Raw genomic sequence first — 110994 nt, 5'->3', positions numbered from 1 at the left:
GCCCGGGAAACGGCGCCTAGTGTAGCCGAAAGCGCCGCCAAGGCCGATGGGGAGAGGGTGGAAAAACTGCCCCGCGCATCGGACGAGCTCCAGTCCTCCCCGGGGGCTGGCCGAGGGGACCGGAGGGCGGCGGATAACCGCAGAAAGCGCGGCGCCGACTTCCCGGCGCCATTGCGGGCATCTCATGACATGCCGGAGGGTGGCAGGGTAGCGGTCGATGCAGGCATTCTGTCGGCAGGGCTGGCGCCCTTCGGCGGCGTCAAGGAGCCGAGCCCGGAGCGGGAAGGGCCACACCGCGGCCCGGATGAGTGCACTGAACTAGACTACGTCTGTGTCGGCGGACTCTGACCGCTAGCCAATCGCTTTTTCCAAGGAGGCATCATGAACAACGCACAGCTCAACGAACTCAAGCAGCGCTATGTCGCCAGCGGTGCGGCCAGCCCGGCCACTCAGTTTGCCGACCGTGCCGAGAACGCCCTGGTCTGGGACGCCGACGGCAATCGCATCATCGACTTCGCCGGCGGCATCGGCGTGCTCAACATTGGCCACCGCCACCCCAAGGTGGTCGAAGCGGTCAAGGCCCAGCTGGACAAGGTGATGCACACCTGCCAGACGGTGATGCCCTATGAGGGCTACGTGAAGGTGGCCGAGAAGCTCAGCCAGGTCACTCCGGTGCGCGGCCATGCCAAGGTCATGCTGGCCAACTCCGGCGCCGAGGCCTTGGAGAACGCCGTCAAGGTGGCTCGCGCCGCCACCGGCAAGAACAACGTGATCTGCTTCGACGGCGGCTACCACGGCCGTACCTTCATGACCATGGCCATGAACGGCAAGGTCGCCCCCTACGCCACCGACTTCGGCAGCATGCCCGGCAACGTCTTCCGCGCCCCCTACCCCGTGCCCTACCACGGAGTGAGCGAGGACGAGGCCCTGCGCGGCCTGAAGATGGCCCTCAAGACCGACGCCAATCCCAAGGACACCGCGGCCATCGTCCTCGAGCCGGTGCTTGGCGAAGGCGGTTTCTATCCCGCCCCGGCAAGCTTTCTCAAGGCGATTCGCGAGCTCTGCGACGAGCACGGCATGCTGATGATCATCGATGAGGTGCAATCCGGCTTCGGGCGCACCGGCAAGCTGTTCGCCATCGAGCACAGCGGCGTGGAGCCCGACATCATCACCATGGCCAAGAGCATGGCCGACGGCATGCCGATCTCCGCCGTGGTGGGCACCGACAAGCACATGGACGCCTCCGGCCCCAACTCCCTGGGCGGCACCTACACCGGCAGCCCCACCGCCTGTGCCGCGGCCCTGGCGGTGCTCGAAGTCTTCGAGGAGGAGAACATCCTGGAGAAGAGCCAGGCCCTGGGCGACAAGCTGGCCAAGCGCTTCGCCCAGTGGCAGCAGGACTTCGACTGCGTCGACAACGGCCGCAACATGGGCGCCATGGCGGCCATCGACCTGGTGTCCGACAAGGCCCAGCACACGCCGGATCCCGACCTGGCCGCGGCGCTGTGCAAGAGGGCCCGCGAGAAGGGGCTGATCCTGCTCTCCTGCGGCCTCTACGGCAACACCATTCGCTTCCTGATGCCGGTGACCATCGAGGACGAGGTGCTCGAGGAGGGCCTGGCCATCATCGAGGAGAGCCTCAAGGAACTGGTCGGCAACAGGGCCGCGGCCAGCGCCTGATACGCCGCTGCCCCACCCTGGGCCATACCCCAGCGCCCACCACCGCCCGGCCCCGGCCGGGCGGTGTCATGCCTGCCACCTTGGTCTCACTCAAGTTTGACGCCCGGCGGTCGATAGCGCCTTGGTGCCGCACAGAGAAGGCACCGGGCAGAGGCAGAACGCCTGGCCCGCCACGCAGAGGAACATCCAAGGACATGGCAATGAAAAAGACGATGGCCGCCGGCCTGGCAAGCGCGATGATCGCCTTGGGAGCCGGTCAGGCCCAGGCCAACGATGGCCGCTTCACCCTGGGGGTGCTGGCCGGCACCACCGGCGTGGGCGCCGATGTTTCCTGGCGCTTTCACGAGCGCCTGGGCGTCTCGGCCCGCTACACCGGCGGACTGGACTGGGACGGCGACTTCGATACCGACGACGTCGACTATGACGGCGACGTGAGCCTCTCGGCCGGCAAGCTGGGCCTGGACGTCTACCCCTTCGCGGGGCGCTTCTACCTCACCGCCGGCATCATGCTGCCCGACATGGCGGCCAACGTCACCGGCCGCGCCAAGGGCAACGAAAGCTTCGAATTCAACGGTACAACCTACCAGGCCAGCGATGTCGGCAGCCTGCAGGGCAAGCTGACCATCGCCGACGGGGTCCAGCCCTACGCCGGCCTGGGCTGGCGCAGCTCCCACCGCAGCGGCTTCGGGGTCTTCTCGGAGCTGGGCGTGATGGCCACCAATATCGACGTCTCGCTGAGCTCCAGCAATGACTTCGAGGGCCAGAGCGACGAATTTCGCCGCGATCTGCGCCGCGAGGAGCAGCGCCTGAAGGACGACGCCGACCAGCTGCCGTTCTATCCGGTGGCGGTGCTGGGGGTCTCCTACACCTTCTGAGCCCAGCGACGGGACTCGGGGATCTCCCCGCTCGGCTCGGGCATGGCCCGGGCCGAGGCGCAGGCGGCCGCTACGCCTCCCGCACCTTGCTGATCACCCACAGCAGCAGCACGGCCCCGACGATGGCGGTGACCAGTGAGCCGAGGAAGTTGCCCGCCTGCAGCCCCAGCAGGCTGAACAGGAAGCCGCCGACCACCGCGCCGACGATTCCCACCCCGATATTGCCGAACAGCCCGAAGCCGCCGCCGCGCATGATATGGCCGGCGATCCAGCCGGCCAGGCCTCCGATGATCAACCAGGCAATCACTCCCATCTTGCGCTCCTTGTGTCGATGAATCGGCTACCCGTGCGATGGTGCCCGGCGCCCGTGATCGGGTAAAGCGATTTAGCGGGACTCAGAACCCCGAACCGGGTTGGGCGAGAAACGCTTCTTCTTCTGGCGTCGAGTCGCGCCCGAGGATGGCGTTGCGGTGCGGATAGCGGCCGAAGCGCAGCAGGATATCGCGATGGCGGTGCTCGAACCGCAGGTTCTCCTCCATGCCCGGCTGGTCGAACAGGCGCAGCGCCTCGTCATGGATGCGCAACGACTCGCTGTGCATATAGGGCATGTAGAGAAACACCCGCTGCGTCACGTCAAGCTCACGGTCGGCCCCTTGCGCCACGGCCTCCTGGGCCAGTGCCAGCGCCACGGTGTCCTGGGCGAAGGCCTCGGGCCGGTCCCGAAACAGGTGGCGGGAGAACTGGTCGAGCACCAGGATCTCGGCCAGCCGCCCCGCCGGGGAGGCCCGCCAACCCCACAGCTCTGCCGCCGCCGCTGCGCGATGCGTCTCCAGAAAGCGCTCGCGTATCCGGGCATCGAGGGCGGCGTCTTTGCGAAACCACTGCGCCGGCTCCAGCTCCTTGAACCAGAAGTCGAGCAGCGCATCGGCGGTCGTCGGCATATCGGCCATGATCGGCTCCTGTGGCATAGGGTCGGATCGCATCGGGCATCCTGATATCATGAGCTTAACAGCGTCCATCCAGGCCCAGTAGCCCCAACGCAGCCCAGGAGCCGGCATGCCCCTCCAAGAACTGATGGAAATGGCCATCTTTCTCTTCAATCTGACGGGACTCGCGATCTGTCTTATCGGCCTGACGTTGGCCCAGCGCATGCGCCACCGCTGGCCGGGCTATACCCTGGCGGCCGGCGGCTTCGCCGTCGCCGCCTCCCCGCTGTTCTATCAGATGCTGGCCGCGGGCTGAGGCCATGCTGCCCCATCGCTCCCGCTCAGGATACGCGCCATGCGCCAGCCGCTGACCCGAGAACTGACCAGCCTGCTCGAACGCGGCCGCGACCGCCAGCTGCGCCTGGCAGTCACCGGCCTGTCGCGCTCCGGCAAGACCGCCTTTCTCACCTCGCTGGTCAACCAGCTTCGCCACGCCGGCCTCGAGGCCCGCCTGGACCTGATGCCGGCCGCCCGCGAGGGACGCCTGCTGGGGGCACGTCGGGTCAGCCAGCCGGATCTGGGCGTGCCACGCTTCCCCTACGACCAGGCCATGGCATCGCTGGACGCCGACCCGCCGCGCTGGCCGGCGCCCACCCGGGGCATCAGCGAGCTGCGGCTGTCGATTCGCTACCGCCCGGCGCGCCGCGGCCTGCTGCGCAGCGACACCGCCGAACTCGCCCTGGATCTGTTCGACTACCCCGGGGAGTGGCTGCTCGACCTGCCCCTGCTGGACCATGACTATGCCAGCTGGAGCCGCGCCATGCTGGCCAGCGCCGGCGAGCAGCGCCGCGCCCTGCTCGCCGACTGGCAGGACGCCGCCACCGAACTCGACCCCGCCGCCGAGGCCGATGAAGCCCGGCTCGCCGAGATTGCCCAGCGCTATGCCGAGAGCCTGCGGGCGGCACGGGAGGCCGGTTTCGCCAATCTCCAACCGGGACGCTTCCTGCTGCCCGGCGACCTGGAGGGCGCGCCGGTGCTGCAGTTCTTCCCGCTGCCGGCAATCCTCGACGCCGACGCGGCCGAGCTGTCCCGCCTGCCCGCCGACAGCGTCTACGCCACCCTGGTCGCGCGCTTTCACCACTATCAGCAGCATATCGTCCGCCCCTTCTATCGCGACCACTTCCGCCGCTTCGACCGCCAGATCGTGCTGGTGGATGTGCTCGGCGCCCTCAACGCCGGTCCGGAGCGCTTCGAGGACCTCGGCCAGGCGCTGGGCACCCTGATGCAGAGCTTCGACTACGGCAAACGCAGCCTGCTGTCGCGTCTGTTCGCCCCGCGCATCGACCGCCTGGCCATCGCCGCCACCAAGGCCGATCATGTCACCCCCGAGCAGCACCCGGCGCTGACCGAGCTGCTCGAGGCAATGCTGGCCGAGCCGCTCAAGGACCTGCGCTATGCCGACGTGCCGGTCAAGGCGTTGTCGCTGGCGGCGATTCGTGCCACCGAGGCCCGTGAAGTGGTCCACCAGAGCGAGCGCTCACCGGCGCTGCGTGGCACCACCCTGACGGGCGAAGAGGTGCTGGTGTTTCCCGGCGAAGTGCCGGCCCGCCTGCCAGCGGCCGAGTTCTGGGCCCGCCAGGGCTTCGATTTCCGCGCCTTCCGCCCCGCCCCGCGGGAAGGTGGCGCCCTGCCGCACATCCGCCTGGATGCAGCGCTGGACTGGCTGATCGGAGACAAGCTGCGATGAGCGACCCCCAACCCCCATCCTCCCGGGACCCGCGTCCGGGGCGCCGCTTCACCCTCGAGACGCCACCGCCCGAGGCCACCGGCGATAGCCCGCGTCCGGGCCGCGATTTCGCCACCGACCTTCCCTCCCAGCCGGCCAGGAGCAGCGCCACCGCCTCTGCCGAGGCGGCCCTTGACGCAAGCCTGGGCCGGCCGCGCAAGCGCCGCTGGGGCCTGCTGGCATTGCTCGGTGGCGGCCTCGCACTGGGTACGCTAGAGCTTGCCCTGCGCCTGCCGGGCGCGGTCAGCGGCGGCGACTGGCTGGCCGGCGGCTGGAGCCTGCTGGGGCTGGCGGCCATCGTCCTGGGCGGCGCAGCGATGCTGCGCGAAGGCTGGCGACTGCGGCGGCTCAAGCGCCACGACGCGCTGCGCCAGCGTCTGGCCGCGCTGCCCCAGGCCGATGCCGGAGAAGCACTGGCGCTGGCCCGCTCCCTCAAGCGTCAGCTCAGGCTCGACGACGATCATCCCCACTGGCAGGCCTTCCTCGCCGCCCGCCAGCCGCACCATACGGGAGACGACCTGCGTCTGCTGCTGGCGCACCACCTCCTCGCTCCCCGTGACCGCGCGGCAAGACGGCTGATCTCACGGATGTCCGGCGAAACCGCGGTGATGGTCGCGGTGAGCCCCCTGACCCTGGTCGACATGGCGCTGGTGGCCTGGCGTAACCTGGCAATGATCGACCGCCTGTGCCATCTCTACGGGCTGGAGCTGGGCTATGCCAGCCGCCTGCGCCTGCTGCGTGCCGTGCTCTACAACATGGCCTTCGCCGGGGCCACTGAAATGGCCAGCGAAGCGGGCATGGAGCTGCTCTCGCTCAACCTGGCCGGGCGCCTGTCGACCCGGGCCGGCCAGGGGCTGGGCATCGGCCTGCTAAGCGCCCGCCTGGGTCTGAAGACTCAGCGCCTGACGCGCCCTCTCGACTTCGAGACCGGCGATGCGCCGCGCATCGCCGACCTGCGCGCCGAGCTCTGGCAGCAGCTGCGCCGCCTGGACACCCAGGAGGGCGCCCCCGAGCCACGCGATTCTTGACGCGGGTCATGACACCGACAGCGCAAGGGGCTAGGCTCGAAGGAACGCAACCCACCCTCAACAACGCAACAGGACAATGCCCATGTTCAACTCCATCCTGGTTCCCGTCGACGGCTCAGAGCACGCCCAGAAGGCACTTTCCGTGGCCTGCCAGCTGGCCAACCAGGCCGATGCGACCCTGCATCTGCTGCATATCCCCGAGGAGCTCTCCCACGAGACGACGCTGGTGTGGGGGATCGGGGCCATCGCCATCGAGGCCTCCCGTCAAGAGCGCGAGGACGTCGGCAAGCAGGTCGTCGATAAGGCCGCCGAGGCCGCCCGCCAGCAGGGCGCCAGCAAGATCGAGACGGTCATCGGCCAGGGTGACCCGGCCCGCACCATCATCAGCGAGGCACGCAAGCGCGGCGTCGACGCCATCGTCATGGGCAGCCGCGGCCTCAGCGATCTGAAGGGCTTCGTGGTGGGCAGCGTCTCCCACAAGGTCAGCCACGCCGCCAGCTGCTCGGTGATCACCGTGCGCTAAGTCATGCCGCTGCCGACCGCCCGTGCGGTCGGCAGTCTTGCAGCGGTATCAGGCCAGGCGCCGCTCGCTCTCGCTGTCGAACAGCACTGCGCGCCCCATATCGATACGCAGCGCCAACCGCTCTCCAGCCCTTACCCGGCACTTGGGGCCGACCCGTGCCGTCGCCTCGCCCCCGCCCAGCTTCAGCTGCAACAGGATATCCGCCCCGGTGGGTTCCACCACGCTGATAAGAGGCGTGAGCAGCACACCCTCGGCGTATTCGCTGAGCCGGGCATCATCCTCCGCAAAGTGCTCCGGTCGCAGGCCCAGGATCACCTGACGCCCTGCCTGACCCGCCATGGCCGGCGTCACCCTGTCCCGCGGCCAGGGCAGCAGCAACGAGGGCTCGTCCGGCGTATCCACCCGCACCCGGTACTCCCCCGCCTCGTCCTCCAACGTGGCGGTAATGAAGTTCATCGACGGCGAGCCCATGAAACCGGCGACGAAGATATCCACCGGATCGTTGTAGACCTCGTCGGGCGTGCCGAGCTGCAGGATACGACCGTCGCGCATCACCGCGATGCAGTCGGCCAGCGTCATGGCCTCGATCTGGTCGTGGGTGACGTAGACGATGGTAGTGCCCAGACGCTGGTGAAGCTTCTTGATCTCGGTGCGCATGTCCACGCGCAGCTTGGCATCCAGGTTGGAGAGCGGCTCGTCGAACAGATAGACCTTGGGCTCGCGGGCCAGGGCGCGCCCCATGGCGACGCGCTGACGCTGTCCGCCGGAGAGCTGCGAAGGCTTGCGCTCGAGCAGGTGCGAGATCTGCAGCAGGTCGGCCACCCGCTCCACCGCCGCCTCGCGCTCGGCCTTGGACACCTTACGCATCTCCAGGCCGAAGCTGATGTTGCCGCGCACCGTCATGCTGGGATATAGCGCGTAGGATTGGAACACCATCGCGATGTCGCGCTCCGCCGGGGTCTGCCAGGTGACGTCCTCGCCGGCAATGCGAATTTCACCGGAAGTGACCGGCTCGAGCCCGGCGATGGCGTTCATCAGCGTCGACTTGCCGCAGCCCGAAGGCCCCACCAGGATCAGGAACTCCCCCGAATCGATGGCTAGGCTGACGTCCTTGAGCACCTGCTCGCTGCCGAAGTCCTTGCAGACGTTGTGGATTTCCAGAGCTGCCATGTCAGTAACCTCTTGTTGTTCAGATGCTCAGCCTTTGACCGAACCTGCCGTGAGCCCACGGACGAAATATTTACCCGCCAGTACGTAGACGATCAGCGTCGGCAGGGCGGCAATCATGGCCGCCGCCATGTCGACGTTGTACTCGCGCACCCCGGTGGAGGTGTTGACCAGATTATTGAGCGCCACCGTCACCGGCTGGGTGTCGTGGGCCGAGAAGGCCACGCCGAACAGGAAGTCGTTCCAGATCTGGGTAAACTGCCAGATCACCGAGACCACGATGATCGGCGCCGACACCGGCAGCAGGATGCGCCAGAAGATGCGGAAGAAGCCGGCCCCATCGAGCTTGGCCGCTGCCACCAGCTCGGTGGGCACCGCCACGTAGAAGTTGCGGAAAAACAGCGTGGTGAAGGCGATGCCGAAGGTCACGTGGACCAGGATCAGCCCCGCCCGGGAGCTCGACAGCCCCAGCCAGCCCAGCGTCTGCGCCATGGGAAGCAGCACCACCTGGAAGGGAATGAAGCAGCCGAACAGCATCAGGGCGAAGAGCAGCTCCGAGCCCTTGAAGCGCCACTTGGTCAGGGCGTAGCCGTTGAGCGCGCCGATGATGGTGGAGATCAGCACCGCGGGCACGACGATGGCGATGGAGTTGAAGAAGTAGACACCCACGCCCTCACAGCGCATTCCCGTGCAGGCTTCGCCCCAGGCCTTGGCCCAGGGCGCCAGGGTCGGCTCCCGGGGCAGCGAGAGCAGCGTGCCAGGGGTGATCTCGGCCAGCGGCTTGACCGAGGTGATCAGCATCACCGCCAGCGGCAGCAGATAGAACAGCGCGGCCAGCAGCAGCACGGCGTAGAGAGCAAACCGGCCCAGCCGGGCGCCGACGGTGCGACGACGAATGACGTTATCCATGGCGGCGGTTCCTCAGCTCGGAGTAGAGGTAGGGAATCAGGATCGCCAGCACGCCGCCCAGCATCAGCATGGCGCTGGCCGAGCCCAGGCCGATCTGCGCCCGGGTGAAGGCATGGGCGTACATGAAGGTGGCCGGCAGGTCGGAGGCGTAGCCAGGACCGCCGCCGGTGAGCGCCACCACCAGATCGAAGCTCTTGATGGCGATGTGGGAGAGAATCATCACCGCACTGAACACCACCGGGCGCAGGCAGGGAATCACCACGCGCCAGTAGATGCGCGCCAGGCTGGCCCCGTCGAGCTGGGCGGCCTTGAGGATGCTGTCGTCAATACCGCGCAGCCCGGCGAGAAACAGTGCCATGACGAAGCCCGAGGCCTGCCACACTGCCGCGATCACCAGGGTGTAGACGGCCATGTCCGGGTCGATCAGCCAGTCGAAGCGGAAGTTCTCGAAGCCCCAGCCGCGCACCATGGCCTGAATGCCGAGCCCAGGGTTGAGCAGCCACTTCCACACCACCCCGGTGACGATGAACGACAGCGCCATGGGGTAGAGGTAGATCGTGCGCAGCGCGCCCTCCTGGCGGATGCGCTGGTCGAGCAGGATGGCCAGCAGCAACCCCAGCGCCAGGCAAATCGCCACGAACAGCCCGCCGAACACCACTAGGTTGGTGGAGGCCACCCACCAGCGGTCGTTGGCCATCAGCCGCGCATACTGGGCGAAGCCGACGAACTCATAGCTGGGCAGCATGCGCGAGTTGGTCAGCGAGAGAATGAAGGTCCACAGCATGAAGCCGTAGACGAAGAACAGCGAAATGGCGATTGAGGGCGCCAGCACCAGCTTGGGTAGCCAGGCCTGGAGCCGGCCGGAGTGGCTGCGCCGGAAGCCGGCACCGTTGGCGGGGGGCGCCACGGAACTAGACAGGGACATAGCGGGAAACCTCGGGCGTGAGCGGCGTGGCACTGGGGCCAGACCTGAAGGACTCAGGCCCGGCCCAACGTCAGGCTGGAATTACAAGGCGGCCTGGGCGGCATTGACCATGCGCCTGGCGGCTTCTTCGGCGGCCATGTCACGCGCGTTGAAGTAGTTGGTCACCACGTCGAAGATCGCACCCTGAACATCGGCACGAACGGCCATGCCATGGGCCATGCTGGGCACCAGGCCACCCTCTTCGGCGGTACGCTGGAAGTCGTCCATGGACTGCTGGGCGCAGGCGTCGAATTCGCTCATGTCCAGGTCGGGACGGGCGGGAATCGAGCCCTTGGCCAGGTTAAAGGCTTGCTGGAAGGTGGGCTCCAGGACCAGGCGTGCCAGGGCCTGCTGCGCCTCGCGCTCTGCCCCTTCGACGCGGAACATGGCCAGGCTGTCGATATTGAACGTGAAGGCATCCTGGGTGCCCGGTGCCGCTGCGCAGAGGTAGTCCTCGCCGGAGGTGAGCCCGGCGGCGGTGAACTCGCCCTTGGCCCAGTCGCCCATCAGCTGCATGCCGGCATCGCCGTTGATCACCATGGAGGTGGCGATGTTCCAGTCGCGGCCCGGCATGTCGTCGTCCATCAGCCCGCGCAGGCGCTTGAAGGTCTCCAGTGCCTCGACCATCTGCTGGCTGCCCAACGCCTCTTCATCGAGCTCGACCAGCGCGCGCTGATAGAACTCGATGCCCGCGCTGGCCAGCAGCACGCTTTCGAAGACGGTGGCGTCCTGCCAGGCCTGGCCGCCGTGGGCCAGCGGGATGTAGCCCGCCTCGCGAATCGCCTCGCCAACGGCGAACAGTTCGTCGAGGCTGGTCGGCATCTCGACACCGGCGGCCTCGAGCACCCCCGGATTGGCCCACAGCCAGTTAACCCGATGTACATTGACCGGCACCGCCACATAGCTGCCGTTGTGGCGCATCACCTCGGCCACCGTGGGCGGCAGCAGCGCGTTCCAGCCTTCGGCCTCGGCCACCTCGTCGAGTTCGCCAAGCAGACCGAGCTCGCCCCACTCCTGGATCTCGGGCCCCTTGATCTGGGCCGCCGATGGCGGGTTGCCGGACATGGCACGTGACTTGAGCACGGTCATGGCGGTCTCGCCACCGCCGCCGGCCACGGCAAAATCCTGCCAGCCGAAGCCTTCGGCCTCCATCAGCTCCTTGAGCACATTGGCCGCGCGGGCTTCGCCGCCGGAGGTCCACCAGTGCAGCACCTCCACTTCGCCGGCATTGGCGCTCCCCAGTGCCAGGGTGGCGGCCAGCGAAGTGGCCATGACCAGCGGGGTCTTCTTGAACGAGTACATCGGCATGCTCCTGCTGTTGTTATCGAGCCCGGTTACAACCAGGTATTCGTAACGTTAACCGAGAGCTGCCGCCGGCAGGGTTACCTACTTCTGCAAAGTATTGGCGCTATATTACAACGGCGTAACATCCCGGGGACGCGGCAGCGTCAGGGTGACCTCGAGACCGCCTTCGGGATGGTTGTCCAGCACCAGTTCGCCGCCCAGCGCCCGGACGATATGACGCGCGATGCCGAGGCCCAGGCCACTACCCCCGGTGTTGCGGCTGCGTGAGGGTTCGAGTCGCACAAACGGCGAAAACACCCGTTCGAGCTGGGCCTCAGGAATGCCCGGGCCATGATCGCGGATGCGGATCGTGAGCTGCCGGGGGGAGTCACTCAGCGTGACATCGGCCCTCTTGCCGTAGAACACCGCGTTTTCCACCAAGTTGGCCAGGCAACGCTTGAAGGCCAGCGGCTTGACCGACACCGGCGCGGCATCGCCCATGACCGTCACCCTGCCCCCCTGCAAGGCCAGCTCCTCGGCCAGCTCTTCCAGCATTTCACGGGGGCTCAGCGCCTCCACCGGCTCATGCAGATCGAACCCCTTGACCGACGCCAGCGCCCCCTTGACCAGCAGATCGAGTTCGTCGAGCGAGGCGCAGAAGCGCTCGCGCTGGAGCGGGTCGTCAAGCATCTCGGCACGCAGGCGCAGTCGGGTGATCGGGGTCTTGAGATCGTGGGAGATGGCCGAGAACAGGCGCTCGCGCTCATCGACCTGTTCGCGGATGCGCTCCTGCATGCGGTTGAAGGCCGCCGCGGTGGCAGCGACCTCACGCGGCCCCGTCTCGCGCAGCGGTGGGGCATCGAGGTCGCGCCCCAACTGGCGTGCCGCCCTCCCCAGCCTCGCCAGGGGCCGGGTGGCGCTGCGAATGCCCACCAGTGACAGTCCCAGCACGGTAAGCAGCACGATCAGGCCCGCCAGCAGCCGCTCCCTGGAGAGCCAGGGGTTCTCGACCAGCAGGTCGGGCACCGGCAGCAGCGTGGCCACATAGAGCCAGGCGCCAGGTTCGAGCTCGAGCTGCACCACCAGGATCGGCGGCGACAGCGGCTCCAGCAGCAGGCTGTGCTGCCCCCAACGTGCCGGCAGGTCGTGCAGCAGCACCTCGTTGTTGAAGACACGCAGGGTCTCGGGACGCGAGAACTCGACGACCACCTCGTCGAGATTGAGTTCTTGGGCCAGCACGGCCTGGAAGTTGTCCACCACCATCCGCTTGGCCGCACCGGCCCCGACATCCTCGATGCCGATACGTCGCTCGTTGACGCTAACGAAGAAGCGCGTGCCGCCCATGTCACGCAGCTGGTCGAGGACGATATGCCGGTACTCATAGGGCAGCGAGCGGAAGAAGCGCACGGTGGAGGCCACGCTGAAGGCGACGTTGTTGGAGAGCTCATCGAGCTGCTCGAGCTGGCTCGTGCGCACCTGAGTGGTCCAGATGGCGTAGCTGGCGAGCTGCGCCCCTAGCACCCCGACTACCATGATCAGCACGAAGCGCCCACTCAGGCTACCGGGCAAGCAGCGGGCCCAGCGGCGACGCAACCGTCGCCAGCGCTCCCCTTCGCTCACGGCAGCGCTTCCACTGGGCAGGTGAGCACGTAGCCGGCACCGCGCACGGTGCGGATCAGCTGCGAGTGCTGGGCATCCTTGCCGAGGCGCTGGCGCAAGCGACAGACGTGCACGTCGATGGAGCGATCCAGCGGCGGCGCCGTGCGGCCACGGGTGAACTCGAACAGTTCCTCGCGGGAGAGCACACGACCGGGATGCTCAAGGAACACCTGCAGCAGTTGGAAGTCGGCGCCGGACAGGGCGCACCGCTCGCCCGCAGCGTCGATCAACTCACGGGTCATGCGATCAAGTCGCCACTCGCCGAACGACACCAGGCGGGCCTCAGCGGGGTCGCACGACGCCGCGACCGGGGCACGGGTACGGCGCAGCACAGCCTTGATGCGCGCCAACAGCTCGCGGGGATTGAAAGGCTTGCCCAGGTAGTCGTCGGCGCCCAGTTCCAGCCCGAGAATGCGATCGGTCTCGTCGGCGCTGGCGGTGAGCATGATGATCGGCACCTCGCTGTCGCGGCGCACCTTGCGACAGATAGTGAAGCCGTCATCGCCGGGCAGCATAATATCGACAATGAGCAGGTCGGGCGCTTCGCTTGCCAACAGGCGATGCAGCGCCTCAGCATCCTCGGCGGCCAGGGCACGATAGCCGTGGCGCCCCAGGTAGTCGACCAGCAGTTCGCGGATTTCGGGGTCGTCGTCGACCACGATAAGAGTGGCGGGTGTTGTCGTCATCGTTTTCCGATGGCAGAGGCGATGCCGGGGCAGCGCCGTGAATCGTTGTCGTTATGGGCTCGATGATGGGCATGCATGAGCGACTCGGCAAGGGATCCTAGACCAACGTCGCAACGCGCACCCGACCATCCTGAGCCCTCTCGCCCACGGGCCGCGACGCAGGCCTGAAGGCCCAACAGCCAGTACGCGACGCCCCGTTCCAGACGCCGCATCCTCTGCCCACCTCGCCGAAAGCCGCGGTATGGCCACACGCAGCGCCTTGAGGAACGCAAGCCCAAGCCATCATCTACCCGGTGCGATTGGCGTCACCGACGGGAATCCGTATAGTGGCCCTCTTATCCCGCCACACGTTCGTGACCATGCTGCAGAACAATCCGCTGCTCGCCCAGCTCAAGCAAGATATCCGCAAGACCATTCCCCGCGCCGAGGGAGTGATCAAGGCCACCGACAAGGGCTTCGGCTTCCTCGAGACCGACGATGGCCAGTCCTATTTCGTCCCGCCCCCGGCCATGAAGCAGGTGCTGCACGGCGACCGCGTTCAGGCCATCATCCACGACAACGGCGACAAGAGCTCCGTGGAGCCCGACACCCTGCTCGAGCCGGGACTCTCGCGCTTCATCGCCCGGGTCCAGAAGCGCGATGGCCGCCTGGCGGTAGCGCCCGACCACCCCTCGATCAAGAACGTGCTCAAGGCGCGGATCAAGCGCAGCCTGGATGAGGCGAGCATTGCCGACGGCGACTGGATCGTGGCGCGCCTGGTACGCCACCCGCTCAAGGAGAACGATCGCGGCTTCTTCGCCCAGATCGACGAGCTGGTGGCCAAGGCCAGTGACCCGGCGGTGCCCTGGCGGGTGACCCTCGCCCGCCATGCCCTGGAGCAGGAGTGCCCCGACGCCGGCGACGACTGGCCGCTGCGCGACGAAGGCCTCACCCGCGAGGACCTCACCGCCGAGCCGTTCTTCACCATCGACAGCGAGAAGACCCGCGACATGGACGATGCCCTGCGCATCGTGCCCCGCGAGGGCGGCGGCTGGGCGCTGACCGTGGCTATCGCCGACCCGACGGCCTACGTCGAGGAGGGCCACGCGGCGGACCTCGAGGCGCGCACCCGAGCCTTCACCGTCTACCTGCCGGGCCAGAACGTCACCATGCTGCCCGAACAGCTGGCCGACGACCTCTGCTCGCTGTGGGAGAACCAGAAACGCCCGGTGCTGGCCTGCACCCTGGAGGTCGAGGCGGACGGCAGCCTGGGCGACTACCGCTTCTTTGCCGCCACCGCGAAGTCCCACGCCAAGCTCGCCTACGATCGCGTCTCCGACTGGCTCGAGGGTCAGGGCGACTGGGCCCCCGAGGCGGCCATCGCCGAGCAGCTCGAGGCCCTGCGCGACCTCACCGAGGCGCGCAGCGCCTGGCGCGCCGAGCACGCCCTGGTGTTCAAGGACCGGCCCGACTACGTCTTCGACCTGGACGACGCCGGCAACGTGCTGGACATCCGCACCGAAGAGCGGCGCATCGCCAACCGCATGATCGAAGAGTCGATGATCGCCGCCAACGCCTGCTGCGCCGACCTGCTGGCGGAGAAGGTCGGACACGGTATCTTCAACGTGCACCGCGCCTTCGAGCCGGACAAGGCCGAGGCCGCCCACGAGTTTCTCACCGCCCAGCAGGTCGAGGTGGAGCTCGAAGCGCTCTCCGAGCTGCCGCGCTACAAGGAGCTCAAGCGCGCCCTGGAGAGCCGCGACGATGCCTGGCTGGATGCCCGCCTGCGCCGCTTCCAGGGCTTCACTAGCATGTCGGCCAAGCCCGGCCCCCACTTCGGCCTGGGCCTGGCTGCCTATGCCACCTGGACCTCGCCGATCCGCAAGTACGGCGACATGGTCAACCACCGCCTGATCAAGCGCGTGCTCAAGGGCGAGCAGGCCCCGGCCGAGGCGAGCCAGCAGCTCACCGAGCAGCTCACCGAGCGTCGCCGCCTCAACCGCATGGCCGAACGCGACGTCAAGGACTGGCTCTATGTGCGCTACCTGACCGGCGCGGCACAGAATCAGGATACCTTCGACGCCGAGATCATCGCCATCAACCGCGGCGGCATGCGGGTGCGACTCACCGCCAACGGGGCCACCGCCTTCGTCCCCGCGCCGATGATGCATAGCGACCGTGACAAGGTCGCCATCGACGACAAGGAGGGGCGCATCCAAGTGGAGGGCGAGGAGCGCTTCAAGCTGGGCGACCATATCCGTGTGGCGCTGGTCGAGGCCCGCGAAGAGACCCGCTCGCTGGTGGCCCGCCCCGGAGAATGAGGCGGCTGACCAGGTCAGGCAGCAAAACGGCAACCCTCGGGTTGCCGTTGTCTTTTGAGGCCGAAGGGGCACTGCGTTGGCAGGCGCATTCGCACCGCGCCGACGACTATGCCATCGTGAAGCGATAGCGCACGACCACCGGGATGAGGGATGGCAACGGCGCATCCGAAGATTCTCAAGAGACGCAGGGAAATGGCTAAACGCTTGGGGCTTCGCGGCCAGTCCACCCTGGCGCTGCTGCTGGCCTGCCTAATCGCTCTGATCCCAGCGCTGCTGATCGGCTGGCAGGCCGTGGATGAGGTGCGGCGCCACTTCGCCAGCGCCTACGCCGAGCAGTATACCCTGCTGCAGATGCAGCGCGTCATCGCCCCCGTCTCCCGAGAGCTGGCTCTCTCGCGCCGCTTTGCCGGGTCCGTGGTGACGCGCGAGTGGCTGCGCACCCCCGAGGACCCGCAGCGCCGCGCCCGCTTTCTGGACGAGGCAGAGGGCTATCGACAGCAGTTCGCTAGCAACGCCTACTTTGTCATCGATCACGCCACGGGCGACCGCTACGTCGGCGACGGCTCGCCCAACGGGGAGCTGGCCCCCCAGCACCGACTCTCCCCCGAGGCGCCGGCTGACAGCTGGTACTTCGACACCATGTCGAGCACCTCCACCTACCGTATCAGCGTCAATGCCGACCCCACCCTCGAGCGAGCGATGATCTGGGTCAACGTCAAGGTGCGCGACAACGGCGAGACGCTGGGGCTGGCCGGTGGCGGCATCGACCTCGGCCAGTTCCTCAACCGCTTCCTTCGTGACAGTGCTCCCGGGCTCACGCCGATGATTGTCGACGCACGTGGCACCCTGCAGGCCCATCCCGACAGGACATACCTCGATCATCCGGAGGCGGCCCATACGCCATCCGCCACGCCATCGGGCCAACGCCTACACGCGATGGTACCGACCGCCCAGCGCGATGACGTCCGTAAAGCCCTCCATGACGCCATGCGTCGCCCCGGTCACATCGTCGCCCTGGACGTGGAACTGGAGGGCGAGCCGCGTCTGCTCTCCGTCGGCTACATTCCAGAGCTACAGTGGTTTCTGGTCACCGCCCTGGACCTGCAATCCGCCGCGGTGCTCGACAGCCGCTGGCTGTGGCCGCTGGTCGGCGGGCTCGGCCTGCTGCTGGCGCTGCTGACGGCGGCCTTCGCCTATGCCACCCATCGCCTGATCCTCGCGCCCCTGGGCCGGCTGCAGCTCTCCGCGAAGGCCATCGCCGCAGGCGACTATGCGCCACGACTGCCCACCGACCGCTTCGATGAGATCGGGGCGCTCTCGCGCGCCTTCTCCGACATGGCCGACCAGGTGGCCGACCATACCCAGCGGCTTGAGGAGAAGGTCCGCCAACGCACCCGCGATCTCGAACAGGCCAATGACGAGATGCGACGCGCCCGGCGGCAGGTGGATGCCTCACTGGAGTATGCCAGCATCATCCAGCGCGCCATCCTGCCGCGCGGACAGCTCGATCACCACCTGGCCGACCGACATGCGGTGGTGTGGCGGCCGCGTGATCAGGTGGGCGGTGACATCTATGTCTTCCGCGCTGACCAGCAGGGCTTCCTGGTGGGGGTAATCGACTGCGCCGGCCACGGTGTTCCCGGCTCGCTAATGACCATGCTGGCCCGCGCCATCGTCGATCACGCCATCCTGCGAGCCGGCCCGCACGACCCGGCCGCCATTCTCGACGAGATGGATCGCCAGAACCGCGCCACACTGCACCGTGACACCCTGCCCCGCTCCATTGCCACCCACATGGACGCCGCCCTGGTATGGGTCGAGCCCCACCGCGACCGGATGACCTTCGCCGGCGCCAAGCTGCCACTCTATACCAGCGACGGCGAGCGACTCGAGATCTATCCGGCCGGCAAACGTGCCCTCGGCCATAAGCGCCCCGAGCCCTTTCACAACCAGACGCTGACGCTCAGGCGCGGCTGGACCTACACGCTGTGCACCGATGGCTTTCTCGATCAGGCGGGAGGCGAGCACGGCTTCGGCTTCGGCAACCGCCGCTTCGAGGCAATGCTGATACGCCATGCCCGGGCCCCGATGGCAGCGCAAGCCACCGCCTTCGAGGCGGAGCTGGATGCCTATCGCGGCCCACACCCACAGCGTGACGACATTACCCTGGTCAGCTTCCGCTTCGAGCCGGACGACCCTCATGCCAGACCGACCGCCCCTCCCCCGGCGGCCACATGACCCACGGAGACCCGTCATGGACCTGTTGTCCCTTCGTGAAAGCTACCTGCAACAGCAGATCATGCTCTGCTTTAACGGCCCCATCTCGCGCAGCCTGATCGAGGAGATCGGCAATGCCCTGCGCAACTACCTGCAGGGCCAGCCAACGCCTCCTTCGTCTGCCATGGATGTGTTCGCGGTGTACATCGAAATGACCCAGAACATCCGACACTATGCCAAGGCTCAGGGGTATAGCGACGAGCAGGCCACCGCGACTATCGCCGTAGCCCGGGATGAGGCGGGGCGCTATCTGGTCTCGGCAGGCAACCTCGTGGAGATGGCGGATGGACGGCGGCTGGTCGAGATGGTCAACGAGCTGGCGCACCTCGATGCCGGCGAACTCAAGCGTGCCTACAAGCAGCAACTGCGCCGCCCCCGCGATGAACAGGCCATCAGCGGCGCGGGCCTGGGCCTGCTCGACATGGCTCGCAAGTCAAGCAAGCCGCTGGACCCCGTACTTCAAGCGTTGCCTTCTGGGCAAGGTTTCTTTAGCCTGACGGCTACTATCTGACCCGACCTCGATGCCCATGACTCACGATCTGACTATTCCTGGCAGCCAGTCGACCCCGGCGATCCAGGCCAGCTGGCAGGCAGGACGACTCAGCATGCAGGGGGACTCCTACCCGGAGAACTCCTACGAGCTCTTCACCCAGGTCATCGACTGGACGGAACGTTTCCTGGCCGACGCCACCCATCCGCTGACGCTTGATCTGGAACTCATCTACCTCAACACCAGTTCGGTGAAGGCGATGATGGATATCTTTGACATGCTCGAAGACGCCCACCAGGCGGGACGCCAGGTACGGGTGGTTTGGCACTACGACGAACGCAACGAGCGAATCGCCGAGCTGGCCGAAGAGTTCAAGGAAGACTGCACCTTCGACTTCGCCATCACCCCAGACCAGGTGTCCCCGTGAACCGTCCGGAAGAGGAACGCCTGCTCGCTGAGGTGGAGGCCCTGCTCGCCGAGCCGAGCTACCGGGCGCATCCGCTGTATTCGGCGCTGGAGCGGCTGACTCGGAGCCACCTGGAGCAGGCACGCCGCCTGGAGCGGTTGATCGGCATTGCCGACGGTTTCCAGCGCACCGCCCAGGATGACCTCCATGCGACGCGCCATGCGCTGGAGCGTCAGCTACGACGCCAGCGCAAGCTGTCGCGCATCGCCGACCGCTATCAGGCGCTGCTCAGCGAGCGCAACGAGGCCTTGCGCAATGAATCGCATTACGACCCCTTGACCGGGCTGGGCAACCGTCGCCTGCTGCACGAGCACCTGGAACGGCTGATCGGTACCAGTGAACGGCATCACCGCCCCTTCACCCTGGCGATGCTCGACATCGATCACTTCAAGCGGATCAACGACCGTTTCGGCCATGAGGCCGGCGACCGCGCCTTGATCTTGCTGTCCGAGACCCTGCAGGCAACCCTGCGGACCAGCGACCACTGCGGTCGCTGGGGGGGTGAAGAATTCCTGGTGATCCTGCCGGAGACTACCCTCGAGCAGGCCCAGCCACTGGTAAATCGGCTGTGCAACCGCATGCGTCACCTGGATATTCGTCAGGACGGCGAATGCCTGCGGATCACCGCCAGTGTCGGAGTCGCCCAGCATCACCCGCCGGACGGCTACGAACGCACCCTCCAGCGCGCCGACGAGGCCCTGCTGCGAGCCAAGCGCCAGGGCCGCAACCGCTGGCTGGCGGCAGGCTGAGGCCTCCTCACCGGTCGCCGATACGCAAAGAGCACCCGAAGGTGCTCTTTGCAGGATGACGCGGGGGCGCGGCGGCACTTACCAGCCGGTCACTTCCTTCAGCGCATCGCCGATCTCGGCCAGGGAACGCACGGTCTTCACACCGGCGTCTTCCAGGGCGGCGAACTTCTCGTCCGCGGTGCCCTTGCCGCCAGAAATGATCGCACCGGCATGGCCCATGCGCTTGCCCGGAGGCGCGGTCACACCGGCGATGTAGGAGACCACCGGCTTGGAGACATTGGCCTTGATGTAAGCGGCGGCTTCTTCCTCGGCGGTGCCGCCGATCTCGCCGATCATCACGATCGCCTCGGTCTTGGGGTCCTGCTCGAACATCTCGAGGATGTCGATGAAGTTGGAGCCCGGGATCGGGTCACCGCCGATGCCCACGCAGGTGGACTGGCCAAAGCCGTGATCGGTGGTCTGCTTGACCGCTTCATAGGTCAGGGTGCCGGAGCGCGACACGATACCGACCTTGCCCGGCTGATGGATATGGCCCGGCATGATACCGATCTTGCACTCGTCCGGGGTGATCACGCCGGGGCAGTTGGGACCAATCAGGCGCACGCCGAGCTCGTCGCACTTCACCTTGGCCTGCAGCATGTCCAGGGTCGGAATGCCCTCGGTGATGCAGACGATCAGCTTGATACCGGCATTGGCGGCTTCCAGGATCGAGTCCTTGCAGAACGGAGCCGGCACATAGATCACGCTGGCCTCGGCGCCGGTCTTGTCGACCGCTTCCTTGACGGTGTTGAACACCGGCAGGCCCAGATGCTCCTGGCCGCCCTTGCCCGGCGTCACGCCGCCGACCATCTTGGTGCCGTAGGCGAGCGCCTGTTCGGAGTGAAAGGTCCCCTGGCCACCGGTGAAGCCCTGGCAGATGACCTTGGTGTTCTTGTCGATCAGGATGCTCATTACTTGCCCTCCGCCGCTTTGACGACCTGCTGTGCCGCGTCAGTCAGGCTGGTAGCAGCGATGATGTTCAGACCGCTGGAGGCCAGTTTCTCGGCACCCAGCTCGGCGTTGTTCCCCTCCAGGCGCACCACGACCGGCACGTTCACGCCGACCTGCTCGACGGCCCCGATAATGCCCTCGGCGATCATGTCACAGCGCACGATGCCGCCGAAGATGTTGACCAGCACGGCCTTGACGGAATCATCGGAGAGGATCAGCTTGAAGGCTTCCGCCACGCGCTCCTTGGTGGCACCGCCGCCCACGTCCAGGAAGTTCGCCGGCAGGCCGCCGTTGAGCTTGATGATGTCCATGGTGCCCATGGCCAGGCCAGCGCCATTGACCATGCAGCCGATGTTGCCTTCCAGCGCCACGTAGTTGAGATCCCACTCGGCGGCCTCGGCTTCACGGGCGTCTTCCTGAGAGGGGTCACGCATGGCCTGGAGATCCGGATGACGATACAGGGCGTTGCCGTCGAGGCCGAGCTTAGCGTCCAGGCAGTGCAGGTTGCCTTCGTCGGTGATCACCAGCGGGTTGATCTCGAGCAGCGCCAGATCCTTCTCGTGGAAGAGGCGGGAGAGGCCCAGGAAGATCTTGGTGAACTGCTTGACCTGGTCGCCCTTGAGGCCCAGAGCAAAGGCCAGCTCGCGCGCCTGGTAGGGCTGAGCGCCCACCAGCGGGTCGATCTCGGCCTTGAGGATCTTCTCAGGGGTCTCCTCGGCGACCTTCTCGATCTCGACGCCACCCTCGGTGGACGCCATGAAGACCACGCGGCGGGTGGTGCGGTCGACCACGGCCCCCAGGTAGAGCTCGTTGGCGATGTCGGTGCAGTTCTCGACCAGGATCTTGGCGACCGGCTGACCGTTCTCGTCGGTCTGGAAGGTCACCAGGTTCTTGCCCAGCCACTGCTCGGCGAAGGCCTTGGCCTCCTCTGGGCTCTTGATCAGCTTGACGCCACCGGCCTTGCCGCGGCCGCCCGCGTGCACCTGGGCCTTGACGACCCACATGTCGCCGCCGATCTTCTTGCAGGCCTCGGCCGCTTCCTCGGGGGTGTCGACGGCGAAGCCTTTGGATACCGGCAGACCATAGTCGGCAAACAGCTGTTTGCCCTGATACTCGTGAAGGTTCATCGATTCATGCCATTGGTTGCATGTGACTCGAACGGCAACCGCGAAAAGGCCACCTGAGGCGGGCTGTTCCGGGTCGCCCCCGTTCGCACCCGATACATCGCCGGGTACGACGCGCCACCGCGAGGGTGGCGCTTGTTGTAACGATAGGCGAGCTGACTTACTTGCGTTTCTTGCGGTTGGCCATGTGGATGGCGTGGCCTTCCACCGCCAGCGCCGCCTCGTGGACGGCCTCCGACATGGTCGGGTGCGCGTAGCAGGTCAGCGCCAGGTCCTCGGCACTGGAGCCGAACTCCAGCGCGATGACGCCCTGGGCGATCATCTCGCCGGCGTGCTGGCCGACGATGTGCATGCCCAGCACCCGGTCGGTCTCGGCGTCAGCGATGATCTTGGCCTGGCCCTCGGTGGCATTGTTGGCCATGGCCCGGCCGCTGGCCGCAAACGGGAAGCTGCCGGTCTTGACCTCGATGCCCTTGGCCTTGGCCTCCTGCTCGTTCAGCCCGACCCAGGCCACCTCGGGGAAGGTATAGATCACGCAGGGAATGGCGTCGTAGTTCATCTCGGCCTTATGACCGGCGATGATGTCCGCCACCATGATGCCCTCCTCGGAGGCCTTGTGGGCGAGCATCTGGCCGCGCACACAGTCGCCGATGGCATAGACGCCCGGCACGCTGGTACGGCACTGGTCGTCGACATGGATGAAGCCGCGCTCGTCCAGGCCCACGCCGACGCCATCGGCAATCACGCCCTGGGTATAGGGCTTGCGACCCACGCAGACAATCAGCTTATCGAAGGTCATCTCCTGGTCGCCGTCAGCGTCGGTGTACTTGACCAGCACCTCCTCGCCCTTGACGTCGGAGCCGGTGACCCGGGCACCCAGCTTGATGTCCAGGCCCTGCTTCTTGAGCAGCTTCTGAGTCTCCTTGGCGATGGCGGTATCAACCATCGGCAGAAAGCTGTCCATGGCCTCGAGCATGGTGACCTCGGAGCCCAGTCGGCTCCACACGCTGCCCAACTCCAGACCGATGACGCCGGCACCGATCACGCCCAGCCGCTTCGGCGCCTCCTGGAATTCCAGGGCGCCGGTGGAGTCGACGATCAGCCCCTCGGTAAGCGGGGTCGGCGGAATCTCCACGGGCACGGAGCCGGCGGCGATCACGATATTCTCGGCTTCGTAGGTGGTCGACTTGCCATCCTGATCGGTGACCTCAACCTGCTTGGCACCCACCACCTTGCCGGTGCCCTCGATGCCGGTCACGCCGTTGGCCTTGAACAGCCCGGCGATGCCGCCGGTGAGGTTCTTCACGATCTTGTCCTTGCGGGCCATCATCTTCTTGACGTCCATGCTGACGTCGCCCGCCTGGATGCCCATGTCGGCGAAATCGTGTTTGGCCTCGACGAACTTGTGCGAGGCCTCGAGCAGCGCCTTGGAGGGAATACAGCCCACGTTGAGGCAGGTGCCGCCGAAGACCACTTTGCCCTCCTTGCCGATCCACTTCTCGACGCAGGCGGTCTTCAGCCCCAGCTGGGCAGCACGGATGGCGGCAACATAGCCGCCGGGGCCCGCGCCGATGACGATCACATCATATTTATCGGCCATGTGGTTCTTCCTGTTGATCGGTTCGCGTTTGAGTCCGTAGGGTCGTGCGTCGCTCAGATATCCAGCAGCAGTCGGGCCGGGTCCTCCAGCAGCTCCTTGATGGTCACCAGGAACTGCACGGCATCCTTGCCATCGATCATGCGATGGTCATAGGAGACTGCCAGGTACATCATCGGACGAATTTCGACCTTGCCGTTCACTGCCATGGGTCGTTCCTGGATCTTGTGCATCCCCAGGATGGCCGTCTGCGGCGGGTTGATGATCGGCGTCGACATCAGTGAGCCGAAGATTCCCCCGTTTGTAATGGTGAAGGTGCCGCCCTGCATCTCGTCGATACCGAGTTTGCCGTCGCGAGCGCGCTTGCCGAAATCGACGATGCCCTTCTCGACATCGGCAATCTTCATGCTATCGGTATCGCGCAGCACCGGGACCACCAGGCCGCGGTCGGTGGACACCGCCACCCCGATATCCTGATAGCCGTGATAGACGATGTCGGTGCCGTCGATGGAGGCATTGACGTCGGGGAAGCGCTTGAGCGCCTCGGAGGCCGCCTTGACGAAGAAGCCCATGAAACCGAGCTTGACGTCGTGGGCCTTCAGGAAAGTGTCCTTGTACTGGGCGCGCAGATCCATCACCGCGCCCATGTCCACCTCGTTGTAGGTGGTGAGCATGGCAGCCGTCTGCTGGGCCTGAACCAGGCGCTTGGCGATGGTCTGGCGCAAGCGGCTCATGGGCACGCGCTTCTCGGGGCGCTCCCCCTCCACGGCCGGCGCAGCGGCGGCCTGCGGGGGGGCAGCGGCCGGCTTGGCGCTCTTCTTGGCGCTGCCGTCCTTGACCGCCTTCTGCACGTCCTCCTTGAGGATGCGACCGCCCTTGCCGGTGCCTTCGATCTTGCTGACGTCGAGGTCGTGCTCGGCCACCAGCTTACGCGCCGCCGGGGCGAGGATCTTGTCGCCCACCTTCTCGTCGCTGGCGCCATCATCGGCGGAGGCCGCGGCGGCAGGGGCCTTGGCATCGCCACCGGCACCTTCGGCGAAGGTTGCCAGCACCGCCTCTGACTCGACCTGGCTGCCCTCTTCGGCCTTGATCTCGCTGAGCGCGCCGTCAGCGGGCGCCACCACCTCGAGGACCACCTTGTCGGTCTCGATGTCGGCCAGCACTTCGTCGCGCTTGACCGCCTCGCCGACCTGCTTGTGCCAGGTGGACACGGTGCCTTCCTGAATCGACTCGGGGAAGGTGGGCGCCTTCACCTGGTGAGTCTTGCCACCGCCGGCCGCCGGCGCGTCGGCCTTGGCGTCACGCTTCTTGTCGGCCGCCTTGGCATCGCTCTGCTTGTCGGCGCCTTGACCGGCCTTGGCAGCGCCCTGTTGGTCACCGCCCTTGGCCTGGCCTTCGCCGATCTTGCCCAGCACCTGCTCGGACTCCACGGTATCGCCCTCCTCGGCCATCACCTCGGAGAGGGTGCCAGCCTCGGGCGCCAGCACCTCGAGCACCACCTTGTCGGTCTCGATCTCGACGAGCAGCTCATCGCGCTCGACGCTGTCGCCCGGCTTCTTGTGCCATGCCGCTACGCTGCCCTCGGCAACGGACTCCGGAAAGGTGGGCGCTTTGATCTCGGTAGCCATGTCGTTTCCCTTGTATGTTCTCTCTCGTCCCGGCAGAAGGCCTAGAGGTTGAAGGCGTCTTCCACCAGCTGTCGCTGCTGTTCGGTATGCACTGACATGTAGCCGCAGGCCGGCGCCGCCGAGGCCGGACGACCGGCAAACTTGAGCTCGCCGCCCAGACCGTCCTTGAGCATGTCGGCAACGGCGCGCATGTGGTGCTGGCTCGGATACCAGGCTCCCTGATTGAGCGGCTCTTCCTGACACCAGACCAGCGTCTCGAGGTTGGCGTAGCCCTTGAGCGCCTCGAAGAGCTCCTCCTTGGGGAAGGGGTAGAGCTGCTCGATGCGCAGGATGGCCGTGTCGTGGCGGCCATTTTCTTCACGCCAGGCAGCCAGGTCGTAGTAGACCTTGCCGGCGCAGAGAATGACCCGCTCGACCTTCTCGGCTTCGAGGTTGGCCTGATCGGGCAGCACCATTTGGAAGCTGCCATTGGCCAGGTCATCGAGGCTGGAGACCGCCTCCTTGTGACGCAGCAGGCTCTTCGGCGACATCACCACCAGAGGCTTTCGCAGCTTGCGAATCACCTGGCGCCGCAGCAGATGGAAGATCTGCGCGGGCGTGGTGGGCACGCAGATCTGCATGTTGTGCTCGGCACACAGCTGCAGGAAGCGCTCCAGGCGCGCCGACGAGTGCTCCGGCCCCTGGCCCTCATAGCCGTGGGGCAGCAGCATGGTCAGGCCGCACAGTCGCTCCCACTTGGTCTCGCCGGAGGAGATGAACTGGTCGACCACCACCTGGGCGCCGTTGAAGAAATCGCCGAACTGCGCTTCCCAGATCACCAGGTCGTTGGGGGCCGTGGTGGCATAGCCATACTCGAAGGCCAGCACCGCCTCCTCGGAGAGGAAGGAATCATGAATGGTGAACTGCGGCTGACCGTCGGCCATGTGCTGCAGCGGCACGTAAACGCTGCCGTCCTTCTGGTTATGCACCACCGCGTGGCGGTGCGAGAAGGTCCCGCGGCCTACGTCCTGGCCGGTGATGCGCACCGGGTGTCCCTCGTCGAGGAGGGTGGCGTAGGCCAGCGTCTCGGCAAAGCCCCAGTTCAACGCCAGGCCGCCCGCCTGCATCTTGCGACGATCCTCGTAGATCTTGGCCACCTGGCGCTGCACACCGACCCCGTCGGGGATCTCGCACATCCGGGCACCCAGGCGCTGCAGGCGTTTCATTTCGACGCGGGTATCGGCATAGCCGGTCCACTCATGGCCGAGGTAGGGCTTCCAGTCGACGAACAGCGAGGTATTGGGCTGCTGGACCAGGGCGTTGGCCACGTGGTTGCCCGCCAGCAGGTCCTCGCGGTAGGTCTCGACCATCGCCTTGGCATCTTCCTCGGAGAGCACACCCTGGTCCACCAGGCGCTGCGCATACAGGGTCCGAGAGGAGGGATGCTCCTTGATCTTGCGATACATCATCGGCTGGGTGCCGGAGGGCTCGTCGGCCTCGTTATGGCCACGACGGCGATAACAGACCAGGTCGATGACCACGTCCCGCTTGAACTGCTGCCGATAGTCGAGCGCCACCTGGGTGGCATGCAGCACCGCCTCCGGGTCGTCACCGTTGACGTGGAAGATCGGCGCCTGGACCATCTTGGCGATGTCGGTGCAGTACTCGGTGGAGCGAGTGTCCAGGGGGTTCGAGGTAGTGAAGCCGACCTGGTTGTTGATCACCACGTGGATGGTGCCACCGGTCCGGTAGGCGCGGGTCTGGGACATCTGGAAGGTCTCCATGACCACGCCCTGACCCGCGAAGGCCGCATCGCCGTGCACATTGATCGGCAACACCTTGTCGCCGGCGCTGTCGCTGCGCCGATCCTGGCGGGCGCGCACCGAGCCCTCGACCACCGGCGAGACGATCTCCAGGTGGGAGGGGTTGAAGGCCAGCGCCAGGTGCACCTCACCGCCCGGCGTCATCACGTTGGAGCTGAAGCCCTGGTGGTATTTGACGTCGCCGGAGCCGCGCTCGACCAGCTTCTTGCCATCGAACTCGTCGATCAGCTCGGACGGGTTCTTGCCGAGGATATTGACCAGCAGGTTCAGGCGGCCTCGGTGGGCCATGCCGATCACCACCTCCTTGACCCCGTAGCCGCCCCCCCGCTGGATCAACTCATCCATCATGGGGATGAAGGACTCACCGCCCTCCAGGCCGAAGCGCTTGGTACCGGGATACTTGGAGGCCAGGTAGTTCTCCAGGCCCTCGGCGGCGGTGAGACGCTCCAGCAGGTGCTTGCGCACCTCTTCGCTGTACTTCGGGGCACTGCGCACCGACTCGAAGCGCTGCTGCAGCCAGCGTTTCTCCTCGGTGTCGACGATGTGCATCACCTCGCAGCCGATGGAGCGACAGTAGGTCTGCTCCAGGGCGTCGATGATCTCGCGCAGCGGTGCCTTGTCCATCCCCAGAAAGAAGGAGCCGGTCTGGAATTCGGTATCCAGGTCGGCCTTGGAGAGCTGGTGGAAGGAGAGGTCGAGGTCGGGAACCGGGACCTGGCTGCGCAGCTTGAGCGGATCGATGTCGGCCTTCTGGTGGCCCCGGAAGCGATAGGCGTTGATCAGCTGCAACACCTTGACCTGCTTCTTGTTTTCACCGCTACCGACCGCGGCTGTCGAGGCTGTCCGGCGCGCGCGAGCCAGCTGGTGAAACTGTTCGCGGACGGGACTCAGAGGAACATCGTGGGAGGAGCCGCCATCCGGAATCGGCAGCTGATCGAAGTAGGTTCGCCACTCGTCGGGGACGGAACCGGGGTCGGCGAGGTATTGCTCGTAGAGCGCTTCCACATAGTGAACGTTGCTGCCGCTCACATGGGAGCTGTTCCACATCAACTCCATTATGCCTTGTTGCATCTCTCGGTCACCCTGCACTGATGGGGGTGTTATCGGCGCCGTCACGGCCCAGCCGCGGCGGCCTGGCTGGTGCCCTGCCGGAAGGGCGTCTTATCTCCGGCGGTTCCGGCCGCCAGGCCGGAAACCCTGAATCCCATGGTCAAGAGCCGGCACCCAGGGCGCCGGCTCTTGTGCTGCGCTGCTACCCGGCCGCGACGCTGTGTCGCGGCCGTCGACCGGCGGCCATGATAGCAAGCCCTTGGCCACGATTTAAGTGGCATTGGCCAGCAGCATTTCGCGGATCTTACCGATCGCCCGCGTGGGGTTGAGCCCCTTGGGGCAGACCGCCACGCAGTTCATGATCCCCCGGCAGCGGAAGACGCTGAACGGGTCTTCCAGTTCGGCCAGGCGCTCCTGGGTCGCGGTATCGCGAGAATCGGCCAGGAAGCGGTAGGACTGCAGCAGGCCGGCGGGCCCCACGAACTTATCCGGGTTCCACCAGAACGACGGGCAGGAGGTCGAACAGCAGGCGCACAGGATGCACTCGTAGAGGCCGTCGAGCTTGTCGCGCTCCTCGGGTGACTGCAGGCGTTCGATGGCCGGCGCCGGCTCGTCGTTCTGCAGATACGGCTGAATGCGCTCGTACTGCTTATAGAACAGCCCCATGTCGACCGCCAGGTCGCGCACCACCGGCAGGCCGGGCAGCGGACGCAGCGTGAGCTTGTTGTCCTTGACCACCTGGGAGAGCGAGGTGATGCAGGCCAGGCCGTTCTTGCCGTTCATGTTCATGCCGTCGGAGCCGCACACGCCTTCGCGGCAGCTGCGACGGTAGGCCAGGGTGGTGTCCTGGGCCTTGAGCATTTCCAGCACGTTGAGGACCATCAGATCGCGGCCCTGCGTGTCCACCTGATACTCCTGCATATAAGGCGCGGAGTCGGTTTCCGGGTTGTAGCGGTAGATGGATACCTGAAGCATGGACATCGTGACTCCCCTTAGTAGGTACGGACTTTCGGCTCGAAGGTGTCGACGGTCTTCGGCTTGAAGTTCACGTCGCGCTTGCCGACTTTCTTCTCGGCCGGGAAGTACATGGAGTGCTTCAGCCAGTTGACATCGTCACGGTCCGGATAGTCGTAGCGAGAGTGGGCGCCACGGCTCTCCTTGCGCTCCAGGGCCGCGATGGCGGTAGCCTCGGCCACTTCCATCAGATTGTCGAGCTCGAGGGCCTCGACGCGGGCGGTGTTGAAGGCGCCGGACTTGTCGACCAGGTGCGCCTCGGCGATGCGACCGCGCAGGTCGGCCAGCTGCTTGACCCCCTCCTGCATGTTGTCCTCCTGACGGAAGACGCCGAAGGCGTTCTGCATGATGCCCTGCAGCTCGCTCTTGAGGTCGGCCACCGACTCGCCGCCGCTGGAATCGTTCCAGCGGGTGATGCGCTTCATGGCCGAGTCGATGTCGGACTCGGAAGCGTCCAGGTAGTCGATGCCCTCGTTGAGCGCCCCCTCGATGAACATGCCGGCGGCACGGCCGAATACCACTAGGTCGAGCAGCGAATTGCCGCCCAGGCGGTTGGCGCCGTGCACGGAAACACAGGCCGCTTCACCGCAGGCGAACAGACCGTTGACGATCTGATCGTTGCCGTCGGCGTCCTGCATGATCGCCTGGCCGTGAACGTTGGTGGGGATGCCACCCATCATATAGTGGCAGGTCGGCACCACCGGGATCGGCGCTTCGGTCGGATCGGCGTGGGCAAAGATCTTGGAGAGTTCGCTGATCCCCGGAAGGCGCTTGTTGAGCACCTCTTCGCCCAGGTGATCCAGCTTGAGGAAGACGTGATCGCCATTCTCGCCGCAGCCGCGGCCCTCGAGAATCTCCATGACCATGGAGCGCGCCACCACGTCGCGACCGGCCAGGTCCTTGGCGTTGGGGGCATAGCGCTCCATGAACCGCTCGCCATCCTTGTTGACCAGGTAGCCACCCTCGCCGCGGCAGCCCTCGGTGACCAGTACGCCCGCCCCGTAGATGCCGGTGGGATGGAACTGCCACATCTCCATGTCCTGCATCGGGAAGCCGGCGCGCAGCGCCATGCCGATGCCGTCACCGGTATTGATCAGGGCATTGGTGGTGGAGGCATAGATGCGCCCCGCCCCACCGGTGGCCATGACCGTGGCCTTGGACTTGACGTGCACCACTTCGCCGGTCTCGATACACATGGCGATGCAGCCCACCACATCGCCGTTGGCGTTCTTGACCAGGTCCACCGCGAACCACTCGTTGAGGAAGGTGGTGTTGTTCTTCAGGTTGTTCTGGTAAAGGGTATGCAGCAAGGCATGACCGGTCCGGTCGGCCGCCGCACAGGTGCGGGCCGCCTGGCCGCCCTCACCGAAATTCTTGGACTGACCGCCGAAGGGACGCTGGTAGATGCGACCGTTGTCGAAGCGCGAGAATGGCAGCCCCATGTGCTCGAGCTCGAAGACCGCCTTGGGGCCTTCGGAACACATGTATTCCGCGGCGTCCTGGTCGGTGATGTAGTCGCCGCCCTTGACGGTGTCGTACATGTGCCAGCGCCAGTCATCGCCCGGATCGGCGGAGGCGATAGCGCAGGTAATCCCGCCCTGGGCGGAGACGGTGTGCGAGCGGGTCGGGAAGACCTTGGACAGCACCGCGGTCTTCTTGCCGGACTTGGCCAGCTCGAGGGCGGCACGCAGGCCGGAGCCGCCACCGCCGATGATGATGGCGTCGAACGTCAGACTACGCATGGTTGACATGTATCAGGCTCCCCACAGAACTTGAATGCCCCAGACCAGAAACACGAAGATGGCCAGGATGATGACGATCTGGGCGCCGACGCGGACGCCGGTCGACTTGAGATAATCGGTGGTGACGGTCCACAAACCGACCCAGGCATGGGCGGCAATGGAGAGCAGCGCCAGCAGCGAGAAGATGCGCATCCAGGTCTGGGCGAACAAGCCGCTCCAGGTGGCGTAGTCGAGCCCCGGATTGAAGAGCAGATAGAGAACGATGAACAGCGTATAGAGGGCCAGAATGACCGCCGAGACTCGCTGAATCAGCCAGTCTGACAGGCCGCTGCGACCGAAGCTTGTGATATTGGTTACCATACCCAGACTCCCGCGAGAATGATCAGGACCGCACTCACCACCACGGTGATCTGCGCTTTCTTGACACCGCCTTCGAGGGTCACGCCGATATCGGCGTCCATCAGCAGGTGCTTGATGCCCGCCACGAAGTGGAAGGCCAGCGCCGACAGCAGGCCCCAGGCGATCAGCTTGGCCAGCACATTGTTGGCCAGCGCATCGCTCACCGCGGCAAAGCCGGCCGGCGACGAGAGCGACTTATCGAGGGCCCAGAAGGCAAAAATGAGTCCGATAAAGAGGATGACGCCGGTGATCCGATGGGCGATCGACGTCAGGGCGGGAAGTGGGAACTGGATCGTGGTGAGATCGAGATTGACGGGTCGTTTGCTATTCACGGCTCTATACACACTCTCTTGGCTCGCTGCTCGGCCGGTCGGGCTGGCCGAAGCGAGCGGTGGTTTGAGGTAGGGGGCTCGCCGCTGCCGGGACGGGCATGACAACGAGTACCTGCCAGTCGCGCGGAGTGGATTATAGGGACATGAACCCCCGGTGACAAATGAACACCCCCGGTACTCGACCATGGTGCAAGCCCGCCACCGCGGTCATTTTCCCGGCCTGGCAAGCCGATGCCGGGCAGGCGCCGCCATCCGGGGGACTCATGCCGCACGGCACCATTTCTTATACAAATAACTATACACCAAGCAGCTTACTGCACAACAACGCCCGCACCATGGGCTAATTGACAATCCCGGGAACGCTTCTATAGTGGGCGGACCTTTTCGCCGGCGTATTCAGCGAAATACCGATTTTTCGTCCCACAACGAACTCGAGAGGAGGCCTTTCATGGCTGACAGGAAAGCGACGCTGACGGTAGACGGCCTGGACAAGTCGATCGAGCTGCCGATCTATTCCGGCACTCTGGGCCCGGACGTGATCGACGTTCGCGGCCTCGGCGCCGAGGGCCTCTTCACCTACGACCCCGGCTTCATGGCCACCTCCTCCTGCCAGTCCGCCATCACCTATATCGATGGCGGCAAGGGCGTGCTGCTGCATCGCGGCTATCCCATCGACCAGCTGGCCAAGGAATCCAACTTCGTCGAGCTCTGCTACACCCTGCTGTTCGGCGAGCTGCCCAACGACGAGCAGTATGCCGACTTCGAGTCCCGGGTCAGCAACCACACCATGGTCCATGACCAGATCAACAACTTCTTCAAGGGCTTTCGCCGCGACGCTCACCCGATGTCGATCATGTGCGGCGTGGTCGGCGGCCTGGCGGCCTTCTACCACGACCATATGGACATCACCCAGGAGGAGGACCGGGTGATCAGCGCCATTCGCCTGATCGCCAAGATGCCGACCATCGCCGCGATGTCCTACAAGTACAACGTGGGCCAGCCGTTCAACTACCCGCGCAACGACCTGAACTATGCAGAGAACTTCCTCTACATGATGTTCAGCACGCCCTGCGAGGAGTACAAAATCAACCCGGTCTACGCCAAGGCGATGGACCGCATCTTCATGCTGCACGCCGACCACGAGCAGAACGCCTCCACCTCCACGGTGCGCCTGGCCGGCTCCACCGGCGCCAACCCCTTCGCCTGCATCAGCGCCGGGATCGCCGCGCTATGGGGCCCGGCCCACGGCGGCGCCAACGAGGCGGTGCTGAAGATGCTCGACGAGATCGGCGACGAGTCCGAGGAGAACATCCAGCGCTTCGTCGACCGCGCCAAGGACAAGGACGACCCGTTCAAGCTGATGGGCTTCGGCCACCGCGTCTATCGCAATTTCGACCCCCGCGCCAAGGTGATGAAGGAGACCTGCGACGAGGTACTGGCCGAGCTGGGCATGGCCGACGACCCGCAGCTCAAGATCGCCAAGCGCCTGGAGCAGATCGCCCTGGAGGACGAGTACTTCATTGAGCGCAAGCTCTACCCCAACGTCGACTTCTATTCCGGCATCATCCTCAAGGCCATGGGCATTCCCACCAACATGTTCACGGTGATCTTCGCGGTGTCGCGGACCATCGGCTGGATCTCCCACTGGCACGAGATGCTCAGCGAGAGCTACAAGATCGGTCGCCCGCGCCAGCTCTACACTGGCCACTCCCAGCGCGACTACCCTGCCAAGTAACCGCGGCAGGAAGCGGCACTGGCCGCAGCGCAAACGGAAAGCCGCCCCTGGGCGGCTTTCTGCGTCTTGCAAGATGCGTGGAAACAACATTCCAACACGAGGGAAAGCAGGATGAGCCAGACAATTTCGACGGTCGCCTTTATCGGCCTGGGCGTAATGGGCTACCCGATGGCCGGCCACCTGGCCAGGGCCGGCCTCGAGGTACGCGTCTATAACCGCACGGCTGCCAAGGCCGAGGCCTGGACCCAGGAGCACGGCGGCAGCCACCACCCTACTCCCCAGGAGGCTGCCTCCGGCGCCGATCTGGTGCTGGTCTGCGTGGGCAACGACGACGACGTGCGCCAGGTCACCACGGGCGAGCACGGCGCCCTCGCCGGCATGGCGGAGGGCAGCCTGCTGGTGGACCACACCACGGCCTCGGCCGAGCTTGCCGAGGCGCTCGATGTCGCCTGCCGCGAGCACGGCATCGGCTTTATCGATGCCCCGGTTTCCGGGGGCCAGCAGGGGGCCGAGAACGGCGCCTTGACCATCATGTGCGGCGGGACGGAGAGGGATTTCGCCACCGCCGAACCGGTGCTCGCCCACTACGGCCGCGCGGTGACGCTGATGGGTGCCGCCGGCAGCGGTCAACTCACCAAGATGGTCAACCAAATCTGTATCGCCGGCCTGGTCCAGGGGCTGGCCGAGGGGCTGCACTTTGCCGAGCAGGCCGGCCTCGACCAGCAGCGCGTGGTGGACGTCATCGCCAAGGGGGCAGCCGGCTCCTGGCAGATGGAGAACCGCCACCGCACCATGATCGACGATGAGTACGACCACGGTTTCGCCGTGGACTGGATGCGCAAGGACCTGGGCATCTGCCTGGAGCAGGCTCGCCAACTCCAGGCGCGACTCCCCGTGACCGCCCTGGTCGATCAGTTCTATGCCGACGTTCAGGCCATGGGCGGCAGCCGCTGGGACACCTCTTCTCTGCTCAGACGGCTGCGCGCTTTTCGTGCCTGAAACCGGGGATGCCGGCGCCGGCCGCCGGCATCCAGCCCCGCCAATTACCCACACCCAGAGGCTGCTCGGCGTTTTCCACACATTCTGTGGATAAAGCTGTTCACAACTACGAGAAAAGGCCTTCAAATCGCCATGATCAGCGGCCTGCCCTTAGATTGTTTATTTTTTGACCAGATTTAAGTCATTGAATATAAAGGACTTATAAGAAAAGCCCGCGAGCACGGCCAGTTACCCCCGGCGCCAAGGGGCACAGGGCGGGAAACGACGAACGAGTGGACAAGTCAAGCGCTAAGCGGTGAAAATTCGGCGCTTCAATGGAGTTTTCACGCAGCGCCTGCGCCCCGGGGTGAGGCGCAAGCAGCGACAAAAAAAGACGCCATCGGCGTCTCGGTATTCGCGCTGACGGCAGGACCCGACAGCCGCGCAGAAATGAAGGTGGCGTCCCATAGGGGGTTCGAACCCCTGTTCCCGCCGTGAAAGGGCGGTGTCCTAGACCACTAGACGAATGGGACGCAGCGCCGCACAAGACGAAGATATGGTGGAGCCTAGCGGGATCGAACCGCTGACCTCGACACTGCCAGTGTCGCGCTCTCCCAGCTGAGCTAAGGCCCCACATGTCTCGTGAAGACGGGGCGTATGTTACTGATTCGCCCCGCTACTGTCAAGCGCTGTCACGCCTACACCTGCATCAGGCGAGCTCACGGTACTCCTTCTCGAACCGCTTGGCCTGCTTCTTGGACACCCCGCCCAGCACCTCGATGGCGTGACGGAGCCGTGCCCGAGTCATATCGGAGCCAAGTATCGCCATGGCATCCATCACCGAGGTGCTGGCGGTGGAGCCGGTAATGGCGATAAACACCGGCGCCAGGAAGTCCTTCATCTTGAGATCGAAGTGGCCAGCCAGTGTCTTCACCTCGGTGAGCAGCACCTCCTTATGCCAGGCGGGCACCGCCTCGAAGCGCCACACCAGGAACTGCAGCAGCTTGAGCAGATCCTCGCGACCCAGCTTGACGCCGTCGAAGCTCTCCTCACTGATCGAAGGCAGTCCCGAGAAGAAGTGGCCGGCCAGCGGTGCCACCTGGGAGAGCGTCTCCACGCGGGTGCGCACCTGGGGCAGGATCTGGCCGACATAACGCTCGTTGAAGGCCCACTCCATCAGCGCCTTGAGAAAGGCCTGGTCGTCCAGATCCTCGCGGATGTAGAGCCCATTGAGCCAGGTCAGCTTTTCCAGATCGAATACCGGCCCGCCAAGCGACACCCGCTGGATGTCGAAATGCGCCATCATCTCATCGAGGCTGAACTTCTCGCGCTCGTCGGGCATCGACCAGCCCATCCGCCCCAGGTAGTTGGTCACCGCCTGGGGCAGGAAGCCCATGCGCCGATAGTAGTTGATCGAGGTGGGGTTCTTGCGCTTCGACAGCTTGGACTTGTCAGGGTTGCGCAGCAGGGGCATGTGGCACAGCACCGGCATTTCCCAGCCGAAATACTCATAGAGCAGCCGATGCTTGGGGGCCGAGTTGATCCACTCCTCACCGCGCAGCACATGGGTGATACCCATCAGGTGATCATCCACCACATTGGCCAGGTGATAGGTGGGCATGCCGTCGGACTTTAGCAGGATCTGGGCATCGACCTGGGCCCAGTCCACCTCGATGGGGCCGCGCAGCATGTCGTCGATCACGCAGGTGCCGGTGGCCGGCACCTGCATGCGCACGACGTACGGCCAGCCCTCGCGCTCGCGCCGGGCCTGCTCATCGGCGGGCAGGGCCAGGTCGGAGGGCTTAAGGGCCAGGTGCATGCCCGCCGCCTTGCGCGCCTCACGCAGCTCGTCCAGCTCTTCGCTGGTGCGGTAGCACTTGAAGGCGTGGCCGCTGCTGAGCAGCTGGCGCGCGTACTCAGCATAGATATCGCCGCGCTCGCTCTGACGATAGGGGCCGTGGGGACCGCCGACATCGGGGCCCTCGTCCCACTCAAGGCCCAGCCAGCGCAGGGAGTCGAGAATCATCTGCTCGGACTCGGCGGTGGAGCGCACGCGGTCAGTATCCTCGATGCGCAGCACGAACTGGCCGCCACGCTGACGGGCGAAGCACAGGTTGAACAGAGCGATATAGGCGGTGCCCACATGGGGGTCGCCGGTGGGTGACGGCGCAATACGAGTACGTACGGTCATGTCGTCCTTATCCGTTGGGGAGATGAGCCTGTTCGCATTATACGCACCTGACACCCACCGGGCAGCCGCCGTGGGGAATCAACCGGCTCCCCCGGAGTCAACATGGGACGCTTTGACCCAGGAGGGACAGCAAGGCCGCCCACAATATGCTGATGAAGACCGCCGCGGTGGAACTCAGGCGCCTCAACCCCGCCACCACCGTACTATGTCTGCACCCAGGCACCACCGATACCCGGCTGTCCCGCCCCTTTCAGGCTCGCGTTCCCCGTGACCGGCTCTTCTCGCCGAACTTCGTCGCCGAGCGGTTACTGGCGGTCATCGGCGAGCGCCGCCCCGAGGAGAGCGGCAGCTTCTGGGACTGGCGCGGCGATCCCATCGCCTGGTAGCACAACACCCGAATATCGCGATCAACACATATGTTATCTCATCGTTGACCGACTGTATTTGCACAATTCATGGGGATGAATGACGATCCCTTGTCTTAACAATTTCGCCAGGATGATGGGATGAAGTCACTCGGCCCGCGCATCAAACAGCTACGCCTACAGGCCAACCTCAACAAGGCCGCATTGGCCCGCAAGGTCGGCGTATCCGATGTCACGATCTCGTACTGGGAGTCTGGTGCGATCAAGCAGATTGGCCACGAGCGTCTGGTGGCCCTGGCCGAGGCGCTCGGCTGTCCGCTCAGCCGCCTGCTCGAAGGCGATGACACGGCGCCACCGACGCCGCTACTGCTGCTGGGTCAGTCCGCGCTGCCCTGGCTCGACCCGTCTGCCCATCGTGCCACCCTGCACAGCCACCTGCTACCCGGCATGGACTGGTGTGGCGACTGTTACCTGGTTACCCCGGGCCCTGGCGAGCGCTTCGAGTTCCTGGCCGACGGCGATCTCGCCGCTATCGGCCCCACGGACACCTTCGACCATCCCGGGCGCTATCTGATCGAGGGGCTGGACGGCCTGTTCATCGGCCAGTTGGAACAGGGTGAAGGCGGTGAGCTGCTGTGTAGCGGCGAGTCGACGCTGTCACGTCAGCGGCAGCCGCTGGAAGCGACCGACCGGCTGGTCGGAAAAATGCTGGCGCGGTGGCGACCGGAGGTCGGCTGAACGCCGACCCCAACCGGCTCTGCCTACTCCACTTCCAGCACCTCGACCCTATCGGTAGTGCGGCGCGGTTCGCTGCCAATCAGATAGCGCCGAGAATAGCTCGCCACCTGCCCTAGCCCGTGGCGCGATGCCTGCACCAGCGGGCCGCTCAAGTGCTCGCCCTCATCGCCAATACGCTCGCGCACGCTGGCCGGCTGTACGCTGGCTTCAGGCAGACTGACGGTAATGGCGTAGCCACCGTCCGGCAACCCGCTGCCCGGCCCCAGGGGGCCAACCCGGAAACGCCCCTCCTCGACGTTGGTGCGCGACTGCCAGCGCACGCCGCTCAGCTCCCGCTCCACCACGATCAGCAACCGCGCGCCTTCCGGGAGATTGGTCTCACCTTCCACCAGCAAGCGACGATCCGTTTGCAGTGATGCCGAGGCGGTAATCATCACCGGCACATCGAACGGCGGCACGTCAGGCTCGGTCGCCGGCTCAACGGACGCTTCCGCGGCTTGGGGCTGGGCCTCTGCGTCTCCGTTCGCCGCCTCCGTGTCAGCCGCATCACCGTCGTTACCGCCACAGCCCGCCAGTGCCAACAGGGCTACCAGCCCGATCCAGGTCAGTCGACGCCTAGCCTTCATGGATTCCTCCAAACCGCTCGATGGCCTTCTAGACTATCACTGCTGCCAACGGTTCGCCCCAACGCACCAAGAAGCCGAATCAGCAGCGTTTCTCACGGCCAGCCGCCATACTTCCGCACGAAGGGGAGCGACAGTTAGGGGGGCACGGGCCCGGCGCCTGGGCCCGGGAATCGCTCAAGGCTCGGCGCACACCACGCAGACGGTGGTATAGGGCAGCACCTCCAGCCGGCGGGGGTCGATCGGCTCGCCGCAACGCTCGCATGCATCGCCCTCTCCCGCCTCGAGCCTAGCCAGGGCACGCATTACCAGAGAGAGCTCCTCCTCGGCCTCACGCTCGAGACCATCCACCACGTCGTCGTTCTGCACCTCGACGGCCTGCTCTTCGATATCTTTGTCGAGTGGCCCACCGCGACGCTCCTTATGGGCCCGGTAGCGTTCAATTCGCTCGATCAGCTCATCACGCAGCTGCGTCAGCTGCTGCTTGCGGTCAGCCATCTGCCACCTCCAAGTGCTGGGGGAATCGTCGGCCGCCGCGGATGGCGGCCATACGCCTCTGTCCTGAGTAGATAGCATAGATGTGCGGGAGCACGATGACCCATGGCGGCCAGGCACACCTAGCAGACGTCGGCGATCCCCAGTATGAGATGAAGCTTGCCATACACCCGCCCCGACCTGGATCGACTACCAGCGCCGAGCGATGCGCAACCCAGCCAATTATGAGAAACTGCCGCTCTCTTCCCCATGACACACCAAGCAGCCGCCACCACACGCATGAATACCGACACCCCGCGCCCCGCGCTGGACAGGACGTTCTCTATCGCCCCAATGATGGACTGGACGACAAGGGACCAAAGAGCCTTCGCCCGCACCCTGACCCGCCGCGCCCTGCTCTACACCGAGATGGTCACCACCGGCGCCATCCTCCACGGCAGCCCGCGGGAGCGCTTCCTCGGCTATGACGAGGTGGAGCATCCCATTGCGCTGCAGCTGGGCGGCAGCGATCCCGGCGAGCTCGCCGAGTGCGCGGCCATCGCCGAGGCCTGGGGCTATGACGAGGTCAATCTCAACGTGGGCTGCCCCAGCGATCGGGTGCAGAACAACCTGATCGGCGCCTGTCTGATGGGCCATCCCGACAAGGTGGCGGCGGCGGTGCGTGCGATGCGCGAGGCGGTGTCGATTCCGGTCACCGTGAAATGCCGCATCGGCATCGACGACCAGGACGAGGACGCCGACCTCGAGCGCTTTATCGCTCAAGTGGCTGATGCAGGGTGTAACGTCTTTATCGTGCACGCCCGCAAGGCATGGCTGCAGGGTCTCTCCCCCAAGGAGAACCGCGATATCCCGCCGCTCAACTACCCGCGCGTGCACCGCCTGAAGGCGAGCCGGCCGGAGCTGCATATCGGCATCAACGGCGGCCTCAAGACCCTGGCGGCGTGTCGCGAGCAGCTCGATCGGGTGGACAGCGTGATGGTGGGTCGCGAGGCCTACCAGAATCCCTGGCTGCTGGCCGGGGTGGACGAAGCCCTCTACGGCGAGCCGGGGCCGGCGACGAGCCGCCACGCGGCGGCACGGGCCTTTCGGCCCTATATCGCCCGGCGCCTCGAGGAGGGTGCCAAGCTCAACCATATCACCCGCCACCTGCTCGGCCTCTTCCAGGGCCAGCCCGGAGGGCGCAAGTTCCGCCGCCACCTCTCCGAGCACGGCCACCTCGACGGCGCCTGCCTGCGCGTCTTCGACGACGCCCTGCGCCTCGTGCCCGAGCGCGAGCCCGCCGAAACGGCCTGAATCGCTTAGTAGAGCGGGTCGGGCGGCGGCTCAAGGCTGGAGTGGAAGTCCTCGATGGCGCTCTCCGCCTCCTCGATGGCGTCGAAGCGAGCGACATGGAACAGCGCCTCCCCCTCGTTGGCCAGCGGCAGGCGGCTCATGCCGATGACGATGCCGTCGGCGCCGGTGCGCACGGCCTCCTCGGCGTTGCCAAAGGGGTCGGCCACCTTGCCCAGCAGGTCGCCCTTGGCCACGCGAGCGCCCAGGCGCACCTTGGGACGCAGGATGCCGTCGATGGGTGCCCGCGCCCAGCTGGAGCCGTTGGCCAGCTCCGCCGCTGGCGGCTGGCGACGCCGGTGCTCGCCGGTCAGCATGCCAAGCCGGCGCATCACCCTCAGCACCCCACGCACCCCCGGAGTGATCGCCCACTCATCGAAGCGCAGCGCCTCGCCGGCCTCGTAGGTGAGCACCGGGGTGCCGCGAGTCTGAGCGTAATGGCGCAGGCTGCCCTCGCGCAGTTCGGCGTTGAGGATCACCGGCGCGCCGAAGGCGTTGGCCATGCGCTCGGTCTCGCTGCCCGTCTCGAGCTGGGCGCGGATTTGGGGCAGGTTGGTGCGGTGGATGGCCCCGGTGTGCAGGTCGATGATATGGGTGGCGTGATCGACGATCTGCTCGCGAAACAGCGTCGCCACCCGTCCCCCCAAGGAGCCCGACTCACTGCCGGGAAAGCAGCGGTTGAGATCGCGCCGGTCGGGCAGGTAGCGGGTGTGCTGCACGAAGCCGAAGACGTTGACGATGGGCACCGCCACCAGGGTGCCTCGCAGCCCCTGGAGCTGGCGCGAGCGCAGCAGCCGGCGCACGATCTCCACGCCGTTGATCTCGTCACCGTGAATGCCGCCGCACACCAGCAGCACCGGGCCGTCCTGGCGGCCATGCACCACTTCCACGGGAATATGCAAGGGCGCATGGGTGTAGAGACGCGCCACCGGCACGTCGATCTGGGTACGGTTACCCGGCTTCACGCGAATGCCGGCGAGGTCAAAGGGGGCGCGCGCCATACAAGCTTCCTGGCAGAACAGTGTTCCCCTGTTTATACCCGGACGGTGGCCAAATGACGAGCAGCGGTCTTTAGCATACACAAATGCATGTAAACGCCGTTTGACTCGGGTAAAATGGGCGGCACCACTCGCCTAGCCCCCAGGAACCGATGGCCAGAAAGACCAAAGCCGAAGCCGCCGCCACCCGCGAGGCCCTGCTCGACGCCGCCGAGGCCATCTTTCTGGAGAAGGGCGTGGCGCGCACCTCCCTGGAACAGATCGCCCGTCACGCCGGCATGACCCGCGGTGCCGTCTACTGGCACTTCAAGAACAAGGCCGACCTCTTTCAGGCGATGCTCAACCGGGTGCGCATGCCTTTCCAGGAGCTGGTCAACGAGCTCGACGAGCGCGATCTCGTCGAGGCGCCGCTGGAGGCGGTGCGCCTGGCCTGCCTGCGCGGCTTCGAGCGCCTTGAACAGCCACGCTATCGGCGGGTCTACGCCATCCTGGTGCACCACTGCGAGGTGTTCAGCGATATCGACCCGCTGGCCCTGCAGAACGAGATGGCCGAGGAGTCCTGCGGGGCCTTGGCGGAGTACTTCAAGGCCGCCGCCCAACTCGGCCAGCTGCGCTCGGATCTTGACCCCGAGCATGCCGCCGGCCTGATGCAGGCAGTGCTCGGCGGCCTCTTCCATGACTGGCTGCGCAACCACGACCAGTTCTCCCTGGTCGAGCACGGCACGGCGCTGCTCGACACCCAGCTCAGGCTCTATGCCCCCGTGGTTTGACCCCCAGCGCCGAGAGAGGCGCCGCCGCCGGGACTAGCGCCCCGACTTGCGGGAAAAGAAGGCGTCGATGGCGCCCCGGGCCTCGGCGGAGCGGCAGCGCTCGAGCAGCGCCCGCTCTTCGCGATCGAAGGCCTCGCGGACCGACGCCTCCTGCCCCTCCCGAATCAGCGCCTTGGTGGCCAGCAGCGCCTCGAACGGCTTGGCCAGCAGGCGGGCGGCACCGTCGAAGGCCTGCTCCAGGGCCCGGCCGTCCGGCGCGGTGTCGGTCAGCACCCCCATCTCCCGCGCATCCGCCGCGCTGAAGGCCTGGCCCAGCATCAGCATCTGCATGGCCGCCTTGTGGCCGGCCAGCCGGGGCAGCAGGTAGGTGGTGCCCCCCAGGGGGCTCAAGGCAAAGTGGGTGAAGGGCAGGTAGAACTTGGTCGAATTGCCAGCGTAGGCGATATCGCAGTGCAGCAGGATCGAGGTGCCCAGGCCCAGGGCGATGCCCTCCGCGGCCGCGATGACGGGCTTCTCGAAGGCGTGAAGACGCCGCAGAAAGGTGATCGCCGGCACGCTGTCGGCCTCGGCCAGGGCCCGGTAGTTGGCCAGATCGTTGCCGGCGGTGAAGCAGTTCTCGGTGCCGGTGATGATCAGCACCTTGACGCCGTCATCGGCCTCGGCCGCCTCGAGCCCCTCGATCAGCTGCGCGTAGCTCGCCTCGTCGAGGATATTGCGCCGCTCCGGGCAGCTGATCTGCAGCACCAGGATGCCGTCGTCGCGCCGCGAAGCGGTGATTCGGGTCGCCATGAGGTTATCTCCCTTGTGATCGCGTGGCCTGATCCAGCGCCAGACCCGTCATGGGGCGGCAGAGGGCGCCGCCCTGTCTCGTAGGCCGCTGGCCGGCGTCAGCCGTCGAGCTGCCAGCCGCCGCCCAGCGCCTTGAACAGCGTGGCGGTAGCGGTCAACCGATCGCGCATCGCTTCGGAGAGGGCGAGCTCCGCCGCAAGCAGCGCCCGCTGGGCGTCCAGCAGCTCGATGAAGCCAACGAAGCCCTCGCGGTAGCGCACCTCAGCCAGCTCCAGGGTGCGCTCGAAGGCCGCCACCTGACGGCGCAAGGCCTCGACCCGCTCGCCGCTGGTCTCATAGGTGACCAGGGCGTTGCGAACCTCGTTGAAGGCCTGGGCCACGGTGGCGCGGTACTGCACCTCCGCCTGTTCGGCCAGGGCCTCGGCGGTGTCGATGCGCGAGGCGCTGCGGCCGAAATCGAACAGCGGCCCCATCACCGTGGCGGAGAGCCCCCAAGTGCCGGCTGCCGAGGTGAAGAGATCCCCGGCATCGCCGGCCGCCGTGCCCAAGAGTCCGCCCAGGTTCAGGCGCGGCAGACGGCTCGCCTCGGCGACGCCGATGCCGGCATTGGCAGCGATCAGTCCCGCCTCGGCGGCGCGAATGTCGGGGCGACGGGCCAGCAGCTCCGAGGGCAGCACGGCCGGCACCGCGTCGGGCAGGGTGATCGCCTCCAGCTCGGTGTCGCCGTAGTCCAGCTCGCTCATCAGCTCGGCGGGCGTCATGCCCACCAGCAGCGCCAGCGCCCCCTCCAGCACCCGCACCCGCTCGCGCTGGGCCGGCAGCTGGGCCAGGGTCGCCTCCAGCTCCGACTGGGCCTGGCGCAGCGCCAGCTCGTCGCTCTCGCCGACGTCAAAGCGCAGCTGCTCCAGCCGGTAGGTCTCCTCCCGGGAGGCCACGGTGGCCTCGGTGATGCGCTGCTGGTGCTCGGCGCTGCGCAGGTCGAAGTAGGTGGCCACCACGTCGGCGATGACGTTGAGGCGCACCGCGTCGTGGGCGAACAGGCTCTCGTCGAGCAGCGCCTCGGCGGCCTCCCGCTCCCGGGCCAGGCGCCCCCAGAGGTCGAGCTCGTAGTCGAGCACGCCGGCCAGGGAGAAGGTGGTGTCGGTGCTCTCGCCCAGGGGCGAGAGGCTCCCCGGGGTACGCTCCCGGGCCGCCTCGGCCTGGGCGCTCACCGACGGCAGCTGCTCGGCCCGGGCCAGGCCCAGGCGCGCCCTGGCCTCCTGGATCCGCGCCAGCTGCAGGCGCAGCTCAAGATTGTCGTCCGCCGCCCGCGCCACCAGGGCATCCAGGTGGGGGTCCTCGAACCGCTGCCACCACTGCTGCCAGTCGGCGCGGGCCTCATCGGAGAGCAGCACGTGCTCGGGCCACTCATCGGGCAGCGCAATCTCCGGGGCCCGGTAGTCGGGCCCCACGGCGCAGCCGGCCAGCAGCGCGGTGGACAGCAGCACAGCAGGCAGTGCCTTACGCATGGGAGCTCCCCCTGTTCAGGCGACGAGTCTTGCGCTCGCGGCGCCAGGTCACTAGGTCCTCCAGCAGCTTGTAGGCCAGCGGCACGAAGATCAGCGCCAGCGAACTCGCCAGCAGCATGCCCCCCACCACCACGGTGCCGATCTCCTGGCGGCTGTTGGCGCCGGCCCCGGTGGCGAACACCAGCGGCAGGGTGCCGATGATGAAGGTCAGGGCGGTCATCAGGATGGCGCGGAAGCGCTGCCGGGCGGCGGCCAGGGCCGCCTCGCTGGAGCTTTTCCCCTCGCGACGGTTCTGGGCGGCGAACTCCACGATCAGGATAGCGTTCTTGGCCGCCAGGCCGATCAGCACCAGCAGGCCCACCTGGAAGTAGATGTCGTTGGGAAAGCCACGCAGCCAGGCGGCGAGCGCCGCCCCCAGCACCCCGAAGGGCACTGCCGTGGCCACCGCCAGCGGCAGCGACCAGCGCTCGTACTGGGCCGCCAGGATCAGGAACACCATCAGCAGGCCGAGACCGAAGGCCAGTCCGCCGGCCCCCGCCGCGGCATCAAGCTGGAAGGCCTCACCCACCCAGCCGAGCATGACGTCGCCGTCCTGAAGCACCTCGGCGGCCACCTCCTCCATGGCCGCCTTGGCCTGGCCGGTGGTGTAACCCGGCGCGCCATCGGCCAGGAACTTGGCGGCCGAATAGACGTTGTAACGGTTGAGGATGTCGGCGCCGGCCTCGCGGGTCAGGGTCACCAGCGAAGAGAGCGGGATCATCTCCCCGGTTTCGGAGCGCACGAAGACCTTGTTGAGATCCTCGGGCTTGCTGCGAAACTCCCCCTCGGACTGCAGGTTCACCTGCCAGTTGCGACCGGCCAGGGTGAAGTCGTTCACGTACATGGCACCGAAAGTGCTCTGCATGCTGGCGAAGACCTCATTGATCGGCACCCCCATGGCGCGCGCCTTCTCCCGATCCACCTCGGCCCGGTAGCTGGGCATGGAGGTATCCAGGGTAGTGCGAGCGTTGGTCAGCTCGGGGCGCTCATTGGCGGCGGCCGCGAGCCGGCCGGCCAGCTCGGCGATCTCCTGGGTGGAGGCATCGCCGCGCACCTGGAGGTAGCCCTCGACCCCGCCGGTCAACGACAGCCCCATGATCGGCGGCGGCGTGAAGGCGATCACGAAGGCCTCGGGAATACCGCCCCCCATGCCCATGATCCGGCCGGTCAGCGACTGGGCGTCCTGGCCGGGGCCTTCCCGCTCGCTCCAGTCGGCCAGGTTGGCGAAGCCCACGCCGACGTTGGTGCGCAGGGCACCGGCGATGATGTCGAAGCCGGCGAAGGAGGTGAATTCGTCCACCTCGTCCAGCCCCAGCAGCATCTCGGAGACCTGGTCGCGCACCGCCTCGGTGCGCGGCAGCGCCGAGACCTGGGGCAGCTGATACATCACCAGCGCCACCCCCTGGTCCTCCTGGGGCACCAGGCCCGGAGGCAGTCGCGACATGGCGAACAGGGTGGCGGCGATCACGCCGCCGAACAGCACCACCCCGATCAGCGCATGGCGAAGCAGCTTGCTCACCAGCCAGCTGAACCCCGCGGTGAGTCGGTCGAAACCGGCATTGAACCACTGGAAGGGCTTGGCCACCCGCTGCGACTGCTTGTCGAGCAGCAGCGCGCACATGGCCGGGGTCAGGGTCAGGGCCACCACTCCGGAGACCACCACCGACACCGCGATGGTCACCGCGAACTGGCGATAGAGCTCGCCGGTCAGCCCGCCCAGGAAGGTCACCGGGGCGAACACCGCCACCAGCACCAGGGTCGAGGCCACCACCGCACCGGCCACCTGCTTCATGGTCTCGATGGACGCCTCGCGGGCCTTCATGCCCTTCTCATGGATCAGCCGGTCGACGTTCTCCAGCACGATGATGGCGTTGTCCACTACGATGCCGATGGCCAGCACCAGGCCAAACAGGGTCAGCAGGTTGACCGAGAAGCCAAAGGCCAGCATGCCGGCGAAGGTGCCGATCAACGAGACTGGAATCGCCGCCACCGGAATCAGGGTGGCGCGCCAGTGCTGCAGGAAGACGAAGGTCACCGCCACCACCAGCGCCACGGCGATCAGCAGGGTGATAAACACCTCGCGGATCGAGATTTCGACGAACTCGGTGGTGTCGTAGGGCACCGTGTAGGTGAGCCCCTCGGGAAAGCGTGCCGACATCTCCTCCAGCGCCTCGTGCACCGCGGCGGCGGTTTCCAGGGCGTTGGCGCCGGGCTGCAGGTAGACCCCCATGGGCACCGCGTTCTGGCCGTTGTAGGTCGCCGAGAAGGCGTAGTTCTGGGCGCCCAGCTCGGCGCGGGCCACGTCGCCCAGGCGCAGGGTGCTGCCGTCCTCTTCGGCGCGCAGGATGATCGCTTCGAACTGCGCCGCTTCGGAAAGCTGGCCGCGGGTGGTCACCGTGAAGGTGAAGGCCTGCCCCGGGGGCGAGGGCTCGGCGCCGAGACTCCCGGCGGCGAACTGGGCATTCTGCTCGCGAATCGCCGCGGCCACGTCGTTGGGGGTCAGGTCGTACTGGGCCAGCTTGTCGGGGCTGAGCCAGATACGCATGGAGTAGTCCTGGGCGCCGAACAGCGAGGCATCCCCCACCCCGGGGATACGCACCAGCTCGTCGAGCACGTTGAGCAGCCCGTAGTTGGACATGAACAGCACATCGCGACTGCCGTCCGGCGAGAACAGTACCGGCACCATCAGGATGTTGCTGGAGCGCGCCTCGACGCGCACGCCCTGGTCGCGCACCGGCTGAGGCAGGCGCGCGGTGGCGGCCTGGACGCGGTTGTTGACATTGATCGCCGCCTGGTCGGGATCGGTGCCCATCTCGAAAGAGACGGTGATCTGCAGGCTGCCGGCGTCGGTGGAGGTCGACTCCATGTAGAGCATGTCGTCGACGCCGTTGATCTCCTGCTCCAGGGGGGCGGCCACCGCCTCGGCGATCACCTCGGCGCTGGCGCCGGGATAGGCGGCCTGCACCACCACCTGGGGCGGCACCACGTCGGGGTACTGCTCCACCGGCAGCGCACGCAGCGCGGCGAGGCCGGCCAGGACGATAATCACGGAAATGACCGAGGCGAAGATCGGCCGGTCGATGAAGAACCTGAGCATCACGCCTCCTCGTCAGCGGCGGTCTCGTCGTCCAGCGGCGCCTCAGCGGCCGTCTCGTCGTCGCTGGCCTCCTCGGCGGAGTCCGCCTCGCTGGGCTGCACCGGCATGCCGTCCTGAAGGTTCACCAGGCCGCTGACGATGATCCGGTCGCCGGCCTCCAGGCCCGACAGCACCACCTGGCGGCCATCGACGATGGGCCCCAGTTCCACGTTGCGGGCCTGGGCCTGCTCCTCCTCGACCACGAAGACGCGCGGCCCCTCGGGGCCCTGGCCCACTCCCTCCTGGGGGATCAGGAAAACGTCGTCGAGCTCCTGCACCAGCACCCGTACCCGCACGAACTGCCCGGGCACCACCAGGCCCTCGGGGTTGGGAAACACCGCCCGGGCCGAGACGCTGCCGGTACGCGGGTCGATGGTGCTGGCGGTGAAGTCCACCAGGCCGGTCTGGCCGTACTCGCTGCCGTCGGGCAGCGTCAGCCACGCCTCCCGCGGCGCCTCTTCCTCGGCATTGGCCATGGCGCGCCGGGCGGTTCGCTGCAGAGCGGCATCGCGCTCCGGCAGCGAGAAGCGCACGTGAACGGGATCCTGCTGGGTGACAGTGGTCAGCAGGGTGCCGCGCTCGATCAGGCTGCCTTCGGGGAAGCTCTCCAATCCGGTCAGGCCGGCCAGCGGCGCCCGCACCTCGGTGTAGCTGAGGTTGAGCTCGGCGTTGGCCACCCCCGCTTCGGTCAGGGCCAGGCGGGCCTCAGCCAGCTCCCGGGCGGACAGCGCGCTGTCCCGCTCGCGCTCGCTGACCGCATTCTGGTTGAACAGCGTCGAGATCCGCCGCCACTCCCGGTTGGCCTGGTTCAGTTCGGCCTGGGCATTGGCCCGCTCCGCCTCGGCGCGCTTCAGCTCGATCTCGTAGGGCTCGCGGTCGATGCGAAACAGGGCCTCCCCAGACTCGACCACCTGCCCTTCGGTATAGAGACGCTCCTCCAGAATCCCATCGACGCGAGCACGCACTTCCACCTCACGAGAGCCGCGCGCGCGGGCCGCGTACTCCTCGATCACATCCACGCTGCGGGGCTCCACGCCCACCACCACCACCGGTGGAGGCAGCTGGTCCCCCCGCCCATGGCGGGGCCGTCGCCGTCGTTATTCCGTTCGCAGCCGGCGACGAGCAGGGCCAGTAAGCCAACCGCCAGTATCCGTGTCAGGGGGGCAGCCCCCCCGGGGGGTGACAAGCGCATGAAGGGTCTCCGCGGCAGATCGTGTCGTCGGGTGAACCACCTCTCGACGATGGGGCCTGCTCGCGAGGGTGGCACGGGGTAGTTTGAGTGCGGGGATTATAGCTACATCCATGTATGTATGCGAGCCAAGCCGTCCAAGCGGTGCGTGACCTTGCCGTCTCGGACTCGGCAACGCGTTCGAAATGGACTATGCTGCAAAGCAGCATAGCAGGCGAATGGATACTCGACATGGATACGCTCGAACTGGTGCGCATCGACACCCTAGAAGTGGCGGTGCGGATCTGGCACCCCGAGGCGCCCAGGACGGTGGTGGCCTGGCACGGCCTGGCCCGCCACGGCGGCGACTTCGCCGACCTGGCCCGGGAGCTCGGCCCCGGGTGGCGGGTGCTGGCCCCGGATACCCCCGGCCGCGGGCTCTCCAGCTGGTCGCTCACGCCCTCCCGCGACTATCTGTATGCGCGCTACATGACAGTAGCCCTGGCGCTGCTGGATCACTTCCAGCTGGAGAAGACGGCGTGGATCGGCACCTCCATGGGCGGGCTGCTGGGCATGCTGCTGGCCGCCGAGCCCGACAGCGCGAAGCGCATCGAGCGACTGGTGCTCAACGACGTTGGGCCCGAACTCAACCCCGAGGGGCTCGTTCAGCTGGCCACCTACTTCGGCAGGCCGCACCGCTTCAGCCGCTTCGCCGAGCTGGAGGCTGAACTCAGGCGCCACTATGTGGGCTTCGGGATCGACAGCGACGACGCCTGGCGGCGGCTGGCCCTGGATAGTGCGCGCCGGCTGCCCGACGGCGGCTGGACCTACCACTTCGATCCGCGCATCGGGGAGCAATTCGTCCACGACACGCCCCGCAACACCTGGGCCGACTGGCGGGCGATCCGCTGCCCGCTGATGGTGGTACGCGGCGAACGCTCGCCGCTGCTCCACGCCGACAGCGTAGCGCGGATGGCCGAGGCCCAGCCCGGCCTGGTGAGCCTGGAAGTGCCCGGCTGCGGCCACGCCCCAATGCTGGACCGCCCCAGCCAGGTGGCCCCCATCGCCGATTTCCTGACCCAGGCCCCCGAGCGGGCCGCGGCGAGAGACAACCGCCCCGCCCAGCCGCTATGGCGACGCGGCTGGCAGTGGCTACGCGGGTAGCGAACCCTCACTCTCCCCGCGGGCGGCTGCGGATGATCACGCCCCCTTCGTGGCGCTCGACCCGCTCACCGGGCGTGACACGGCTGCGAATACGGGTCTCCCCGGGGCGCATCTCGACCCGCCCGCCGGGGTGTGGGCGGCTGCGCAGCACCGTGCCGCCCGCATGGCGTTCGTAGCGCGCTTCGGGATAGCGCCACTCCCCCCGCGGCTCGGCGATCCCCGAGGTGCCCGAATAGGGCAGATAGGGCACACTCCATAGCGGGGCTGCCGGGACGGGCGGCGCCAGAGGTGGCATCGGCGCCCAGTAGCCCCCAACATGCGACCACGCCAAGGGGGGGACGGGAATCGCCCAGGTAATGGGGGGCTCGCCGGGACGCGACACCAGCGCATAGCCAAGGGGCGTGATGACCACCCGCTCCACTGTCGATACGCTTTTGGGCTCCTCGCCGACATCGGCGACGGCCGGAACCAGCGGGGCAAGCAGCGCACCCAGGGCGAACCACCCGCAAGCCTTCATGATCTTCATGCTCTCCCCCTTGCCGGCGCACACGCCTCTCCTCCTGCGACTGCCATCACAGGAGCGGCATTCCCCGGGCCTCATCCCGCCTCGACGCGCGCCACCGCCCGCGCCACGGCGCCACAGTAGGCACCGCCAAACAGCAGCAGGTGGTTGAGCAGCGGATAGAGCTGAAACAGCGCCTCCCGTCGCGGCCAGTCGCCGGGCGGTGCCCCATTCCAGTAGGCCTCGAAGAAGGCCTCCCCGGGAGAACCGAACAGCGTCAGCATGGCCAAGTCCACCTCAGGATAGTGGCGATAGACCGCCGGGTCGATGATCGCCGGGCCGCGCGGCGTGAACAGCACGTTACCGGACCAGAGGTCACCGTGCACCAGACTCGCCGGGGCATCCGCCAGCCAGGCATCGAGATCGCCGGCAACCGCCTCGAGGCGGCCGCGCAGGCGACCGTCCAGCAGGCCCTGGGCATGGCAGGCCGCCGTCAGCGGTAGCAGACGGCGCTGGCGCTGAAAGGCACGGCCGTCAGCCAGCGGTGCATTGGGCTGAGGCGTTCGCCCGCAGGCATTGTCCCGGGGCCAGCCGTGGCTGTCGGCGACCCGGGCATGCAGCTGGCGAAGCCCCTCACCGAGCCGCGACTCGCTCGCCGCCGAGCGGGCGGCGCTCTCCAGGGCCTCCATCACCAGCCACCTGCCCGCCTGCCCCAGCACTTCGGGCACCCGTAGCGAGGTCTCCGCTTCCCGCAGGGCCTGCAGTCCATCCGCCTCGCCGGCCAACTGTGCCGGCTCGTCGGATTTCACCACCACGTCGCCCCGGTCGGTGGCCAGGCGGTAGACCGCTGCGATATCCCCACCGCCCAGCGGGCGCGGCTCGCCGAGGGGGCTGATTCCCACCTGTTCCAGAAGCGCTCGCAGTTCGACGTCCATGGCCTCTCTCCTTCGCTGGATGGTCGATAGGGGGGCTTGGCAACACCGCCAGGCGTACGCTGTCTGTTGAATGAAGCAGGTTGGGCCGGGCGTTGGCAACCTGTGCAGCGTCTCCCCGGCCGTCAGCGCCTACAGTGAAGGCAACGTCGGCACACCGATCACAAGGGGTAGCCAATGGCGAAGGAAAACGGAGCCCAACACGACGCCCGGAGCGAAGCGCTCTCGCGGCGCCTGCTCCGAGTCATCGATGAGCTGGTACGCGAAACCCAGCCGCGGCGACAGCCGCCCCCCCAGGCAACGCTGCAGTCGCGGCTGGACCGGGATCTGGGGTTCGACAGTCTGGCCCGGGCGGAGCTGGTACTTCGCCTGGAGCGCACCTTCGTCGTGACCCTGCCCGAATCCGCCCTGGCGGCCGACACCCCCGCAGACCTGGTGACGCTGCTGCTCAAGGCACCGGAGAAGAGAGAGCCCGACACGACCGACCGGCAGTCGCCAACCAGCGAGCGGACGGTGAGCGGCGAGCCCGCCAGCGCCGGCACTCTGAACGCAGTGCTCGACTGGCACCTGGCACACCAGCCGGCGCGCTCCCATCTGCTGATCTACGGCGATGGCGACAGCCCGGAGACCCTGAGCTATGCCGACCTGGATCGCCACGCGCGAGGCGTGGCGGCGGCACTGATCCAGCGCGGGGTACGCCGCGGCGACCGCGTCGCCCTGATGCTGCCCACCGGGCGAGACTACTTCGTCGCGTTCATTGCCATCCTGCGCGCCGGCGGCGTCCCGGTCCCCATCTATCCTCCCGCGCGCCCGGCCCAGCTGGAGGAGCACCTGCGCCGCCATGGCCGCATCCTCAGCAACGCCGGCGCGGAGAGCCTGATCACCGTGGACCAGGCGCGGCGCGTGGCCCGCCTGCTGCGCGCCGAGGCCCCACAGCTGGCTTCCATCGTTACCGTTGCCGAGCTCTCGTCCGCGGCTCCGGTCGACGCCGGCGATACCCGCCAGGCCCCCGATGCGGAGAGCCTGGCGCTGCTCCAGTACACCTCCGGCAGCACCGGCGACCCCAAGGGGGTCATGCTCACCCACGGCCAGCTGCTGGCCAACGTTCGCGCCATGGGCGAGCGCGCGCGGGTGACGCCTCAGGACGTCTTCGTCAGCTGGCTGCCGCTGTATCACGACATGGGCCTGATCGGCGCCTGGCTCTCAAGCCTCTACTACGGCATGCCGCTGGTCGTGATGTCGCCGCTGGCCTTCTTGAGCCATCCACTGCGCTGGCTGGAATTGATCCATCGCCACCGGGGTACCCTCTCGGGAGGCCCCAACTTCGGCTTCGATCTCTGCCTGCGCGCCCTGAGGGATGAGCGCCCCCAGGGCCTGGACCTCAGCTGCTGGCGGATCGCCTTCAACGGCGCCGAGCCGGTCAGCCCGCTTACCATGGAGCAGTTCGCCGAGCGGCTGGCGCCCTGCGGGCTGCGCCGGGAGGCCCTGATGCCGGTCTATGGCCTGGCCGAGTCGGCGGTGGGGCTGTGCATTGCCCCGCCGGGCCGCGGGCTACGACTCGACCCTATCGATCGCGACACCTTTACCGCCACCCAGGTGGCCAGGCCAACCCAAGACCGTGCCAAGGCGCAGGTCATGGTCAACTGCGGCCCGCCTCTGCCGGGCTACCGGGTGCGCATCCTCGACCCCGAGGGGCGCGAACTGCCCGAACGCCACGACGGCGAGATCGAATTCTGCGGCCCTTCGGCCACCGCCGGCTACTTCCACTACCCCGAGGCCACCGCCGCGCTGCGTCACGGCGACTGGTATCGCACCGGCGACCGCGGCTACCTCGCCGACGGCGACCTCCACATCAGCGGCCGCGTCAAGGACATGCTGGTGCGCGGCGGGCGTAACATCTACCCCTACGACCTCGAGGAGGCCGTCGGCGCCCTCGACGGCATTCGCAAGGGCTGCGTGGCGGTCTTCGGCGACCCAGCCCCCGACACCGGCAGCGAGGCGCTGGTGGTGGTGGCCGAAACCCGGGTCACCGACCCCGCGCAGCGCGAACGCCTCACCCGGGCAATTCACGAGACCACCCTGGACACCCTGGACCTGCCCGCCGACATCGTCCGTCTGGTGCCGCCGCACAGCGTGCTAAAGACCTCCAGTGGCAAGATCCGCCGTGGCGCCACCGCCGACTGCTATCGTGGTGGCCAGCTGGGCCAGGCCGCCGCGCCGGTCTGGCGCCAGGCGCTGGTCCTGGCCCTGCGAGCCGGCGCCATGCGGTCGCGGCGGTGGCTGCAGCGGGCCGGTCGCACGCTTTATGGCGCCTACGCCTGGAGCCTGTTCGCCGCCGCCCTGATCGTGGTTGCCGTCGTGGCGCTGCCGCTGCCGAGGTTCGCCTGGCGCTGGCGCGTCACCCGCGGCTGCGTGCGCGCGGCGGCGCGACTCGCCGGCCTGCGTATCCGCAGCCATGGCCTGGAGAACCTGCCCGGCGAGGCCCCCTGCGTACTGGTGGCCAATCATGCCAGCTACCTGGACGCCCTGGTGCTCATCGCCGTGCTGCCGCACGATTTTCGCTACCTGGCCAAGGCGGAGTTCAAGCGCCAGGCCCCGGCGCACTTCCTGCTACGGCGCATGGGGGCCATCTTCGTGGATCGCTTCGACCCGCGCCAGGCGACCCGCGATACGCAGCAGGTGTTCGCAGCCCTCGGCAACGGCGACTCCCTGGCCTTCTTCCCGGAGGGCACCTTCAGCCGCCAGCCCGGCCTCAAGGGTTTCCATATGGGCGCCTTCGTCGCCGCGGCACAGGCCGGCACTCCCGTGCTGCCGGTCGCCCTGAGCGGAACCCGTAGACTGCTGCGCGGCAGCGAGATCCTGCCGCGTCCCGGCACGGTCGACGTCAGCGTGGGCCGCCCTCTGCTGCCACGGGAAGAGGGGTGGGCCGAGGCAGTCAGGCTGCGCGACGATGCCCGGGCCTTCATCGCCTCGGCATGCGCTGAGCCGGATCTTCTGGCACCTTGAAGGTGGGCTCGGGAGGCCGTCAGAGCCCAAGACGCCATGCACGAGTGAACAAGAGGAGAACCGTAATGTACAAGCTAGCCTTCTATGTCCCCGTGACGGACGCCGAGGCCGTCAAGGAGGCGGTCTTCGCCAGCGGCGCCGGACGCATCGGCGACTACGAGGCGTGCTGCTTCCAGACGCCGGGCACCGGGCAGTTTCGTCCGCTGGCGGGAGCCAACCCCCATATCGGCAGCGTGGGCGACCTGGAGCACGTGGAAGAGCTCAAGGTGGAGCTGGTCTGCGCGGATTCGCTGATTCACGAGGCCCTGGCGGCGCTCAAGGCGGCCCATCCCTACGAGGAGCCGGCCTACGATGTCTGGCGGCTGGAAGACCTGTGAATGCGGTCGACACGCCAGCGATCATCGCGCTCAGGCACTGCCGAAGTAGCGCTCGCGATCCTCGGCGGTGATATCGCTGATATGCAGCGGGAAACGCGCCTCTCCGCGGTCGGCATAGAAGTGGCGTAGGGTGCGCTCGATGGTGGGAAAGGCGAGTTCGTCCCAGGGGATCTCATGCTCCTCGAACAGCGCCACCTCAAGGCTCTCCGAGCCGGCGGCGAAGCCTCCCGCCAGGTCGGCACGAAAGATCATGTAGACCTGGTTGATATGCGGCAGGTTGATCAGGGTGTAGAGCCCGTGGATATCCACCTCCGCACAGGCCTCCTCGCGGGTCTCCCGGGCAGCGGCCTCGACGGTGGTCTCGGCGTTCTCCATGAAGCCCGCCGGCAGGGTCCAGAACCCCTTGCGCGGGGCGATGGCCCTGCGGCACAGCAGCACCCGAGAGCCGCTCACCGGCAGGGTGCCGGCGACGATACGCGGATTCTGATAGTGGACGGTGCCGCACGCGTCGCACAGGTAGCGGGGCCGGTCATCCCCCTCGGGAATGGCGAAACGCACGATATGACCGCAGTGGCTGCAGAAGTTCATGGGGCTCCCTGGCAGGCTGGCGAGCGGTGCGACACCGCCGACTTCGGGCTTGACGCCGGCAACAGCGGCCGGGTAGAAGGAATCGAAACCCGATGGAAACCCCATGTTAGAGAAACTTCGCGAACGCCTGCAAGCGCACAGGCCGCAGCGGCTGGTCCTCGACCTGCCCCAGGCCGCGGTGCTGATGCCCATCGTCGATCGGCCGGAACCGACACTGCTGTTCACTCGCCGTGCCAGCCACCTGGCCACTCACGGCGGTCAGGTGGCCTTCCCCGGCGGCAAGCGCGAGGCCGGCGACCCCGATCTGCTGTTCACGGCCCTACGGGAATCCCGGGAAGAGATTGCGCTGCCACCGCAGCAAGTGGAGCTGCTTGGCCGCCTCTCCGACGTCATCTCGCTGCATGGGCTTCGCGTCACCCCCTACGTGGGCCTGATACCGCCGGACCTGCCGCTGGCACCGGACCTCGGTGAACTCGACACCATCTTCGAGGTACCGCTGACGCTGTTCCTGGAGGACCGACGCCATCATACCGACGTCATCCCGGTCGACGGTCGCCCCTACTACGTGCCCAGCTACCACACCGCCGGCCAGGTGATCTGGGGACTCTCCTCGATGATGCTGGTGGAACTGATGGCCGAAGGCTTCGGGCGCCCCGTGAGTCTGCACCGCGAGCCCCCAAGCGGTCGGCTGTGCTACTTTTCCGAACGCCGGCTGCGCGCCCGGGAGGCCCTGGCGCGCAGCTCTTGAACCGCTTCCCTCCCCCACCGCCCCCCCCTACCCGAGTGCAGCGTCCCAGCCGACGCAGGCGCACAACGAAAAGGCCGCCCCGAAGGGCGGCAAGGCAAGGGACGCGAGAGAAGGATAAACCACGGGGTCACTCAGGCAGCAGCACCGCGTCGATCACATGGATGACGCCATTGCTGGCCTCGATGTCGGCCTGGATGACGTTGGCCTCGTTGATCATCACGCTCCCGTCCATGGTGGTGATGGTGATTTCTTGCCCCTGGACGGTCTCGGCACTCTCGAGACCCATGGCGTCCTCCGCCATCACCTTGCCTGCCACCACGTGGTAGGTAAGGATCGCCTGCAGGGTCTCCTGATTCTCGGGCAGCAGCAGCTCGTCCAGGGTCCCCTCGGGCAGGGCGGCGAAGGCGTCATCGGTGGGGGCAAAGACGGTGATAGGCCCTTCGCCCTTCAGGGTATCGACCAGGCCCGCCGCCTCGACCGCGGCCACTAGCGTCTCGAACTGGCCGGCCGCCACGGCGGTATCGACGATGTCGGGATGGTCGTGGGCATCACCGTGACTCCCCGCCTGCACGGCGCCAGCCAACACCAAGCCGGCCACGCCGGCGCCCATCCAACGGGTTGCTGCCTTGAAATGTGTCATGATCTCACTCCTCGAGAGGTTGCCCAGTGGGCAGACAACAGCATTCGGTGCCGGCAGGAGCCCGACGTGGATTCCTATACACGGCAAACTATTTGTACGTGATTGGGAAAAGAAGTTCATCGCTGCTGCGATTATTTTCGGTTCATTTCACTTTGCCGGGACGACCGCAGCGTCGACGCCGCCCGCTTCGGGCTTGACGCCTTGAAGGGCGGCCCGGTAGAAGGAATCAAACCCGACGGAACCCCCATGCTAGAGAACTTTCGCGAACGCCCCGTGCTCGATATCCGGGCCCTCCCCCTGCTGGTCGATGCCCTGGTCGAGCAGGGCTGGTACCTGGGCCCCGGCATGCTCGACCCCGAGCTGTGTCACGACCTCTATGGCGAGCTCATGGCAATGGCCGAGCGCGACGCCCTGACGGCGGCCGGGATCGGCCGCGGCCGCGAGCACCACCTGCAGCGTGAGATCCGCGGCGACGCCATCCGCTGGCTCGACCGCGAGAGCCTCGCCCAGCGGCGCTACCTGGCTGGCATGGCCGAGCTGCAGCGCGAGCTCAACCAGGCGCTCTTCCTGGGGCTGTTCGAGTATGAGGCGCACTTCGCCCATTACCCGCCCGGCGCCGGCTACCAGCGCCACCTGGACAGCTTCCGCGGCCGCGCCAACCGGGTGGTCTCCACCGTGGGCTATCTCAATCCCGACTGGCCCGCCGACGCCGGCGGCGAGATGGTCATCTTCGATGCCCAGGCGCCCGAACGTGAGCTGGCCCGGGTGCGCCCCGAGGCGGGCACCTTCGCCTGCTTCCTCTCGGAGCGCGTCCCCCATGCGGTGCTGCCCGCCCGCCGGCCGCGGGCCAGCATCGCCGGCTGGTTCCGGCGCAACGCCTCCCTGGGCGGCCGGGTGGACCCGGCGCGCTGATGGCTAACCAGGACGACAGCGAACGGCTGCGCCGGCGCCTGGCTGAGCTCGAGGCACAGCATACTGAGCTGGCCGCCCGCCACGCCAGGCTCGAGGCCGAGCACGCCGAGCTCGACGCCCAGCGACGCCACTACCGGTGGCTGGCCGAAAGCACCACCGACCTGATCTCGCGCCATGCCCGGGACGGCACTTTCCTCTATGCCTCCCAGGCGGCCCGCAGCCTGCTCGGCTATGCGCCCGAGGAGCTGATCGGCGTCTCCGCCTACGACCTCTTCCACCCCGCGGACCTGGCCGACCTGCTCAACAAGTCGCCGCGGGTCTACTACCACGACGGCTTCTACCAGCAAACCTATCGCTTTCGCGCCAAGGATGGGCACTACGTGTGGTTCGAGACCACCAGCCGTACCCGCCGCGACCCGGCCACCGGCGAGCTGCTCGACATCCTCTGCGTGTCCCGGGACGTGAGCCGGCGCATCCGCGCCGAGGCCAACCGCGAGCGCCTGGCCCGGGTGGTGGAATCCACCACCGACTATGTGCTGTTCGTCGACGGTGAGGAGCGGCTGTTCTACTGCAACGAGGCAGCCCGCCGGCTACTCACCCTGCCCCGGGAAGACCTCGACACGGCCCTGGCCAAGGCCTACACGCCGGCCTCGCTGGCGGTGCTGCGCGAGATCGTGCTACCCGCGGTGGCCCGCTACGGCTCCTGGAGCGGCGAACTGGAGATGCAGGACACCCGGGGGACGGTGCCGGTGCTCAGCGTGGTGTTGGCCCACCGCGGCCCCGGCGCCGAGCCCGACCATCTGTCGCTGCTCAACCGCGATATCGGCCTGCGCAAGGCCGCCGAGGCCCAGGCCCGCCGCCACCAGGAGCAGATCGCTCATGCCAATCGCCTGGCCACCACCGGCGAGCTGGCCTCCAACATCGCCCATGAGCTCAACCAGCCCCTGGGCGCCATCGGCAACTATGCCAGCGGCGCGCTGATGCAGCTGCGCGCCGACCCGGCGCGCCCTGCCAGCGACCTGGCGCTGCCGCTGACGCGGATCAATGAGCAGATCCAGCGCCTGGCCGAGCGGCTGCGCCATATCCGCACCTTCGTGCGCAAGGGCCAGACCCGGCCGCGCCCGGTGTCGCTGATCGATGTGGTCGATGCCGCCTGCCGGCTCTGCGAATGGCAGTACCAGCAGGCCGGCATCACCCTGGCGCATGCGCTGCCCGAAGCCCTGCCCCGGGTGCTCGCCGACCCGGTGGGACTGGAGCAGGTGCTGGTCAACCTGCTGCTCAACGCCTTGGAGGCCAGCCGCCACCACCCGGGTGCCGACCGGGTCGGGATCGACGCGCACCTCAGCGGCCCGCGGGAGGTGACCTTCCGGGTCCGTGATCGGGGCCCCGGCATCGAGGCGAACCGGACCGCCCATCTGTTCGAGCCCTTCCACTCCACCCGCGCCGAGGGGCTGGGCATGGGGCTGGCCATCAGCCACTCGCTGATGGAAGCCATGGGCGGAAACCTCCGACTTGTCAGCGGTTCCGGTGGCGCCACCTTTGCCGGTACACTGCAGGCCGAACCCAGCCGCCACGCACCGCCTCGGAGCCAGCCGTGACACAGCCCCCGGCCCTCTCGGACACCGACGCCCCCACCCCCCGTGTGGCGGTGGTCGACGACGATGCCGCCCTGCGCGACTCTCTGGCCTGGCTACTCGACTCCGTGGGCCTGGCCACCCGCGCCTTTCCCGACGGCGAGGCCTTCCTCGCCGCCGCCCCCGATGCCTTCGATGCGGTGCTGCTCGACGTGCGCATGCCGGGGCTCTCCGGTCTGCAGGTGCAGCAGCGGATGAACGAGCGCAACGATGACCTGCCGGTGATCTTCATGACCGGCCACGGCGACGTGCCCATGGCGGTGGCCGCCCTCAAGGCCGGCGCCTTCGACTTCATCGAAAAGCCGTTCAACCACCAGCAGCTGATCGACACCGTGCAGCAGGCGCTGGCCGAGCACCAGCGCGCCCGCGAGGCGCGAGCGCGACGCGAAGCGCTGCAGGCGCGCTACGCGGCCCTGCGCCCCAAGGAGCGCCAGATCCTGGTACATGTGGCCGAGGGCATGACCAGCCGCGAGATCGCCGAACGGCTAGGCATCAGCGCCAAGACCGTGGAGGTCTATCGCCTGCGGGCCATGAAGGCACTGGGCGCTAGCAGCCTCGCCGAGCTAGTGCGCCTCTGCGTGGCGCTGGAGCTGGTCGGTCCGCTGCCCGAGTGACTCGCGCCCACCCCGGGGCTTGACCGACATCATGATCCACGCCACTCCCGGCGCACGGGCAGGCGAGACCATGGCATCATCGGGCTGGATTGTCCCGCCCTTCTCACTTCGGAGTCTTCACCGATGACCGGAACCCGCGCCGCCCCCGACCCCGCCACCCGCTCGGCCCGACGTATCGCATTGGGCCTGGGCATCCCCATCCTGCTGATCCTGGCCGTGCTGATCGCCATGCCCTTCATGGCGGGCAACGAGACCCCCCTGCAGGTCGACGGTCAGGTACCGGCGGAGCCGGGCACGGAGCTGGGCGGCGTGCATTTTTCCGGCACCGTGCACCAGTGGGCCGTGTCGGGCAGCCTGGCGATCGATGCCGACCGGGAAGCCCGGCTCTCCTTCCGGCTGCGGGGCCCGGACGGCAGCCCTCCCCGGCAGACCATGCGAGTCCCCATTACCTTCACCATGCCCGGCCACGACATGGAGTTTGAGGTATCGGCCAGACAAACCGGCCCCGACAGTTTTTCCGTCACCTCGGCGCTACCCATGGCGGGGGAGTGGCAGATGCGCATCACCTTCGCCGATGTGGCAGGCGTGCTCCCTTTCCACGTCAGGGGATGACATCCGCGGCCTGTGTGCCTGACCGAGATCACACTTTCTCCCGCTCGGGCGGTGTCGGGCACTACGGTACCTTGCATCTGCCGCCCCGCGGAACGATGATCCTCACCAGACACTCTCTCTGCCGCCAAGGCCTCGACACCGCATGCACCGTATCCTTCTGCAACTGGTCAGCCTCTGCCTGATTCTCGCCCTGTCGGCGGGAACGGTCGCCCTGGCCGGCCTGGAAGCGAGCAGCGACGGCGCCCATGGCGGCCACGGGAGTCACAGCGTCTCTCATGACGTCGGCGAGCACACCGCACAGGGTGAGCCCGACGACTGCTGGACGCCCTGCCTGGGCGCCAGCCACTGCCTGGCCGGTGCCGCGAACCTCGACCGCGCCCTGCCGACCACGGCCGTCGACCGGCCGCCGCAGGCCTGGCCTGGCTCCCTACCGCCGACGCCCTACTACCTGCACGAGCGTCCTCCCAGAACCGCCTGATTACCGCTGACTACGCGGCGACCTTCAGCCATCGCCGAGTTTCGAATGTAATCAGGAGACGCTCATGTCCACGCAAGACCGTAAGCGGCCGCTTGGCCCGCTGGCGCTGCCAGCCTTCGCACCGGCAAGCCTGCGCTTTGCCACCCTTCTCGCTGGCAGCCTGACGCTGGCTGTCGCACTCGGCAGCGCCGGCTTCGCCACGGCCTCCCCGGATCACGACCACGGCCACGGCAGCCATGACCAGAGCGACCATGGCGATCATGGCCATGGCGATAACGGCGACCATAACGATCACGGCCATGGCGACCATGCCCATGGCGACGAGGAACATGCCCACGGCGGCGACGACCATGCCCACGGCGGCGACGACCATGCCCACGGCGGCGACGACCATGCCCACGGCGGCGAGGAGCATGCCCACGGCGGCGACGACCATGCCCACGGCGGCGAGGAGCATGCCCACGGCGGCGAGGAGCATGCCCATAGCGATGACGACCACGCCCACGGAGACGGCGGTCACGGCTGGCAGACGCCTGACGCCTGGGTCGAGCGCGAGAGCCCGCTGGAACCCGATGCCGAGACCCTGGCCTATGGCCAGCAGGTCTATCAGCGCTACTGCTCGGCATGCCACGGCCTAGCGGGCGGCGGCGATGGCCCCGCTGCCAGCGTTGCCGGTTTCAACCCCAGCCCGACCAACCTGGCCCTCCATGGCGCCGCCCATAGCGTCGGAGAGTATGCCTGGCTGATCAAGGAAGGGGGCCACGCCAGCGCCATGCCACGCTACGAGGACAAACTGGACGACGAGGCGGTCTGGTCCGTCGTGCTCTATATCCGCCATGAGCTGGCGGGCGACCATGGCGACCATCAACACTGATCCACGCTTCCCATAGACGGCAGGCCGGCGCCCGAAGGCGCCGGCCTGCCGCATCGCCGCGTAGAGGCCGCCAGGCAGCCTCAGTGCACCGTAATGACCGTGCAGTCGGCGGTGTGACTGACCCGGTGGGACACGCTGCCGACCACCATGCCCTGCAGATCGCTCATTCCGCGACTGCCCATCACGATGGCCTCGACGCCCAGCGCCCTCGCCTCCTCGAGGATCGCCTCCGCCGGCCGACCTGTCACCACGATCTCCTTGACCTCCACGCCATCGAGGTTGATTGCCGAACGAGCCTTTTCGAGCACCGCCCTCGCCTGCGACTCACGCTCGCGGACCAGCCGTTGGATCACCTCTTCGCTTACCGGCAAGCCGCTGCCGCCGATCAGCAAGCCACCATCATCGAGGGGCCGCTGCACCTGAACCAGATACAGCGTAGCCGACGCCCCTGCCAAGTACAGGGCCACCCGCAAGGCCTTCTCGGCAAAGGAGGAACCATCTACCGGAACGAGTATCGACTGGTACATTTCGTATCCCCCGTGCTGAACATCGCCGTGCTGAGCGCGGCATCGCGCGGTCCCAGCTCCTTCGCTTTCAGGCTAGTCGCAGCCAAGCCTTCTGCCCACTGCCCGCCATCGCCGGGAAGTGCCGATCAGGGCATGAGGGCCTCAGATGGCCAGCTCTTCGAGCAACCCCTCGCGCTCGACCGGCGCCTCGGGTTCAGGCTCGCGTTCCGGGGGTGACGCCAGGGCCACGACCTGGCCGGTGGGGTTATCCAGCAGGCCGCGCAGCTGCTCGTAGTCGAAGGCCATGCCGTTGGGGTTGCCCTGATTGAGCAACCCGAGGGTTTCGACCAGCGCCGACATGCCGTGTTCCTGCTCCTCGAGCGGCTCGAAGACCTGCACCAGCGGCTGCCCTTCGTCCCAGCCGACCTTGATCGGCTGGTCGATGATAGCGACCTGGGTGCCCACCGGCACGCTATGAAACACCGACTCGATGTCCTCGGGATACATGCGAATGCAGCCGCGGCTGGCGCGCATGCCGATCCCGTCGGGCTCGTTGGTGCCATGGATCAGATAGCCGGGAATATCCAGCAGGATGGCGTGGCGGCCCAGAGGGTTATCCGGCCCCGGCGGCACCACCGGCGGCGCCGGCTCGCCGCGCTCGGCGGCCTCTTCCCGCATGGAGCGCGGCGGATACCAGGCCGGGTCCTCGAGTCGCATGGTGGTCTTGGTGACCCCGAGCGGGGTATCGTAGCCCTCGCGACCGATGCCGATGGGGTAGGTCTCCACCCGCGGCATCTCGCCCTCACCGACGTCCGGGTAGTAGTAGAGGCGCAGCTCGGCAATATTGATCACGATGCCGGTGCGCTCGGCATCCGGCAGGATATAGCGCGCCGGTATCACCACCTCGGTCCCCTCGCCGGGCACCCAGACGCTGACATCGGGATTGGCGCTGCGGATCTCCTCGTAGCCCACGTTATGCTCCCGGGCGATATCGAGCAGGGTGTCCTCCTCGCTCGCCTCGACGCGATAGACCTCGCCGACCACATTGCCCTCCTCCGGTAGCGGAAAGTGGCCCTGGGGCCATTCCTCCTCGCTCCCCTCATCGGCCAGCAGGCCGGGAGGCAGCAGCGTCAGCCCCGCTAGCAGCAAGCCGGGTACTACATTGCCGAACAGTGCCGGCCGGGAGCGCCGGCCCCCTGGCTTAGTAGGGTTATCCATATCTCAAGACCTCTGTCGTCACCTTGGTGGTGATTAGCGTGAAACCGATGGGGTGGCGACGGCTTCATGGCCCGGGGGCACGTCCCGCGGCTGGCGGCGCGACCAGGCGATCAGCGCGGCCCCGGCGATCAGCATCGGCAGCGTCAGCAGCATGCCCATGGTGACCCAGCCGAAGGCAATGAACCCCAGGTGCTCGTCGGGCAGGCGCACGAACTCCACGGCGCCGCGGAACAGGCCATAGAGCAGCAGGAAGAGCCCGGAGATCAGGCCGCGGCGGCGTGGCTGCCCCGACAGCCACCACAGCACCAAGAACAGCACCACCCCCTCCAGGGCGAACTCGTAGAGCGCTGACGGATGACGCGGCTCCGGCCCCATATGGGGGAAGGGCATGGCCCAGGGCACCTCGCTGACCCGCCCCGGCAGCTCGTGGTTGATAAAGTTGCCGATACGTCCGGCGCCCAGGCCGATCGGCACCAGCGGCGCGATAAAGTCGGTCAGCTGGAAGAAGGCGAGCCGCTTCTTGCGGGCGAACAGCAGCGCAGCCACCAGTACCCCGATCAGGCCGCCATGAAAGCTCATGCCGCCATCCCAGAGCTGGAACAGCCACAGCGGGTTGGCCAGAAACGACTCGATGCCGTAGAACAGCACGTAGCCGAGCCGGCCGCCCAGCACCACCCCGATGGCGCCATAGAACAGCAGATCACCGATGTCGTCGTGACTCAGGCCGAGGCGATGAGCACGACGGCGCCCCAGCCACCAGGCGGCCACGAAGCCAACCACATACATCAGCCCATACCAGTGAATCTGCAGCGGTCCGATGGCTATCGCCACCGGGTCGATTTGCGGGTATTGCATCATCGTAATCCTTACCTTCCAGGTCGTCCGGCCGCCGGCCACCTCCTGCGAGCCATATCGCGACGTCGCAGGGGGAGTGGCTAGCGGTCGCATCACACGCGACGAATTTGCCGCGTTACGTTGGGGATATCGGCAAGAATCAGACGCGGGGAGGTCGCTCCAGGCGGTCAGGCAGTACCTGAGGCAGCGCGGTGACGGTGGCCAAGCCCCTGTGGCCGGCAGGCGGGTCTGCCGTCAATGTCAGCCACACGCCTCCCAGGGGTGGGCAAGGTGCCGGCAGGCAACTACCGAGATCCTGTCGCTCAGTGACATCGTCGATGATGTCGACTGCCACGCCAACGGCGATGTGGGACGGCTGGAGACGCTCACAGTCATGCACCGCTCCGCTGCCGCCTGCCAGGGCAGGCGGCAGACTCAGCAGCACACCGAGCAGCAGGCAAAGCAGCCAGTTAAGGGAGAGTCGGGTCATGGGCAGGGCGTCATCCGGTCGGCGTCAGGACGGCATCGGCCGTGGCCGAACAGTGTTTCACGACACGCACGGCCCCGCAAGCCGTCCTCGCGGAACGGCTGGCAGGGCCCGCAACAGCAGGCGCCGTCGCGTTCACCCCTGCCAGGCGTGGCCGGCGAAGGCCTCATCGAGTTCGGGATGGTTGAGATGATTGGCATAGTTGCTCAGGGTCTTCACCGCCAGGGCCAGCACGATCTGCAGGATGTGCGGCTCCTCGAAGCCGGCCTTCAGGAAGGCGTCGACATCGTCCCGCCCCGGCTTGCCGCGGGTCTCGAACATCACCCGGGTGAACTCACTGAGGGCGGCCAGCCGCTCGTCCGGAATCGGCTGGTCGTTGCGAATCGCCTCGAGCACCTCGGCCGGCACCTGGGACATTATTTCGCCCAGCATGCTATGGGCGGACATGCAGTAGCCGCAGCCGTTGAGCCGACTGATGGTCAGGAACACCACCTCCTGCTGGGGCGGCGTGAAGCCCGAGTCCTGGCGAAACAGCTCATAGCCATGCAGATAGGTATCGAGCACACCGGGCGCCTTGGCCATCCCCTGGTACATGTTGGGTACGAAACCCAGCTTCTCGTTGGCCTGCTCGAGCAGCGGTCGCGCCTTGGCATCGGCATTGTCGAGGGTCTGGGGCGCCAGCTGAATCTTGTAGTCGGCCGTCATGGGGCATACCTCCTGTGAGTCGTGAGACTCCTGGGTGGTGAAACGCCATATCCGGAACGAATGGTCCAAATATGGCAAAAATTGGTTCTTCGCAGACTGGCGTGAACTGGCTTTGTGGGAGGGACGGTTCGACGCCTCGACTTCAGCTCCGGTTCGACGCTTCGACGAAGTAGCGCGCAGCACTACCCAAGGGGCGCCTGCGGCGCCTTCGCCCGGCAGAGCCGGCCTCCCACCATAAAGCCTGCCAAACATGTTCACGCTAAAGTGCGAAGAGTCAAAAAAATCAGCGTAGCGTCGCCAGTACCAGCTCGGCGGCCTGCTCGGCCTCGGCGGCCGCGGTGCCCGCCTTGAGCAGGGCCCGCAGTCCGGCCATCCCCAGCGTCAAATAGAGCGCCAGGGCCTGGGCATCGCGATCGGCGGAAATCTCCCCCTCGGCCTGGCCACGCTCCACCGCCCGGCGAAACAGCGCGGTAATAGCTTCAACGCCCTGGGCGGCTTGCCGGGACGGCCGATCACCGCGCTGGCCCAGTTCGGTGGCGGAATTAAAGATCAGACAGCCAAGCGCCGCCCGCTCACTCTCGCCCTCCCGAGCGGTATCGCGAAAGAGCGCCTCGAAGAACGCCATCGCCGTTGGCGCATCATCGAGGCGGCGCTGCAGCCGTTCGACCAGGGCACGCCGATAGCGCTCGAGCGCCTCGAGAAACAGCTGCTCTTTGTTGCCGAAGGACTGGTACAGGCTGCTACGGGAAATCTGCATGGCCGCCAGCAGGTCACGGGTCGAGGCGGCTTCATAGCCGCGGGCCCAGAAGACCTGCATGGCGGCCATGACGGCCTGGTCGGGGCTAAAGGCGATAGGGCGTCCACGTGTCATGCCATCAATTTAGAACCAATCGTTCCATATTTCAAGCCCCATCCTCACGATGCCGCCCCGCTTTGGCCCCCCCCTCCACATCCGGGTAAACCCGTCGCTCCGGGCAAAAAACATACTTGCAGCACAAAGGTTTACATGATGTCTACCGTTTGACCTGCATCAATGGAAATGCCCCCAATCTGCACTATGGTGAAAGAGCCTTCACCGCTGCTGGAGCCAACTCCATGGTCAGCCACGACACCTCCCACGAGCACCGGCCGATGGATCTTACGGCTAGGCGGCGCTGTGGGTGGGTCGTAGTGCTGAGCCTGTTGCTAGTCGTGCTGCTTGTCAGTAGCGCCAGTGCCCAGCTCACCGACGCTGGGCCTACCGGCCATTCGCAGATCGACCTCCCCCTGAGCGCGGATGCCCTGGACGACACGCTCCCGCAATGCCAGCACGGCCATGGCGCCCTGGCAATGCACCACGCTATGCTGCGTGACGAGCGCCAGGAGCTCGACCCCAGCGTCCCGACGGCCTGCTTGACCTCCCACGCCACGCCACCGGCTGTGCCCGCCCGGATCGGCACGCCTCACGGCCTTCCCGACACCCCCCGCTGTCCCGTATATCTACTGACGCAGCGCCTGCGCCCCTGACATCGATCCACGCCACCCGCGACGCGAGCGATACCCCAGGTGTCCACGCAACGCTTTTCCACGCACCAGATCGATTCGGCCCGGTGCCGAACTTCCCTCAAATCGCTGGGCTCCGTGCCCACAGGAGATACACGCATGAAACACGATAAGCACGCACTCGCTGCCATCCTGGCGCTGGCCCTCACTGCCGGTGGCACCGGCCTCGCCATGGCCCAGGGCAGCATGATGGATGCTGATCAGCCAGACAGGAGCTCCGGCATGATGATGGGCGGCCAGGGCGGCATGGGCCCCGGCATGATGGGCGGCCAGGGCGGTATGGGCCCCGGCATGATGGGTGGCAAGGGCGGTATGGGCCCCGGCATGATGGGCGGCCAAGGCGGTATGGGCCCCGGCATGATGGGTGGCCAAGGCGGTATGGGCCCCGGCATGATGGGTGGCGGCATGATGCCCTGCCCGATGATGGGCGAGGGCATGGGCAAGATGCAGATGCTCGAACCCGAGCAACGCAGCCAGATGCGAGAGCTGATGCAGGAGCATCGCCCCGCCCAGTTCGAGCGCATGGGGCAGCTGATGAACCTGCGCGACGACCTGATGGCCGAGATGCATGGCGAGCGCCCCGACCCGGACGAAGTGCAGGCACTCCACGGCCAGATGGCCGAGCTGCATGGCGAAATGATGGCCGAGATGGTGCGCATGCACAATGCCATGCATGACCTTCTCACCGAAGAGCAGCGCCAGCGGCTTCAGGCGACACCGCCCAGCACCGTCGATCCCGACGACCACGATGCTCATCACTGATTGGGATGTCACTGAGTCGGCAGCCGGACGGCCAGGGTTGGCCGTCCAACCGGCAGCACCAGCAGGAGGCACTCCATGAGCAAGACCAACGCTAAAACGATCACTCTGACGGTCCCCGGCATGGGCAGCGACCACTGTGCCGGCATCGTGCGCAAGACGCTCGAGCGCCTCGATGGGGTAGACGAGATCCAGACCAATATCGCCAGCCACCGAGTCAGCGTCACCGCCGGTCAGGACGGCCCCGAAGGCGATGCCCTGCGCCAGGCAGTGGAGGGCGCCGGCTATGACGTGGCCGCCGTCAGTGACGGTAGCGGCAAGCAACAGGTCCGCCTAACGGTGCCCGGCATGGGCTCGGACCACTGTGCCGGCATCGTGCGCCAGACCCTCGAGCGCCAGGCGGGCATCGAGTCGATCGACACCAATATCGCCAGCCACCGAGTCTCGGTCACCGTCGCCTCCGACGGCCCCGACGGCGAGGCACTCAAGCGCGCCGTCGAGGGCGCCGGCTACGATGTGGCCGCCGTGCAGACCGACGAGGCGGAGGATGGCGACAGCGACGCCGACATTGAGGAAGCCTACCTCGGACAGGCCCGCAAGCGGCTGATCATCGCCGCGATACCCACCACCCTGATCATGCTGCTGATGATGCCGCACATGTTCTGGCAGCCGATCCCGGGATATCTGGCGATCATCGCCGTGCTGGCCTTCCCGGTGGTGTTTCTCTTCGGCGGTATCGCCACTCACAAGTCGACCTGGCGGTCGCTGAAGAACGGCACCTTCAACATGGACGTGCTGATCTCCATGGGCAGCCTGCCCCCCTACCTGATCGGCCTGATCGGTTTCGTCTACCCGATGACGTCATTCATCGAGATGGCCGCCACCATCATGACCTTCCACCTGCTCGGCCGCTATCTGGAGGCGCTGGCCAAGGGGCGCGCCTCTCAGGCCATCCGCCGCCTGATGACCCTGGGCGCCAAGACCGCCCGGGTGGAGCGCGACGGCGAAGAGGTCGAGGTACCGGTCAAGGCGCTGGCGGCCGGCGACATCATGATCGTGCGCCCCGGCGACAAGGTGCCCACCGACGGCGAGGTGATCGAGGGCGAGAGTCATCTCGATGAGTCCATTGCCACCGGGGAGTCGATCCCGGTCTACAAGAGCACCGGCGACAGCGTGATCGGGGCCACCATCAACAAGGAAGGCCGCCTGCGGGTCAAGGCGACCCGGGTCGGCGGCGACACCTTTCTCTCTCAGGTGGTGCGTCTGATCGATCAGGCCCAGGGCTCCCGAGTGCCGATCCAGGAGTTCGCCGACCGCATGACCGGCCGCTTCGTACCCGCGGTACTGGCTATTGCCCTGGCCAGCCTGGTCGTCTGGGCGCTGTTGCCGGACGCCCTGCGCCCGATCCTCGACTGGGGGGCGACCTTCCTCCCCTGGGTGAATCCCGAGGCCGCCACCCCGGTGCTGGCCATACTGGCGGCCATCGCCGTGCTGGTCATCGCCTGCCCCTGCGCCCTAGGCCTAGCCACCCCCACGGCCCTGATGGTGGGCTCCGGCATCGGCGCCGAACGCGGCATCCTGATCCGCTCCGGCGAGGCGATCCAGACCTTCAAGGACGTCAAGGTCATGGTGCTCGACAAGACCGGCACCATCACTCAGGGCGAGCCGAAGCTGACCGACGTCGTCGCCGCCGAGGGTGTCGAGGAGACGCGCCTGCTGACCCTGGCGGCGAGCGTCGAGAATGCCTCGGAGCACCCCATCGCCCGGGCCATCGTCGAGGGTGCCAAGGAGCGCGATGTCAAACCCGGCGAGGTCAGCGAGTTCCGCTCCACCGGGGCGCGCGGCGTCTCCGGCAGAGTGGGCGAGGAGAAGGTGCTGATCGGCAACCGCCGCCTGCTGGAAGAGGAAGGGGTGACCGGCCTCGAGGCCCTGGATGACGCCATGGCCGAGCTCGAGGGCAAGGGCCGCACCGTGGTGATCGTCGCCGCCGATGGCCGTGCCCTGGGGCTGGTGGCCGTGGCCGACACCCTCAAGGAGGAATCAAAGGAGGCGATTCGCGGTATGCACGCGCTGGGCCTGCACGTGGTGATGATCACCGGCGACAACGAGCGGGCCGCCTGGGCCGTGGCCGCGGAGGTGGGGATCGACGAGGTCCAGGCCGGGGTGCTGCCCGAAGGCAAGGTGGATGCCATTCGCGCGCTGCAGGAGAAGCACGGCAACCACGTGGCCATGGTCGGCGACGGCATCAACGACGCCCCCGCCCTCACCCAGGCCAACGTCGGCATCGCCATCGGCGCCGGGGCCGACGTGGCCATCGAGGCCGCCGACGTGACCCTGGTGCGCGGTGAGCTGACCGCCGTGGTGGACGCCATGCACCTCAGCCGCGCCACCTTCGCCAAGATCGTCCAGAACCTGATCTGGGCCAGCGGCTACAACGTGGCCGCCATCCCCATCGCTGCCGCGGGCCTGCTGCACCCGATGATCGGGGTGATTGCCATGACCACCAGCTCGCTGTCGGTCATCGGCAACTCGCTGCTGCTCAAGTGGCGTTTTGCTCGAGTGCAACCCAGCCGGGAGTCATCCAGCCCGCAGCCATCGACTCAAGAGCAAGCCAAAGGAGACATCTCATGACACGACATCGCGCCCCGGGACACCACACGCTAGACACCGGCTCACAGCACCCTCCGGAAGCAGAGCGCCAGTCGCCGCCAGACAAGCAGGCCGGGTCCCTGCACTATTGGCTGATGACCACCTGCCTGGTGCTGATGGGCGGCGCCTTGCTATTCGTCCTGTGGCGTGGCCAAACAACGGGCGGCCTCTTGCTGCTGCTACCCATGCTGCTGTGCCTGGGCGCGCACTTCCTGCTGCACCGTCACCATGGCCGCCACGGTGATGAATGACGCAAGCGCAGAGTGTTGCGCTGGGTCAAGGCATTCCCGCTCACACCAAGGCAAGCTGGAAGCCTAACAGTGGAGACTTCGCCATGGGCTGGTTGGACCGGACATCGCTGACATATCGCCGAGGGGGACGCTGGCTCGCCGTCCTGCTGGCGGCACTGTTGGCAATGACCGCCCTGTCGAGCCATGGCGCCATGGAGAATCACCAGAGCGATTGCGGCGTCGCCGCACAGTGGATGCTGGATGACGGCCAGGGTAGCGGGCCCGACGGTGTCGCACATGACCACGGCGCCGCCTCCTGTGCCACCTGTTCCACTGCCATGGGCCAGGCGCTACTGCCCCTGATGGGCCCGGAACGCCAGGCCAGCTCACTGGCCATGGCCCTGTCCCCGCAGATCCCACTGCCCCCCAAACGCCCTCCTAGAGCCTGATCGAACGCCCCTACCCCGGCCGCCCCTGCTGACGCAAGGCGTCCCGGTGAATACCATTCGTTCATCAGGAGACCCACCATGTCCACCTGCTTCGCCCAAATGGGCCTGCTGGGCACGATCATGCCCATCGCCATGCTCACCCTGCTCGGCCTCGGCATCGCCGCGCTCACCAAGTACCTGTTCGCTTCCCGTACCGCCCCGGAGGTCCGCTCATGAGCCGTCTTCGTACCCCCTTGCTGTTCTCCGCCGCCCTGCTGCTGGGCGCCGCCACCGCTCATGCCGCCCTGCCCGACAAGGCGACCATGTACAAGAATCCCGACTGCGGCTGCTGCGACGAGTACGCCCGCCAGCTGGAAGCCCTCGGCGTCGAGGTCAAGCTGGTCGACGATATGGAAGTGGGGCGTATCAAGCAGCGCGTTGGCCTCCCCTACGGCCACGGCTCCTGCCATACGATCCAGATGGGCGGCTACGCCATCGAAGGGCACGTGCCCTTCGAGGCGGTGGAAAAGCTCTTCGAGGAGCGCCCGGATACCCGCGGCATCGGCCTGGCCGGCATGCCCATCGGCACCCCCGGCATGCCGGGCCCCAAGCGCGAGGACTGGCACGTCTTCCAGTTCCGCAACGGGGAAGCCGAACCCTTCATGACCCTGTAACTCGCCAGGCCCCCATGCCGCCAGGGCCGCATGGGGGCCCTGGCGCCGCTACGGCGGCGCCTTGTCGCTCCAACCTCCATGTCGCTCAGGACATCAGCACATAGCGCCCGGGCGCCTCCTCCAGCGGCGGGTAGCGCTCGCTGCCCAGCGAGGGTGGGGGAACCTGGCCGCTGGAGTGGCTCACCAGCCACTGCTGCCAGGCTGGCCACCAGGAGCCTGACTGCTCCGGGGTGGTCTGCTGCCAGGTCTCCGGGTCGAGATAGCGCTCGCCCTGACGCTGGGTGCGCAGGCGGTAGCGTCGCCGCGGGTGATTGGGCTCGCTGACGATGCCGGCATTGTGGCCACCGCTGGTCAGTAGGAAGGTGACCTCGTCGGCGTCCGTGAGCAGATGCACCTTGTAGACCGACCGCCAGGGGGCCACGTGGTCGGAGACGGTACCCACAGCGAAGATGGGGGCGCGGATATCCTGTATGGCTATCGGTCGGTGATCGACCTGGTAACGACCGCTGGCCAGGTCGTTATCGAGAAACAGCTGGCGCAGATAGTCGCTGTGCATGCGATAGGGTAGCCGGGTGATGTCGGCATTCCAGGCCATCAGCGCGTTCATCGGCTGGCGCTGGCCCAGCAGGTAGTCGTGTACCACCCGCGACCAGATCAGGTCATTGGAGCGCAGGATCTGGAAGGCCCCGGCCATCTGGTAGCCGTCCAGATAGCCCTGGTCCCACATCATGTTTTCTAGGTAGGCGACCTGGCTTTCGCCGATGAACAGCATCAGCTCCCCGGCCTCAGTGAAGTCCACCTGGGTGGCCAGGGTGGTGAGGGTCGCCAGGCGATCGTCACCGTCGCGGGCCATGGCGGCAGCGGCAATGGAGAGCAGCGTGCCCCCCAGGCAGTAGCCGACGCCGTGGACACGGGACTGGCCGGTGATCTCGGTCGCCACGTCGAGGGCCGCCATGGGCCCCAGCCGACGGTAGTCGTCCATGGTCAGATCGCGGTCCTCCGAGCCCGGGTTGCGCCAGGAGATCATGAACACCGTGTGGCCCTGATCCACCAGGTACTCCACCAGCGACTTCCCCGGCGCCAGGTCGAGCACGTAGTACTTCATGATCCAGGCCGGCACGATCAGCACGGGCTCCGCCTGGACCTGCCCGGTCGTCGGCGCGTACTGGATCAGCTCCATGAGGTGGTTTCGGTACACCACCTTGCCGGGCGTCACCGCCAACTGCTCGCCCACTCGATAGGCCTCTGCCCCCACCGGCGGCCTGCCCGAGACGGCTCGCTCCCAGTCTTCGAGGAAATTCTGCCAGCCATCGAACAGGTTGCGCCCGCCGGTGGCCAGGGTCGTATGAGCAATCTCGGGATTTAGCCAGGGGATGTTGGAGGGCGAGGCATGATCCAGGAGCTGGCGCGTCACGAAGTGGATCACCTGCTCCCGCGCCGGCGACACCCCCTCAACCCCGGTGGTGGCGTTGTGCCACCACTGCTGCGTCAGCAGGAAAGACTGATGAATCAGGTTGTAGGGCCACTGCTGCCAGGCAGCGTCGCGGAAGCGCCGATCCTGGGCCATGGGCTCAATGCAGGCCGGCGTCGCCGGGTCCATGGCCAGGCGCCCGGCATACTGCGTGAAACGGGTGGACTTGCGCAGAAACTTCTCGCCGAGCTCGAGCTGCTTGCCTGGCGAGAGCGCCAGGTGTGTCAGCCACTCGAAATAGACGCTGGCAAGCCCGGCGGGGGTAATGCCCGCCGTCATTCTGGCCAGATTGGCCTTGAAGGCGCGATCCAGCGCATGGGTGGCATAGTAGCCGGGATTGAGCCGCTCTTCGTCAGCCGGAAGCGGGGTGCAGGCCCGGGCCTCGGTCTCTGGGGAGGGGTGGGGGGCTTGGGTCATGACGCTAGGCCTCCATGATGCAGGAGGGGCAACGGCACGTCGCCGCGCCCCTCATCCAGCCTAGCATATACTGCACTGCATCATACCGTTGCAGCATCGGGAAATCCCCTACCCACTAGGACCTCGCCATGCCCCCGCCTACCCCAGCATGGCCGTCATCACGCCTTGGTAACGTAGCGCAGGATCTCGACCACCTGCTCGGTGGTGGTGGCCCAGGCCATAGCGGCGGCATCGACCTCCTTGAGCGGGTGAACGATCTCCTCGGCGTGCAGGGTGACATAGGGCTTGCCTAGGGCCGCGCAGTAGCCCGCATCGAAGGCCGCGTTCCACTGCTTGTACTTGTCACCGAAGCGCACCACCACCAGGTCGCTCTGTTCGATCAGCGTCTTGGTGCGAATGGCATTGACCTTGGCCGACTGATGGTCGCGCCAGAAGGGGCTCGCCGTCTCACCCAGGTGATCGCCGGCGGCATCGCTGGCATCGTGGTCGGTCACCGGGGCGGTGAACACCACGTCCAGGCCAGCGGCCTCGGCACCTCGCTGGATCGCATCGCGCCAGTCGGTGTGGATCTCGCCGGAGAGATAGACGTAAAAGCTCATAGTGGACTCCCGATAGTACGAACAGGGCAAGGAGTCGACATGATAGCGCACAGATTTTCGTATACAAGGAATGCATACATGTCTGCCACCCAACGCCACTGCGTAAGCCATAACTTACGTCACGCCGCTTACAACGCTGACAGCGCGTCGTACGAGAAGAGGCTAACATCAGTGAACTCACACCTTCGCACTGCAGAGGCAATGTGAGTTCCCTTGCCTTTTGCCCGCTGCCCGGCGGGCTTTTCTTCGCTGCTACGTACTTCAGCCGCTGCATGCCCTGCCCGTCAGCGGTGGCCGACCTGCAGTCCATCGCCGAGCGCGATGGTCTCCCCCTCGCCGGCCAGCAGGATCGCATTCTGGCCGAAGTAGCCGCCGGGTGCCGTCACGGTCCGCATGGCCACCAGGGTTCGCAGCGGTTCACCGGGTACGGCAATGTCGCCGCTGTGCTGATCCACGGTGGTGATCTTGCAGCGCTGGCAGGGCTTTCTGACCCCCAGCCGGAAGCGTCCATCCGGCGTAGAGATATCACCCCAGCCGTTCTCGGCGAAGGGCATCGACCCCTGGACGACGATATTGGGTCGGAAGCGGCTCATCGGCACCGGAGACAGCCCCTTCTCCCGCAGCACTTCGTTGAGCGCCTCTAGGGAGGACTCGGCGGTCAGCAGGAAGGGGAAGCCGTCGGCGAAGGCGGTATGGGCCTGCTCACCCTGAAGCGAGCGCGATGCTAAGGGGCGCCGGTGGGTGGTATCGAAGCGTACCAGGCGCAGCCTGCTGCCCTGCAGGTTCCCCAGCACCCCGGTCAGCCAATCGGCTGCCTGATCTCCTTCATCCAGTGCCTGGCAGGCATCGTCCCATACATAGGCAGTCAAGCGTGGCTGGTCATCTCGCGCCAGCTCGACCGAAAGCGGTTCAGCATCGGGATGTTCCAGCACCAGCCGGTCGGCCTCGAGGCGCACGGCGATGCGTGCCATGGCCGGCAGCTGGCGCTGGGTGACGAAGCGACCGACCTGGTCCACCACCATCCATTGACGATCATGGGCCAAGCCGCGCGTTCCCAGCTCCGCTCGTCCGACGGCGATACCACGCAGTGACTTGACCGGGTAGATATTCAGTTCCGTGACGTGCATATGCGTCTCCTTGTGCCGGTACCACGCATGAAGTCTATCTCAGCTGGCCAGCGCCGCCTAAACACGCCGAGCCTGGGCCCCTCATGGCCGTGTCGTCCGGTGTCCCTCACAGGCGCTCCCGCGAGACCTCAACGACCCGACCATCGACACTGCGCTGTAGACGGTCCTCGATTTCGCTGCACAGCGACTCCACCTTCTGCGCCGACATGGCCGCTACCACGAAGGTCCATTCGCTGGCGTCGAGCCGGTCATGGTCGCCACTTTCGCAGACGGCAACCGCCGGGTTGCGGCCGAAGCGCTCATGCAGGCCTCCCATGCGCTGACGTTTCTCCTTGAGGGAGCGGCAGCCGGGCAGAGAAAGCGACAGGGTGAGAATGCTGATATACATGAGCGACTCCTTGCGAATCGAAACGGAGTGAACGAAAGGCCGGTCAACGCGAAAACCCACAAGGGTTATCGTCAGGTAGGGCAGCCGCCGTGATAAATTCAGGCCAGTGCCTTCCCTTGCAGTGATTTCAACCGTAATCTGCCGTCTCCCCTGATACCAATAAGGAGGCTGGATGACACCGGCCGATTCCCTGCGCCTGCTGCTGCTCTCCTCGCTGTGGGGCATGTCGTTTATCTTCATGCGGGTCGCCGTGCCCGAGTTCGGTCCGGTACCGTTGATCCTGGTGCGCATGGGCCTGGCGGCCCTGCTGCTGATCCCGCTGCTGCTCAGCGTGCGCTACCTGCGGCTGGTGTGGGAGCACAAGGGCGCCCTGCTGCTGCTCGGCCTGGTCAACCACGTACTGCCCTTCACCCTGCTCGCGCTGGCCACCACCCGCCTGGAAGCCGGCTTTACCTCCCTGATCAACGCCACCACGCCGATCTTCACCGCCCTGTTGGGGGCGCTGTTCTTCGCCACGCCGGTGCTGCGCCAGCAGTACCTGGGCCTGGCCATGGCGTTCTTCGGCGTCTATGTGCTCTCGGCCAACCGGCTGGACTTTACCCTGGGCGGGGACGGCTGGTTCATTCTCGCGGTGCTCGGCGCCACCTTCTGCTATGGCGTGGCAAGCAACTACTCCAAGACCTATCTCTCCCACCTGCCCGTGCGGGTGCTGGCGGCGGGCAGCACCGCCATGTCCGCGCTGATCCTGCTCCTGCCCGGCCTGCTGCTCTGGCCCAGCGAACCGATTAGCGGCCTGGCCTGGGCCAACGGCCTGGCGCTGGCCGTATTCAGCACTACCGTCGCCTTCTTGCTCTATTTCGGTCTGATCTCCAGCGCCGGGGCGACCGCCACCTCCACCGTTACCTTCCTGGTGCCAGTCAGCGCCCTGCTGTGGGGCTACCTGTTGCTGGGTGAAACCCTGAGCCTGCAGGTGCTGGTCGGCATGGTGATCACCCTGATCGGCACCGCCATCGCCACCCGCATGGTGCGACTGCGGCGGCGCGAGGTGGCCTGACACCGGCACGACGCGTCGTTGGCCGGCCAATGCCCGGGTCTACGCTTAGGGGAAACCATCTCGTTCCGGTATGCCTCGCCCCCCTTTTTAGCATAGGCCCGCCATGACTCAGGCTACCACCTCTCCCACCGCTCCCACCGCAGACACCCTGACCCTGCAGCTGGCCGGCGACGTGATGCTGGGCCGCGGCCTCGACCAGGTGCTGCCCCATCCGGGCGACCCTGGCCTCTTCGAACCCTGGGTGCGCGACGCCCGAGACTATGTGCGCCTGGCCGAGCGGGAAAGCGGCCCCATCCCCGCTCCCGTGGATCCTGCCTACCCCTGGGGGGACGGCCTGGAGGCGCTTCGTGGCGCCAGCCTGCGCCTGATCAACCTAGAGACCGCCATTACCACCCACCCCGTCCCCTGGGCCGGCAAGGGCATCCACTACCGCATGCATCCGGCCAATATCGACTGCCTCACGGCAGCGGGCATCGACGCCTGCACCCTGGCCAACAATCATGTGCTGGACTGGGAACGGGCGGGGCTCAGCGAAACCCTGGCGACGCTGGACGGCGCGGGTATCGCCCATGCCGGCGCCGGGGAAAGCGCCGAAGAAGCCAGGCGCCCGGCCATGCTGCCGCTCCCCTGGGGCGGCCGGCTGCTGCTGTGGAGCCTGGGCCTCTCCGACAGCGGTATCCCGGCGGCGTGGCGAGCCACGGCCGGGCACTCGGGCGTCAATCGGGTGGATGCTGACGACCATGCCACCGCCGCCGCCATCGCTGACGAGAAGCGGCCCGGCGATCTGGTGGTGGCTTCGGTGCACTGGGGCGGCAACTGGGACTATGGGGTGCCCGCCGCGCATCGCCGCCTGGCCCACCGGCTGATCGATGCCGGCGCCGACCTCATCCACGGCCACTCCTCTCATCATCCCAGGGGGTTGGAGTGCTATCGGGGCCGGCCGATCCTCTACGGCTGCGGTGATCTAATCAACGACTACGAGGGAATCCGCGGCCACGAGCGCTACTTCCCGGCGCTGGCAGTGCTGGTGGGGTGCCGCTGGCATCGCGGCCGCCACGAATGGCTCGATGTGTGGCTAACCCCGCTGCGCCGTCGTCGCTTCCGGCTGGAGCGGGCCACGACCGCCGAGGCCGACTGGCTTGCCGAGACCCTGAACCGCCACGCTCAGGGGGCATGTCCGCCCTTCGTCCGTGCCATGGACGAGCGCCTGCACTGGCGGCTGGCGTAAGGCCGAGAGCCTCTCGCCCCCTGTCACTGGTATAAGTCGACGGCCTTGCACCACTCCCTGGGCCTATGCGCTTGACGCCAACGGCGATAGTCATCGACCGACAAGGCCCTGGCATAAAGAAAACCCTGGGCCTGATCGCAGCCCAGCCGGCACAGCAGACGATGTTCGGCCAGGGTTTCCACCCCTTCCGCCGTGACCTCCAGGTCGAGGGCGTGGCCCACTTCGATCAGGCAGGCCATCAAGCGCTGGGCGCGCGGGTCGGCGTCGATGCCCTTGACGAAGGCACGATCGATCTTGAGGCCTGTGATCGGGAGATAGCGAAGGTACTCGAAGGAGGAGAAGCCGGTCCCGAAGTCGTCGATGCTGACCCGGACACCCTGGCGGCGCAGTCGTGAGAGTGCGCGTTCGGCCAGTCGCAAGTCATGCATCAGGGCGCTTTCGGTGATCTCCACCTCCAGCCGCTCCGGTGACATGCCATGCGCTTCCACCAGCTGCAGCAATTCGTCGAGGAGCGCCTCGTCGCTCAGGTTGCGCACCGATAGATTGATGCTGACCACTCCGTCATCGCTGCTGGCGAAGCGGCACGCCTGCTGGAGGACGAAGCGGGTCACCGGGGCGATCAGGGTGGTGCTCTCCACCTTGGGCATGAAGCTGCCGGGAGGGATATAGCCACCCTGGCCGTCGCGCCAGCGGATCAGACCCTCACAGCCACAGAGGCCGCCATCGGCGAGGCGCAGCTTGGGCTGGAAGTGTAGCTCGAACTGCTCCCTCTCGAGATCGCGCCGCACCCGGGAGATGAGCTGGACCGTCTCCAGCCTGTCGCGGGTCAGCTCGGCCGAATAGTGACAGTGGATGGATTGCCGGGCCATGGCCGCCTGCATGGCGACCCGAGCCTGCCGGATCAGGTCGTCTGCGGTGGTCTCCGCGGAGCGCTGCCAGCTGCTACCCATGGCCAGTTGAACGCGCAGTGGCATCTCCTGGACCGTCAGGTTCTCCTCGCCCACCTCGGCGAGACGCACTGCGAGCTCCTCGATCACCGGCGGATCGACGCCGTACAGCAGCAGGCACAGCTCCGAGTTGCTGTAGCGAAAGACGTCGACGATTCGCGAATCCAGCCGCCGCAGGCGCTGGCCCTTAGCGGCGACCAGGGCGTCCGAGACCTCGGGCCCGAGCGCCGCCAGCACGTCGGCGATATCGGTGAGGCGCACCAGCAGCAGGCCGACACGCCGATGCGGCCGTGGCTGGGGCGAGAGGCGACCCTGCAGCGCCTCCTGCAGGGCGACCTGGTTGGGCAGGCCGGTGCGCGGATCCGTGCGCGCCAGGCGCTCGCTGGTGGTGTGGGCCCGGTGAAGCAGGCTGAACAGCCCCCCCCGCCACGCCACCGATCACCAGGTAGAGCCCAAAACGCACCAGCCAGTTAAGGGTGGGCTGGCCCTGCTGGGTCGAGACATCGAGGGGCATCGCCGCCATCAGCAGGCCGGCCACCAGGGCGGCGACCAGGGCCCCGGCCAGCCCATAGCAGGCCGCGGCCAGCAGCACCGGGATCAGCATCAGGTAAGGGTAGGCGTAGCGGGTGCCTCCGGTGAAATAGACCACCAGGGTGCCCAGGCCGAGCAGCAGGGTCAGAAGGCCGAGAAGCAGGGCATGACGCAGTGTCGGAGGCAGTAGACGAAATTGCTGCTGGGCTCGCCAGCCGAGCGTTCGTGCAGCGACAGAGGCGTCCATGGCGTGCTCCCCTCAGCCGAAGGATGAATGTGAGCCTGCACATTTAAGCACAATGACGCCCGCTTTTCTGGCCTCACTATCAACGCCGCCTAGGCTTGTGCCTCATCATTCGCAACTGACACTGTGGAACGGGTAGAGACATTCGGCCGGGGCATATCTCCCCGGCCGCGCGCTGCCGTAATCAGGCAGGCTCAGAAGTTCGGCTTGCGCTTCTCCAGGAAGGCGCTCATGCCCTCTTTCTGCTCGCTGCCGGCGAAGCCCAGCGCGAACAGGCTGGTCTCCAGGGCCAGGGCGCTACCCAGGTCCTGGTCCATGCCGTCATGCACCGCCTGCTTGGCATTGCGCACCGCCTCGGGGCCGTTGCCGGCCAGCTGCTGAGTGAGTTCCTCCACATAGCCCTCGAGCTCGGCCTGGGGCATGACGCGGTTGACCAGGCCGATGCGCAGCGCCTCATTGGCATCGATCTTGCGCCCGGTGGTGACCAGGTCGATCGCCATGGCCGGGCCGACGCGACGCGGCAGCCGCTGGGTGCCACCGAAGCCGGGAATCACCCCGAGCAGGACCTCGGGCTGTCCGAAGACGGCGTTGTCGCTGGCGACCGCCCAGTCGCAGGCCAGCGCCAGTTCGCAGCCGCCGCCAAGGCAAAACCCGTTCACCAGGGCGACCACCGGCACCGGCAAGGTTTCCAGGCGTTTGATGGTGCGCAGCGCCTGGCTGGCGAAGGCGCGGGCCTCTTCCGGGGACTTGTCGCGCATCTCGGCGATATCGGCACCGGCCACGAAGGACTTCTCGCCGGCACCGGTAATCAGCACGCCGCGCAGGTCACGGCGCTGCTCCAGCTCGGTCAGCACGGCTTCCAGCTCGCTCAGGACCGCGCTGTTCAGCGCGTTCAGGGCCTTGGGCCGGGAGATGGTCAGGCGCACAACGCCGGCGTTGTCGACGACCTCGATCAGCTTCTCGCTCATGGGAACTCCTGCAATTGTTCTTCAGGGAAACCTCACAACCCTAGCGAACGCTAGGTTGGTAGGCAATCCCCTCCTTTGTCGAGGGTCTTTCGCAGACCGCCCCGGCCAAGTGGCCACGTCGGGGCAACCCGATGCATCACGTCATGCGGACGACGAGCCTGCCGCGCACCTTGCCCGCCAATAGCTCCCCTGCCTTGTCGATCGCCTCCTCGAGGCCGATCGTCTCGGTGATGGTGTCCAGCTGTGCCGGGTCGATCAGCTCACCCAACCGGCGCCAGGCTTCAATACGCTCCTCACGCGGCTTCATGACGCTATCGATGCCGGCAAGAGTCACGCCGCGCAGAATGAAGGGGGCCACACTGGAAGGGAGGTCCATGCCCTGCGCCAGCCCACAGGCCGCCACGGTTCCGCCGTAGCGCGTAGCGGCCAGGACGTTGGCCAGCGTATGACTGCCCACCGAATCGATGGCGCCCATCCAGCGCTCCTTGGCCAGGGGCCGGCCCGGCTCCGACAGCTCGGCACGGTCGATGATCTCCTGGGCCCCCAGTCCTCTCAGGTACGCCTCTTCCTGCGGGCGCCCCGTCGCGGCGATGACCCGGTAGCCCAGCCGCGAGAGCAGGGCAATGGCGTAGCTGCCCACGCCACCGTTGGCGCCAGTCACCAGCACATCGCCCTCCCCCGGAAGGACACCCTGACGCTCCAGTGCCATGACGGCGAGCATCGCCGTGTAGCCGGCGGTGCCAATGGCCATGGCTTGGCTCGTGCTGAAGGCCGAAGGAAGCGGAATCAGCCAGCGACTCTCCAATCGCGCCTTCTCGGCCAGGCCGCCCCAGTGCGTCTCACCCACGCCCCAGCCATTGAGCAGAACGGCATCGCCCGGCTGGAACGCTTCGGCGGTCGAGCTTTCGACCGTCCCTGCCAGGTCGATCCCCGGCACCATGGGGAACTGCCTGACGACCGGCCCCTTGCCGGTGATCGCCAGGGCATCCTTGTAGTTGAGGGTGCTGCAGTCGACCCGCACGGTCACGTCACCTTCCGGGAGCCGCGCCTCATCCAGGGTCTGGAGCCCAACCTGCTGTTCGCTATCGGACTTCTCGATCAAGATCGCCTTGAACATCCTTCACCTCGTATTTTAGACCGGTCGTCTAGTTAGTGGCATGAAAAATCAGCGAGGCAGCCCTGCCAAATAGCACTCGAGAAACACCTCCATGGGCCGCACGCTGCACTCCAGCCGGGAACGCATCACAGCACCCTCCCAGCCAATCCAGAAGGCTTCGGCAAGCCGACCGCAGTCGGCGTCCCGAGAGAGCTCTCCCGCCTCCTGGCCCGCCATCAGGCAGCGCGCCAGGCGTTGCTGCCAGTCAGCCAGCGTCTCCTGCAGCCGGTGTCGATACGCCTCAGGCAAACTGCCGACTTCCTGCCCCAGGTTGCCCACCAAGCATCCCCGGCGGAAGTCATGACGCGCCATCCCCGTCTTGGCGTCATCCACGAAGGCACGGATCCGATCAAGCGGCGACAGCTGCGTGTTCAACAGGTGGCGATCCAGCTTGTTGGCGAAATAGGCCCCGTAGTGCGCCATGATGGCGAGTCCAAAGGCTTCCTTGCTGGAAAAGTAGTAGTAAAAGGACCCCTTGGGGACCCCGACGCGCTTGAGAATGCCGTCGATCCCGGCCCCCGTGAAGCCCTGCTCGGTCAACACCTCGGTGCCGCTGCGGATCAGCAGGGCGCGGGTGTCCGGATCGACACGCGGCGATTTGGGCGGGCGACCACGGCGTGGCTTGGCGGTTGGTTCGCTCATGCGAAACAATATAGACCAGTCGTCTACAAAATCGCAAGAAAATGCCGGGCATCCTCCCCGGCGCGTATCCCCGTCGTACTGGGCCATGGGCAGCGCAGCACGCTTCCCCTGCCTCATGACCGGGCCGATAGCGGCCCGGTCATCGCCTTGGGACCAGTCGGCTTCGCTACTCGTAGACGTGGAAGCCGCGTCCGCTCTTGCGACCCAGGTAGCCGGCAGCCACCATGCGCTTGAGCAGCGGACAGGCACGATACTTGGGATCGCCGAAGCCTTCCTGCAGCACCTCCATGATGGAGAGACAGACGTCCAGCCCGATCAGGTCGGCCAGGGCCAGCGGGCCCATGGGGTGGGCGGCGCCGAGTTTCATCGACTGGTCGATGTCCTCGGCACTGGCCACTCCCTCCTGGAGCAGGAAAGCCGCCTCGTTGATCATCGGCACCAGCAGGCGGTTGACCGCGAAGCCGGGAGAGTCGGCGATGGCCACCGCCGTCTTGCCCAGCGACTCGGTGAGGGCCTCGATGCGCGCCACGGTGGCGTCACTGGTCTGCTCGGCGCGGATCACCTCGACCAGCTTGAGCACCGGCACCGGGTTGAAGAAGTGCATGCCCACCACCCGCTCGGGGCGCTCGCATACCGCGGCCAGCCGAGTCAGCGACAGCGACGAGGTGTTGGAGGCCAGAATGGCGTCGTGGGTCAGGCGGCTCAGGTCGCGAAACAGCTTCTCCTTGAGCGCCGGCTGTTCCGGGGCGGCCTCGATGATCACCTCGCAGTCGCGCAGGGCATCCAGGGCGGTGGTCACCTGGAGCCTAGCCAGGGCGGCGCTCTTGTCCGCCTCACTGAGCTTCTCCTTGGCCACTTGCTTGGCCAGCGCCTTGTCGATGGCCGCCCGAGCGCGGGTCAGCTGCTCGTCGGCCACATCGTAGAGCTGTACGTCGAAACCGCTCACGACCAGCACCTGGGCGATGCCCTGGCCCATGGTGCCGGCGCCCACCACACCGATGGCTTGTTGGCTCATTGCATCTCTCCTGACTAACGTTTTTTGATCTACTCCGGACTGTCGCTCGAAGCTTTTCAGGCGCTTCTCGCTTGAGTCCACGGCAATTGACTCGTGTGACCCGCGGCTACTGCTTGCGCGCTTCTTCGCGAAGCACGAATTTCTGGATCTTGCCCGTGGAGGTCTTGGGCAGCTCGGTGAAGACCACCGTCTTGGGCACCTTGAAGCCGGCCAGGTGCTCACGGCAGTGGGCGATGATATCGGTCTCAGTGATTTCGCCGTAGCCCACCTTGAGCTTGACGAAGGCGCAGGGGGTCTCGCCCCACTTCTCGTCCGGCTTGGCGACCACCGCCGCCTCCTCCACCGCCGGGTGGGCGTAGAGGGCGTTCTCCACCTCGATGGTAGAGATGTTCTCGCCGCCGGAGATGATGATGTCCTTGGAGCGGTCCTTGATCTCGATGTAGCCGTCCGGGTGCCAGACGGCGAGATCGCCGGTGTGGTACCAGCCGCCCTCCAGCGCCTGCTCGGTGGCGGCCTCGTTCTTGAGATACCCCTTCATGACGTTGTTGCCGCGCATCAGGATCTCGCCGATGGTCTCGCCATCCTTGGGCACCGGCTCCAGGGTATTGGGATCGGCGATGCAGAGCGCTTCCAGCATGTGGTAGCGCACCCCCTGGCGCGCCTTGATCCTGGCCCGCTGCTCCAGCGACAGCTCGTCCCACGCCTCACGCCAGGCGCACACGGTCACCGGCCCGTAGACCTCGGTGAGGCCGTAGACGTGAGTCACCTCGATGCCGAGTGTCTCGACCCCGGCGATCACCGAGGCGGGCGGCGCGGCGCCGGCGGTGGTGACCTTCACCGGATGGTCGAACTCACGCTTCTGGTCATCCGGCAGGTTGACCAGGCCGTTGAGCACGATCGGCGCACCGCTGAAGTGGGTGACCTGCTCGTCGGCGATCAGATCGGTGATCTTCTTGGGGTCCACCCGGCGCAGGCAGACGCTGACGCCAGCGTTGGCAGCGATGGTCCAGGGAAAGCACCAGCCGTTGCAGTGAAACATCGGCAGGGTCCAGAGATAGACCGGGTGGTGCGGCATGGCCCACTCGAGGATATTGCTGACCGCATTGAGGTAGGCGCCGCGGTGGTGGTAGACCACCCCCTTGGGCTTGCCGGTGGTGCCAGAGGTGTAGTTGAGCGAGATCGCCTGCCACTCGTCCTCTGGCAGGCGGTAGGCGTACTCCGCATCCCCCTCGGCCAGCAGGGCTTCGTACTCCAGCTCGCCGATGCGCCGCGCCTCCCCCTCGAACAGGGCGTCGTCGACGTCGATCACCAGCGGCTTGATCGCCAAGCGCAAGACCGCCTCCTCGATGACGTCGGCGAACTCCGGGTCCACCAGCACCGCCTGGGCCTCGCCGTGCTCGAGCATGTAGGCGATGGCCTCAGCGTCGAGCCGGATGTTGAGGGTGTTCAGCACGCAGCCGGCCAGCGGCACGCCGAAATGCGCCTCGAACATGGCCGGCACGTTGGGCAGCATGGCGGCCACCGTCTCACCGGGCTTGATGCCGCGCTTCTCCAGCGCCGAGGCGAGCCGGCGGCAGCGCGACCAGGTCTCGCTCCAGCTGCGACGAATCTCACCGTGCACCACCGCGGGATAGTCCGGGTAGATGGCCGCGCTGCGCTCGATGAAGGTCAGCGGCGACAGCGGAACAAAGTTGGCCGCCGTCTTGGGCAGGCCCTGTTCGAAGATGCTGTGGTTCATACGGGGTAGGCTCCGGTTTCGCGTCGGTTATTATGAGGGTGTTTGCAAAAGGGCTGCACTCGGCAATACGTCGTTAAAAATTGACTCAATATGCTCATTTACACCCCGTAAACTCCGCCATTTCATCAATTTTTGCCTCGTCTTGCCTTCGTTCGCCTGTTTTGTAAACACCCTCTATGGTGGGGCGGAAAAAACGCCGCCGGCTTCGAAGCCGGCGGCAGCAGGGTCACTGGGCGGTGGCATCGAAGCCGGACAGGCTCTCCATACCGGCCTCGATCACCGCGCGCTGGGCGCGGCCCACCGGCAGCCACTGACGCAGGGCATAGTCGGCGCTGGCCAGTTTGGCCGCATAGAAGGGTTCCTCGCTGCCGGCGGCCCGGGCGGCACTGGCGGCCAGCGCCGCCCGGCCCATCTGCCAGGCACAGAGCACGTGGCCGGCCAGGTTCAGGAAGGGGGTGGCATAGGCCTGGACGGCGTCGGGGCCGCGCTCGGGGTCGCCCCCCTGCGCCAGCACCGCGGCCATGGCGGCGCGCAGGTCGACGGCGCCGGCGGCCAGGCTCTCGCCCAGGGGGGCCAACTCGGCGCTGGCAGAGAGCGCCACGGCGGTGGCCTCCACCTCATCGATCAGCCCGGCCAGGGCCGCGCCACCGTCGCGCTGCAGCTTGCGCCCGGCCAGGTCCAGGGCCTGGATGCCGTTGGTGCCCTCGTAGATGGGGGCGATGCGCGCATCGCGCAGCAGCTGGGCGGCCCCGGTCTCCTCGATGAAGCCCATGCCACCGTGCACCTGCACCCCCAGCGAGGCGATCTCCACGGCCTGATCGGTGGAGAACGCCTTGACCACCGGAATCAGCACGTCGACACGGGCCTGGGCGGCGGCGCGCTCGGCATCGTCGGCGGCGTGGCGCGCCACATCGAGCTGGGCCGCGCAGTAGAGCGCGAGCGCGCGCAGGGCGTCGGTGCGGGCACGCATGGAGAGCAGCATGCGCCGCACGTCCAGGTGGTCGCTGATGGCGCAGTCGCTGCGCCCGGAGCGGGGGCTTCTGCCCTGCACGCGATCGTTGGCATAGCCGAAGGCGTGCTGGCAGGCGCGCTCGGCCACGCCGATGCCCTGGATGCCCACCTTGTGGCGCGCCTCGTTCATCATGGTGAACATATGATTGAGGCCACGCCCCTCCTCGCCCACCAGGTAGCCGACGGCCCCCTCGCCCTCGCCGAAGCTCAGGGTGCAGGTCGGCGAGCCGTGGATGCCCAGCTTGTGCTCGATGGAAGCGCAGGTGACGTCGTTGCGCTCGCCCAGCGAGCCCTCCTGATCGACCAAGTACTTAGGCACCAGGAACAGCGAGATGCCCTTGTTGCCCTCGGGCGCGTCCGGCTTGCGGGCCAGCACCAGGTGAACGATGTTCTCGGCGGCGTCGTGCTCGCCCCAGGTGATGAAGATCTTCTGCCCGTACAGGCGATAGTGATCCCCTTCGGGCACTGCCCGGGTGCGCACCTTGGAGAGATCCGAGCCGGCCTGGGGCTCGGTGAGGTTCATGGTGCCGGTCCAGCTGCCCTCGACGAGCTTGGGCAGATACACCTCCTTGAGGGTGTCGCTGCCGTGGTGCGCCAGGGCCTCGATGGCACCGGCGGTGAGCATCGGGCATAGGCCCAGCGCCATGTTGGCACCGTGCAGCATCTCCTGCACGCTGCTGGCCACCACCTCGGGGAGCCCCTGGCCGCCCTGGGCCTCGGTGACGCCGATACCGTTCCAGCCGCCCTCGGCATAGGCCTGGTAGGCCTCGATAAAGCCCTCGGGCAGGGTCACGCCGCCGTCGTCGCGGCGCACGCAGCCCTGGCGGTCACCGCTGGCGTTGAGCGGTGCCCACACCTCCCCGGCGAGCTTGGCCGCCTCCTCCAGCACGGCCTCCACCAGGTCGGGGCTGGCCTCTTCGAAGCCGGGCAGCGAGAGCGAGCCGTGCTCGAGCAGCTCTTCCAGCACGAAGCGAATGTCGCGAACGGGGGCGGCATAGGGAAACATGACGATACCTCGGAAAAATGATAGTGGTGATAGTAGATTCACTACTTTTCGTTAACCATTATCCCTAGGTCGCATAACGAAGGCCAGGTCTAGGAGCCTGTCGGGTTTGACCGATCGTCGCGAGGAACACGGATTTCGAGACAAGTTTATCGATCTGATGAGGCGAATAGCGCGCTATTTAACGAATCAGATCGAATGAAATTGGCCGAAAGCCCGGGTTTCACAGCAGATCAGCGTTAAGTCCGACAGGCTCCTAGGCTCAGCGAGGCGGGTCGCTATCATCCTCCTCTGCCAACGCCAGCTCGCCCTGCTCGCCCGCCGCCGGGGCATCGTCACCATCATCGAAGTAGACGACATGGGTTTCATCGGCCGGCGGCGGCCCCACCAGCGGCTCGGCCACCGCCACCTCGGGCATCACCTCGGAGAGATCCTCCATGTACTCGTGCTCCATGGCGCCCTGCACCAGCTCCTCGGTGATCGCCAGCTCGGCCCCCACCGAGGACATCGGCGTGCTGGGATGGAAGGGCGCCACCGGCACCGGTGCCGGGCGCACGCTCCGCCGCCAGCCGAAGAAGAGCACCAGGCACAGGCCCAGGCCGCCGAAGGCCCAGAACAGGCCCGCATCGCCCACCGCCACCATGATCGGCGAGATGAGCGGCGGACTGAGCGTGGAGCCGATGGCGTTGATCAACAGCAGCCCCTGGCTCATGTGCACCAGCGCCCCCGCGGGCGCCCGGTCCGCGGCATGGCCGACCGCCACCGGATAGAGTGAGAAGACCCCGCCGCCAAGCAGGAACAGCGCCGCCGCCAGGGTCCAGGGGGTCATCGGCAGCATCAGCACCGCCGCTGAAATCAGCACCGTGAAGACACCGATCAGGATCAGCACCATCTGCCGGTCGTGGCGATCGGACCAGCGCCCCACGGGGTACTGCAGCAGCATGGCGCCCAGTACCACCACCGCCATCATCTGCCCCACCTGGGCCACCGAGAGGCCGATGCGCTGCAGGTAGAGCGGCAACAGGGTGTAGACCGCCGCCACTGCCAGCCCCGAGCCGAAGCTGCCCATCACCCCGGTGGGGGTGACCGTGATCAGCCGCAGCGGCGAGAGCGGCTCGGCCTTCTCGATCAGCGGCGAGACCCGCGGGATCATTGCCATCGGCAACACCGACAGCGAGGCCAGCAGGCCGATCACCATGAAAGAGGCCGCCCCGCCCATGGCTTCGGTGACCCCCAGCAGCAGCTGGCCAAGCACCCCGGCGGCATACAGCGAGATCATGTAGAGAGCCAGCAGCCGCCCACGCGCCTTCTGGTCGCCGGCGGTGAGCAGCCAGCTTTCGATCACCAGGTAGACCCCCACGGTGGCCCAGCCACCGATCAGGCGCAGCACGAACCAGGCCCAGGGCTCGAACACCAGCCCCTGTAGCAGCACGGTCACCGCGACCAGCGACGCGAAGCTGCCGTAGGCGCGGATATGGCCGATACGCAGCAGCAGGCGATCGTTGAGCATGGCGCCCAGCGCCAGGCCGATGAAATAGGCGGAGGAGACCCAGCCGATCACCACCGGCGACTGGCCGGCGGCATCCAGCCGCAGGGTAATCACCGTGGCCAGAAAGCCGTTGCCGATGCCCAGAATGAACAGCCCCAGCAGGGGCGCCAGCGCCATGGCCAGCAGTTGCCGCGACATGTCACGCCTCGCTTGGAAAGGAGATCACTCGGGAAGGTGGAGTGGCCGGGGAACAGCGGGCCGGGAGCGAAAACTTGCGGCGCGAATCATACGCCCGGCACGCCATAAGTCAACGCCGAGGAGGCCGTTTCTTCAAAATATAACAGCAAGTTATCTAAAGCACGGCGAATCGTATCGCCGCGTTTTACCGAGGCCCAACCGGCGAGGTCCCAGCGGGATTGGGCCACGCTATTGGGTCAACCCCAGTCGACCGCCGCACCGCTGCAGCAGCGCCACATCCGGTCCTGGCAGATGCAGCTCCATGCCCAGATGGTCGGCCAGCCAGGCGAAGCTCGCCTCGCTGAAGAAACAGACGTGGGTCGGGTCGAGAATATAGTGCCAGCGGGCGAAGGCCTCGGGTGTGCCGACCCGCTTGGTCATCAGCCCCAGCCAGCCCCCCGGGGGCAGCAGCGCGACCAGCCGCTCGAGCTCGCGACCGGGCGCGAAGAGGTGCTCCACCACCTCGGTGGCGGTGATGAAGTCATACTCGGCGGTGAGGGCGCGCTCGTCAGGCGCGTAGAAGGGGTCGTAGATCGCCATCGGGTGACCCGCCTCCTCGAACATCACCGACAGCGTCGGGCCGGGGCCGGCGCCGAAATCGAGACCACGCGCGCCAGGAGGGAGCCGGGCCAGCAGCGGCGAGTAAAGCCGTGACAGGAAGTGCCGATATCCCGGGTCGTCGGGACGGTTCTGATGCTGGTCGTAGACCGCCTTTTCCGCCGAGGCAGCAAGGCGCTGGGGCGGGGGCACGAACACCAGCCGGCAGCGCTCACAGCGGTAGTAATCACGCCGCGCATCGCGGTGGAAGTGGCGCGCATCGGTGGCTGCGCATAGCGGGCAGGTCAGCATCATCGTATCCTCTTGGGCCTGACGACTGAGAAGCTTACAGAAAACCCCTCACGACAAGGAGACCGGCATGCTGTCAGGTCTGGACCACCTGGTCATTACCGTGACCGATATTGCCCGCGCGGTGGACTTCTACACCCGGGTGCTGGGGCTCGAGGTGCGCTATCGCGACCGCGAGCGCGTCGACCTGATGCTTGGCGACATGGCCCTGCGGCTGCACTGGACGGCCACCGACATCGAACCCCGCGCCGCCACGCCGACGCCGGGCAGCCTCGACCTCTGCCTGCGCAGCCTGCTGCCGCTGGACGAGGTGGCGCGCCACCTAGCGGCGCTGGACGTGGAGGTGGAGCTCGGTCCCGTCACCCGCCAGGGCGCCAAGGGGCAGATCGAATCGCTGTTCCTACGCGACCCCGACGGCAACCTGCTGGAGATCAGCCGCCCGGAGCGGTGATGGCAAAGCCGCGTCCGGCCGGTATCATGGGCGCCAGACATTCACCCATTCAGGGATGACCATGAGCGACAACTCGCGCGACGACAACGTCGTTATCGACCGGGATCACCGCCCCGATACCACTCTGGCCATCGTGATTTATGTGCTGCACCTGCTGGCCATCGTCTCGGGCGGCCTGACTTCGCTGGTGGGCGCGGTGATCGCCTACGTCTATCGTGGTAACGGCCCCGAGTGGCTCGACGAGCACTACCGGTTCCAGGTGCGTACCTTCTGGATGGCGCTGCTCTACTTCTTCGTCGCCGGCCTGCTGACCCTGGTGATGATCGGCTACCTGCTGTGGCTCGTGGCCGTGGTGTGGCTGGTGGTGCGCTGCGCCAAGGGACTGCGCAGCCTGCAGCAGCAGCGCGCGCCGGATAACGTGGACACCTGGCTGTTCTGACCCATGGCCAAGCGCGATAAACTTCTTCATACCCTCCAGGCCCATGCCATCGGCGCGCTGTGGCGCACCCTGGCCGGGCGCCGCCTGACCACCCTGTGGCGGCTGGCGCGCTGGACCGGCCCGCTGGTGCATCGCTTCAGCCGGCGCGAGCGCGACGTCACCGAAATCAACCTGGGGCAGGTCTTCCCCGACCTCCCCCGTGAGGAGCATCAGCGCCTGGCGCGCCAGAGCCTGATTCACTCAGCGGCCACCATGCTCGAGCTGGGCCTGGCCTGGATGGCCGAACCGGACCGCGTCGAGGCCTCGATCCTCGCGATCCACGGCCGGGAACTGCTCGACGAGGCCCGCGCCGAGGGGCGCGGCGTCATCGTGCTGGCCCCCCACTTCGGCAACTGGGAAGTGCTCAACTTCTGGCTCTCCAGCCACTTCCCCTTCACCGCCATGTACGAGCCCCCCAAGATTCGCCGCCTCGATCCGGTGATCCGCCGCGGCCGCGAGCGGATGGGCGCCAGCCTCGTGCCCACCAACCCGCGTGGGGTGGCGGCACTGCTCAAGGCGCTCAAGCGCAGCGAGGCCATCGGCATCCTGCCCGACCAGGAGCCGGACTGGGGCAGCGGCGTCTTCGCCCCCTTCTTCGACCGCCCCGCCTACACCGCCACCTTGCTGCCCAAGCTGGTGGCTCGCACTGAAGCGAAGGTGGTTACCGGGGTGGCCCGGCGTCTTCCCTGCCGCGGCTTCGAGATCCACTTCCTTGCCGCCGACGAACGGGTCTACTCGCCGGACGAGACCGAGTCCGCCACCGGCGTCAACGCCTGCGTGGAGGCCGCCATCGCCCTGGACCCGGTCCAGTACCAGTGGGAATACAAGCGCTACCGCAAGGTGATCCAGAAGCTCGAGGGGCACCCCGACCACGAGTCGTTCCGGATCTATTGAGGGCTTGTCCGAGCAACGCTCTTAAGTGACGATTCCGGCGGAGCCTACGGGCCAAAGTCCTCATGCAGCCAGTCGCGCAGGACCTCCAGGCCGAACGCCGCCCGGGGGGAGTCCGGCAGCATACCGGGGACAAAGCCCCGCGACTGGAAGGGCTCGAGTAGCGCCGAGTCGCCGCTGATGATGTGAACCGGCACCCCGAATCCGGCCTCATCGCCGATGATCAGGGGGGCGGCCTGGTGATCGCCCAGCAGGATCAGCAGCGCCTCATCGCCGAGAAAGTCCGCCGCCCAGCGCGCGCTCACCTCCAGCGAGTAGTCCACCGAGAGCGCATAGTGCTCGCGCACCCGCTCGAGATCCTGCCAGAGCACGTCGGGCGGTACGCCGGCATCTTCCCACTGCTGGAAGATGCTGCCGTCCCCGATCGCCCCCCAGTCGTCGAGCACCGGCAGGATCGGCGTCCAGGGGGCATGGCTCGAGATCAGGGCGACCTGGGCGAACAGTGGCACGTCCGCCGGCTGGCGAATCTGGCGCTCAAAATGGTGGAGGGTGAACTGGTCGGGCATGGTCACCCAGTTGAGGGGCGGCCCGGCGTAGTCGATATCGGCGGCGGCATGGATCTCGTCGAAACCGTAGGCCTCCCCCTCCGGCCAGGCCAGGGTAATGGCCGGCATGACCGTCAGGGTACGGTGGCCGGTGGCGCGAAAATCGTCCACCAGGGTGGGACGGTCGCTGCCCAGCATCAGCCGGTACCAAAGCTGGTTGTCGATATGCAGGCCGCTGAGCGTGCTGGCGTGGGCGAGCCAGGACTGACCGCCGCGGATCGGCGCGTCCAGCATCCCCGTGACCACCGACAGCCCGGCCTCTGCCAGGCGCGCTTCCATGGCATCCAGCCGCGGCAGCGTCACCTCGGCGAACCGTGGGTCGAACACCGACGACTCGCCGTAGGACTCCACGAACACCAGCAGCACGTCGCGCCCGGCGAGCCCCGGCAGCGCGGTGGCTCGGGTAGGCGCCTCGTCCAGGCGCGCGGCGAAGTCGCGATGGGCCCGCCGGGTCTCGACCAGCTGCTGGCCCTGGAAGCGCAGGGTGTCCACCAGCGGGGCCCGCGCCACCGGCACCAGCCGCGCCTGGTTGAGCTCGGCGGCGAGCAACGCCCCGCTACCGGCCAGCATCATCAGTGCCATCGCCAGGGCAGCGCCGCGGCGGGCTCCTCCCTGCAGCGCGGCCAGCCCCCGCCACAGCGCCCAGAGCAGCAGAACCAGCCCCGCCGCAGCTAGCAGCAGGGCAAGCACGGCCAGGGGAACGCCCAGGTTGCCCGCCAGCAGATGGTAGACCGAGCGCAACAGCGGCAGATCCAGATAGAGATTGAGCGAGCGCCCCAGCGCCTGGTGGGTCGCCGCATCGCCGAGCCCGGCCAGCAGCGCCAGCGCCACGACCCCCAGGGCCGGCCAACGCAACCAGCTGGCCGCTCCCCGCGCCGGCAGCAGTGCAAGCAGCGCCGCCAGCAGTAGGGCCTCCAGGGCCAGCCAGCGCGACGACAGCTCGCCGAAGCGCAGCCACAGCGGCATCAGCAATGCAACATTGAGCAGAGCGGCACCGATCAGCAGGCGCAGCATGGTGACACTCCCTTTTCGGCGGCAACGAGTTGACAGCACTACCCGAATGGTAGCTCACCGGGATTGAGTGTACATTGACCAGACAAACGTACAACTTATGTCGCACTACCTGCAACGCTGCCGCCCGTGCACGAATCGTCATCAACGGCGACACTGAGGCCAGGCCATGAGCGTCAGAGGAGAACACGAATGCAGCAGCGCAAGCGTCGCTTCGGCCTGGCCCTGGGGCTGGCCTTGATGGGCGCCCACCTCGTGGCCTCGGCGGCCACCGACGAGGCCAAGATCGACGCGCTCTTCGACCGGGTCACCGAACAGGCCAAGGCCCTCGCCGAGGCCGCCTATCGCCCCGGAGACGCCGCCCTGCCCGAGGCGCTGCGGGATCTCGACTACGACACCTACCGGCAGATTCGCTTCGACCCCGAGGCGGCGCTGTGGCGCGACGAGGGACTATTTTCGATCCAGCTGTTCCACACCGGCTTTCTGTTCGACGCCCCGGTGCAGCTTCACCTGGTCGAGGCGGGCGAGACCACGCCGCTCGCCTTCGACCCCGGGCGCTTCCGCTACGATGACCGGGCCGCCGGACTGCTCGAGCAGAATCTGGAGGGCGCCGGGCACGCCGGCTTTCGCCTGCACTTCCCGCTCAATCGCGCCGAGCACCAGGACGAGTTCGCAGTCTTTCTCGGCGCCTCCTACTTCCGGCTGGTGGGGCGCGACCAGGGCTACGGACTCTCGGCACGGGGGCTGGCCATCGACACCGCCCTGCCCCGCGGCGAGGAGTTTCCCGCCTTTCGCGAGTTCTGGCTGGTCCGGCCGGCCCCCGAGGCGAGCCACATGACGGTACTGGCGCTGCTCGACAGCCCCTCGCTTGCCGGCGCCTACCGCTTCGACATCGCCCCGGGGCGCGACGTCGGCGTCGAGGTGGAGGCCCGGCTGTTTGCCCGGCGCGACGTGGCCAAGCTCGGGGTGGCGCCGCTGACCAGCATGTTCGCCCATGGCGATACCAGCGTTGGCCGCACCGACGATCATCGCCCGGCGGTGCACGACTCCGAGGGGCTGCTGATGCGAACCGGCAGCGGCGAGTGGATCTGGCGGCCGCTCACCAACCCCCGCCAGCTGCGCGTCTCCCAGTTCCTGGACAGCGACCCCGCCGGGTTCGGCCTGGTCCAGCGCAGCCGCGACTTCGCCCGCTATCTGGACCTGGAGGCGCGCTACGAGCGGCGCCCCAGCCAGTGGGTCGAGCCCCTCGGCGACTGGGGCGCCGGCCGGGTCGAACTGGTGGAGATTCCCGCCCCTGACGAGACCCATGACAACATCGTCGCCTACTGGGTCGGCGACAGGCCGCTCGAGGCCGGCGGGCAGCGCCGCTTTCGCTATCGCACCCACACCTTCGGCACCGCGCTGTCCGTCCCCCAGCCGGCCCGGGTGACCCGCAGCCGCCACGGCTGGGGGGGCGTTCCCGGCCAGAGCGACCCGCCGCCCGCCAGCCGGCGCCACTTCATGATCGACTTTCAGGGCGGCGAGCTGGAGGGGCTGGCCCCTGACCAGCCCGTCGAGGCCGAGCTCGACGTCAGCCACGGCCGGGTGCGCCACCTGCAGACCCAGCCGCTGCCGTCGGGGAGCGGCTGGCGGGCCAGCTTCCGGCTCGACCCCGAGGGCCGTCAGCCCGCCGACATGCGGCTGCGACTGAGCCTTTACGGGGAGACGATCAGCGAGACCTGGAACCATGTCTGGTACCCGGACGAAGCACGCTGAGTTCGGCGCCCGCCGCCGCAACGGCGCCCGGCGGCTGCCCTGGCTGCGTACCCGGCGTGTCCTGCTGGCCTTGCTGGTGGCCGCCACCACCCTGGTCGGCGCCCTGCTGATGTGGCGTATCCTTCACGCCGACGGACAGGGCGTGCTGACGTTGCTGATCCTGGCGCTGTTCACCCTGACCTTCGCCTGGATCGCCGTCGCCTTCTGGTCGGCGCTGTTCGGCTTCGCGGTGATCCTCGCCCGGCGCGATCCGCTGACCCTGGCGCGACTGCCGAGCCTCGTCGGCGAACGGGCGCTGCCGATCCGCCAGCGTACCGTGCTGGCCATGCCGATCCACAACGAGCCTCCCGCCGCCGTGGTGGCCAGCCTGGAAGCCACCGCCGAGGCCCTGATCGCCACCGGCGAGGCACACCATTTCGACGCCTTCGTGCTCAGCGACACCACCGATACGACCATCGCCGTCCAGGAAGCCGCGGCCATCGCCGCCCTGCAGCGGCGCCTGGCCAGCCGCCTGCACCTGCACTACCGGCGCCGACCCCACAACCGCGGGCGCAAGGCCGGCAACCTGGCCGACTTCTGCCGCCGCTGGGGCAGGCACTACGACTTCATGGTGGTGCTCGACGCCGACAGCCGCATGAGCGGCCAGGCGCTGCTGGACCTGGTCCGCGCCCTGCAGGCGCGCCCCCGGGTGGGGCTGATCCAGAGCGTGCCGCTGCCCGCCCGCCAGGTTACCCTGTTCGGCCGCCTGGCCCAGTTCGCCGCCGGCCTCTATGCGCCCATGCTCGCCGCCGGCCAGAGCAGCTGGCAGGGCGACACCGCCAACTACTGGGGCCACAACGCCATCCTGCGCCTAGGCGCCTTCATGGATCACTGCGGCCTGCCCGAACTGCCCGGCCGGCCGCCCCTGGGCGGCGAGATTCTCAGCCACGACTTCGTCGAGGCCGCCCTGATGCGACGCGCCGGCTGGGAGGTACAGCTCGATACCCGCATCGGCGGCAGCTACGAGGAGATGCCCGGCAACCTGCTCGACTACGCCCGTCGCGACCGGCGCTGGACCCAGGGCAACCTGCAGCACCTGCGCCTGCTCGCCGCGCCGGGACTGCACGGCCTCAGCCGACTCCACTTCGTCATGGGCGCCATGGCCTTTCTCGCCTCCCTGCTGTGGCTGGCCGTGCTACTGCTGGGCAGCCTCGACGCCGTGCTGCGCGCCCAGCGCCAGGTGAGCTATTTCGTCCACCCCGAGCAGCTCTTCCCGCTCTGGCCCCAGGCGCGCCCTGAACTGATCGCCGCGCTCTTCGCCACCACCCTGGGGCTGCTGCTGCTGCCCAAGCTGCTGGGCCTGCTGCTGGCCCTGGTCAGCCGCCCCGAGGCCTTCGGCGGGCGCCTGCGGCTGCTGGCCGGCGCCCTGCTGGAGGCCCTGGCCGCGGTGCTGCTGGCGCCGGTGATGATGGTCTTTCACAGCGCCTTCGTGCTCGGCGTGCTCACCGGCACCCGCGTGGAATGGGGGAGCCAGGCCCGGGAGGGCCGCATGGTGACGTGGAATGACGCCCTGCGTCACACCGCCCCCGCCCTGCTGCTGGGCACCCTCTGGGCGGGGCTGGTGGCCTGGCTCGCCCCGGCGCTGCTGTGGTGGCTCAGCCCCATCTGGGGTGGCTTGCTGCTGGCACCGCTGCTAGCCCGGCTGAGCGGCAGCCGCCCGCCGGCCGACGCCCTGGCCCGTCTCGGCCTGCTGAGCGTTACCCCCGGCGACGAGGCGGCCGCGCTGCTCGCCCATGAAGCCAACAACGAGCCCTTCGCCCACTCCCACGCCGAGCCGCTGGCGCCACCCCCCGAACGCCCCGGCGAGATGCCCCTGGCCCGACTCTCACGCCGCACGCCGGCCCCCGACCGGTCGACCGCCCCATGAGCGCCGCCGACATGCCCCCGCTCGCCCCCCTGCGCCGCGGCTACGGCCTGGCCCGCTCGCTGATCATCTACTGGCGCCCCGGCCGCCAGAGCGCCCTGCGCCGGCTCTACGCCGACTTCATCGGCCCCGGCGACCTGGTGTTCGACGTGGGCGCCCACCTCGGGGACCGCACCGCGGCCTTCGCCGGGCTCGGCGCCCGGGTGGTCGCCCTGGAGCCGCAGCCCCGCCTCTTTCGCTGGCTCCGTCGGCTGGTGGGCCGGCGGCCCGGGGTAACCCTGCTGCCGGTGGCGGCCGGCGCCGCCCCCGGCGAAGCCAAGCTGGCCATCAGCCGCGCCACGCCCACGGTCTCGACCCTGGCCCACCCCTGGCGCAAGGCCATCGCCACACGCAATCCCGGCTTTCGCCAGGTGCGCTGGGAAGAGACGCACCGAGTGCCGGTCACCACCCTGGACGCGCTGATCGCCGAACACGGCGTGCCGCGCTTCTGCAAGATCGACGTGGAGGGCTTCGAGGCCGAGGTGCTGGCCGGGCTCAGCCGGCCGCTGGCCGGGGTCTCGGTGGAGTTCGTCGCCGGCGCCCTGGAGGTGGCCGAGGCCTGCGTGGCGCGCCTGGCCGAACTGGGCGACTATCGCTTCAACGTCATTGAAGGCGAACGCCGCGATTTCCACTGGCCGACTTGGCGCACCGCCGAGGCGACCCGCGTATGGCTGGCCGCCGGGGCCGACGGTCTGGCCTCCGGCGATCTCTATGCACGACTCGACTCCCCCCGACCCGAGGAGGCCACCGGATGCACGACGCCCCCCTTCCCGCCTTTCCCCAGTGGCAGGCGCTGACCAGCCGCGAATTCGCCCAGCTCGAGCGCGACGGCGTGGCGGTGATGGTGCTCGGCGCCATCGAGCAGCACGGCCCTCATCTGCCCCTTTCCACCGATCTGGACATCGGCACGGGGCTGCTGGCTGCGGCGATGACCCACCTGCCCGAGGACTTCCCGCTGGTGCAGCTGCCGCCCCTGGCGGTGGGTGCCAGCGAGGAGCACCTGAGCTTTCCCGGCACCCTGAGCCTGTCGCCAGCACTGGCCGCCGCCGTGCTGGAGGCCCACGGCGACGCCGTGGCCCGCGCCGGGCTCTCGCGGCTGGTGCTGCTCAACAGCCACGGCGGTAACAAGGCGATGATGGACAGCGCCGCCCTGGCGCTGCGCCGCCGCCACGGCCTGCTGGTGGTCAAGCTGCACTATATGCGCCTGGCGCTGCCGGACGACCTGCCGGGCGAGGATCTGCCGGCCGAGGAGCTGCGCCACGGGCTGCACGGCGGCGCCCTGGAGACTGCGTTGATGCGCCATCTGGCGCCGGAGAAGGTACGCCTTGCGCATCTGGGGCACCCGATCTCCCGGGGCCAGGCCATGGCGGAGGAGCACCAGCTGCTGGGCCCGGAGGGGGAAGCGGCCTTCGCCTGGCTGGCCGAGGACCTGCACCCGGAGGGGGTGGTGGGCGATGCACGCCTGGGCAGCGCCGAGCTGGGCGCGCGCCTGGTCGACCACTACGCCGAGCGCATCAGTCGGGTCCTGCGCGAGGCCCGGGCCATGCCCTCCCTGGGCGGGGGTCCCCGGCGTTGAACATAGCAGATAACGCTTCGCCCTCCGCCAGGGCGCCTACCGGCGCCAGTCGCGACGGGAACCGGGCGCTCCTACAGGCGAAATTTTCTAATGTAGGAGCCTCTTTAGATCGCGACTGGAGGCGACAGCCTCCCGGCGGTGTTGTCGGCGCTGGTGATAGCCCCGAACGCCGCCGCCTCCGCCAGGGCGCCTATCGGCGCCAGTCGCGACGGGAACCGGGCGCTCCTACAGGCGAAATTTCCTAATGTAGGAGAATCTTTAGATCGCGACTGGAGGCGACAGCCTCCCGGCGGTGTTGTCGGCGCTGGTGATAGCCCCGAATGCCTCCGCCAGGGCGCCTATCGGCGCCAGTCGCGACGGGAACCGGCGCTCCTACAGGCGAGTCTCTCTAATGTAGGAGAACCTTTAGATCGCGACTGGAGGCGACAGCCTCCCGGCGGTGTTGTCGGCGCTGGTGATAGCCCCGAATGCCTCCGCCAGGGCGCCTACCGGCGCCAGTCGCGACGGGAACCGGGCGCTCCTACAGGCGAAATTTCCTAATGTAGGAGAAGCTTTAGCTTCCTAGGAGCGCCCGCCTCCGCGCTCGAGCACCTCGTCGAGCAGGTGGCCGGCGCGCTCCGCCTTGGCGCTGAGGTAGCGTCGGTTGTGGTCGTTGAGGCTGCCGTAGAGGGCCTGGCGGGCCACCACCTCGATGCCGCCGTCGGCCAGGGCCGACACCTTTCCCGGGTTGTTGGTCAGCAGCTGCACCCGACGAATGCCGAGCGAACCGAGCATGTCCACCGCCACCCCGTAGCGGCGCTCATCCTCGCCGAAGCCCAGGGTGTGGTCGGCATCCACGGTATCCAGGCCGCTATCCTGCAGGGTGTAGGCGCGAAGCTTGTTGGCCAGGCCGATGCCGCGCCCCTCCTGGGCCAGATAGAGCAGCACGCCGCCGCCCAGGGCCTCGATCTCGGCCACGGCGTTGCGCAGCTGTTCGCCGCAGTCGCAGCGCAGGCTGGCGAACAGGTCGCCGGTGAGACAGGCCGAATGCAGGCGCAGCGGCACCGGCGAGCCGCCGGCGTCCAGGGCGCCGATCACCACCGCCAGGTGCTCGCGCAGCCCGTCGGGTTCGCGAAACAGGATGAAGCGAGTATCGAAGGCGTCGGCCAGGGGAATAGGCGCCTCGCTGACCCGCTTGAGCATGCCGCCGGTCCCCTCCAGGCAGCGCTCGGCGGCCTCGGCTTCCACCGCCAGCAGCTCACCGCTGGCCAGCGCCGCCTCGACCGCCGTGCGCTGCGCCTCGCTGACCCGGGCCACCAGCGCTGAGGGAATCAGCAGCGCCCGGCGCATCAGCGCCAGGGCCCCGCGGTCCGCCAGCGCCGCGGGCTCCAGCCGCTCGCGCCACGCCCGTCTCTGTGGCCGCTGCAGCGTTTCGGCGCCGACCGCCAGCGCCGCCAGGCACATCTCGTCGAGGCCGGGCGGCAGTGCCAACCGTGCCGGCGCCCCCCGCGCCTCGACGCCCAGCAGCGCCAGCCGATGCTGGCTGAGCACCAGCGCCGGCGGCGTGCCGGCCCGCTCGGCGAGGCGCGCCGGCACCTCGTTGCCGGCCCCCTCCAGCGCCTGGACCAGCACGCGCTCCTCACCGGCCACCAGCAGGACCGGCAGGCCGCGGCGAATATCGAAGATGGCGCGTTCAACCTGATGCATGACGATCTCCTTGCGTGCCTTGTGCCGCCATGGCGGACGACGCATGATGAAACGCTGAATCCGACCCGGAGGCCCCATGAGCGAAGCGACGCCCGAACCCCTGGCGTGCGACGCGGCCTGGCAGTGGCTGTGCCGGCGGTGCGAGAGCGAGCCGCCGTCGGAAGCCGCCCCGCTGTGGCTCGATGCCCAGGGGGCCTGGCACGCCCGGGGCGCCGTCAGCGAGGCGGCCCGCGAACTGCTCGACTGCCTGGTGCCGCTGGCGGCCCACCGCGGGCGGCTGGCCGTGGCCCAGCTGGGCCAGAGCCTGGATGGCCGCATCGCCACCCAGAGCGGCCACTCCCACTACATCAACGGCCTGGCGAGCCGCACCCACCTGCACCGCCTGCGCGCTCTGCTCGACGCCGTGGTGGTGGGCGCCGGCACCGTCATCGCCGACGACCCGCTGCTCACCGTGCGCCACGTGCCCGGTCGCTCGCCGGTCAGGGTGATCCTCGACCCCCGCGGCCGGGTGCCGGCGACCGCTCGCCTGCTGTGCGACGCCGATGCCCCGACCCTGCACCTGCTGGGCCCCGACGCCGCCGCGCCGGCGCCCCCGGGCCCTCACGTCACGCGCCTGACCCTGCCCCTGGCGGGCGACGGCTTCTCGCCCGCCGCGGTGCTGGACGCCCTGGCCGAGCACGGTCTGAGGCGGGTGCTGATCGAGGGTGGCGGGGTCACGGTGTCGCGCTTTCTCGAGGCCGGGGTGCTCGACCGGCTGCACCTGCTGGTGGCGCCGCTGCTGATCGGCTCCGGCCGCCCGGGCCTGACGCTGGCGCCGATCGCCACCCTCGACGAGGCCCGGCGCCCCCAGGCGCGTACCTTCCGCTGCGGTGACGACACCCTCTTCGATCTGCGGCTCACCGGGGCCTGAACCTCCGCCCGGTGCGGGGCGTCGCCGGCGCAGCATCTCGGCCAGCACGCAGAGCCCGCCCGGTAGGCTGGCCAGCAGCACCAGGGCGCCGTAGGCCAGCGACACCGCCACGCCCTGGGCCGCCGGCAGCCCGACCAGCGCCCAGACCAGCGCCGCGGCGCTTTCACGCACGCCCCAGCCGGCCACCGACAGCGGGATCAGCATGGCCAGCAGCACCGGCGGCACCAGCGCCAACAGGGTCGTCGTCGGCAGCGACACCCCGATGGCCCGGGCCGCGCAGACGAACACCAGCGCGTAACTGAGCACCACCAGCAGCGAGCCGGCCAGCTGTCGCGGCCACGCCGAGACCGCCAGCAGGCTGCGATAGAGATCGCCGCCCAGGCCGACCAGCGCCCGCGGCGGATGGCGCAGCAGGCGCCAGGCCAGCAGCCCGACGACCAGCCCCACCGCGGCCGTCGGCAGCAGCCAGGCGGCCAGCCGCCAGGGCGGCGCCCCGGCAGCCCAGGCCGCCGCGTCGGCCATGACGCCGTGCCACAGCGGCGAGAGCGTGACCACCAGCAGGGTCAGCAGCAGCACCGCCAGCTGCCCCGAGGCTCGCTCGATGATCACCGCTCGCCAGGCGCCCCCCTGCCGACCGCTGGCGCGGGAGTGGCGCCAGGCTCGGGCGGCGTCGCCCATCACCCCGCCGGGGAGCACCTGATTGAGAAACATTGCCAGGTAGTAGTCGCGCAGGGCCCGCCCCCAGTCCAAGGGCACCGCCAGCAGGCGGGCGGTGAAGCGCCAACGCCAGGCGGACAGCGCCACCTGGGGCAGGGTCAGCGCCAGGGCCAGCAGGGCCCAGCCCGGCGAGAGCCGCTCGACCTCGGCGATCACCGCGCGGGGGTCCAGCCACAGGGCCAGCGCCGCCAGCAGCAGCAGGCTGGCCAGCGGCCGCCACAGGCGTGCCAGCAGGCGGCGCTTCATGCCCCACCCCAAGCGCCATTCCCGCCGGGCCAGGCGAAGAGATCGCGGTGCCCCACGCGCAGGCCGAGCTCACCGGCCGCCAGCGCACTGCGCCGCCGCGCCTGCCACTGGGCCAGCCGGTGGCGGCGATCCGGGGCCTGCTCCAGGGCCGCCCCGGCCCAGCCGTCCACCAGCGCCAGCCCCAGGTTGCGCGCCGCCTCGCTGCCCGCCGCCAGCACCCAGGGGGTGGCGGCATCCTGGACCCGGTAGCCGGCGGCGGCCAGCCACTCACCCAGTAGCGCCGGCGCCTCGCCCCCCAGGGCGGCGCCCAGCCCCTTGTCGCGACGCTGGTGGGCCTGAAACAGGGCCCGCACCTCGGTGTCCTCGTCATCGTCGCAGCGTTCGCCGCGGGCATCGAGAAAGCCCCAGCCGCCGTCCACGCTGAGGGTCAACAGCAGCGCCTGACCGCGCCGGGACGCGGCGTCGATCAGCGTCTTGCACCAGAGGCGCGACACTAGGTCGAACAGCGCCGAGGCGGTGATCAGCGCCGCCCCGTCGAGCAGCATCGCATCGAAGGGCGCCAGGCTGCAGCAGCGGGTCTGCAGCGTCACCCGCCGGCCGGCGGCGTCGTGCAGTCGGGCCCGCCGGGCGCGGGCCAGCAGCGCCGGGTCATGATCCACCAGCCGCCAGCGCTGGGGGCCGGGCAGGCGCGGCGCCAGGAAGCGCGGGTTGCTGCCGGTGCCGCTACCCAGGTCGACCAGATCAAAGGGCGCCGGGCGCGAGGCGAGCCACTCGACGGCGAGCCCCGTCAGCCGCTGGCTGCGCGAGCACGCGTCCAGTGCCTCACGCTGGGCGAGCCAGTCGGCGCTGAAGCGGCCCTGTGCGGCGGGGGCGTTCATGGCGCGAGCTCCACCGGCTCGGGCAGCGCCTCAGCGAAGGCGTCACCGGCGGCGCGCCAGTCACCCAGGCGCTGACGGGCATCCCGGGCACCGCCTCTCAGCCGGGCCCGCAGCGCCGGCGCCTCGAACCAGCGCGCCAGCGCCGCGGCCAGCGCCCGGCTGTCGCCGGGCGACACCGCCAGTCCCGCCTCGGCCGGCAGGGTGTCGGCCAGGGCACCGCCGGTGGTGGTGATCACCGGCAGGCCTCGGGCCAGCGCCTCGGTCACCACCATGCCGTAGCCCTCATAGTGGGAGGCCAGCACGAAGAGGTCCGCCTGGCGGTAAGCCGCCTCTAGCGCCTCGGCCCCCTGCTCGCCCAGCAGCCGCAGCCGATCTTCCAGCCGGTGGTGGCGAATCCGCTCGGCGACCCGGGCGGCATGGGCGGGATCGCGGGTCAGGCTGCCGATGCAGTCGCAGCGCCAGTCATGGCCCGCCAGGGAGGCCAGCGCCTCGACTAGCAGATCGTGGCCCTTGCGCGGCGTCAGGGTCGCCACGCAGAGCAGCCGCAGGGGGCGGCCCGGCGGCGTCGGCTCACGGCTGCCCGCCGCCAGGGGGGCGCGTATCACGCCGGGCTCGACCACCGCGACCCGAGAAGCGGGCACCCCGTAGTGCACCAGGCCGCGGGCGGTATAGGCGCTGGTGGCAATTACCTGGCGCACCAGCGCCAGCGCGCGGGTCTCGCTGTGGCGCAGGCGCTCCCGCGTGGCATCCTCCAGCCCGGTCTCCTCGGCCAGCGGATGGTGCACCAGGGCGACCAGGCAGAGCCGGTCGGCGTGGGGGGCGACGGCCTCGGGCAGCCCGCCCAGGGCCAGGCCGTCGATCACCACCCGGGCGCCATCGGGCAGCGACGCCAGCGCCGCCGCCATGCTCGCCCTGGCCCGGGCGTCGGCCTCGGGAAAACGCCCCTCCAGCCCCACCACCTCGACCCGCCAGCCCCGTTCGCGCAGGGCCGCCACGATCCGGGCGTCATAGACATAGCCGCCGGTGAGCTGGTCGGGGTCGCCGGCGACGATCAGCGTCAGCTCGGCAGTCGCAGTCGCAGTCGCCACGCCTGGACTCATAGCTCGGCCTCGTAGCTGGCCCAGGCGATATGAGATTCGTGCAGGGTCACGCGCATGGCGAGAAGCTCTCGGGCGGCGTCACCGAGCCGTCCCGCCTGGATGGCCTCGGCCAGGCGCTCGAAGACCACCCGGGCCATGAACTCGGTGGTGGTGTTGCGGCCCTGGAAGGCCTCCAGGTCATCGAGATTGTGAAAGTTGTAGTCGTCCAGCACCCGCTTCAGCGCGGCACCGGCCAGGCCGATATCCACCACCAGGTCGTCGTCATCCAGCTCGCGGCGCTGAAAGGTGACATCCACCACATAGGTGGCGCCGTGGGTGCGCTGGGCGGGCCCGAAGACCTCCCCCCGAAAACTGTGGGCGATCATGAAGTGGTCACGCACGGTCAGGCTGTACATGGCGAATCTCCGGTCGAAGGGTCATCGTGTTGCCCAGCGGACTGCCGGTAGCGCAGCCGATGGCAGAGGACCTCGCCGCCGCCGGCCGCCAGGCGGGGCATCAAGGCGGGCAAGGCGTGAAAGTCGCTCTCGCCGCTGATCAGGGCGTCGAGGCGCGGGTCGCGCAGCAGCCCCAGGGCCAGCGTCAACCGTCGGCGGTGATCCCAACGGGGCGTGCGCTCGCTGGGCAGCCGCCCCACCTGGCTGCTGATCAGCTTGAGTCGCCGGGAGTGAAAGGCCTCGCCCAGCGGCAGCGTCGCCTCGCGGCTGCCGAACCAGCTCATCTCCACCACCCGCGCCTCGGTGCCGGCCAGCCTCAGCGCCAGGCGCAGCCCCTCGGGATTGCCGCTGGCGTGAATCACCAGGTCGTTATCGGCATCGGCGCGCTCGGGGAGGCGGAAGTCGAGGTCCAGCCCCTCGGCCAGGTCGGCCCGCTGCGGCGCCACATCCACCAGCTGCACGCGGGTGCCGGGTATTGCCGCACAGAGCCAGGCCACCAGCACGCCGACCACACCGGCGCCGATCACGGCGATGCGATCGCCGAGGCGCGGCGCGGCGTCCCAGCAGCCGTTGAGGGCGGTCTCCATGTTGGCGGCGAGCACCGCCCGGGAGGCCGGCAGCCCCTCGGGCAGCGGCACCACGGCATCTCGCGGCACCACGTAGCGATTCTGATGGGGGTGCAGGCAGAACACCTGGCGGTCGACCAGGTCGGCATCGCCCGCCTCGACCCGGCCGACGCTGACATAGCCGTACTTCACCGGGCCCGGGAAGTCGCCGACCTGAAAGGGCGCGCGCATCCGCGCGTACTCGCTGACCGGCACCTGGCCCTGGAAGACCAGCGCCTCGGTACCGCGACTGATGCCGCCGTAGAGGGCACGCACCCTCACCTCGCCGCTGCCCGGAGGCGGCAGCGGCTCCTCTCGCAGCGCCCCGTGGCCGGGTGACAACACCCAGTAGGCGGTGGCGGTGGACTCGCGCATGGCCTCTCCTCTGCAATACTCCCTAGGAGCCTGTGCGTCACGCCTCCTTGATCATGACAGCGGCTGATGCGCTTTGGCTCCATTGGCAGCGACTTTCTTTTACAATAGTGGTACATATAAAAATAATTGCATCAATTGTTTTTCGTCAACCGACAGCCTGGGTGCCGCGCATGTCGCTTCTCTCTCGTCAGCATAGCGACCCATTACGCCCCGCGACTGGCCGCCTTTCCACGCTGGCCGAGCTCCTGGCAGGCCTCGCCGCCGTGCTGGTACTCGGCTCGCTGCTGGCGCTGGGCCTGCAGGCCAGTGCCTGGGTACCCACCACGGCGACGGGCGTCTACCTGGCCATGGCCGGGCTAGTGCTTTACGCCTGGCCGGGCCGGCGGGGGCTGGGCTGGGCCAACCGGGTCACGCTGACCCGCGCCGCCCTGGTGGCCCTGCTGGCGGGCGCCCTGCTTGACCCGGCGCTGCTGGCCCGTCATCCCTGGCCGCTGGCCGGCCTGGCACTGCTGGCTCTGCTACTGGACGGCGTCGATGGCTGGGTGGCGCGCCGCACCGGCAGCGCCAGCGCCTTTGGCGCCCGTTTCGACATGGAATTGGACGCCTTCTTCATTCTGGTGCTGTGCCTGGCGCTGCTCTCGCTGGGCAAGGTCGGCCCCTGGGTGCTAGCGATCGGCGCCATGCGCTATGGGTTCGTGGCGGCAGGCTGGCGTTGGCCCTGGCTCGGCGCCGAACTGCCCGAGAGCCTGCGACGCAAGGCGGTCTGCGTCTGGCAGGTGGTGACGCTGATGCTGGGCCTGCTGCCGCTCCTGGGGACACAGGCCACCAGCTGGCTGGCGGCCACGGCACTGGCGGCGCTGACGGCCTCCTTCGGTATCGACGTGCGCTGGCTGTGGCGAAACAAAAAATGAAAAATATTTCCGCAAAATGACTTCAGCAGGGGCTGGCAAGCCCGGCCCGTCCTGCTAGACTGGCGTTCACGCTTGACGGGGTGCCGGTGAGATCCGGCTGAGATGGCGAAGGGTGTCGAGACACCGAGCGCCGATCCCGTGGAACCTGATCCGGGTGAGCCCTTCCTTGACATGGAAGGCGGCATGAACCGGCGTAGGGAATCAGGCCGTGGTCCGTTTGGGTGTCCCGCGACGCCCTCCCCGATCCTCGCCTTCCCCACCCGCTTCGCTGCGCGCTCACCGGGTCGTCACCGACCAGCGGAGACGCCCATGGGCTATCGCTTCGACGACCTGACCGACGCCATCCACGACGACTGGCGTGCCTACATCGAACACGACTTCGTGCGCTCCCTGGGCGCCGGCACCCTGGCCGAAGACGCCTTTCGCCACTACCTGAAGCAGGACTACCTCTTCCTGATCCACTTCGCCCGGGCCTACGCCCTGGCCGCCTACAAGAGCCCGACGCTTTCCGACCTGCGCCAGGCTCACGAGGGGCTCAAGGCGATCGTCGACGTGGAGCTGGGCCTGCATGTGAGCTACTGCCGCGACTGGGGCATCACGGAGGCGGAGCTCGCCGAGCTCCCCGAGGCCCGGGCGACCCTGGCCTATACCCGCTACGTGCTGGACACCGGCAACCGCGGCGACCTGCTCGACCTGCACGTGGCCCTGGCCCCCTGCCTGGTGGGCTACGGCGAGATCGCCAACTGGCTGAATGGCCGGCCCGACACCGTTCGCGGCGAGGCCAACCCCTATGACGCCTGGATCGCCATGTACGAGAGCCAGGAGTTCCAGGCCGCCATGCGCGCCGAGCGCGAATGGCTCGACAGCCGCCTGGCCGACGTCACGCCGGCGCGCTTCGCGGAGCTGACCCGCATCTTCCGCGATGCCACGCGGCTCGAGATCGACTTCTGGCAGATGGGGCTGGATCGCAGCGACTGACGGTCTGGCCCCACAGAAAGACCCGCTCTGGTGCTGGTCACGCCAGACGCGGTAGGCAAGATGTAACTTGCCTAAGCAATTGTTCCAAGGCTGTCGCAGTTGGCGACAGCGAAGGGCGCCGGGGACAAGCTAGAGAGGAGGTCCTACGCCATGGATGGCGTCGGTAGCGTACAGGGAGGTATTCACAGCGCCTCCTCTTCTCAGGCTTGTTGCCGGATCAGCCCCAAGCGATGGAGCTATCTGCGATAACCCTGAGCAATCGACCACCACGCTTGACGGGGTGCCGTTGAAAACGGCTGAGATCATGCGCTGGCAAGCATGGATCCCGTTGAACCTGAACTGGCTAGGACCAGCGTAGGGATCAAGCGACATGCAGCGGGGCCCAGATGCCGCCCCCCTGCCCCTGTCCTCCCAGCTGTCCTCCCTGACAAGACCCTGACAACCCCAAGGGAGAACAACCATGAGCAAGACCGCCCACTTCCTCGCCGAGACCGCCCAGGTCGACGAGGCCGCCATCCAGCCGCTGCCCGGCTCGCGCAAGGTCTACGTCGAGGGTTCGCGCCCGGATATCCGCGTGCCCTTCCGCGAGATCTCGCTGTCGCCGACCAAGACCTCAGGCGAGGACGAGCAGAACCCGCCGCTGCTGGTCTACGACACCTCCGGCCCCTACACCGACCCCGAGGTCAGCAACGACCTGCGCCGCGGCCTGCCCGAACTGCGTCGCGCCTGGATCGAGGCGCGCGGCGACACCGAGTTCCTCGACGGCCCCACCTCCGAGTACGGAAAGCGCCGCGCCAACGACCCGACGCTGGCCCAGCTGCGCTTCGACCTGAGCCGCTCTCCAAGGCGCGCAAAGGAAGGCAAGAACGTCACCCAGCTCCACTACGCCCGCCAGGGCATCATCACCCCGGAGATGGAGTTTATCGCCATCAGGGAAAATCAGCGCCGCCAGGCGCTAGGCTCGGAGGAGGTCGAGCGGATTCTGGGCCACCAGCATCCCGGCCAGGGCTTCGGCGCCCGCCTGCCCGAGGAGATCACCCCGGAGTTCGTGCGCGCCGAAGTGGCCGCCGGCCGGGCGATCATCCCCTGCAATATCAACCACCCGGAGTCGGAGCCGATGATCATCGGCCGCAACTTCCTGGTGAAGATCAACGGCAACCTAGGCAACTCGGCAGTGACCTCCTCCATCGAGGAGGAGGTCGACAAGATGACCTGGGGCATCCGCTGGGGCTCGGACACCATCATGGATCTCTCCACTGGCCAGAACATCCACGAGACCCGGGAGTGGATCATCCGCAACGCCCCGGTGCCCATCGGCACCGTGCCCATCTACCAAGCCCTGGAGAAGGTCAACGGCGTAGCCGAAGACCTCACCTGGGAGGTGTTTCGCGACACCCTGATCGAGCAGGCCGAGCAGGGCGTGGACTACTTCACCATCCACGCTGGCGTACTGCTGCGCTATGTGCCGCTCACCGCCAAGCGGGTCACCGGCATCGTCTCCCGGGGCGGCTCGATCATGGCCAAGTGGTGCCTCTATCACCACCGGGAGAGCTTCCTCTACGAGCACTTCGAGGAGATCTGCGAGATCTGCAAGCGCTACGATGTCGCCTTCTCGCTGGGCGACGGCCTGCGCCCCGGCTCGGTGGCCGACGCCAACGACGAGGCGCAGATGGCCGAGCTCAAGACCCTGGGCGAGCTGACCCATATCGCCTGGAAGCACGACGTCCAGGTGATGATCGAGGGCCCCGGCCACGTGCCCATGCATCTCGTCAAGGAGAACATGGACAAGCAGCTCGAGTACTGCGACGAGGCGCCCTTCTACACCCTCGGGCCGCTGGTCACCGACATCGCCCCCGGCTACGACCACATCACCTCCGGCATCGGGGCGGCGATGATCGGCTGGTACGGCTGCGCCATGCTCTGCTACGTGACGCCCAAGGAGCACCTGGGCCTGCCCAACAAGGACGACGTCAAGACCGGCATCATCACCTACAAGATCGCCGCCCACGCGGCAGATCTCGCGAAAGGCCATCCGGCCGCCCAGCGCCGCGACAACGCCCTGTCCAAGGCGCGCTTCGAGTTCCGCTGGGAGGACCAGTTCAACCTCGGCCTCGACCCGGACACCGCACGGGAGTACCACGACGAGACCCTGCCCAAGGACTCCGCCAAGGTCGCCCACTTCTGCTCCATGTGCGGCCCCAAGTTCTGCTCCATGAAGATCAGCCAGGAGGTTCGCGACTACGCCGCCGAGAAAGGGCTTAACGGCGACCAGGAAGCGGTCATGAAGGGCATGGAAGAGCAGGCCGAGAAGTTCCGCCAGGAGGGCGCCGAACTCTACAAGGAGGTGTAATCCCGGCCCCTGACCCTGGGAAACGTCACGCCGGCCCTCAGGCCGGCGTTTTTATTGGGTTCATCGCACTTTAGCGTAAACAGGCTAGGATAGGGGTCGGGAAGGGCTGTGCCCTCCCCGCCCTCCGAACCGTGCGTGCGGTTCTCCCGCACACGGCTCTCCAGTCGATGGTTTTCCTCATCGGGATTGGCTCGCGTACCGCCAGGCTCCGGCTAGGGTGAAGAGCCCTGCGGTCGCGAAGAACGTATTCGACCAGCGCCATGTGTCCGACCGGGTGTTACCAGGCCCCGGGCGCTTCTCCTGCTTGCGCAGCATGGCCCGAAGACGTCGACGAATGAAGCCATCCAGAGGCCGGAACGTCGTCCGATAGGCATGCTGGAAGTAGCCGAACCAGCCTCTCAGCATGGGGTTCAGCGAGGCAATGACGTGCCGCAAGCTCTTGCCTTCCGTCCGCCGCGTCTTGCTTCTCACCTTGTCCTTGAACGCCTTGAGGCTCTTCTTACGCACCCAGCGCCTGCCCGCCTCGAAGCGGTAGCCTAGGAAGTCGAAACCCTGTCCCTTCTGCCGGCAATCGCCGACGTGGGTCTTGTCAGGGTGCAGGGTCAGGCCATTCGCCGCCACCCATTCCTGTACGTGGGCCAGGGCTTGTCGGGCCTCCTGCTCACTGTGGCAGAGAATGACGAAGTCATCGGCATACCGCACCATACGGTAGCCGTGCTGTGTCACTTCCTGGTCCAGCGGATGCAGGTAGACGTTCGCCAACAAGGGGCTAATGATCGCTCCTTGTGGCGTCCCTGACGTGGGGGTCCATCGGCTCATGTCGCTGACAATATCCTGGTTCAACCAGCTTCGTAGCAAGGCCAGCAGTCGACCGTCGCTGATCCGTCCCTCGACGCGGGCCATCAGGCGGTCGTGCGGGATGCTATCGAAATAGCCTTGCAGATCCGCATCCACCACCCAGGTCATGCCCGCCTTGAGCGCCTCATCAACGTCTCGTAGGGCATCCTTGCAGCCTCTGCCCGGCCGGAAGCCGTAGCTCATCGGCAGGAACTCATGCTCGAAGATCGGTTCGATCACGCGCTTGACCGCTGCCTGGACAATACGGTCCTTGACGGTCGGAATGCCCAGCGGGCGCATCTTGCCGTTGCCCTTGGGGATCTCGACGCGTCGCACCGCTTGCGGGCGGTAACACCCCGCTGCCAGGTCGGCCTGGAGCTCCTCAAGGTAGCGTTCGGCCTGCGACGCAAAGCGGGACACGCTTTGCCGATCGACACCCGCCGCTCCCTGGTTGCGGTAGACCTGCAGCCAGGCACTGACCAGGGTCGACGAGCGGTATACCTTGTCGATCAGACTGAACCACTTACGTCCTTTGACGCCGTTATCCAGCGCCGCCAACATGCGGTCCGTCCAGATCGAGCGGTCAATCCCTGCCATCGTGGCGGGTGTTGACGCATCTTGTTTAGCCCCATCGTGGGGCACTGTCGATGCTGTGCTGTCGCGTTCGCTCATCTCTGGTCGTCTCTCGCATCCATCTTCCTGCCTCCCTTCCCTCGACGCAGGTT

The 110994-nt window shown here is 67.5% G+C and carries 101 protein-coding genes, 2 tRNA genes, 3 pseudogenes and 2 riboswitches; of the genes and pseudogenes, 48 read left to right on the top strand and 58 right to left on the bottom strand.

Annotated features, from left to right (window positions below; genetic code table 11):
- Nucleotides 1-195 precede the first annotated feature (195 nt).
- From ACZIYR_RS05645 to ACZIYR_RS05635, 3 genes and pseudogenes are all read left to right on the top strand, one after another.
- Nucleotides 196-348: pseudogene (locus tag ACZIYR_RS05645) on the top strand (NAD-dependent succinate-semialdehyde dehydrogenase); the annotation flags it as partial.
- A gap of 33 nt (nt 349-381) precedes the next feature.
- Nucleotides 382-1680, top strand: a complete 1299-nt coding sequence (gene gabT / locus ACZIYR_RS05640) for a 4-aminobutyrate--2-oxoglutarate transaminase (protein ID WP_483528512.1) — start codon at nt 382-384, stop codon at nt 1678-1680.
- A gap of 200 nt (nt 1681-1880) precedes the next feature.
- Nucleotides 1881-2555 carry a hypothetical protein gene (locus ACZIYR_RS05635; RefSeq protein WP_483528511.1) on the top strand — a complete coding sequence of 225 codons (675 nt, stop codon included), beginning with the start codon at nt 1881-1883 and terminating at the stop codon, nt 2553-2555.
- A 70-nt stretch (nt 2556-2625) separates the two neighbouring features.
- Here ACZIYR_RS05635 and ACZIYR_RS05630 read toward each other — a convergent pair whose 3' ends face one another.
- Both ACZIYR_RS05630 and ACZIYR_RS05625 read right to left on the bottom strand, forming a co-directional pair.
- Nucleotides 2626-2868 carry a GlsB/YeaQ/YmgE family stress response membrane protein gene (locus ACZIYR_RS05630; protein WP_473032787.1) on the bottom strand — a complete coding sequence of 81 codons (243 nt, stop codon included), beginning with the start codon at nt 2866-2868 and terminating at the stop codon, nt 2626-2628.
- 82 nt (nt 2869-2950) lie between these two features.
- The gene (locus tag ACZIYR_RS05625) at nt 2951-3496 is read right to left on the bottom strand and encodes a DUF924 family protein (protein WP_473034994.1); all 546 of its coding nucleotides are present in this window, start codon (nt 3494-3496) and stop codon (nt 2951-2953) included.
- A gap of 115 nt (nt 3497-3611) precedes the next feature.
- On the opposite strand from ACZIYR_RS05625, the gene ACZIYR_RS05620 reads away from it, so the two are divergent.
- The 4 genes from ACZIYR_RS05620 to ACZIYR_RS05605 all read left to right on the top strand — a co-directional run bounded on the left by ACZIYR_RS05620 (nt 3612) and on the right by ACZIYR_RS05605 (nt 6818).
- Complete coding sequence (locus tag ACZIYR_RS05620; RefSeq protein WP_473032786.1) at nt 3612-3797, top strand: hypothetical protein; 186 nt, start codon at nt 3612-3614, stop codon at nt 3795-3797.
- Nucleotides 3798-3836: 39 nt separating this feature from the next.
- Nucleotides 3837-5228 carry a YcjX family GTP-binding protein gene (locus ACZIYR_RS05615; RefSeq protein WP_483528510.1) on the top strand — a complete coding sequence of 464 codons (1392 nt, stop codon included), beginning with the start codon at nt 3837-3839 and terminating at the stop codon, nt 5226-5228.
- Complete coding sequence (locus ACZIYR_RS05610) at nt 5225-6295, top strand: YcjF family protein (RefSeq protein WP_483528509.1); 1071 nt, start codon at nt 5225-5227, stop codon at nt 6293-6295. The genes ACZIYR_RS05615 and ACZIYR_RS05610 overlap by 4 nt, the downstream gene beginning before the upstream one ends.
- 82 nt (nt 6296-6377) lie before the next feature.
- The gene (locus ACZIYR_RS05605) at nt 6378-6818 is read left to right on the top strand and encodes a universal stress protein (protein ID WP_483528508.1); all 441 of its coding nucleotides are present in this window, start codon (nt 6378-6380) and stop codon (nt 6816-6818) included.
- Between the two features lie 48 nt (nt 6819-6866).
- Here ACZIYR_RS05605 and ACZIYR_RS05600 read toward each other — a convergent pair whose 3' ends face one another.
- The 6 genes from ACZIYR_RS05600 to ACZIYR_RS05575 all read right to left on the bottom strand — a co-directional run bounded on the left by ACZIYR_RS05600 (nt 6867) and on the right by ACZIYR_RS05575 (nt 13487).
- Nucleotides 6867-7988: an ABC transporter ATP-binding protein gene (locus tag ACZIYR_RS05600; RefSeq protein ID WP_483528507.1), complete on the bottom strand. Its 1122-nt coding sequence runs from the start codon at nt 7986-7988 to the stop codon at nt 6867-6869.
- 27 nt (nt 7989-8015) lie between these two features.
- Nucleotides 8016-8894, bottom strand: a complete 879-nt coding sequence (locus ACZIYR_RS05595; RefSeq protein ID WP_473032781.1) for a carbohydrate ABC transporter permease — start codon at nt 8892-8894, stop codon at nt 8016-8018.
- Entirely contained in the window at nt 8887-9819 is a 933-nt protein-coding gene (locus ACZIYR_RS05590) for a carbohydrate ABC transporter permease (RefSeq protein ID WP_473032780.1), read from the bottom strand. Before ACZIYR_RS05590 ends, ACZIYR_RS05595 begins: the two co-directional genes overlap by 8 nt.
- Nucleotides 9820-9900: 81 nt before the next feature.
- A complete protein-coding gene (locus ACZIYR_RS05585; protein ID WP_473032779.1) occupies nt 9901-11160 on the bottom strand; it encodes an ABC transporter substrate-binding protein in 1260 nt (419 codons plus the stop codon).
- 111 nt (nt 11161-11271) lie between these two features.
- A complete protein-coding gene (locus ACZIYR_RS05580) occupies nt 11272-12675 on the bottom strand; it encodes an ATP-binding protein (RefSeq protein WP_483529049.1) in 1404 nt (467 codons plus the stop codon).
- An 83-nt stretch (nt 12676-12758) separates the two neighbouring features.
- A complete protein-coding gene (locus tag ACZIYR_RS05575; RefSeq protein ID WP_483528506.1) occupies nt 12759-13487 on the bottom strand; it encodes a response regulator in 729 nt (242 codons plus the stop codon).
- 359 nt (nt 13488-13846) lie between these two features.
- Here ACZIYR_RS05575 and ACZIYR_RS05570 point away from each other — a divergent pair, with 359 nt between their 5' ends.
- From ACZIYR_RS05570 to siaD, 5 genes are all read left to right on the top strand, one after another.
- Nucleotides 13847-15787 carry an exoribonuclease II gene (locus tag ACZIYR_RS05570; RefSeq protein ID WP_483529048.1) on the top strand — a complete coding sequence of 647 codons (1941 nt, stop codon included), beginning with the start codon at nt 13847-13849 and terminating at the stop codon, nt 15785-15787.
- A gap of 192 nt (nt 15788-15979) precedes the next feature.
- Nucleotides 15980-18025 (top strand): biofilm regulation protein phosphatase SiaA, encoded by a 2046-nt coding sequence (gene siaA, locus ACZIYR_RS05565; RefSeq protein WP_483528505.1) that lies wholly within the window; start codon nt 15980-15982, stop codon nt 18023-18025.
- Between the two features lie 16 nt (nt 18026-18041).
- On the top strand, nt 18042-18575 hold the full coding sequence (siaB, locus tag ACZIYR_RS05560; protein WP_473032775.1) for a biofilm regulation protein kinase SiaB: 534 nt from the start codon (nt 18042-18044) through the stop codon (nt 18573-18575).
- A gap of 16 nt (nt 18576-18591) precedes the next feature.
- Nucleotides 18592-18981, top strand: coding sequence for a biofilm regulation phosphoprotein SiaC (siaC, locus tag ACZIYR_RS05555; RefSeq protein WP_483528504.1), 390 nt, complete (start codon nt 18592-18594; stop codon nt 18979-18981).
- On the top strand, nt 18978-19769 hold the full coding sequence (gene siaD, locus ACZIYR_RS05550; protein ID WP_483528503.1) for a biofilm regulation diguanylate cyclase SiaD: 792 nt from the start codon (nt 18978-18980) through the stop codon (nt 19767-19769). Before siaC ends, siaD begins: the two co-directional genes overlap by 4 nt.
- Before the next feature lie 78 nt (nt 19770-19847).
- Here the strand turns inward: siaD and sucD are convergent, their stop codons facing one another.
- The 9 genes from sucD to sdhC form a co-directional block, all read right to left on the bottom strand.
- Nucleotides 19848-20720, bottom strand: coding sequence for a succinate--CoA ligase subunit alpha (gene sucD, locus ACZIYR_RS05545; protein WP_483528502.1), 873 nt, complete (start codon nt 20718-20720; stop codon nt 19848-19850).
- A complete protein-coding gene (gene sucC, locus ACZIYR_RS05540; RefSeq protein WP_473032771.1) occupies nt 20720-21886 on the bottom strand; it encodes an ADP-forming succinate--CoA ligase subunit beta in 1167 nt (388 codons plus the stop codon). Before sucC ends, sucD begins: the two co-directional genes overlap by 1 nt.
- Nucleotides 21887-22043: 157 nt before the next feature.
- Nucleotides 22044-23483, bottom strand: coding sequence for a dihydrolipoyl dehydrogenase (lpdA, locus tag ACZIYR_RS05535; RefSeq protein WP_473032770.1), 1440 nt, complete (start codon nt 23481-23483; stop codon nt 22044-22046).
- 53 nt (nt 23484-23536) lie between these two features.
- Nucleotides 23537-25108 carry a 2-oxoglutarate dehydrogenase complex dihydrolipoyllysine-residue succinyltransferase gene (gene odhB / locus ACZIYR_RS05530; protein ID WP_483528501.1) on the bottom strand — a complete coding sequence of 524 codons (1572 nt, stop codon included), beginning with the start codon at nt 25106-25108 and terminating at the stop codon, nt 23537-23539.
- Between the two features lie 41 nt (nt 25109-25149).
- Nucleotides 25150-27981, bottom strand: a complete 2832-nt coding sequence (locus tag ACZIYR_RS05525) for a 2-oxoglutarate dehydrogenase E1 component (RefSeq protein ID WP_483528500.1) — start codon at nt 27979-27981, stop codon at nt 25150-25152.
- Between the two features lie 249 nt (nt 27982-28230).
- Nucleotides 28231-28941, bottom strand: a complete 711-nt coding sequence (locus ACZIYR_RS05520; protein ID WP_483528499.1) for a succinate dehydrogenase iron-sulfur subunit — start codon at nt 28939-28941, stop codon at nt 28231-28233.
- Between the two features lie 11 nt (nt 28942-28952).
- Complete coding sequence (gene sdhA / locus ACZIYR_RS05515; protein WP_473032769.1) at nt 28953-30725, bottom strand: succinate dehydrogenase flavoprotein subunit; 1773 nt, start codon at nt 30723-30725, stop codon at nt 28953-28955.
- A gap of 3 nt (nt 30726-30728) precedes the next feature.
- Nucleotides 30729-31076, bottom strand: coding sequence for a succinate dehydrogenase, hydrophobic membrane anchor protein (gene sdhD / locus ACZIYR_RS05510; protein ID WP_473032768.1), 348 nt, complete (start codon nt 31074-31076; stop codon nt 30729-30731).
- Nucleotides 31070-31447 carry a succinate dehydrogenase, cytochrome b556 subunit gene (gene sdhC, locus ACZIYR_RS05505; RefSeq protein WP_238976561.1) on the bottom strand — a complete coding sequence of 126 codons (378 nt, stop codon included), beginning with the start codon at nt 31445-31447 and terminating at the stop codon, nt 31070-31072. The genes sdhD and sdhC overlap by 7 nt, the downstream gene beginning before the upstream one ends.
- A gap of 448 nt (nt 31448-31895) precedes the next feature.
- On the opposite strand from sdhC, the gene gltA reads away from it, so the two are divergent.
- Entirely contained in the window at nt 31896-33182 is a 1287-nt protein-coding gene (gene gltA / locus ACZIYR_RS05500; RefSeq protein ID WP_473032766.1) for a citrate synthase, read from the top strand.
- 66 nt (nt 33183-33248) lie between these two features.
- Entirely contained in the window at nt 33249-34181 is a 933-nt protein-coding gene (locus ACZIYR_RS05495; RefSeq protein WP_483528498.1) for an NAD(P)-dependent oxidoreductase, read from the top strand.
- 436 nt (nt 34182-34617) lie between these two features.
- Here ACZIYR_RS05495 and ACZIYR_RS05490 read toward each other — a convergent pair.
- From ACZIYR_RS05490 to gltX, 3 genes are all read right to left on the bottom strand, one after another.
- Nucleotides 34618-34693, bottom strand: a tRNA-Glu gene (locus ACZIYR_RS05490).
- A 24-nt stretch (nt 34694-34717) separates the two neighbouring features.
- Nucleotides 34718-34793, bottom strand: a tRNA-Ala gene (locus ACZIYR_RS05485).
- Between the two features lie 76 nt (nt 34794-34869).
- Nucleotides 34870-36351 carry a glutamate--tRNA ligase gene (gene gltX, locus ACZIYR_RS05480; RefSeq protein WP_473032764.1) on the bottom strand — a complete coding sequence of 494 codons (1482 nt, stop codon included), beginning with the start codon at nt 36349-36351 and terminating at the stop codon, nt 34870-34872.
- Between the two features lie 122 nt (nt 36352-36473).
- On the opposite strand from gltX, the pseudogene ACZIYR_RS05475 reads away from it, so the two are divergent.
- Nucleotides 36474-36737: pseudogene (locus ACZIYR_RS05475) on the top strand (Rossmann-fold NAD(P)-binding domain-containing protein); the annotation flags it as partial.
- Nucleotides 36738-36857: 120 nt separating this feature from the next.
- Nucleotides 36858-37454 (top strand): helix-turn-helix domain-containing protein, encoded by a 597-nt coding sequence (locus ACZIYR_RS05470; RefSeq protein ID WP_473032763.1) that lies wholly within the window; start codon nt 36858-36860, stop codon nt 37452-37454.
- Between the two features lie 23 nt (nt 37455-37477).
- On the opposite strand, the gene ACZIYR_RS05465 is transcribed toward ACZIYR_RS05470, so the two are convergent.
- Entirely contained in the window at nt 37478-38080 is a 603-nt protein-coding gene (locus ACZIYR_RS05465) for a hypothetical protein (protein ID WP_473032761.1), read from the bottom strand.
- A gap of 174 nt (nt 38081-38254) precedes the next feature.
- Nucleotides 38255-38575: a TraR/DksA family transcriptional regulator gene (locus ACZIYR_RS05460; protein WP_483528497.1), complete on the bottom strand. Its 321-nt coding sequence runs from the start codon at nt 38573-38575 to the stop codon at nt 38255-38257.
- Nucleotides 38576-38851: 276 nt separating this feature from the next.
- Between ACZIYR_RS05460 and dusA the strand changes: the two genes are divergently transcribed.
- Complete coding sequence (gene dusA, locus ACZIYR_RS05455) at nt 38852-39865, top strand: tRNA dihydrouridine(20/20a) synthase DusA (protein ID WP_483528496.1); 1014 nt, start codon at nt 38852-38854, stop codon at nt 39863-39865.
- 5 nt (nt 39866-39870) lie between these two features.
- Here dusA and ACZIYR_RS05450 read toward each other — a convergent pair whose 3' ends face one another.
- Nucleotides 39871-40902 (bottom strand): succinylglutamate desuccinylase/aspartoacylase family protein, encoded by a 1032-nt coding sequence (locus tag ACZIYR_RS05450; protein ID WP_483528495.1) that lies wholly within the window; start codon nt 40900-40902, stop codon nt 39871-39873.
- A 149-nt stretch (nt 40903-41051) separates the two neighbouring features.
- Between ACZIYR_RS05450 and ACZIYR_RS05445 the strand changes: the two genes are divergently transcribed.
- Nucleotides 41052-41669 carry a TetR family transcriptional regulator gene (locus tag ACZIYR_RS05445; protein WP_473032758.1) on the top strand — a complete coding sequence of 206 codons (618 nt, stop codon included), beginning with the start codon at nt 41052-41054 and terminating at the stop codon, nt 41667-41669.
- A 33-nt stretch (nt 41670-41702) separates the two neighbouring features.
- On the opposite strand, the gene ACZIYR_RS05440 is transcribed toward ACZIYR_RS05445, so the two are convergent.
- From ACZIYR_RS05440 to ACZIYR_RS05425, 4 genes are all read right to left on the bottom strand, one after another.
- A complete protein-coding gene (locus ACZIYR_RS05440; RefSeq protein WP_473032757.1) occupies nt 41703-42458 on the bottom strand; it encodes an enoyl-CoA hydratase-related protein in 756 nt (251 codons plus the stop codon).
- Between the two features lie 98 nt (nt 42459-42556).
- Nucleotides 42557-43966 carry an efflux transporter outer membrane subunit gene (locus ACZIYR_RS05435; protein ID WP_483528494.1) on the bottom strand — a complete coding sequence of 470 codons (1410 nt, stop codon included), beginning with the start codon at nt 43964-43966 and terminating at the stop codon, nt 42557-42559.
- Entirely contained in the window at nt 43959-47102 is a 3144-nt protein-coding gene (locus tag ACZIYR_RS05430) for an efflux RND transporter permease subunit (protein ID WP_483528493.1), read from the bottom strand. The genes ACZIYR_RS05435 and ACZIYR_RS05430 overlap by 8 nt, the downstream gene beginning before the upstream one ends.
- On the bottom strand, nt 47102-48175 hold the full coding sequence (locus tag ACZIYR_RS05425) for an efflux RND transporter periplasmic adaptor subunit (protein WP_473032753.1): 1074 nt from the start codon (nt 48173-48175) through the stop codon (nt 47102-47104). The genes ACZIYR_RS05430 and ACZIYR_RS05425 overlap by 1 nt, the downstream gene beginning before the upstream one ends.
- 386 nt (nt 48176-48561) lie before the next feature.
- Here ACZIYR_RS05425 and ACZIYR_RS05420 point away from each other — a divergent pair, with 386 nt between their 5' ends.
- Nucleotides 48562-49473 (top strand): alpha/beta fold hydrolase, encoded by a 912-nt coding sequence (locus ACZIYR_RS05420; RefSeq protein WP_473032752.1) that lies wholly within the window; start codon nt 48562-48564, stop codon nt 49471-49473.
- A gap of 7 nt (nt 49474-49480) precedes the next feature.
- On the opposite strand, the gene ACZIYR_RS05415 is transcribed toward ACZIYR_RS05420, so the two are convergent.
- Nucleotides 49481-49999 carry a hypothetical protein gene (locus ACZIYR_RS05415; protein ID WP_483528492.1) on the bottom strand — a complete coding sequence of 173 codons (519 nt, stop codon included), beginning with the start codon at nt 49997-49999 and terminating at the stop codon, nt 49481-49483.
- Nucleotides 50000-50070: 71 nt separating this feature from the next.
- A complete protein-coding gene (locus tag ACZIYR_RS05410; protein WP_483528491.1) occupies nt 50071-50910 on the bottom strand; it encodes a fructosamine kinase family protein in 840 nt (279 codons plus the stop codon).
- A 174-nt stretch (nt 50911-51084) separates the two neighbouring features.
- Here ACZIYR_RS05410 and ACZIYR_RS05405 point away from each other — a divergent pair, with 174 nt between their 5' ends.
- Together ACZIYR_RS05405 and ACZIYR_RS05400 are read left to right on the top strand one after the other, a co-directional pair.
- The gene (locus ACZIYR_RS05405) at nt 51085-53913 is read left to right on the top strand and encodes an AMP-binding protein (RefSeq protein WP_483528490.1); all 2829 of its coding nucleotides are present in this window, start codon (nt 51085-51087) and stop codon (nt 53911-53913) included.
- Between the two features lie 65 nt (nt 53914-53978).
- A complete protein-coding gene (locus tag ACZIYR_RS05400; RefSeq protein ID WP_473032748.1) occupies nt 53979-54290 on the top strand; it encodes a YqfO family protein in 312 nt (103 codons plus the stop codon).
- Nucleotides 54291-54320: 30 nt separating this feature from the next.
- Here ACZIYR_RS05400 and ACZIYR_RS05395 read toward each other — a convergent pair whose 3' ends face one another.
- A complete protein-coding gene (locus ACZIYR_RS05395) occupies nt 54321-54878 on the bottom strand; it encodes an NUDIX hydrolase (RefSeq protein WP_473032747.1) in 558 nt (185 codons plus the stop codon).
- Between the two features lie 103 nt (nt 54879-54981).
- On the opposite strand from ACZIYR_RS05395, the gene ACZIYR_RS05390 reads away from it, so the two are divergent.
- Nucleotides 54982-55626 (top strand): CoA pyrophosphatase, encoded by a 645-nt coding sequence (locus ACZIYR_RS05390; protein ID WP_483528489.1) that lies wholly within the window; start codon nt 54982-54984, stop codon nt 55624-55626.
- Between the two features lie 127 nt (nt 55627-55753).
- On the opposite strand, the gene ACZIYR_RS05385 is transcribed toward ACZIYR_RS05390, so the two are convergent.
- Nucleotides 55754-56266 (bottom strand): fasciclin domain-containing protein, encoded by a 513-nt coding sequence (locus ACZIYR_RS05385; RefSeq protein WP_473032745.1) that lies wholly within the window; start codon nt 56264-56266, stop codon nt 55754-55756.
- Between the two features lie 246 nt (nt 56267-56512).
- Between ACZIYR_RS05385 and ACZIYR_RS05380 the strand changes: the two genes are divergently transcribed.
- From ACZIYR_RS05380 to ACZIYR_RS05355, 6 genes are all read left to right on the top strand, one after another.
- Nucleotides 56513-57178 carry a 2OG-Fe(II) oxygenase gene (locus ACZIYR_RS05380; protein ID WP_483528488.1) on the top strand — a complete coding sequence of 222 codons (666 nt, stop codon included), beginning with the start codon at nt 56513-56515 and terminating at the stop codon, nt 57176-57178.
- The gene (locus tag ACZIYR_RS05375; protein WP_483528487.1) at nt 57178-58776 is read left to right on the top strand and encodes a PAS domain S-box protein; all 1599 of its coding nucleotides are present in this window, start codon (nt 57178-57180) and stop codon (nt 58774-58776) included. The genes ACZIYR_RS05380 and ACZIYR_RS05375 overlap by 1 nt, the downstream gene beginning before the upstream one ends.
- Complete coding sequence (locus ACZIYR_RS05370; protein WP_473032742.1) at nt 58773-59426, top strand: response regulator transcription factor; 654 nt, start codon at nt 58773-58775, stop codon at nt 59424-59426. The genes ACZIYR_RS05375 and ACZIYR_RS05370 overlap by 4 nt, the downstream gene beginning before the upstream one ends.
- A gap of 123 nt (nt 59427-59549) precedes the next feature.
- Nucleotides 59550-60038 (top strand): FixH family protein, encoded by a 489-nt coding sequence (locus tag ACZIYR_RS05365; RefSeq protein WP_473032741.1) that lies wholly within the window; start codon nt 59550-59552, stop codon nt 60036-60038.
- 142 nt (nt 60039-60180) lie between these two features.
- Nucleotides 60181-60516: a hypothetical protein gene (locus ACZIYR_RS05360; RefSeq protein WP_473032739.1), complete on the top strand. Its 336-nt coding sequence runs from the start codon at nt 60181-60183 to the stop codon at nt 60514-60516.
- A 64-nt stretch (nt 60517-60580) separates the two neighbouring features.
- Nucleotides 60581-61390 carry a c-type cytochrome gene (locus ACZIYR_RS05355; protein ID WP_483528486.1) on the top strand — a complete coding sequence of 270 codons (810 nt, stop codon included), beginning with the start codon at nt 60581-60583 and terminating at the stop codon, nt 61388-61390.
- An 80-nt stretch (nt 61391-61470) separates the two neighbouring features.
- On the opposite strand, the gene ACZIYR_RS05350 is transcribed toward ACZIYR_RS05355, so the two are convergent.
- The 6 genes from ACZIYR_RS05350 to ACZIYR_RS05325 form a co-directional block, all read right to left on the bottom strand.
- Nucleotides 61471-61917 carry a universal stress protein gene (locus tag ACZIYR_RS05350; RefSeq protein WP_473032737.1) on the bottom strand — a complete coding sequence of 149 codons (447 nt, stop codon included), beginning with the start codon at nt 61915-61917 and terminating at the stop codon, nt 61471-61473.
- Nucleotides 61918-62058: 141 nt separating this feature from the next.
- Nucleotides 62059-63114 (bottom strand): L,D-transpeptidase family protein, encoded by a 1056-nt coding sequence (locus ACZIYR_RS05345; protein ID WP_483528485.1) that lies wholly within the window; start codon nt 63112-63114, stop codon nt 62059-62061.
- A 33-nt stretch (nt 63115-63147) separates the two neighbouring features.
- Nucleotides 63148-63972 carry a prolipoprotein diacylglyceryl transferase gene (gene lgt / locus ACZIYR_RS05340; RefSeq protein ID WP_483528484.1) on the bottom strand — a complete coding sequence of 275 codons (825 nt, stop codon included), beginning with the start codon at nt 63970-63972 and terminating at the stop codon, nt 63148-63150.
- Between the two features lie 136 nt (nt 63973-64108).
- Complete coding sequence (locus ACZIYR_RS05335; RefSeq protein WP_473032733.1) at nt 64109-64438, bottom strand: hypothetical protein; 330 nt, start codon at nt 64436-64438, stop codon at nt 64109-64111.
- Between the two features lie 132 nt (nt 64439-64570).
- A complete protein-coding gene (locus tag ACZIYR_RS05330; protein WP_473032732.1) occupies nt 64571-65140 on the bottom strand; it encodes a carboxymuconolactone decarboxylase family protein in 570 nt (189 codons plus the stop codon).
- A 283-nt stretch (nt 65141-65423) separates the two neighbouring features.
- Nucleotides 65424-66011 (bottom strand): TetR/AcrR family transcriptional regulator, encoded by a 588-nt coding sequence (locus tag ACZIYR_RS05325; RefSeq protein ID WP_483528483.1) that lies wholly within the window; start codon nt 66009-66011, stop codon nt 65424-65426.
- Between the two features lie 224 nt (nt 66012-66235).
- Between ACZIYR_RS05325 and ACZIYR_RS05320 the strand changes: the two genes are divergently transcribed.
- The 7 genes from ACZIYR_RS05320 (at nt 66236) to ACZIYR_RS05290 (ending at nt 71422) form a co-directional block, all read left to right on the top strand.
- Nucleotides 66236-66646 (top strand): hypothetical protein, encoded by a 411-nt coding sequence (locus ACZIYR_RS05320; RefSeq protein WP_473032730.1) that lies wholly within the window; start codon nt 66236-66238, stop codon nt 66644-66646.
- Nucleotides 66647-66781: 135 nt separating this feature from the next.
- The gene (locus ACZIYR_RS05315) at nt 66782-67444 is read left to right on the top strand and encodes a Spy/CpxP family protein refolding chaperone (RefSeq protein ID WP_483528482.1); all 663 of its coding nucleotides are present in this window, start codon (nt 66782-66784) and stop codon (nt 67442-67444) included.
- Between the two features lie 75 nt (nt 67445-67519).
- On the top strand, nt 67520-70072 hold the full coding sequence (locus ACZIYR_RS05310) for a heavy metal translocating P-type ATPase (RefSeq protein WP_483528481.1): 2553 nt from the start codon (nt 67520-67522) through the stop codon (nt 70070-70072).
- Nucleotides 70069-70341, top strand: a complete 273-nt coding sequence (locus ACZIYR_RS05305; protein WP_483528480.1) for a hypothetical protein — start codon at nt 70069-70071, stop codon at nt 70339-70341. The genes ACZIYR_RS05310 and ACZIYR_RS05305 overlap by 4 nt, the downstream gene beginning before the upstream one ends.
- Nucleotides 70342-70424: 83 nt before the next feature.
- Nucleotides 70425-70769, top strand: a complete 345-nt coding sequence (locus tag ACZIYR_RS05300) for a hypothetical protein (RefSeq protein WP_483528479.1) — start codon at nt 70425-70427, stop codon at nt 70767-70769.
- Nucleotides 70770-70847: 78 nt separating this feature from the next.
- Nucleotides 70848-70985 (top strand): hypothetical protein, encoded by a 138-nt coding sequence (locus ACZIYR_RS05295; protein WP_483528478.1) that lies wholly within the window; start codon nt 70848-70850, stop codon nt 70983-70985.
- Nucleotides 70982-71422 carry a DUF411 domain-containing protein gene (locus ACZIYR_RS05290; protein WP_483528477.1) on the top strand — a complete coding sequence of 147 codons (441 nt, stop codon included), beginning with the start codon at nt 70982-70984 and terminating at the stop codon, nt 71420-71422. The genes ACZIYR_RS05295 and ACZIYR_RS05290 overlap by 4 nt, the downstream gene beginning before the upstream one ends.
- An 85-nt stretch (nt 71423-71507) precedes the next feature.
- Here ACZIYR_RS05290 and ACZIYR_RS05285 read toward each other — a convergent pair whose 3' ends face one another.
- From ACZIYR_RS05285 to ACZIYR_RS05270, 4 genes are all read right to left on the bottom strand, one after another.
- The gene (locus tag ACZIYR_RS05285; RefSeq protein ID WP_483528476.1) at nt 71508-73310 is read right to left on the bottom strand and encodes a PHA/PHB synthase family protein; all 1803 of its coding nucleotides are present in this window, start codon (nt 73308-73310) and stop codon (nt 71508-71510) included.
- A 158-nt stretch (nt 73311-73468) separates the two neighbouring features.
- A complete protein-coding gene (locus ACZIYR_RS05280) occupies nt 73469-73909 on the bottom strand; it encodes a YtoQ family protein (RefSeq protein ID WP_473032717.1) in 441 nt (146 codons plus the stop codon).
- Between the two features lie 284 nt (nt 73910-74193).
- Nucleotides 74194-75036: an MOSC domain-containing protein gene (locus tag ACZIYR_RS05275; protein ID WP_473032716.1), complete on the bottom strand. Its 843-nt coding sequence runs from the start codon at nt 75034-75036 to the stop codon at nt 74194-74196.
- A gap of 106 nt (nt 75037-75142) precedes the next feature.
- On the bottom strand, nt 75143-75424 hold the full coding sequence (locus tag ACZIYR_RS05270) for a DUF503 domain-containing protein (RefSeq protein WP_473032715.1): 282 nt from the start codon (nt 75422-75424) through the stop codon (nt 75143-75145).
- Nucleotides 75425-75596: 172 nt separating this feature from the next.
- Here ACZIYR_RS05270 and ACZIYR_RS05265 point away from each other — a divergent pair, with 172 nt between their 5' ends.
- On the top strand, nt 75597-76478 hold the full coding sequence (locus ACZIYR_RS05265; protein ID WP_473032714.1) for a DMT family transporter: 882 nt from the start codon (nt 75597-75599) through the stop codon (nt 76476-76478).
- A gap of 103 nt (nt 76479-76581) precedes the next feature.
- Nucleotides 76582-77706: a CapA family protein gene (locus tag ACZIYR_RS05260; RefSeq protein ID WP_483528475.1), complete on the top strand. Its 1125-nt coding sequence runs from the start codon at nt 76582-76584 to the stop codon at nt 77704-77706.
- A gap of 23 nt (nt 77707-77729) precedes the next feature.
- On the opposite strand, the gene ACZIYR_RS05255 is transcribed toward ACZIYR_RS05260, so the two are convergent.
- The 9 genes from ACZIYR_RS05255 to ACZIYR_RS05215 form a co-directional block, all read right to left on the bottom strand.
- Nucleotides 77730-79088, bottom strand: a complete 1359-nt coding sequence (locus tag ACZIYR_RS05255; RefSeq protein ID WP_483528474.1) for a putative bifunctional diguanylate cyclase/phosphodiesterase — start codon at nt 79086-79088, stop codon at nt 77730-77732.
- Between the two features lie 534 nt (nt 79089-79622).
- A complete protein-coding gene (locus ACZIYR_RS05250; protein WP_483528473.1) occupies nt 79623-80396 on the bottom strand; it encodes an enoyl-CoA hydratase-related protein in 774 nt (257 codons plus the stop codon).
- A 136-nt stretch (nt 80397-80532) separates the two neighbouring features.
- A complete protein-coding gene (acuI, locus tag ACZIYR_RS05245) occupies nt 80533-81513 on the bottom strand; it encodes an acrylyl-CoA reductase (NADPH) (RefSeq protein ID WP_483528472.1) in 981 nt (326 codons plus the stop codon).
- Between the two features lie 48 nt (nt 81514-81561).
- Entirely contained in the window at nt 81562-82194 is a 633-nt protein-coding gene (gene acuR / locus ACZIYR_RS05240) for an acrylate utilization transcriptional regulator AcuR (protein ID WP_483528471.1), read from the bottom strand.
- Between the two features lie 166 nt (nt 82195-82360).
- Nucleotides 82361-83209: a 3-hydroxybutyryl-CoA dehydrogenase gene (locus ACZIYR_RS05235; protein WP_483528470.1), complete on the bottom strand. Its 849-nt coding sequence runs from the start codon at nt 83207-83209 to the stop codon at nt 82361-82363.
- A 106-nt stretch (nt 83210-83315) separates the two neighbouring features.
- On the bottom strand, nt 83316-84947 hold the full coding sequence (locus ACZIYR_RS05230; protein ID WP_483528469.1) for an acyl-CoA synthetase: 1632 nt from the start codon (nt 84945-84947) through the stop codon (nt 83316-83318).
- Nucleotides 84948-85173: 226 nt separating this feature from the next.
- Nucleotides 85174-86964 (bottom strand): acyl-CoA dehydrogenase, encoded by a 1791-nt coding sequence (locus ACZIYR_RS05225; RefSeq protein WP_483528468.1) that lies wholly within the window; start codon nt 86962-86964, stop codon nt 85174-85176.
- A 259-nt stretch (nt 86965-87223) separates the two neighbouring features.
- Complete coding sequence (locus ACZIYR_RS05220; RefSeq protein ID WP_483528467.1) at nt 87224-88648, bottom strand: MFS transporter; 1425 nt, start codon at nt 88646-88648, stop codon at nt 87224-87226.
- Nucleotides 88649-88876: 228 nt separating this feature from the next.
- Nucleotides 88877-89539, bottom strand: a complete 663-nt coding sequence (locus tag ACZIYR_RS05215) for a class I SAM-dependent methyltransferase (RefSeq protein WP_483528466.1) — start codon at nt 89537-89539, stop codon at nt 88877-88879.
- Nucleotides 89540-89603: 64 nt separating this feature from the next.
- Between ACZIYR_RS05215 and ACZIYR_RS05210 the strand changes: the two genes are divergently transcribed.
- The 3 genes from ACZIYR_RS05210 to ACZIYR_RS05200 all read left to right on the top strand — a co-directional run bounded on the left by ACZIYR_RS05210 (nt 89604) and on the right by ACZIYR_RS05200 (nt 91356).
- Complete coding sequence (locus tag ACZIYR_RS05210; protein WP_473032705.1) at nt 89604-89984, top strand: VOC family protein; 381 nt, start codon at nt 89604-89606, stop codon at nt 89982-89984.
- Between the two features lie 61 nt (nt 89985-90045).
- Entirely contained in the window at nt 90046-90423 is a 378-nt protein-coding gene (locus tag ACZIYR_RS05205; RefSeq protein WP_473032704.1) for a DUF4870 family protein, read from the top strand.
- Between the two features lie 3 nt (nt 90424-90426).
- A complete protein-coding gene (locus tag ACZIYR_RS05200; protein ID WP_483528465.1) occupies nt 90427-91356 on the top strand; it encodes a lysophospholipid acyltransferase family protein in 930 nt (309 codons plus the stop codon).
- A 44-nt stretch (nt 91357-91400) separates the two neighbouring features.
- Here ACZIYR_RS05200 and ACZIYR_RS05195 read toward each other — a convergent pair whose 3' ends face one another.
- On the bottom strand, nt 91401-92972 hold the full coding sequence (locus ACZIYR_RS05195; protein ID WP_483528464.1) for an alkaline phosphatase family protein: 1572 nt from the start codon (nt 92970-92972) through the stop codon (nt 91401-91403).
- A gap of 189 nt (nt 92973-93161) precedes the next feature.
- On the opposite strand from ACZIYR_RS05195, the gene ACZIYR_RS05190 reads away from it, so the two are divergent.
- The 4 genes from ACZIYR_RS05190 to ACZIYR_RS05175 are packed head-to-tail and all read left to right on the top strand — an operon-like array spanning nt 93162 to nt 98242.
- Nucleotides 93162-94724, top strand: coding sequence for an OpgD/OpgG family glucan biosynthesis protein (locus ACZIYR_RS05190; RefSeq protein WP_483528463.1), 1563 nt, complete (start codon nt 93162-93164; stop codon nt 94722-94724).
- The gene (gene mdoH, locus ACZIYR_RS05185; protein ID WP_483528462.1) at nt 94696-96630 is read left to right on the top strand and encodes a glucans biosynthesis glucosyltransferase MdoH; all 1935 of its coding nucleotides are present in this window, start codon (nt 94696-94698) and stop codon (nt 96628-96630) included. The genes ACZIYR_RS05190 and mdoH overlap by 29 nt, the downstream gene beginning before the upstream one ends.
- 11 nt (nt 96631-96641) lie before the next feature.
- Nucleotides 96642-97463 carry an FkbM family methyltransferase gene (locus tag ACZIYR_RS05180; protein WP_483528461.1) on the top strand — a complete coding sequence of 274 codons (822 nt, stop codon included), beginning with the start codon at nt 96642-96644 and terminating at the stop codon, nt 97461-97463.
- A complete protein-coding gene (locus ACZIYR_RS05175; protein WP_483528460.1) occupies nt 97418-98242 on the top strand; it encodes a creatininase family protein in 825 nt (274 codons plus the stop codon). The genes ACZIYR_RS05180 and ACZIYR_RS05175 overlap by 46 nt, the downstream gene beginning before the upstream one ends.
- A gap of 561 nt (nt 98243-98803) precedes the next feature.
- Here the strand turns inward: ACZIYR_RS05175 and ACZIYR_RS05170 are convergent.
- Entirely contained in the window at nt 98804-99928 is a 1125-nt protein-coding gene (locus ACZIYR_RS05170) for a GTP cyclohydrolase II (RefSeq protein WP_483528459.1), read from the bottom strand.
- A gap of 76 nt (nt 99929-100004) precedes the next feature.
- Here ACZIYR_RS05170 and ACZIYR_RS05165 point away from each other — a divergent pair, with 76 nt between their 5' ends.
- A complete protein-coding gene (locus ACZIYR_RS05165) occupies nt 100005-100838 on the top strand; it encodes a RibD family protein (protein WP_483529047.1) in 834 nt (277 codons plus the stop codon).
- 78 nt (nt 100839-100916) lie between these two features.
- Here ACZIYR_RS05165 and ACZIYR_RS05160 read toward each other — a convergent pair.
- The 5 genes and pseudogenes from ACZIYR_RS05160 to ACZIYR_RS05140 all read right to left on the bottom strand — a co-directional run.
- Nucleotides 100917-101801: pseudogene (locus ACZIYR_RS05160) on the bottom strand (lysylphosphatidylglycerol synthase transmembrane domain-containing protein); the annotation flags it as partial.
- Nucleotides 101798-102679: a hypothetical protein gene (locus ACZIYR_RS05155; RefSeq protein ID WP_483528458.1), complete on the bottom strand. Its 882-nt coding sequence runs from the start codon at nt 102677-102679 to the stop codon at nt 101798-101800. The pseudogene ACZIYR_RS05160 and the gene ACZIYR_RS05155, both read right to left, overlap by 4 nt.
- Nucleotides 102676-103767, bottom strand: a complete 1092-nt coding sequence (locus ACZIYR_RS05150; protein ID WP_483528457.1) for a glycosyltransferase family 4 protein — start codon at nt 103765-103767, stop codon at nt 102676-102678. Before ACZIYR_RS05150 ends, ACZIYR_RS05155 begins: the two co-directional genes overlap by 4 nt.
- Nucleotides 103768-103775: 8 nt before the next feature.
- Nucleotides 103776-104174 carry a 6-pyruvoyl trahydropterin synthase family protein gene (locus ACZIYR_RS05145; RefSeq protein ID WP_483528456.1) on the bottom strand — a complete coding sequence of 133 codons (399 nt, stop codon included), beginning with the start codon at nt 104172-104174 and terminating at the stop codon, nt 103776-103778.
- Nucleotides 104162-105193: a zinc-dependent alcohol dehydrogenase gene (locus ACZIYR_RS05140; RefSeq protein ID WP_483528455.1), complete on the bottom strand. Its 1032-nt coding sequence runs from the start codon at nt 105191-105193 to the stop codon at nt 104162-104164. Before ACZIYR_RS05140 ends, ACZIYR_RS05145 begins: the two co-directional genes overlap by 13 nt.
- A gap of 170 nt (nt 105194-105363) precedes the next feature.
- Here ACZIYR_RS05140 and ACZIYR_RS05135 point away from each other — a divergent pair, with 170 nt between their 5' ends.
- The 3 genes from ACZIYR_RS05135 to thiC all read left to right on the top strand — a co-directional run bounded on the left by ACZIYR_RS05135 (nt 105364) and on the right by thiC (nt 109432).
- On the top strand, nt 105364-106104 hold the full coding sequence (locus tag ACZIYR_RS05135; RefSeq protein ID WP_483528454.1) for a CDP-alcohol phosphatidyltransferase family protein: 741 nt from the start codon (nt 105364-105366) through the stop codon (nt 106102-106104).
- Between the two features lie 66 nt (nt 106105-106170).
- Nucleotides 106171-106322: riboswitch (TPP riboswitch) on the top strand.
- Between the two features lie 91 nt (nt 106323-106413).
- Nucleotides 106414-107082, top strand: coding sequence for a thiaminase II (gene tenA, locus ACZIYR_RS05130; protein WP_483528453.1), 669 nt, complete (start codon nt 106414-106416; stop codon nt 107080-107082).
- Nucleotides 107083-107348: 266 nt separating this feature from the next.
- A riboswitch (TPP riboswitch) is annotated at nt 107349-107460 on the top strand.
- An 82-nt stretch (nt 107461-107542) separates the two neighbouring features.
- Entirely contained in the window at nt 107543-109432 is a 1890-nt protein-coding gene (thiC, locus tag ACZIYR_RS05125) for a phosphomethylpyrimidine synthase ThiC (RefSeq protein WP_483528452.1), read from the top strand.
- A gap of 177 nt (nt 109433-109609) precedes the next feature.
- Here the strand turns inward: thiC and ltrA are convergent, their stop codons facing one another.
- The gene (gene ltrA, locus ACZIYR_RS05120) at nt 109610-110941 is read right to left on the bottom strand and encodes a group II intron reverse transcriptase/maturase (protein WP_483528451.1); all 1332 of its coding nucleotides are present in this window, start codon (nt 110939-110941) and stop codon (nt 109610-109612) included.
- Nucleotides 110942-110994: the final 53 nt, after the last annotated feature.

Source organism: Billgrantia sp. NRB1, from assembly GCF_056921725.1.
Note: the sequence above shows the minus strand (reverse complement) of the source record. Positions and strands in the feature narration are given on the sequence as shown.

What these genes read in the sequence shown, in the direction of transcription:
- gabT (WP_483528512.1), top strand. Translation starts at nt 382, where the DNA reads ATGAACAACGCACAGCTCAACGAACTCAAGCAGCGCTATGTCGCCAGC.
- ACZIYR_RS05635 (WP_483528511.1), top strand. Translation starts at nt 1,881, where the DNA reads ATGAAAAAGACGATGGCCGCCGGCCTGGCAAGCGCGATGATCGCCTTG.
- ACZIYR_RS05630 (WP_473032787.1), bottom strand. Translation starts at nt 2,868, where the DNA reads ATGGGAGTGATTGCCTGGTTGATCATCGGAGGCCTGGCCGGCTGGATC.
- ACZIYR_RS05625 (WP_473034994.1), bottom strand. Translation starts at nt 3,496, where the DNA reads ATGCCGACGACCGCCGATGCGCTGCTCGACTTCTGGTTCAAGGAGCTG.
- ACZIYR_RS05620 (WP_473032786.1), top strand. Translation starts at nt 3,612, where the DNA reads ATGCCCCTCCAAGAACTGATGGAAATGGCCATCTTTCTCTTCAATCTG.
- ACZIYR_RS05615 (WP_483528510.1), top strand. Translation starts at nt 3,837, where the DNA reads ATGCGCCAGCCGCTGACCCGAGAACTGACCAGCCTGCTCGAACGCGGC.
- ACZIYR_RS05610 (WP_483528509.1), top strand. Translation starts at nt 5,225, where the DNA reads ATGAGCGACCCCCAACCCCCATCCTCCCGGGACCCGCGTCCGGGGCGC.
- ACZIYR_RS05605 (WP_483528508.1), top strand. Translation starts at nt 6,378, where the DNA reads ATGTTCAACTCCATCCTGGTTCCCGTCGACGGCTCAGAGCACGCCCAG.
- ACZIYR_RS05600 (WP_483528507.1), bottom strand. Translation starts at nt 7,988, where the DNA reads ATGGCAGCTCTGGAAATCCACAACGTCTGCAAGGACTTCGGCAGCGAG.
- ACZIYR_RS05595 (WP_473032781.1), bottom strand. Translation starts at nt 8,894, where the DNA reads ATGGATAACGTCATTCGTCGTCGCACCGTCGGCGCCCGGCTGGGCCGG.
- ACZIYR_RS05590 (WP_473032780.1), bottom strand. Translation starts at nt 9,819, where the DNA reads ATGTCCCTGTCTAGTTCCGTGGCGCCCCCCGCCAACGGTGCCGGCTTC.
- ACZIYR_RS05585 (WP_473032779.1), bottom strand. Translation starts at nt 11,160, where the DNA reads ATGTACTCGTTCAAGAAGACCCCGCTGGTCATGGCCACTTCGCTGGCC.
- ACZIYR_RS05580 (WP_483529049.1), bottom strand. Translation starts at nt 12,675, where the DNA reads ATGGTAGTCGGGGTGCTAGGGGCGCAGCTCGCCAGCTACGCCATCTGG.
- ACZIYR_RS05575 (WP_483528506.1), bottom strand. Translation starts at nt 13,487, where the DNA reads ATGACGACAACACCCGCCACTCTTATCGTGGTCGACGACGACCCCGAA.
- ACZIYR_RS05570 (WP_483529048.1), top strand. Translation starts at nt 13,847, where the DNA reads ATGCTGCAGAACAATCCGCTGCTCGCCCAGCTCAAGCAAGATATCCGC.
- siaA (WP_483528505.1), top strand. Translation starts at nt 15,980, where the DNA reads ATGGCTAAACGCTTGGGGCTTCGCGGCCAGTCCACCCTGGCGCTGCTG.
- siaB (WP_473032775.1), top strand. Translation starts at nt 18,042, where the DNA reads ATGGACCTGTTGTCCCTTCGTGAAAGCTACCTGCAACAGCAGATCATG.
- siaC (WP_483528504.1), top strand. Translation starts at nt 18,592, where the DNA reads ATGACTCACGATCTGACTATTCCTGGCAGCCAGTCGACCCCGGCGATC.
- sucD (WP_483528502.1), bottom strand. Translation starts at nt 20,720, where the DNA reads ATGAGCATCCTGATCGACAAGAACACCAAGGTCATCTGCCAGGGCTTC.
- sucC (WP_473032771.1), bottom strand. Translation starts at nt 21,886, where the DNA reads ATGAACCTTCACGAGTATCAGGGCAAACAGCTGTTTGCCGACTATGGT.
- lpdA (WP_473032770.1), bottom strand. Translation starts at nt 23,483, where the DNA reads ATGGCCGATAAATATGATGTGATCGTCATCGGCGCGGGCCCCGGCGGC.
- odhB (WP_483528501.1), bottom strand. Translation starts at nt 25,108, where the DNA reads ATGGCTACCGAGATCAAAGCGCCCACCTTTCCGGAGTCCGTTGCCGAG.
- ACZIYR_RS05525 (WP_483528500.1), bottom strand. Translation starts at nt 27,981, where the DNA reads ATGCAACAAGGCATAATGGAGTTGATGTGGAACAGCTCCCATGTGAGC.
- ACZIYR_RS05520 (WP_483528499.1), bottom strand. Translation starts at nt 28,941, where the DNA reads ATGTCCATGCTTCAGGTATCCATCTACCGCTACAACCCGGAAACCGAC.
- sdhA (WP_473032769.1), bottom strand. Translation starts at nt 30,725, where the DNA reads ATGTCAACCATGCGTAGTCTGACGTTCGACGCCATCATCATCGGCGGT.
- sdhD (WP_473032768.1), bottom strand. Translation starts at nt 31,076, where the DNA reads ATGGTAACCAATATCACAAGCTTCGGTCGCAGCGGCCTGTCAGACTGG.
- gltA (WP_473032766.1), top strand. Translation starts at nt 31,896, where the DNA reads ATGGCTGACAGGAAAGCGACGCTGACGGTAGACGGCCTGGACAAGTCG.
- gltX (WP_473032764.1), bottom strand. Translation starts at nt 36,351, where the DNA reads ATGACCGTACGTACTCGTATTGCGCCGTCACCCACCGGCGACCCCCAT.
- ACZIYR_RS05470 (WP_473032763.1), top strand. Translation starts at nt 36,858, where the DNA reads ATGAAGTCACTCGGCCCGCGCATCAAACAGCTACGCCTACAGGCCAAC.
- ACZIYR_RS05465 (WP_473032761.1), bottom strand. Translation starts at nt 38,080, where the DNA reads ATGAAGGCTAGGCGTCGACTGACCTGGATCGGGCTGGTAGCCCTGTTG.
- ACZIYR_RS05460 (WP_483528497.1), bottom strand. Translation starts at nt 38,575, where the DNA reads ATGGCTGACCGCAAGCAGCAGCTGACGCAGCTGCGTGATGAGCTGATC.
- dusA (WP_483528496.1), top strand. Translation starts at nt 38,852, where the DNA reads ATGAATACCGACACCCCGCGCCCCGCGCTGGACAGGACGTTCTCTATC.
- ACZIYR_RS05450 (WP_483528495.1), bottom strand. Translation starts at nt 40,902, where the DNA reads ATGGCGCGCGCCCCCTTTGACCTCGCCGGCATTCGCGTGAAGCCGGGT.
- ACZIYR_RS05445 (WP_473032758.1), top strand. Translation starts at nt 41,052, where the DNA reads ATGGCCAGAAAGACCAAAGCCGAAGCCGCCGCCACCCGCGAGGCCCTG.
- ACZIYR_RS05440 (WP_473032757.1), bottom strand. Translation starts at nt 42,458, where the DNA reads ATGGCGACCCGAATCACCGCTTCGCGGCGCGACGACGGCATCCTGGTG.
- ACZIYR_RS05435 (WP_483528494.1), bottom strand. Translation starts at nt 43,966, where the DNA reads ATGCGTAAGGCACTGCCTGCTGTGCTGCTGTCCACCGCGCTGCTGGCC.
- ACZIYR_RS05430 (WP_483528493.1), bottom strand. Translation starts at nt 47,102, where the DNA reads ATGCTCAGGTTCTTCATCGACCGGCCGATCTTCGCCTCGGTCATTTCC.
- ACZIYR_RS05420 (WP_473032752.1), top strand. Translation starts at nt 48,562, where the DNA reads ATGGATACGCTCGAACTGGTGCGCATCGACACCCTAGAAGTGGCGGTG.
- ACZIYR_RS05415 (WP_483528492.1), bottom strand. Translation starts at nt 49,999, where the DNA reads ATGAAGATCATGAAGGCTTGCGGGTGGTTCGCCCTGGGTGCGCTGCTT.
- ACZIYR_RS05410 (WP_483528491.1), bottom strand. Translation starts at nt 50,910, where the DNA reads ATGGACGTCGAACTGCGAGCGCTTCTGGAACAGGTGGGAATCAGCCCC.
- ACZIYR_RS05405 (WP_483528490.1), top strand. Translation starts at nt 51,085, where the DNA reads ATGGCGAAGGAAAACGGAGCCCAACACGACGCCCGGAGCGAAGCGCTC.
- ACZIYR_RS05400 (WP_473032748.1), top strand. Translation starts at nt 53,979, where the DNA reads ATGTACAAGCTAGCCTTCTATGTCCCCGTGACGGACGCCGAGGCCGTC.
- ACZIYR_RS05395 (WP_473032747.1), bottom strand. Translation starts at nt 54,878, where the DNA reads ATGAACTTCTGCAGCCACTGCGGTCATATCGTGCGTTTCGCCATTCCC.
- ACZIYR_RS05390 (WP_483528489.1), top strand. Translation starts at nt 54,982, where the DNA reads ATGTTAGAGAAACTTCGCGAACGCCTGCAAGCGCACAGGCCGCAGCGG.
- ACZIYR_RS05385 (WP_473032745.1), bottom strand. Translation starts at nt 56,266, where the DNA reads ATGACACATTTCAAGGCAGCAACCCGTTGGATGGGCGCCGGCGTGGCC.
- ACZIYR_RS05380 (WP_483528488.1), top strand. Translation starts at nt 56,513, where the DNA reads ATGCTAGAGAACTTTCGCGAACGCCCCGTGCTCGATATCCGGGCCCTC.
- ACZIYR_RS05375 (WP_483528487.1), top strand. Translation starts at nt 57,178, where the DNA reads ATGGCTAACCAGGACGACAGCGAACGGCTGCGCCGGCGCCTGGCTGAG.
- ACZIYR_RS05365 (WP_473032741.1), top strand. Translation starts at nt 59,550, where the DNA reads ATGACCGGAACCCGCGCCGCCCCCGACCCCGCCACCCGCTCGGCCCGA.
- ACZIYR_RS05360 (WP_473032739.1), top strand. Translation starts at nt 60,181, where the DNA reads ATGCACCGTATCCTTCTGCAACTGGTCAGCCTCTGCCTGATTCTCGCC.
- ACZIYR_RS05355 (WP_483528486.1), top strand. Translation starts at nt 60,581, where the DNA reads ATGTCCACGCAAGACCGTAAGCGGCCGCTTGGCCCGCTGGCGCTGCCA.
- ACZIYR_RS05350 (WP_473032737.1), bottom strand. Translation starts at nt 61,917, where the DNA reads ATGTACCAGTCGATACTCGTTCCGGTAGATGGTTCCTCCTTTGCCGAG.
- ACZIYR_RS05345 (WP_483528485.1), bottom strand. Translation starts at nt 63,114, where the DNA reads ATGGATAACCCTACTAAGCCAGGGGGCCGGCGCTCCCGGCCGGCACTG.
- lgt (WP_483528484.1), bottom strand. Translation starts at nt 63,972, where the DNA reads ATGATGCAATACCCGCAAATCGACCCGGTGGCGATAGCCATCGGACCG.
- ACZIYR_RS05335 (WP_473032733.1), bottom strand. Translation starts at nt 64,438, where the DNA reads ATGACCCGACTCTCCCTTAACTGGCTGCTTTGCCTGCTGCTCGGTGTG.
- ACZIYR_RS05330 (WP_473032732.1), bottom strand. Translation starts at nt 65,140, where the DNA reads ATGACGGCCGACTACAAGATTCAGCTGGCGCCCCAGACCCTCGACAAT.
- ACZIYR_RS05325 (WP_483528483.1), bottom strand. Translation starts at nt 66,011, where the DNA reads ATGACACGTGGACGCCCTATCGCCTTTAGCCCCGACCAGGCCGTCATG.
- ACZIYR_RS05320 (WP_473032730.1), top strand. Translation starts at nt 66,236, where the DNA reads ATGGTCAGCCACGACACCTCCCACGAGCACCGGCCGATGGATCTTACG.
- ACZIYR_RS05315 (WP_483528482.1), top strand. Translation starts at nt 66,782, where the DNA reads ATGAAACACGATAAGCACGCACTCGCTGCCATCCTGGCGCTGGCCCTC.
- ACZIYR_RS05310 (WP_483528481.1), top strand. Translation starts at nt 67,520, where the DNA reads ATGAGCAAGACCAACGCTAAAACGATCACTCTGACGGTCCCCGGCATG.
- ACZIYR_RS05305 (WP_483528480.1), top strand. Translation starts at nt 70,069, where the DNA reads ATGACACGACATCGCGCCCCGGGACACCACACGCTAGACACCGGCTCA.
- ACZIYR_RS05300 (WP_483528479.1), top strand. Translation starts at nt 70,425, where the DNA reads ATGGGCTGGTTGGACCGGACATCGCTGACATATCGCCGAGGGGGACGC.
- ACZIYR_RS05295 (WP_483528478.1), top strand. Translation starts at nt 70,848, where the DNA reads ATGTCCACCTGCTTCGCCCAAATGGGCCTGCTGGGCACGATCATGCCC.
- ACZIYR_RS05290 (WP_483528477.1), top strand. Translation starts at nt 70,982, where the DNA reads ATGAGCCGTCTTCGTACCCCCTTGCTGTTCTCCGCCGCCCTGCTGCTG.
- ACZIYR_RS05285 (WP_483528476.1), bottom strand. Translation starts at nt 73,310, where the DNA reads ATGACCCAAGCCCCCCACCCCTCCCCAGAGACCGAGGCCCGGGCCTGC.
- ACZIYR_RS05280 (WP_473032717.1), bottom strand. Translation starts at nt 73,909, where the DNA reads ATGAGCTTTTACGTCTATCTCTCCGGCGAGATCCACACCGACTGGCGC.
- ACZIYR_RS05275 (WP_473032716.1), bottom strand. Translation starts at nt 75,036, where the DNA reads ATGCACGTCACGGAACTGAATATCTACCCGGTCAAGTCACTGCGTGGT.
- ACZIYR_RS05270 (WP_473032715.1), bottom strand. Translation starts at nt 75,424, where the DNA reads ATGTATATCAGCATTCTCACCCTGTCGCTTTCTCTGCCCGGCTGCCGC.
- ACZIYR_RS05265 (WP_473032714.1), top strand. Translation starts at nt 75,597, where the DNA reads ATGACACCGGCCGATTCCCTGCGCCTGCTGCTGCTCTCCTCGCTGTGG.
- ACZIYR_RS05260 (WP_483528475.1), top strand. Translation starts at nt 76,582, where the DNA reads ATGACTCAGGCTACCACCTCTCCCACCGCTCCCACCGCAGACACCCTG.
- ACZIYR_RS05250 (WP_483528473.1), bottom strand. Translation starts at nt 80,396, where the DNA reads ATGAGCGAGAAGCTGATCGAGGTCGTCGACAACGCCGGCGTTGTGCGC.
- acuI (WP_483528472.1), bottom strand. Translation starts at nt 81,513, where the DNA reads ATGTTCAAGGCGATCTTGATCGAGAAGTCCGATAGCGAACAGCAGGTT.
- acuR (WP_483528471.1), bottom strand. Translation starts at nt 82,194, where the DNA reads ATGAGCGAACCAACCGCCAAGCCACGCCGTGGTCGCCCGCCCAAATCG.
- ACZIYR_RS05235 (WP_483528470.1), bottom strand. Translation starts at nt 83,209, where the DNA reads ATGAGCCAACAAGCCATCGGTGTGGTGGGCGCCGGCACCATGGGCCAG.
- ACZIYR_RS05230 (WP_483528469.1), bottom strand. Translation starts at nt 84,947, where the DNA reads ATGAACCACAGCATCTTCGAACAGGGCCTGCCCAAGACGGCGGCCAAC.
- ACZIYR_RS05225 (WP_483528468.1), bottom strand. Translation starts at nt 86,964, where the DNA reads ATGTTTCCCTATGCCGCCCCCGTTCGCGACATTCGCTTCGTGCTGGAA.
- ACZIYR_RS05220 (WP_483528467.1), bottom strand. Translation starts at nt 88,648, where the DNA reads ATGTCGCGGCAACTGCTGGCCATGGCGCTGGCGCCCCTGCTGGGGCTG.
- ACZIYR_RS05215 (WP_483528466.1), bottom strand. Translation starts at nt 89,539, where the DNA reads ATGATGCTGACCTGCCCGCTATGCGCAGCCACCGATGCGCGCCACTTC.
- ACZIYR_RS05210 (WP_473032705.1), top strand. Translation starts at nt 89,604, where the DNA reads ATGCTGTCAGGTCTGGACCACCTGGTCATTACCGTGACCGATATTGCC.
- ACZIYR_RS05205 (WP_473032704.1), top strand. Translation starts at nt 90,046, where the DNA reads ATGAGCGACAACTCGCGCGACGACAACGTCGTTATCGACCGGGATCAC.
- ACZIYR_RS05200 (WP_483528465.1), top strand. Translation starts at nt 90,427, where the DNA reads ATGGCCAAGCGCGATAAACTTCTTCATACCCTCCAGGCCCATGCCATC.
- ACZIYR_RS05195 (WP_483528464.1), bottom strand. Translation starts at nt 92,972, where the DNA reads ATGCTGCGCCTGCTGATCGGTGCCGCTCTGCTCAATGTTGCATTGCTG.
- ACZIYR_RS05190 (WP_483528463.1), top strand. Translation starts at nt 93,162, where the DNA reads ATGCAGCAGCGCAAGCGTCGCTTCGGCCTGGCCCTGGGGCTGGCCTTG.
- mdoH (WP_483528462.1), top strand. Translation starts at nt 94,696, where the DNA reads ATGTCTGGTACCCGGACGAAGCACGCTGAGTTCGGCGCCCGCCGCCGC.
- ACZIYR_RS05180 (WP_483528461.1), top strand. Translation starts at nt 96,642, where the DNA reads ATGCCCCCGCTCGCCCCCCTGCGCCGCGGCTACGGCCTGGCCCGCTCG.
- ACZIYR_RS05175 (WP_483528460.1), top strand. Translation starts at nt 97,418, where the DNA reads ATGCACGACGCCCCCCTTCCCGCCTTTCCCCAGTGGCAGGCGCTGACC.
- ACZIYR_RS05170 (WP_483528459.1), bottom strand. Translation starts at nt 99,928, where the DNA reads ATGCATCAGGTTGAACGCGCCATCTTCGATATTCGCCGCGGCCTGCCG.
- ACZIYR_RS05165 (WP_483529047.1), top strand. Translation starts at nt 100,005, where the DNA reads ATGAGCGAAGCGACGCCCGAACCCCTGGCGTGCGACGCGGCCTGGCAG.
- ACZIYR_RS05155 (WP_483528458.1), bottom strand. Translation starts at nt 102,679, where the DNA reads ATGAACGCCCCCGCCGCACAGGGCCGCTTCAGCGCCGACTGGCTCGCC.
- ACZIYR_RS05145 (WP_483528456.1), bottom strand. Translation starts at nt 104,174, where the DNA reads ATGTACAGCCTGACCGTGCGTGACCACTTCATGATCGCCCACAGTTTT.
- ACZIYR_RS05140 (WP_483528455.1), bottom strand. Translation starts at nt 105,193, where the DNA reads ATGCGCGAGTCCACCGCCACCGCCTACTGGGTGTTGTCACCCGGCCAC.
- ACZIYR_RS05135 (WP_483528454.1), top strand. Translation starts at nt 105,364, where the DNA reads ATGTCGCTTCTCTCTCGTCAGCATAGCGACCCATTACGCCCCGCGACT.
- tenA (WP_483528453.1), top strand. Translation starts at nt 106,414, where the DNA reads ATGGGCTATCGCTTCGACGACCTGACCGACGCCATCCACGACGACTGG.
- thiC (WP_483528452.1), top strand. Translation starts at nt 107,543, where the DNA reads ATGAGCAAGACCGCCCACTTCCTCGCCGAGACCGCCCAGGTCGACGAG.
- ltrA (WP_483528451.1), bottom strand. Translation starts at nt 110,941, where the DNA reads ATGAGCGAACGCGACAGCACAGCATCGACAGTGCCCCACGATGGGGCT.